Source organism: Mesorhizobium sp. WSM4813, assembly GCF_055811555.1.
On record NZ_JBVVQU010000009.1, the window covers coordinates 57672 to 145365 of the forward strand.

Sequence of the window (87694 nt, forward strand, 5' to 3'; positions counted from 1 at the left end):
CAGCCCGACAGCGCCAGCAGTACGGTAACAGCTACAATTTTACTAAAACTCGACCTACTCATTGGAAGAGGATTAGGCCGAAAACATAAAGGGAATCTTGCGGCGTTCCTTAACGGCTTATCGGCTGCTTAGGCCGGGCGGAGTAAGGAGAATATTACGTCGGTTTCTGTCGCTTTTGTCGGTACGAAATTCCAGAAATGCCGCCTTGGCTAAAATCACGCCCGCAGGTGGCGGATTTCTGACAGCCCGATCACCGTGCCGGCGCTTTGATGCGCCGCATGACCGAACCGAGACGCAAGCGCGGCGCTGAGCGAACCAGCAACAGGGGACCGACCGCCATTCCGCAACTGCCGTTGCGCCGCGTGACAAATCCCTATCCGCCAATGGCGATGATCTCGGCCGACCAGATCGAGGCGATCCACGAAGCCTCGATGCACATTCTGGAGAATTTCGGCATTGAGGTGATGAGCCCGCGGGCGCTTTCGCTGTTCGAGAAGGCCGGGGCCAAGGTCGACCATGCGTCGATGACTATCTGCATCGACCGCGGCATGGTCGATGAGGCACTGAAGACGACGCAGTCGAGTTACCGGCTTACGCCGCGCAACCCGGCCCATACCGTCCATCTCGGCGGTAACACTATCAATTTTACGCTCGTCGCCGGACCGCCCAACGTGCACGATATGGAACGCGGCCGCCGCGCCGGTAATTTGCGCGACTACAGCGATCTCACCCGGCTGGCGCAGCATTTCAACTGCATCCACATGTTGGGCAACCAGGTCTGCGCCCCGGTGGAACTGCCGGCCAATTCCCGCCACCTCGACACCTATTTCGCCAATCTGACGCTGACCGACAAAAGTTTTCACGTTTCGGCGATCGGCCGTGGCAGGGCGCTGGACGGCATCGAAATGATGGCGATTTCGCGGGGCTTAAGCCTCGACCAGATGCGCCACCATCCCGGCGTCACAACCATCATTTCGGTCAACTCGCCGCGCCGCTTCGACGAGATGATGGCCGAAGGGCTGATGACCATGGCCGAGTTCGGCCAATCGGTCGCGGTGACGCCGTTCACGCTGATGGGGGCGATGAGCCCGGTGACGCTTGCCGGCGCGCTGGCGCAACAGAACGCGGAGGCGCTGTTCGGCGTGGTCTTGACGCAGCTTGTCCGCCCTGGTGCCCCGGTCATGTATGGCGCCTTCACCTCCAATGTCGACATGAAGTCGGGCGCGCCGGCCTTCGGCACTCCGGAGAACACCAAGGCCAACATCGCGTCCGGGCAACTGGCGCGGCGCTATGGCCTGCCTTACCGGACGACGCCGGGCTCGGCCTCGAATACCGCCGACGCGCAAGGCGCCTACGAGACGCTGATGGCGCTGTGGGGCGCGGTGCTCGGTCACGGCAATCTCGTCTACCACGCTGCCGGCTGGCAGGAAGGCGGGCTGACCGCGTCGTTCGAGAAGTTCATCATCGACGTCGAGATGATCCAGCACATGATGGAGTTTTTGCGCCCGATCGAAGTCAACGAGGCCGAACTCGCCGTCGAGGCATTGGGGGCGGTGCCGACCGGCGGCCATTTCTTCGGCGAGCCGCACACGCTGGAGCGCTACGCCACCGCCTTCTACCAACCGATGCTCTCCAACTGGCAGAACTACGAGGCCTGGCAGGAGGCCGGCGGGCTCGACGCCACGGCGCGGGCGACGCGGCTGTGGAAGAAAGCGCTGGAAGACCATGTCGAACCGACGATGGATATTTCTGTGCGCGAGGCGCTGGAGGCTTATGTGGCAAAGCGCAAGGAAGCGATCGGACAGGGCGAACCGTGATGTCTTTGGTGTCGGTCCGCTCAACTCCTGTCATCCCGATTCACTTCACCCCTCCAACTCCCTGAAATAACGAGAAAACCCATGAAATCGCATGCAAAGGTCGTGGTCATTGGCGGGGGCGTCGTCGGCTGTTCGGTGCTGTTCCATCTCGCCCGTCACGGCTGGACCGACATCGTGCTTCTGGAGCGCGACGAGCTGACCTCCGGTTCGACCTGGCACGCGGCCGGCGGTATGCACACGATCAACGGCGACCCCAACGTCGCCAAGCTGCAGAAATACACGATCTCGCTCTACAAGGAGATCGAGGAGCTGTCCGGCCAGGCGACCGGCGTCCATCTGACCGGCGGCGTGCTTTTGGCGGCGACCGAGGCGCGGCTCGACTGGCTGCGCGGTGTCGTCGCCAAGGGCCGCTATCTCGGCATCGACCTCGAGGAGATTTCGCCTGATGAAGCGGCCGAACTGATGCCGCTGCTCGACCCCAAGCAGTTCGTCGGCGCGGTGCGCAACAAGGAGGACGGTCATCTCGACCCATCTGGCGTCACCCACGCCTATGCCAAGGCGGCCAGAAAACTTGGCGCCGAGGTCGAGCGCTTCACCAAGGTCGAGGACATCGTGCGCCGCTCCGGCGGGCTGTGGCGCGTCATCACCAACAAGGGCGAGGTGGTGGCCGAGCATGTCGTCAATGCCGGCGGCCTGTGGGCGCGCGAGGTCGGCCGCATGGTCGGGCTGGAACTGCCGGTGCTGGCCATGGAGCACATGTACCTGATCACCGAGGACATGCCGGAGGTCGCCGCCTGGAACCAGAAGACCGGCACGGAGATCATCCACGCGGTCGATTTCGACGGTGAGCTCTATCTGCGCCAGGAACGCGGCGGCATGCTGATGGGCACCTATGAGAAGGCCAATAGGCCATGGTCCGAATTTTCCACGCCGTGGAATTTCGGACACGAACTGCTGGAGCCCGACATCGACCGCATCGCGCCGTCATTGGAAGTCGGGTTCCGGCATTTCCCAGCCTTCCAGAACACCGGCATCAAGCAGATCATCAACGGGCCCTTCACTTTCGCACCGGACGGCAATCCGCTGGTCGGTCCGGTGCGCGGCCTGCCGGGTTTCTGGGTCGCCTGCGGCGTCATGGCCGGCTTTTCGCAGGGCGGCGGCGTTGGCCTGGCGCTGTCGAACTGGATGATCGAGGGCGATCCCGGCGCCGATATCTGGGCGATGGATGTCTCGCGCTACGGCGACTGGGCGACGATGGCCTACACCAACGCCAAGGTGCGTGAGAATTATTCGCGTCGTTTTTCCATCCGCTTCCCCAATGAGGAACTGCCCGCCGGGCGGCCGCTCAAGACCACGCCGGTCTATGATCTTTTGTCGGCCAAGGGCGCGCAATGGGGCGTGGCCTATGGGCTGGAAGTGCCGCTGTGGTATGCGCCCGAGGGCGTCAAGGACGAGTTCTCGTGGCGGCGCTCGAGCGATTTCCAGCATCTCGCAAGAGAGGTGAAGACGGTGCGGACACGTGTCGGCCTGTCGGAAATCTCGTCATTCGCTAAATACAAAGTGACGGGCGAGGGAGCGGCAGCCTGGCTCGACCGCCTGCTTGCCTGCAAGCTGCCAAAAGCCGGCCGCATGGCGCTGGCGCCGATGCTGAAGGAAGACGGCAGGCTGATCGGCGATTTCTCGCTGGCCAATCTCGGCAGCCCCAATTCCAACGGGTTGGGCTGGTTCCTCGCCGGCTCCGGCATTGCCGAGCAGTATCACATGCGCTGGTTCGAGGCGCATCTGCCGCAAGATGGCTCGGTCCGTATCGAGGCGTTGGGGGCGAGACTGACTGGCCTGTCGATTGCCGGTCCGAATGCGCGGAACGTGCTGGCAAAGGTTACGCGGGCGGATGTGTCGAATGCGGCGTTTCCGTTCATGGCCATCCGCAAGGTGGATGTCGGCATGGCGCCGTGCCTGGTCGGCCGAGTCAGCTACACCGGCGATCTCGGCTACGAGATCTGGGTGGCGCCGGAATATCAGCGTGCCGCGTACCAGACCCTGATGGCGGCTGGCGAAGAATTCGGCATCGGCCTGTTCGGCTCGCGCGCGCTCAATGCGCTGCGGCTGGAGAAGAACTACGGTTCGTGGGCGCGCGAATACCGGCCGATCTATGGTCCGCTGGAGGCCGGGCTGGATCGCTTCGTCGCCTACGGGAAAGAAACCGATTTCATCGGCAAGCAGGCTGCACTGGCTGAGCGCAAGCAAGGCGGCAAGCTGCGGCTGCGCGCCTTTGTCGTCGATACGGCAGACGCCGACGTCATCGGTGACGAGCCGATCTGGTTCGACGGCGCCGTGCGCGGCTGGGTCACGTCAGGCGGCTACGCGCATCATTCGAAGACGTCCGTGGCTATGGGCTACGTGCCGAAGGAAATCGCCGATGAGGCCGACGGTTTCGAGATCGAGCTCTTGGGTAAGCGCTATCCCGCGCGCGTGCAGCCGACGCCGCTGTTCGACGCGAACCTTGAGCGGATGCGGGGATGAAGGCGCCGTTTGTGGCGGCTCAAGCGCTGCGGCGGTTGTCCAGCGCCGTGCTCGATGAACTGCAACGCGGTCATGATGCGCAGAATGCCCGGCGCCTGCGTTGGCCTGCCATCAACAACCGGTGATTGGAATGTTCCTGTCCTTTTATTCTAGCTATGGTTGCATTCAAATCGTTATAGTTGTATTGATAGCCAGACACTCCAAACCATGTGGGTTCCGTTTGCCATGAGAAAAGTCCTGGTCAGCCTATTCGCCATCCTTGCAGGCACCAGCGTCGCCATGGCCGACGACGCCGGCTGTGCTGCTTTCAAATGGCCGGTGACGCGCGAGGAGGCCCTGTTTGCGGCAGCGCCCGCCGCGCAGTCCGGCGCTGACCTTTCGGTCGGCGAGGCTGCAGATGTGGCGTTGGCGCCGGTCGACACGATCAGCTTCACCGTTCCGCCGGAACGCGCGCCGGCAGCCGGTAGATTCGGCGCGACGGCAAGCGTGGCCGTGCCCCCTGAGGGAGAGCTCCAGATCAGCCTGTCTGATGAGGCCTGGATCGATGTCGTCCAGGACGGCAAAACCGTAAAATTGGCGGCTTTCAGTGGTATGAAGACCTGTCCGGGGATTCGCAAGAGCATGCGCTTCAAGCTGGCCGCCGGCCTGGCGACCATCCAGTTCAGCGGCGCGAAAAAAGAGACCCTCAAAGTCGCGGTGCTGACGCCGGAGTAATTCTCGAAGGGGCCGAAGGACAGGGCTCCTCCTGGTCCTGCCGGACATCTCCCAATTGGATCCCTGTGGGAGAGATCGGCCACTGCTGCCGACGTTGTTACCGCACAGGCGCCATCAACGCGAAATGAGCGCCTTGCCGATCCGTGCACTGCACGATCCAACTGCCGCCGGGAACCCCCATCGGCCCCATCAGGACCTCGCCGCCATTGTCGGTCACCCGCTTGGCCGCCGCGTCGATGGCTGGAACATTGAAATAGAACTGCCAGACCGGCACCGGAATCTGCTCGGGCTTGTTCATCATGCCGCCGATAGGTTCGCCGTCGAAGGCGAAGAGCTGGTATGTGCCCATTGGACCCATGTCCATGGCGTCGCCCTTGGTCCAGCCGAACTGGCCGGAGTAGAAATCGAACGCAGCCCGCCAGTCGGTCGTGTAGAGTTCATGCCAGCCGACATGGCCGGGAGTGGTGGCCGGCACCGGCGGCTGGTCGGGGCCATCCGGCTGCAGGAAGTTGAAGGCCGCGCCTTGCGGATCGGCGACGACGGCAAAGCGGCCGACGCCCGGAATGTCATCGGGCTCGCGATGAACCGCACCGCCGGCCTCCTTCAACGATTTCGTCGAGGCATCGACATCCCTGGTGTGGATGTAACCGACCCAGGCCGGCCGCATGCCCATCTTGCGCACGTCCTCGGGCTGGGCCATCAACCCTGCAACGCCGCGCTCGCCGACATTCATGACGATATAGCGCGGCATGCCTGGCGCGCCCTCGAAGGCCTGTGCCTTCCAGCCGACCACCTCGGTATAGAATGCCTCGGCGGCGTCGAGATCGGTGGTCATCAGCTCGTACCAGAAAAAGGGCATCGGGGACTTTGGCATTGTCGTGCTCCTTGGGTTTCCAGTTATCGATCATGCGTGATCCATCTAGGACGATCTTCGCGACGGAATTCCGACATCTGGGCCAGAAATCGATGGCGGCAAGGCGCCCCTCGTTCGCAATCTTGCGCATGCTGCGGTTTTCGACTTTGCTTATCGTCAACGGAGAGTGTTGATCCATGCGCCGGATGTCGCTCACTTCAGAGCTTGTCGCGCTATGCCATCGGGAGGAGGCCGATCCCGGTCCTGATGGAAGCTGGACGCAACTGAATGATAAGGATTTCCAAACCCTCGCGGCGCGGCTATCGGATGAAGCAGACGCGGGCCCCTTGTGGGTGTTCGCCTATGGCTCGCTGATCTGGAAGCCGGCTTTCGAGTCCGTCGAACGACAGCGCGCCACCGCTTTCGGCTGGCATCGGTCCTTCTGCCTCGACATCGCCCGCTGGCGCGGCAGCGCTGCGCAGCCGGGCTTGATGATGGCGCTCGAACGAGGTGGGCGATGCGGTGGTGTGATCTACCGCTTGCCGGAAGGGGAAAAGCCGCTGCAGATCGAAAGACTGTTGCGGCGCGAGATCGACGATCACGAGAGCGTCGGCTCGGTCAGATGGCTTCCAGTGCGTACGGCTCAAGGTTCACTGCGGGCGCTGGGCTTCTGGATCGGTGTGACCGGCAGGGGGACGTCGCTCAACCAGCCCTTGGAAAATGTGGCGCGGGTGCTGGCCAGAGCATGCGGGCATGTCGGATCCGGTGCCGAATATCTCTATAATACCGTCAGTCACCTGGAAGCGTTTGGCATTCGCGACCACAATTTGTGGCGGCTGCAGGAACTGGTCGCGAACGAGATCAGGTCGATCCATCGCTGTGCCCCAGGAATGGGCCTCCTGTCTGCCCCGTGATCGCGCGTGAAGCCCGAAAACATGAGTATGATTATCATGTTTTTATCGTGGTATTTCAGCGGCTTGCGTCGAAAATTGACCAATTGATAAAAAAACAAAACGTGTTAGCCTTCGGCAAAACCACAAGAATGGGGAAGCGGAATGGCGACTGGTCATTTCAAGCAGGGCATTGCCGGCGGCCGGCTTTCGCCTGAACAATATGCGGATAATTTTTCAGACCTGCATCCGCCGCTCGATCATCACGAGGCGCTGGTCGAGTCCGATCGCTGCTATTTCTGTTATGACGCGCCCTGCATGAACGCATGCCCGACCTCGATCGACATCCCGCTGTTCATCCGCCAGATCTCGACAGGCAATCCGATCGGCTCGGCCAAGACGATTTTCGACCAGAACATTTTGGGCGGCATGTGCGCCCGCGTCTGCCCGACCGAGACGCTGTGCGAAGAGGTCTGCGTGCGCGAAGTGGCGGAAGGCAAGCCGGTGCAGATCGGCCGCCTGCAGCGTTATGCCACCGATGTCGCCATGGCTGAGAATAAGCAGTTTTACCGGCGCGCCGCCCCGACCGGCAAGACGATCGCCGTCGTCGGCGCCGGACCGGCCGGGCTTGCAGCCGCTCATCGGCTCGCACGCCACGGACATGACGTGACCATCCTGGAAGCCCGCCCGAAAGCCGGCGGCCTCAATGAATACGGCATCGCCGCCTACAAGAGCATCGACAATTTCGCCCAGGCGGAGGTCGATTATGTCACGTCGATCGGCGGCATCGATATCCAGAACGGCAAGGCGCTCGGCCGCGACTACCAGCTGTCGGACCTGACCAGGAACTACGACGCGGTGTTCCTCGGCATGGGGCTTGGCGGCGTCAATGCGCTGCGCGCCGACGGCGAGGACGCGCAAGGCGTCACCAATGCGGTGGAGTTCATAGCGGAGCTTCGCCAGGCGAGCGATCTTGCCAGTCTGCCGGTCGGCCGGCGGGTTGTCGTCATCGGCGGCGGCATGACGGCGATCGACGCGGCGGTGCAATCGAAGCTGCTCGGCGCCGAAGAGGTGACGATCTGCTACCGGCGCGGGCAGGAGCACATGAACGCTTCCGAATTCGAGCAGGATCTGGCCGCCGCCAACGGCGTCATCATCCGTCACTGGCTGCAGCCGAAGCGGGTCATTGCCGAAGGCGGCAAGGTCTCGGGCATCGAACTCGAATATACAACGATGGATGGCGACAAACTCGTCGGCACCGGCGAGCGGTTGACGCTGGTTGCCGACCAGGTGTTCAAGGCGATCGGCCAGAGCTTTATTCCCTCGGCGCTCAACGGCAGCGGCGCCTTGCTGGCCCTGGAAGCCGGCCGCATCAAGGTCGATGCCGAAGGCCGCACCTCGCTGGCCAATGTCTGGGCCGGCGGCGATTGCATCTTTGGCGGCGACGACCTGACAGTCTCCGCCGTCGCACAGGGCCGCGACGCAGCCGAATCGATCCACCGGGCACTGACCTCAAACGGGAGGGCATGAGCATGGCAAACATAAGCAACAATTTCGTCGGCATCAAATCGCCGAATCCGTTCTGGCTGGCGTCGGCGCCGCCGACCGACAAGGCCTACAACGTCATCCGCGCCTTTAAGGCGGGCTGGGGCGGCGTGGTGTGGAAGACGCTCGGCGAGGAAGGCCCGCCGGTGGTCAACGTCAACGGTCCGCGCTATGGCGCGATCTGGGGCGCCGACCGTCGCCTGCTCGGCCTCAACAACATCGAACTGATCACCGACCGCGACCTGCAGGTCAATCTGCGCGAGATCAAGCAAGTCAAGATGGACTGGCCCGACCGCGCCATTGTCGTCTCGTTGATGGTGCCTTGCGAGGAGCATGCGTGGAAGGCGATCCTGCCGGTGGTCGAGGAGACGGGGGCGGACGGCATCGAGCTCAATTTCGGCTGCCCGCACGGCATGTCCGAACGCGGCATGGGTGCCGCCGTCGGCCAGGTGCCGGAATACATCGAAATGGTGGTGCGCTGGTGCAAGGCCAACACCCGCATGCCTGTTATCACCAAGCTGACGCCGAACATCACCGATGTGCGCAAGCCGGCGCGCGCAGCACTTGCCGGCGGCACGGATGCGGTGTCGCTGATCAACACCATCAATTCGATCACCGGCGTCAATCTCGATAGTTTCGCGCCGGAGCCGACCATCGACGGCAAGGGTTCGCATGGCGGCTATTGCGGTCCGGCGGTGAAGCCGATCGCCATGAACATGGTGGCCGAAATCGCCCGCGATCCGGAAACGCATGGGCTGCCGATCTCCGGTATCGGCGGCATCACCACGTGGCGCGACGCCGCCGAATTCATGGCGCTCGGCGCCGGCAATGTGCAAGTGTGCACGGCGGCGATGACCTATGGCTTCAAGATCGTGCAGGAGATGATCGCAGGCTTGGAAAACTGGATGGACGAGAAGGGCCATGCCTCGCTCGACGATATCGTCGGCCGCGCCACGCCCAACGTCACCGACTGGCAGTATCTCAACCTCAACTACGTCGCCAAGGCGCATATCGACCAGGAGGCCTGCATCAAATGCGGCCGCTGCCACATAGCCTGCGAGGACACCTCACACCAGGCGATCACCGCAATCGTCGACGGCGTCAGGCATTTCGAGGTGATCGAGGCCGAATGCGTCGGCTGCAATCTCTGCGTTAATGTCTGCCCGGTCGAGAACTGCATCACCATGGAGCCGCTGGCGGTCGGCGTGATCGACCAGCGCACCGGCAGACCGGTGTCGCCGGTCTACGCCAACTGGACGACGCATCCGAACAACCCGATGGCCAAGGTGGCGGCGGAGTAGGGGGCGGACGGGGATCGGCTAGCAGTGCAGCCGTTGAGGTCGGCGCTGCCCCTCATCCGCCTGCCGGCACCTTCTCCCCGTAAACGGGGAGAAGCCCGCTGGCCGCGGCCTTGGCTCTCTATTCTGCAACGCTGGAGATTGGCGAAAACTTCGATGCCGGCGTCTTTCTCCCCGTTCTACGGGGAGAAATGCCCGGCAGGGCAATGAGGGGCGGCGCCATCGATCGGATAAAATCGCCGGCAGCGCAGCCATCCCATCCAGAACCGAGACTCTAATTTCCTATTGCGGATAAAAATTATCCACGATAGTATGTATCCATGAATCGGAGATCAGCACAATGAAGCTGGGCGAAGGCGTCGAGGCGGCCATCCACTGCGCCGCGATGCTCGCCGGCGTCGAAGGCGCGGCGACAATGCCGGGTGCTGCCATGGCGGAAGCGTTCGGCCTGTCGCCGAGTTATCTCCTCAAGCATCTCAAAACACTAACGGCGTCGGGCATCCTCGAATCGGTGCCGGGGCCATCGGGCGGTTACCGGCTGGCACGGTCGGCGGAGCGCATAACGCTGCTCGACATCGTGCTCGCCGTGGAAGGACGCGAACCGGCCTTCCGTTGCGGCGAAATCCGTCAGCGCGGGCCGGCCAGGCTCGATGCCTCGGCCTATGTCAAACCCTGCGGCATCAGCGTCGCGATGCTGAAGGCCGAGCGCGCCTACCGTGCCGCTCTTGCCGAGGCCCGGCTGTCCGACATCGTTGCGGACTATATGAGCGACGCCGATCCGCGTTCAGTCGCGGCGAACTGCGCCTTCGTAGAGCGCCGTCAGCGGCCGCAAAAATCGAGTTCAACCAAGCAAGCGTGAAAGGTAAAGCGATGAAACAGAGGCTGCAATTCTTCGGCGCGGCGCCGGAAATCATGAAAGCGGTGTCGGCGCTCAACAAGGCGGTTGACGAATGCGGGCTCGAGGTGAGCCTGCTGCATCTGATCAAGCTCAGGGCATCGCAGATCAATGGCTGTTCGTACTGCGTCGAGATGCATAGCCGCGAGGCGCGTCGCGATGGCGAGACCGAGCAACGGCTCTATCTCGTTTCTGCCTGGAAGGAATCGCCGCTGTTTTCCGAGCGCGAGCGCGCTGCCTTCGCCTGGACCGAGGCGGTGACGAAGATCGCCGACAATGGCGTTTCGGACGAACTCTATGCAAGGACGCTCGAGCATTTCTCGGAAGAGGAGTTGGTCAAGCTGTCGGTGGCGATCGGCATGATCAACACCTGGAACCGGCTTTGCGTTCCGTTCCACGCCCTTCATCCGATGCCGGCGGCGAAAGCTGCCTGAGCGGTTGGACCGGCGCGCGGCCTAGGTGCCGCGTGCCATTTTTGTTTGGGAATCAAGAACATGTTGGCGAATTTTGAGAGCGAGATTCTGTTTGCCGCCCGCCTGCTGCTTGGCGGTGCCTTTGTCTTTGCCGGCCTGCGCAACATCCAGAACGCAACCTTCCTGACCCAACTGATGACCACGCGCGGCGCGCCGCAGGCGCGGCTGATGCTGTGGCTGGGGATCGTCCTGCAGATCGCCGCCGGAGGTCTGGTGATCGTAGGCATCTGGACCGCCTTGGCGGCCGCATGCCTGATCCTGTTCCTGCTTGTCGCGACGCCGATGTTTCACAATTTCTGGGACCATCAAGGGCAGGAACGCGCAGCCCGCATCAACGGCTTCGTCGGCAACGTCGCGCTGATCGGAGGATTTCTGGCGCTGATGGCGTAGCCGGTATAGCGGGGTGCGGGCGGCCGACTCGCCGAGGCAGCCGCCACGGTCCTTGGCGACATGCCTTCTTGTTGAGCATGATCTATGGTCCCCAGTTTTCGCGCGGTCGCGAGGCCATGCAGGAAGAGCCGTCGATGATCACGGCATGTGAGGGTTTTCGGTCATGGATGCTGAAATCGAAGCGCGCTCGACAAGCTCGCGGCTCAATGTCCGCAGTTGCTGTCTTGCCTTTGCGTCATAGGCTTGCGCGTTGGTGCGAGATTCCCTCTGGCCGTCGAAATAGAGGCCGCTCCGCCCTTCGAGCGCTGGCGACGTCGCGAGATTGATGATGGCCTCGGCCGCCGGTTTCGACCGAGTTCCACGGCGTGATGCCTGCCTGCCGGACCATGGTGGTGTTCATGTAGCTTGCAGGATGCAGGCTGTTGACGGTGACGCCCGTGTTCTTCAGTTCCTGCGCCAGATCGATGGTGAACATGATCTGCGCCAGCTTGCTCTGGCAGTAGGCGCGGACGCCGTCGTAGTTGCGGGTCAGCATGACATCGTCGAAATCGATCGCCTGCTGGCCGGCCGAGGCGACATTGACGACGCGCGCCGGCGCGCTCGCCTTGAGCAGCGGCAGAAGCTCTGATGTGAGCAGGAAGCCGGCGAGATAGTTGACGGCAAAGCGCAGCTCATAGCCGTCGGCGCTGACCTGCCGTCTCGCATTGGCGCCGGCGGTGCCGACGCCGGCATTGTTGATGAGGATATCGAGCCGGTCAGTCCTGGCGCGGACGGCCTCGGTGAGGCGGCGGACCTCGGCCAGGGACGAGAGGTCGGCGATGAGAAGCTCGGCCTTACCGCCGGCAGCTTCGATCTCGGCGACCGTCGTCTTGCCCCGCGTCGCATCGCGGCCATGCACCAGAACCCGCGCGCCACCGGCGCCGAGCCTTTGCGCGACGACGCGGCCGACGCCGTCGGTCGACCCGGTGATGAGGACGGTCTTGTCTTGCAGTTCCATGCTTGGAGCCTCCATGTCGTTGCTCTAAGTGGAAGATGGGACTCCGGCACGCGTCAAACAGGTCAAACTTTGTCCTGGTATCGTTACTGCTATAATGACGCCGATTGGTTCCCCGACACATTCAGCCGATGGTGGCCGCCGTAGCAGCCGCGAAGCGGCGTCGCGAAGACCATGGAATCCATGGCCGTGGCATCAACGAGGAACGCCGCGGAGAAGAATTCTGCACCCCAGCAGCGCTCTGATGTCCCGGCATGGACCTGAGGTCTGCGCTGCGGCGCTCCGCTCCTTGCTGCGCCCCAGGATGACGAAACGAGAGTTAGGTTTTCGGCTTCAGCCCGTCGATGAACAATTGCTCGAGAAACCTCGCCGCGTCCTCGAAGCGGCCGTCGCCGCCGCGGTCGGGGCCGAGCACGGCGCGGACCTGAACGTCGAAATCGGCATAGTGCTGCGTCGTCGCCCAGATCGAGAAGATCAGGTGCCAAGGGTCGGTGCGGGCGATCTTGCCGGCGCGCATCCAGCCTTTGATCACGGTCGCCTTCTCGTCGACCAGCGTCTTCAGCTCGCCTTCCAGCAGCGGCATGATGCGCGGCGCGCCCTGCAGGATCTCGTTGGCGAACAGCCGGCTTTCCCTAGGGAAATCGCGTGCCATTTCGAGCTTGCGCCTGATGTAGCTGCGCAATTCGGTCAGGGGATCGCCGATGTCGTCGAGTTCGCGCAGCGGCGCCAGCCAGGTGTCCAGAAGCCGCTGCATCAGCGTCTCGTGGATGTCCTCCTTGCGGCGGAAATAGTAGAGCAGATTGGGCTTCGACATGCCGGCGGCTTCGGCGATCTGGTCGATGGTCGAGCCGCGAAAGCCGTTGGTTGAAAAGACCTCGAGCGCCGCCTCCAGGATAAGCTCGCGCTTTTCCTGCTGGATGCGGGTGCGGCGCGGAGCGGGGGTGTCCATGCCAGTCATCATCCCTGCAGGACATTACCGCGAGGGTCATCTGGACCAATTCTCTGGACCAGTTTTTCTTCGGGCTGTGGAGCGCGCTTCCGCTGCCGCATTTCCGCTAGTAATCCCTTGACCGCCGACAGGGCGGTGCTAACGTTTGTCCAATCGGTCAAAATTTGCGTAGCACGAAAACGCAGCAGAGACCAAGTGTCGGGAAGACCAAGCGTTAGCCGCACCGAAACAGGTTACAAGGGGAAGTCTTGGTCATGTCCAACCGGCTGAAAGTCACGCCGAACGATCTCAGCGCATTCTGGATGCCGTTCACGGCAAACCGGCAGTTCAAACAGGCGCCTCGCATGATGGTGTCCGCCAAGGACATGCATTACACGACGAGCGACGGGCGTAAGGTTCTCGACGGCACCGCTGGCCTGTGGTGCGTCAATGCCGGCCATTGCCGGCCGAAGATCACCGAGGCGATCCAGCAACAGGCCGCCGAGCTCGACTATGCGCCGGCCTTCCAGATGGGTCACCCGATCGTCTTCGAACTGGCGAACCGTTTGGTCGACCTCGCGCCACAGGGCATGGACCACGTGTTCTTCACCAATTCCGGATCGGAATCGGTCGAGACTGCGCTGAAGATGGGGATCGCCTATCACCGCGCCAAAGGCGAGGGCTCACGCACCCGCCTGATCGGCCGCGAGCGCGGCTATCACGGCGTCAATTTCGGCGGCATCTCGGTCGGCGGCATCGTCACCAATCGCAAGATGTTCGGCACGCTGCTCGGCGGCGTCGACCACATGCCGCACACGCATCTGCCGGAGAAGAATTCGTTCACCAAGGGCGTGCCCGAGCATGGCGCGGAATTGGCCAACGAGCTGGAGCGCATCGTCGCGCTGCACGACGCCTCGACCATCGCGGCCGTCATCGTCGAGCCGGTGGCCGGTTCCACCGGCGTCATCCTGCCGCCGAAGGGCTATCTCGAGAAGCTGCGCGAGATTTGCACCAAGCACGGCATCCTGCTGATTTTCGACGAGGTCATCACCGGTTTCGGCCGCCTCGGCACGCCGTTTGCCGCCGACTATTTCGACGTCACGCCCGATATCATGACGACTGCCAAGGGCGTCTCCAATGGCGTCATCCCGATGGGCGCGGTGTTCGTCAAGAAGGAAATCCACGACGCCTTCATGACCGGCCCCGAGCATATGATCGAGTTCTTCCACGGCTACACCTATTCGGGCAATCCGATCGCCTGCGCGGCAGCCCTCGGTACGCTCGACACCTATAGGGAAGAGGGCCTGCTGACCCGCGGCGAGGAACTGGCGCCGTATTGGGAAGACGCTCTGCATTCGCTGAAGGGCGAGCCGAACGTCATCGATATCAGAAACATCGGCCTGATCGGCGCGATCGAGCTGGCGCCCATTCCCGGCAGTCCGACCAAGCGTGCCTTCTCGGCCTTCGTCAAGGCGTTCGAGCGCGGCGCCCTGATCCGCACCACCGGCGACATCATCGCGCTGTCGCCGCCGCTGATCATCACCCAGGGCCAGATCAACGAATTGATCGACCATGTGCGTGAAGTGCTGAGGGCGGTGGATTGAGGGACGCGCCGCAGCTTTCCCTCCCCCTTGAGGGGAGGGTGGCCGCGAAGCGGTCGGGTGGGGTCGGTGGCGACGCGCGCCGACCTGATCTTTTGCTGCGAGGTCGCTTCTGATGCCCCGTACCCGCGTAAGCTTCGAAATGCGCCAAAAGGCGCGGGCGCTTCGACTTCACGCGACCAAGGGCGAATCCCTGCTGTGGTATGAACTGCGCGGCCGCCAATGCCCGATCGGGCCCTATATCGTCGACTTCGCTTGTCTTGCAGTAAAGCTGGTGGTGGAAGTGGATGGCGACTTGCACGAACAGGAGAGGGGCAAACGGCATGACGCTGTCCGTGACGCCTATTTGCGATCGCTCGGGTTCGATATCTTTCGCGTCGATGAGCCCGATGTCATAAACAGCGCTTGGCATGTGGCGCAGGTGGTCAAGGAGGTCGTGCGCATGTTCGGCGACCCCACCCGACCGCTTCGCGGCCACCCTCCCCTCGAGGGGGAGGGGGACGCCGGCGTGCCGCAATCGATGAGGTTTTAGAAAAATGGCCGCTCCCGGCGAGAATCTGCGAATCAATTCAGACCGTTTGTGGGATTCGATAATGGAGATGGCGAAGATCGGCCCCGGCGTTGCCGGCGGCAACAATCGCCAGACGTTGACCGACGCGGACGGCGAGGGGCGGCATCTGTTCAGGCGCTGGTGCGAGGCGGCGGGGCTCGAAATGGGACTCGACGAGATGGGCACGATGTTTGCCCGCCGCGAAGGCGCCGACCCTGATCTGCCGCCGGTCTATGTCGGCAGCCATCTCGACACCCAGCCGACCGGCGGCAAGTATGACGGCGTGCTCGGCGTGCTTGGCGGGTTGGAGATCGTGCGCTCGCTCAACGAGCTCGGCATCAAGACAAAACATCCGATCGTCGTCACCAACTGGACGAACGAGGAAGGCGCGCGCTTTGCGCCGGCCATGATGGCGTCCGGCGTCTTCGCCGGCGTCCTCGACCAGGCCGATGTCTATTCGCATGTCGACAAGGACGGCAAGAAGTTCGGCGAAGAGCTCGAACGCATCGGCTGGAAGGGCACCGAGAAAGTAGGTGAGCGCAAGATCCACGCCTTCTTCGAGCTGCACATCGAGCAGGGCCCGATCCTTGAGGACGAGGGCATCGACATCGGTGTCGTCACCCATGGCCAGGGGCTGAAATGGCTGCAGGTGACGCTGACCGGCAAGGAGGCGCACACCGGCTCGACGCCGATGCCCAAGCGCCGCAATGCCGGGCTCGGCATGGCGCGAGTGATCGAGCTGGTGCATGAGATCGCCATGGACTACCAGCCCGACGCCGTCGGCGCGGTCGGGCATATGGAGGTCTATCCGAACTCGCGCAACATCATCGCCGGCCGCACCGTCTTCACCATCGACATCCGCTCGCCGGAAAAGGAAGTGCTCGACGCAATGGATGGCCGTATCCGCGAGGGCATCGACACGATCTGCGAGGCGCTCGACATCCAATATGCGATCGAGCAGGTCGGCCATTTCGATCCGGTCACTTTCGATCCGGGCTGCGTCAAGGCGATTCGTGATGCCGCCGAACGGCTTGGCTATTCGCATCGCAACATCGTCTCCGGCGCCGGCCATGACGCCTGCTGGATCAACCGCGTCGCGCCGACGGCGATGGTAATGTGCCCGTGCGTCGACGGCCTGTCGCACAACGAGGCCGAGGAAATCTCCAAGGAATGGGCGGCGGCCGGCGCCGATGTTTTGTTCCATGCGGTGGTCGAGACGGCGGAGATCGTGGGGTGAGATGTCGGCGCTGTACCCCCACCCCTAACCCCTCCCCACAAGGGGGAGGGGGACTGGCAATGGCGACGCCTTTTCCTGTGGCGAAAGCTTTGATGGGTCAGCTGTGATAGCGCGACGAAAAGCCTCCCTCCCCCTTGTGGGGGGGGATTGAGGGTGGGGGTACTCGTCTTGGCACCGACCGCGCTCGATCCAGCCGCCATAAAGCGTGCCAGAGCACTGCGTCGAAACATGACGGATGGTGAACGCAAACTCTGGTCTGAATTGAAAGAGTTCCGTCGCCTCTACGGCCTGCATGCCAGGAAGCAGGCGCCGATCGGACCTTATATTGCGGACTTCGTGTTGCATGAGAAGAACCTCGTCATCGAGTTGGATGGAGAGCATCACTTCACGCCGGAGCAGATGGACAAGGATCGAATACGCGATGCATGGTTTGGCCGACAGGGCTATCGTGTGCTGCGGTTTTCGACAGGAGACCTGGCAAATTCTTTCGATGGTTGCGTCGAGGAGATATTGCGGGAAGTTGGAGTCATGTAGAGGCCGTCCAGGGCTCGATCCTGAACCGATCTGATCAAGCAAGACGCTCACCAAGAAGCGCGAGAAAAACAAGGGAACAAGAAAATGTCCAAAGTCATCAAGAACGGCACCATCGTCACCGCCGACCGAACCTGGAAGGCCGACGTGCTGTTCAAGCACGGCAAGATCATCGCCATCGGCCCGGATCTGCATGGCGATCACGAGTTCGACGCCAGCGGCTGCTACGTGATGCCGGGCGGCATCGATCCGCACACCCACCTCGAAATGCCGTTCATGGGCACCTATTCGGCCGACGATTTCGAGAGCGGCACGCGCGCCGCCCTTGCCGGCGGCACCACCATGGTCGTCGACTTTTGCCTTCCGTCGCCGCAGCAGTCGCTGCTCGAGGCCTTGCAGATGTGGGACAATAAAACCTCGAAAGCCTCCTGCGACTATTCCTTCCACATGGCGATCACCTGGTGGGGCAAGCAGGTGTTCGACGAAATGGCCACCGTCGTCGACAAGGGCATCACGTCGTTCAAGCACTTCATGGCCTACAAGGGCGCGCTGATGGTCGACGACGACGAGATGTATTCGTCGTTCCAACGCTGCGCCGATCTTGGCGCGCTGCCGCTGGTTCATGCCGAGAATGGGGACGTGGTTGCCGCGCTGTCGCAGAAGCTGCTGGCCGCCGGCAATAACGGCCCCGAAGGGCACGCTTATTCGCGCCCGCCGGAAGTGGAAGGCGAGGCGACCAACCGCGCCATCATGATCGCCGACATGGCCGGCGTGCCGCTCTATGTCGTGCATGTTTCCTGCGAGCAGGCCCACGAAGCCATTCGCCGGGCGCGCCAGAAGGGCATGCGGGTGTTCGGCGAGCCGCTGGTCCAGCATCTGACGCTCGACGAGAGCGAATATTTCAACAAGGACTGGGACCATGCGGCGCGCCGGGTGATGAGCCCGCCCTTCCGCAACAAATTACATCAGGATTCACTGTGGGCCGGCCTGCAGGCCGGATCGCTGCAAGTGGTGGCGACCGACCATTGCGCGTTCACCACCAGCCAGAAGCGCAACGGCATCGGCGATTTCACCAAAATCCCGAACGGCACCGGCGGGCTCGAGGACCGCTTGCCGGTGCTGTGGACCACCGGCGTCAACACCGGCCGGCTGACGATGAACGAGTTCGTCGCGGTGACCTCGACCAACATCGCGAAAATCCTCAACATGTATCCGAAGAAGGGCGCCATCGTCGAAGGCGCGGACGCCGACATCGTCGTCTGGGACCCGAAGCGAAAGAAGACGATCACCTCCAAGAAGCAGCAGTCGGTGATCGACTACAACGTCTTCGAAGGTTTTGAGGTGATCGGCCTGCCGCGCTTCGTCTTCTCGCGCGGCGAACTGTCGATCCAGGAGAACGAGGTCAAGGCGAAGCCCGGCCATGGCGAGTTCGTCGCTCGTGAGCCGAATGCAGCAGTCAACCGGGCGCTGTCGACCTGGAAGGAAATTTCCGCGCCGCGCAAGGTGGAACGCACCGGTATTCCGGCGACCGGGGTGTGAGCTGCTTGGTTTTCGCCTTAGGCGACCAACCCGTCCAGTTCCGGCAGCAGGACGACGCTTTCCTGTTCGTTGGGATCGGTGCGGGCGATGACCGCCGAGGCCGGGCTGTCGCTCAGATTGGCCGGCAGATGCGGCACCCCGGCGGGAATGTAAAAGAGGTCGCCGGCCTTGACCACGATCTGCTGTTCAAGCCGGTCGCCATACCAGGTATGGACCTCGCCGGAGAGCACATAGATCGCCGTTTCGTGGCTTTCGTGCATATGCGCCTTGGCGCGGGCACCAGGCGGCATGGTGAGCAGATGCATGCAGATGCCGGTAGAGCCGACCGTCTCGGCGGCGATACCGGTGAAATAACTCAGTCCCTGCTTGCCTTCATAAGAGCTTTCAGGGCGGATAAGATGACAAGTGGGTTTGGGCGGCATCGGGGAGACTCTCGATCGAGTGGGAACTCTCAGTCGGATAGGACGGGGCGAGTGGAAAGCAACATCGCGGCAAAATCAACCGGATTCCGGCCGGCGCAGCAGCGGCCCAAAAAGGCAGGCTGCGGCCTATGACGGGAACATCGCCAGCGGTCGTTTCGGCAAGCAAGCTCGGCCTGACCTTCCAGACCAGTGACGGTCCGGTGCAGGCGCTGTCGAATGTCGACCTGACCATCGGCAAGGGCGAGTTTGTGTCCTTCATCGGGCCGTCCGGTTGTGGCAAGACGACCTTGCTGCGGGTCATCGCCGATCTGGAAAAACCGACCTCGGGAAGCATCTCCGTCAACGGCATGACGCCCGAGCAGGCGCGCCAGAGCCGCGCCTATGGCTATGTCTTCCAGGCGGCCGCGCTTTATCCGTGGCGCACGATCGAGCGCAACGTGGCGCTGCCGCTGGAGATCATGGGCCTGTCCAAGTCAGAGCAGGCGGCGCGCATCAAGCGCACGCTCGATCTCGTCAACCTGGGCGGCTTTGAGCAGAAATACCCGTGGCAGCTTTCCGGTGGCATGCAGCAGCGTGCCTCGATCGCGCGGGCGCTGGCCTTCGATGCCGATCTTCTGCTGATGGACGAGCCGTTCGGCGCGCTGGACGAGATCGTACGCGATCATCTCAACGAACAGCTGCTGGAGCTTTGGGAGCGGACCAACAAGACCATCTGCTTTGTCACCCATTCGATTCCCGAGGCGGTCTACCTTTCGACGCGGATCATCGTCATGTCGCCGCGGCCGGGCCGCGTGAGCGACGTCATCGAATCGACGCTGCCGAAGAAGCGGCCGCTCGACATCCGTGAGACGCCGGAATTCCTGGCGATCGCGGCGCGCGTCCGCGACGGGCTCAGGGCAGGGCACAGCTATGAGGATTGAGCGGGATGAGCTCCCTCCTCTCCCCAACGGGGAGAGGAGGGCCGGAGCGAAGCGGAGGGCGGGTGAGGGGGCGGCGCCGACAGAACCGACCAAGAGAAAGGCGGGCGCAACCGATCGCGCTCGAAAGCTGCGGGTCGACGAGACTGAGGCTGAATACAGGCTTTGGGGGGAACTAAGAGGACGCCATCTCAACGGCTACAAATTTGTGAGGCAAGTGCCGCTTGGGCCTTTCATCGCGGATTTCGTTTGTCGCGAGAAGGGTCTGATTGTCGAACTCGATGGTAGCCAGCACGCGGACTCGCTAACCGATGCGGCGAGAACTGCTTGGCTGAATGGCCATGGTTATTCCGTTCTCCGGTTCTGGAACCATGAAGTTCTGGCCGAGCGCCGAGCGGTTCTTGATACGATCTTGGCTTGCCTCGACGGAAAGATTTCTACCCCCTCACCCGGCCTCCGCTTCGCTCCGGCCACCCTCTCCCCGTCGGGGAGAGGAGGGAGCCAACCTCGCGAGGGCGGTTAGGTGGACTCCTTTCGCGACAAGATCGTTCCGGTGACCTCGATCCTCGCGGGCGTGGTGGTTGTCTGGTACGTTTTCGCAGCCGTCCTCAACGCGCCATTCCAGCGCGATCTCGACCGCCGTGCCGGCGAAACACCAGGCGTTGTGGAATTCATCGGCAAGACGATGTCGCAGCCGAAGCCGACGCTGCCGGCGCCGCATCAGGTGGCGGTGAATTTCTTCGAGAACACTTTTCTGCGCAAGGTCACCAGCAACCGCAGCCTTGTCTACAATGCCTGGGTGACACTGTCCTCGACGCTGCTCGGCTTCGCCTTCGGCACGGCGCTCGGCATCGTGATTGCCGTCGGCATCGTGCATGTGGCGACGCTCGACCGCAGCCTGATGCCGTGGATCATCGCCTCGCAGACGATTCCGATCCTGGCGGTGGCGCCGATGATCATCGTCGTGCTGGCGGCAATCGGCGTCACCGGCCTGATCCCGAAGGCGCTGATCTCGACCTATCTGTCGTTCTTCCCGGTGGCTGTCGGCATGGTCAAGGGCCTACGTTCGCCCGAGCTCACCCATCTCGATCTGATGCACACCTACAATGCCAGCCCCTCGCAGACCTTCTGGAAATTGCGCGTGCCGGCGTCGGTGCCGTTCCTGTTCACCTCGATGAAGGTGGCGGTCGCCGCCAGCCTGGTCGGCGCCATCGTCGGCGAACTGCCGACCGGCGCCGTCGCCGGCATCGGCGCCAAGCTGCTCGCCGGCGCCTATTACAGCCAGACGATCGACATCTGGTCGGCGCTGGTTGCCGGCTCGGTGGTGGCGGCGCTGCTGGTTATGGTGGTCGGCATTGCCGGGCGCATCGTCGACCGCGCCATGGGCGGGAGGCCGGCATGAGTTCCTTCCTGAACCTTTCGTCAATCACGCCTCGCTCGTGGCAAGGGTATGCCGCGCTTGCTCTTCTTGCCGGAGCGCTCCTTCTTTGGCCGCTTGTCGATGCCGCGCCCGGTTATGGCGTCGCTATAGCGGCTTTGATTTTCTTCTTGCTGCTCCTTGCAATCGCGGCCGATAATTTGCCACCGGCGATTGGCGTGGTGTCGCTCTTCCTCGGCGCGCATGGCGCGGCGTGGCTGCTGCTCGCCGGCATAACCGGCAATGAAGGCACCGCTCGCGCCTCCTTCTATTTGCTGCTTGCTGCTGCATGGCTTCTGGCCTGGCGCTGCGTGACGGTCCTGTCCGCACTTCGCCCGACCTCGCGCTGGGCGGCGACCGCTTTGAGGCTGATCATTCCGGCGATCTTCGGCGCCTGGATCCTGATCATCTGGGAGGCGGTGACGCGCGGCGCGGGCGTTCCTTTCATCCTGCTGCCGCCGCCAAGCGCCATCGGCGTTCGTATCGCCAATTCGCTGCCGGTGCTGGCCGCCGACGTGCGGCAGACCATCTTCAAGGCGGTGATCTTCGGCTACGTCGTCGGCAGCGGTGCCGGCTTCCTCGCCGCCATTGCGGCCGACCGCGTGCCGTTCCTGCGCCGCGGGCTTTTGCCGATCGGCAACATGGTCTCGGCGCTGCCCATCATCGGCGTGGCGCCGATCATGGTCATGTGGTTCGGCTTCGACTGGCAGTCGAAGGCCGCCGTCGTCATCATCATGACCTTTTTCCCGATGCTGGTGAACACGGTCGCGGGGCTTGCCGCCTCCGGCCATATGGAGCGCGACCTGATGCGCACCTATGCGTCGAGCTACTGGCAGACGCTGTTCAAGCTGCGGCTGCCGGCGGCGGCACCCTTCATCTTCAACGCGCTGAAGATCAATTCGACGTTGGCGCTGATCGGCGCCATCGTCGCGGAGTTCTTCGGCACGCCGGTGGTCGGCATGGGATTTCGGATTTCGACCGAGGTCGGGCGGATGAACATCGATATGGTCTGGGCCGAAATCGCAGTTGCAGCACTTGCGGGTTCGGTCTTTTATGGCGTGGTCGCTCTTTTCGAGAGAGCAGTCACGTTTTGGCATCCCTCCGTCCGTGGTGGATAGGGCGGTGGCGGGTTTGGATTCAGGGGTTGAATTGAAGGTCCTGGTCCTAAAGGGTGAACACTTAACTCCAGAGGGTAAAAGCATGAAAAGACTTGTTATCTCGATGCTGGCCGGCGCGATGTCGCTTGCCGCGTTCCAGGCGATCGCCGCAGACAAGGTGACGCTGCAGCTGAAATGGGTCACGCAGGCCCAGTTCGCCGGCTACTACGTCGCCAAGGACAAGGGTTTTTATGAGGCCGAGGGCCTCGACGTCGAGATCAAGCCGGGCGGCCCCGATATCGCGCCCGAGCAGGTGATCGCAGGTGGCGGCGCCGATGTCATCGTCGACTGGATGGGCGGCGCGCTGGCCGCGCGCGAAAAGGGCGTGCCGCTGGTCAATATCGCCCAGCCGTTCAAGAAGGCCGGCATGCAGCTGGTCTGCCCGAAGGACGGCCCGGTCAAGACCGAAGCCGACTTCAAGGGCCACACGCTCGGCGTCTGGTTCTTCGGTAACGAATATCCGTTCTACGCCTGGATGAACAAGCTCGGCCTGAAGACCGACGGCGGACCGGACGGCGTCACGGTGCTGAAGCAGAGTTTCGACGTGCAGCCGCTAATCCAGAAGCAGGCGGATTGCATTTCGGTCATGACCTACAACGAATACTGGCAGCTCATCGACGCCGGCTACAAGCCGGAAGAGCTGATCGTGTTCAACTATTCGGCCATGGGCAACGACCTGCTTGAGGACGGGCTCTATGCCTTGGAGGACAAGCTCAAGGATCCGGCCTTCGAGGACAAGATGGTGCGTTTCGTGCGCGCCTCGATGAAGGGTTGGAAATATGCCGTCGACAATCCCGACGAGGCAGCCGGCATTGTCATGGACAATGGCGGCCAGGACGAGAACCACCAGAAGCGCATGATGGGCGAAGTCGCCAAGCTGATCGACAACGCCGACGGCAAGCTCGACCCGGCGACCTACGCGCGCACCGCCAAGGCGCTGCTCGACCAGAAGATCATCACCAAGGAGCCGACCGGCGCCTACACGACCGCCATCACCGACAAGGCGATCAAATAGGCCGATCGGGTAGAGGCGATCAACCGGGCCTCTACGGCCTGCAATTCTGAAGGGGCGGGCGACCGCCTCTTTTTACTGGGATGTAAAATAGCCGTTACCGGTGGAAACATCCGCTCGCCACAACCGTTGTTCCAGTGCATCCAGCCTCAGCGGATGTCACCGCCACAACGGAGATTTCCATGCGCATGCAATCCTTCTCGCCGATGCTTTCGGCGCTGGCCGTTTCGGCATCCTTCCTTTGCGCTTCACCGGCCTTGGCCGACATGATGAAGATGAAGGCGACGCTCGATGGCGCTCAGCAGAATCCGCCCATCACCACGGAGGGCAAGGGTACCGCTGCTCTCGTCTTCGACACCGCCACGAAACAGCTCACCTGGAACGTGACGTATTCAGGTCTCAGTGGACCGGCGACGGCCGGACATATTCACGGCCCGGCAGCAAAGGGTGAAAATGCCGGCGTCGTCGTCCCGTTCAAGGGCGCTCCGAAAAGCCCGTTCAAGGGGGCGGCGACTCTGACCGACGCGCAGGCCGCCGACCTGATGGCCGGCAAATACTACATCAACATCCATACGGCCGCCCACAAGGACGGCGAGATCCGCGGACAGATCGAGAAGGCGGCGACGATGTAGCCAAGCCCTCTGCCGACGGAAGGGGCGCCCTTCCTATCGGATCACGACCTGTCTCTTATCTGGGTCATCGTGCGGGTCGGTGTGATGGCCTCGGGGTCGAGCCTGATCTCGACGATCGACGGCTTGCCGCTGCCACGCGCGCGTTCGAAGGCTGGGGCGAAGTCGGCCGTCTTCTCGACCGTTTCGCCATGGCCGCCATAGGCGCGGGCGAGCGCCGCGAAGTCGGGATTCTTTAGGTCGGTGGCGACAACACGGCCCGGATACTCGCGCTCCTGATGCATGCGGATGGTGCCGTAGATGCCGTTGTTGACGACGACGACGATGATCGGCAGATCGTACTGCACGGCGGTGGCGAATTCCTGGCCGTTCATCAGGAAGCAGCCGTCGCCGGCAAAGGCGATCACGTCGCGGTCGGGGAACAATTCCTTGGCGGCGACCGCTGCCGGCGTGCCGTAGCCCATAGAGCCGGAGGTCGGCGCTGCCTGCGTGGCAAAGCGGCGGAAGCGGTGGAAGCGATGCACCCAGGTGGCGTAGTTGCCGGCACCATTGGTGAAGATCGCGTCGTCGGGCAGCATTTTTTCGAGATAGTTCATGATTGGCCCCATCTGGACGGCGCCGGGACCGCTTTCGGGCGGCGTCGACCAGTCGAGATAGGCGGCGTGCAGCTTCGGTGTTTCATCCGCCCAGGCTGGCGCGGCAGCCGGCTTGCGCCCGGCGAAGGCTTCGACGAAAGCGGACGGCGAGGCGTTGATCGCCAGCGTCGGCCGATAGACACGGCCGAGCTCGCCGGCGTCGGCATGGACATGCACCAGCTTCTGGTCGGGGTAGGGACTCTTCAGCAGCGTGTAGTCGGAGGACGGCATCTCGCCCATGCGGCCGCCGATCAGCAGCACCAGATCGGCCTGTTTGATGGCGTTGCCCAGCCTCGGGTTGATGCCGATGCCGACATCGCCTGCATAGTTCGGGTGGAGATGATCGAACAGCACCTGGCGGCGGAAGGAACAGCCGATCGGGAGCGACCAGGCTTCGGCGATCGTCCGCATCCGCACGACGGCCTCCGCATCCCAGCGCGTGCCGCCGAGGATGACGAAGGGTCGCTTTGCCTTGCCGAGCAGCTTTTCCAGCGCATCGAGCTCGGCCTCGCCCGGTCGCGTTTCGACCGGCGTGTAGGGCAGGGCAGCAGGCGCTTCGGCCAGGCTGGTCAGCATGTCTTCCGGCAGCGAGATGACGACCGGGCCGGGGCGGCCGGACGTTGCCACTGCGAAGGCCCGCGTGACGAATTCGGGGATGCGCGAGGCGTCGTCGATCTCGACCACCCATTTGGCGATATCGCCGAAGAACCTGACATAGTCGACCTCTTGAAAAGCCTCGCGCTGCTTGGCGTGGCTGGCGACCTGGCCGATGAACAGGATGACGGGAACGGAATCCTGCATGGCGATGTGGATGCCGGCCGAGGCGTTGGTGGCGCCGGGGCCGCGGGTTACGAAGCAGATGCCGGGCTTGCCGGTCAGGCGACCATGGCAGTCGGCCATCATCGCAGCACCGCCCTCCTGACGGCAGACGATGGTGCGGATCGGCGAATCGTGCAGCGCGTCGAGCACCGCAAGGTAGGATTCGCCGGGCACGCAATAGACACGGTCCGTTCCGTTGGCTTCGAGCGCATCGACGATGAGTTGTCCGCCGGTCTTCATTTTCCTGACCTCTCCAGTTCGGCAAGGATTTCTTCGGTGTGTTCGCCGAGGCGCGGCGAGGGCCGCTCATAGACCAGCGGCGTGCCCGACATGACCATCGGCGCCCGCACCGAGGGCAAGAGATTGCCATGGCCGTCGTCGAGGTCGAGCCGCATGCCGCGCGCGATGGTCTGCGGGTCGGCGAACATCTCGCCGATCGTGTTGATCGGGCTGGCAGGCACGCTTGCCGCCTCCAGTTTAGCCAGCAGCGGATCGCGATCGAAGGTCTTTAGCGATTCGACTATATGCTCGCGCAGCTTCGCGCGGTTGGCGACCCGGGCGGGATTGGTGGCGAAATCTGGGTTCGACGACAGCTCGTCCAATCCGACGGTCGCGCAGAATTTAGCGAACTGGCCATCATTGCCGATGGCCAGGATGATATGGCCGTCCTTCACCGGCACCACTTCGTAGGGCGCGATGTTCATATGCGCGTTGCCCATCTGCACCGGCGATTTTCCTGAAACCAGATAATTGAGGTTCTGGTTGCCGAGCGCCGAGATCTGGGTGTCGTAGAGCGCCATGTCGATGTGCTGGCCTTCGCCGGACTTCTCGGCGTGGCGAAGTGCGCCCTGGATGGCGATCACCGAATAGAGGCCGGTGAAAATGTCGGATACCGCGACGCCGGCTTTTTGCGGCTCGCGGCCAGCCTCGCCGGTGATCGACATCATGCCGGCCATGCCCTGGATGATGAAGTCATAGCCGGCGCGCGGCGCATAGGGTCCGTCCTGGCCAAAGCCGGTGATCGAGCAATAGATCAGCCGCGGATTGATCTTGCGCAAGCTGTCATAGTCGAGCCCGTATTTCTTCAGGCCGCCGAGCTTGAAGTTCTCGATCAGCACATCTGAGGTCGCGACCAGCCGGCGCACCGTCTCGGCGCCCTCGGGCGTCGAGAAATCGATGGCGACGGAGCGCTTGCCGCGATTGCAGGAATGATAGTAGGCGGCCGAAAGGTTTTCGCCGTCATGGCTCATGACGAAGGGCGGCCCCCATTTGCGGGTGTCGTCGCCGCCAACTGGGCTCTCGACCTTGATGACGTCGGCGCCGAGATCGGCAAGCATTTGCCCGGCCCACGGTCCGGCCAGGATGCGGGCGAGTTCGATTACGCGGATGCCTTTCAGCGGAGGCTCAGTCATGGATCACCGTGATTGGTCGGAAACGCAGGCTCTAGTTTTCTTTTTATGCATGTCGTTATCCCAAAACCGCTGCGCACTTTTGGGCAACATGCACTATCAATCCCGCGTGCTGCTGTCACGGCTCTTGCAATGGGCCAAACCCATCATGCCAATGTCGATCATGCCAAATCTCGATCATGCCAAATCTCGATCATGTTTGTTTCAGCACGCTGTCGGCCCATGCGGCGAAATCGTCCATGATGATATCTCGATTCACCTCGTTCAGACTTTCGTGGCGGGTCTCGGCGTAAACCTTTGAAACGAGATTCGAAAAACCCATCCTGTGCAGGCGGCGAGCGATATGGCTGACCGCCTTGCCGCCGTCGGTGGCGGGGTCCTTTTCGCCGCCGACCAGGCAGATCGGAAGTGTCTTGCGGATACCGGAAAAATTAATGTCGTCGGCACCGTCGAAGACGAACCCGAACAGGTCGCGCCACATCGACACCGATGCATCCCAGCCGCACAGCGGGTCGGCGATGTACTTGTCGACTTCGGCTGCGTCGCGCGACAGCCAGTCGAACGGCGTCCGGTGATTGGGGACGGCTTTGCCCCAGGCGTGGAACGTCAGTCTAGGCAGCATGCGCGACGGCATATCGGAGCCCAGCCGGAATTTTTCCCAGGCCAGGATGATTCGCGCGGCACGACCGGCGAGCCCAGCGGAAAAATTGGCGTTCCAGATGGCGGCGGCGTGCAGCCGGTTCGAATGATGAAGCATGAAATTCAACGCGACGAGGCCGCCCATGGAATGGCCGAAGACGATGACCGGCAGGCCGGAATGTTCCTTGGCGATCAGATCGTGCACGGCGGCGACATCGGCGATGACCTTGGCGCCGCCATCTGATTGAGCGAACTGGCCGAGCGGCGCATCGGGCGCCTTGGTGGCGCCGTGGCCGCGATGGTCATGGGCGTAGACATGGTAACCGCGCTCGCCCAGAAAGGTAGCGAAACGAACATAGCGTGCGGCGTGCTCGGCCAGCCCGTGATTGATCTGAACAACGGCGCGCGGGCGGCCCTCGGCGCGTTTCACATAAAGGTTGAGCTCGGCACCGGTCGGCGATCGAAGCACGCGCTGTTGGCTGAATGACATTGTCGCTTCGTCTCCAACGCGTTTTCGCGCCTACGGGGCGTTTGTGTGCGCCGACGCCGGTTTTGCGTCAATCCATCGGCAGTGTTTTCGCAGCGCTGTTCTTGCGTCGCAACGCGCGGTATTGCAATTCTGACATGGAGAATTTGATACCGGGAGAGGGCGGCAGTCTGTTGCCGCGGCTTTTTCAGCCGGGGTACTTTCATGCGTGTGCGGTCAGGTCTTGTTTTCGGATTGGCGCTTGTCGCCGCGTCGCTAACGGGTGCTGCGCGGGCCGAGGTCAAGATGAGCGGCTCTTTCGTGGCCGACGCCGCCTGTCCAGCGACGCAGGCCATCAAAAGCGGCAAGAACCCCGGCAGTATCTCGACCGATGCGGGACAGAGCTATGAACTGCTGGCTGGCAACAAGGATGCTCCCACGCATTATCTGATCCGCGTGCCGGAGGCCGATCCGGAGCGCCGTTGGGTGAAGGTCGATTGCGGCCATGTTTCGGGCGGCAGCGCATCAACAATGCCGGCCGCGCCGATGCCGACCGAAGGGGACAAGTCCGCTGCGCCGGCTTCGGGAAAGCCCGAATATGTCCTCGCGCTGAGCTGGCAGCCGGCCTTTTGTGAAACCAAGCCCAGCAAAACCGAATGCAAGGCGCAGAGCGCGGCCGGTTTTGACGCGACGCATTTCACCTTGCATGGGCTGTGGCCGCAGCCGAACGGAAATTTCTATTGCCAGGTGGCAGCGGCCGACAAGGCGAACGACAATCCGGCGCATTGGCAGGATTTGCCGCCGGTCGAGCTCGAGCCGAACACGCGGTCGGAGCTCGATCAGGTGATGCCAGGCACCGCATCCGATCTCGACAGGCATGAGTGGATCAAACATGGCACCTGTTACGGCAAGAGCCAGCAGCAGTATTTTTCCGATGCGCTGAACCTGACGCGCGCGGTGAATGCTTCACCGGTGCGTGATCTTTTCACGCAAAAAATTGGCCAGGATCTGACCTCCGACCAGATCCGTGCCGCCTTCGACAGTGCCTTCGGTCCCGGCGCGGGCGATCGGGTTCGCGTCTCCTGTTTGAACGACCATTCGAGCGGCAGGCGGCTGATCGGCGAACTGACGCTCGGCCTGACCGGCCCGATCGGGCCGAACTCTTCGCTCAGTGAGCTGTTGCTGGCATCAGTGCCAACGAACAATGCGGGTTGTCCGAAAGGCACCGTCGATCCGATCGAGTTCCAGTGACACGGGATGCCTATGCGCCGATGCCGCGCGCTGGCCTGGTCCATGGGGTGAGGCTATCGGCCTCGTGGCCGCCCGGTTCGCCGACGACGCGATCGCGTCCCGTCGATTTGGCCTTGTAGAGGCGCTGGTCAGCCAGCGCAAAGACATCGGCAAGGCAGCGGGTCGTCTCGCTGACGGTGGAGATACCGGCGCTTACGGTGATATCGAACCGGCTGGTGCTTGCGGATGTCTTGACGGCCTGCCTGATGCTTTCGCCAAGCAGCCTGGCGACCGAATGCGACCGTGAGCAGAGGATGGCGAATTCCTCGCCGCCGATCCTGAACACCTGATCCTCGGGACCGGCAACGTCGCCAAGCAGGCCGGCGACAGATTTCAGCACCTTGTCGCCCTCGGCGTGGCCGAAGCGATCGTTGATCGATTTGAAGTGGTCGACGTCGATGATCAAGAGGCTGAGTGGTTTGGCAGTCCGCAGGCTGGCTGCAACGGCCGCTTCGCCGTCGCTGTCGAAGCGTCCCCGGTGCAGCAGGCCGGTGAGGCCGTCGCGGCCGACATGCTCGATCAGCGCCTCATAGCGCTCGCGATAGGTCAGTGTGTCGAAAATGTCGGACAGGCCGCGCGGCGCCGGAATCTGCCGCGCCTCGAACCATTTGATATAAGCGACAAGCATGGTGCTGTAGGCAAGCGCCGCTCCCATCTTGGCGAACCAGCCGCCAAAGAAAACCGCGATCGGCGCGCCGGTGACGAAGTCCAGCGCGATGAAAAATCCAGCCTGGTCGAAAGTCAGCACGCAAGCGACGGAGATCAGGATGCGGGAGAACAGCGCCTTGCGAAGATAACGCCCAAGCTTTTCGTAAAGCAGGATGATCAGGATGGCGTCGACGAAGAGCAGCGTCGTGCCCCACACCATCAGCCAGCCCATCTGGTCGATGAAACCGATGTCTGGAAGGTTGCCGTTGGGAAGCGGTGCGATCTCATGCAGGCGCAGGACCAGCACAAGCCCGATCATCAGGGCATTGCCGAGCAACAGGCCGTAAATCGGCTGCCGGACGGTTGCCGCGTCCTCCTTGATATAGAGCAGCAGAAGCATCACCAGCTTGCCGGAAAACAGCACCGCGGAACCGGGCGAAACCATGCCGAACGGCAGGGCGACATAAAAGACGCTGGCGAGGTAAGTCTCCAGAAAATGCATGACGCCGAGCGCACAGACGAACACGCCGAGGCCGATGCGGTTCCTGAACCGGAAAAGCGTGACCATGACGCCGAAATAGAGAACCGCTTCGGCAAGGAGCAGGAAACTGTTCAGCACGATCCGATCTCTCTGCAGAAATCGCGGCTTGCCGGCGATTCCCAATCCAACACCTTTGGCGCGGAATGGTTAACCCGAGCTTTCGCCGGACCATGCAGCGAACCAAAGCGGCGACAGTTCGATGATCGTCTTCGGCCCGAAGGCAGGTTCGAAATGCCAAAACAGTTTGCCGTTCGGCGCGGCATCGCCTACATAGCGCTCAACTTCCATTCAATCCGACATCCAGTCGACTTTTCAGGGAAAGCGCGCGTGGCACGCCAGTTCATCTATCACATGGCCGGCCTCAACAAGGCCTATGGCACCAAGAAGGTGCTCGAGAACATCCATCTCTCCTTCTACCCCGACGCCAAGATCGGCATCCTCGGCCCGAACGGCGCCGGCAAGTCGACCATCCTCAAGATCATGGCCGGCATCGACAAGGAGTGGAGCGGCGAGGCGTGGCTGGCCGAAGGCGCCACCGTCGGTTACCTGGCGCAAGAGCCGGCACTCGATGCGAGCAAGACCGTGTTCGAGAACGTCATGGAAGGCGTCGCCGCCAAGACCGCGATCATCGAACGCTACAACGAATTGATGATGAACTATTCCGATGAGACGGCCGATGAGTCGGCCAAGCTCCAGGACGAGATGGACCGGCTGAACCTGTGGGACCTCGAACAGCAGGTCGAGATGGCGATGGAAGCGCTCGGCTGTCCGCCCAAGGAAGCCGACGTCACCAAGCTGTCGGGCGGCGAGCGCCGCCGCGTAGCACTCTGCCAGCTCCTGCTGCGCCAGCCCGACCTTCTGCTGCTCGACGAGCCGACCAACCATCTCGACGCCGAGACGACGGCGTGGCTGGAAAAGCATCTGCGCGCCTATCCGGGCGCGGTGATGATCATCACCCACGATCGCTACTTCCTCGACAATGTCACCGGCTGGATCCTCGAGCTCGACCGCGGCCGCGGCATCCCCTATGAGGGCAACTACACCAAATATCTCGAAGCCAAGGCCAAGCGGCTCAAGCAGGAGGGCCGCGAGGACGATGCACGCCAGCGGGCGATCGGCCGCGAGCGCGAGTGGATCCAGTCCAGCCCGAAAGCCCGGCAGACCAAGTCGAAGGCGCGCATCCAGGCATTCCAGGATCTATTGGATGCGGCCGACAAGCGGCGTCCGAGCGACACGCAGATCGTCATTCCGCATGGCGAGCGGCTCGGCAATTTGGTGATCGAGGTCGACGATCTGTCGAAGGGCTTTGGCGATACGCTGCTGATCGACGATCTCGAATTCAAGCTGCCGCCCGGCGGCATCGTCGGCGTCATCGGCCCGAACGGCGCTGGCAAGACCACTTTGTTTCGCATGATCACCGGCCAGGAAAAGCCGGATGCCGGCACGATCCGCGTCGGCGAGACGGTCAAGCTCGGCTACGTCGACCAGAGCCGCGACGCACTCGACCCGACCAAGACCGTCTGGGAAGAAATCTCGGGCGGCGCAGAAGTGGTCAAGCTCGGCAAGTTCGAGGCCAACACCCGTGCCTACTGCGCGTCGTTCAATTTTCGTGGCGGCGATCAGCAGCAGAAGGTCGGCAATCTGTCCGGCGGCCAGCGCAACCGCGTGCATCTGGCCAAGATGCTGAAGACCGGCGGCAACGTGCTGCTGCTCGACGAACCGACCAACGATCTCGATACGGAAACGCTGGCCGCACTCGAAGACGCGCTGGAAAACTTCGCCGGCTGCGCCGTCATCATCTCGCACGATCGCATGTTCCTCGACCGGCTGGCGACGCATATCCTGGCCTTCGAAGGCGACAGCCATGTCGAATGGTTCGAGGGCAACTTCGAGGATTACGAGCAGGACAAGATCCGCCGGCTCGGCCCCGATGCCGTCAATCCGCACCGCATGACGTACAAGCGGCTGACAAGGTAGGGTCTCGTTTCGTTGCAAGCGACCGTCGTTTGACCTAAATTGATCGGATGGAGCTGCCCATGATCACGGTCAAATTGCCGCAAAAAGCCGAGAAGCTGCTGGCCGATATGGCCAAGGCCAGCGGCCGTACGATCGATCAGGTCGCAGTTGAAGCGATCCTCGAGACCATTGAGGATTGGCAGGATCCCAGGATTGCGGAGGAACGCCTGAGGGATGACGACGGCACGCGCATTCCGTTGGACGAACTGATCCGGAAGCTTGAGCTTCGCGAAGTCGAGGAACGGCGCAAGAAACCTGCCGCTGAATGAATTGGCGTGTCGAGTTCACGCCGGGAGCCGAAAAGGATATCGAACGGCTTTCAACGGAGCATCCAATCCAAGAGCACTTGCCAAGCGCCTGACCCCGACCAAGCAAGAGGCTTGGCGTTTTCGCGTCGGCGACTACAGAATCATTGCCCAATTCGAGGATAGCCGGCTTGTCGTGCTGGTTGTGGAGGTCGGCAACCGTCGCGAGGTCTATCGATGAACAGCACTGCCGCAAAAGCAAAACCCGACTGGTCCGCCGCCCAATATCTCAAATTCGAGGACGAGCGCACGCGGCCGGCGCGCGATCTCGTCGCGCAGGTGCCGGTGGAGGCACCGTGCCGGGTGGTCGACATCGGCTGCGGGCCGGGCAATTCAACGGAATTGCTGGTTGAGCGCTGGCCGAGCGCGCAGGTCAGCGGCTTCGACACCTCGCCTGAAATGATCGAGAAGGCGAGGGCACGTTTGCCTGATGTGACCTTCGAGCTGGCGGATGCGGCGGCGTGGCTGCCCGAACAGCCGGTCGACGTGATCTTTGCCAATGCGGTGTTCCAGTGGCTGCCCGAGCATCCGGCGATCTTCCAGCGGCTGATGGGATTTCTGGCGCCGGGCGGCGCGCTTGCCGTGCAGATGCCCGACAACATGAGCGAGCCGTCGCACCGGCTGATGCGGGAGACGGCGGTCGAAGTGCCGTTTTCCGAAAAGCTCGCGGGTGCTGCGCGCGAGGCGTTGCCGCCGGTGTCGTTCTACTACGATCTTTTGTCGCCGTTCTCAGACCGGCTCGACATCTGGCACACCGCCTACAATCATCCGCTGGCCGGTGCCGAAGCCATCGTCGAATGGCTGAAGTCGACCGGGCTGAAGCCGTTCCTCGATCCGCTCGACGAGGACGAGCGGCGGCTTTTCCTCAAGCGCTACACCGCCAGAATAACCGAAGCCTATCCGAAGACGGCGAACGGCAAGGTGCTGCTGCGCTTTCCCCGCCTCTTCATCGTCGCGCGGCGATCCGCTTAGAAACGGAGCCACACCGAGAGGCAGTGCCTGGCGGCGCTTGACCCGGTTTCACCACCATGCGCATTTCAGCCACGCAAGGTCGTGGTCTTTTGCCTCAGGCACTTGATTTAAGCCGGCGTAAACACCCACCAAGTACGAAAAACAGTTGCGCCCAGTCTTCGCGGCGCCCACATCAAGCCGCAACGCTGCGCATGGGGACGAACTGAAAAATGCATCGCGTCATCATCAGCGGCATCGGCGTTGAAATCCCCGAGCCTTCGATCACCAATGAAGAACTGGTCGACAGCTTCAATGCCTGGGTCGACATGGAGAATGTCCGCCGCCAAGCTTCCGGCGAGACGCTGCTGCAGAAATCGGACAGCGCCTTCATCGTCCATGCTTCGGGCGTACAGACCCGCCATGTGATCGAGCGGGAAGGCATTCTCGACCCGACCCGCATGGCGCCGCGCATCCCGGCGCGGCCCGACGATGCGCTGTCGCTGGAAGCCGAGTTCGGCATCGCATCGGCCAGGAAAGCGCTCGACCATGCCGGCCTGGAGCCTGGGGATATCGACCTGGTGATCTGCTCGGCCTCGCATCACCAGCGGCCCTATCCGGCGATCGCCATCGAGATGCAGCAGGCGATGGGCACGAAGGGCGCCGGTTTCGACATGGGCCTTGGCTGCTCGTCGGCGGCGGCGGCATTGCATATTGCGGTCAATCTGGTGCGGGCGGGCGCACACAGGCGCGTGCTGGTGACGACGCCCGAGATCATTACCGGCCATCTCAATTTCCGCGACCGGCAGACGCATTTCATCTTCGGCGATGCTTCGGTCTCAATGGTCGTCGAGGGGCTTGCCCAGGGCGACAAGCGCCCGGGACGCTTCGAGGTGCTCGACACGCGGACCTGGACGCAGATGTCCAACAACATTCGCACCAATCTCGGCTATTACACGCGCACCGCCCAAGACGATCCTTATATGATCAATCTGGAAGGCAACCTGATCAAGCAGGTCGGCAACAAGGTGTTCAAGGAGGTCACCGTCGCCGGGCACAAGTTCATCGTCGAATTCCTGGCCGAGCACGGGCTGACGCCGCAAGCGATCCGGCGCTTCTGGCTGCATCAGGCCAATGCACGGATGAACGCCATGATCCTGAAGCTGTCGTTCGGCCACGAGGTCGGCCATGACCGCGCGCCGATGGTGCTGGAGCGCCTCGGCAATACCGCGGGCGCCGGCGCGATCGTCGCCCTGGCGGAGAACCACGCCGACATGAAGGCCGGCGACTATGGCCTGCTCTGCGCCTTCGGCGCCGGCTATTCGATTGGCGGGGCGCTATTGCGCATGCTCTGATGTATTCTGGCGCGAACGGCCCAGCATTAGTTTAGCCGCTCAACGAGAGTGATCGTGATGCTGTCACCCGATTGCTTCCCGATCGCTTTGAGCAGGTCGGCCTTGAGAGGTAACTTGTGTCTGCCGTCGCCAAGAGCCATGAAAGAGCTTTGGAAGGGTACGCCGTCAGCAGTCGCCCGAACCTTTACCAAGCCTCTGGTCCCAAAGAAATCTGCGGACTCGGGCCAAACCACGTAGGTCCAACCGCCCTTGGCAGGACTCTTCTGAATCGTCACTTCTAAGGATTTGTCGAGTGTGCGTCGCATCGTCATTCTCCGAGATGGCTATATCTCTAGGACGCGTGGTCGTCGGTGATTCCGACACAATGCCGAGTCATTCGCCCACACGGCCTAGAAGGCGCTGGTATAATCACATCAGTCTCGTTGATTGGAGCATTAGCGCTTTCGACTGGACCTGAAGAGCTCGCTCCGGCTAATTGCGTCGCGTCACGCAAGGAATGAAGCCCCATGCTGGATCTCTTCCCCGAGGTCGAAAACCCGGTCGAAATCATCCCGGCGCGGAAACTTGCCGCGCAGGTGGCCGCGCTTTACGTCGCGCCATCAGATCATTTCGAGACCCGCGCGGTGGATGAATTGCGGCTCGGCTTCGACGGCATCGACGGCGATTTCCACGCCGGCGCGACGCGGCGTTCCGGCGGGCGAGAGCCCTGGTATCCACGCGGCACCGAGATGCGCAACGAGCGGCAGCTGTCGATCGTGGCGGCGGACGAGTTGGCGATCGTCGCCCGGCGGATGGGCATCGCCGAGATCAAGCCGGAGTGGATCGGCGCCAATCTCTTGATCGAAGGCCTGCCGCATCTCTCCATGCTGCCGTCCGGCACGCTGCTGTTTTTTAAGGGCGGCGTCACCATCAAGGTCGACGCGCAGAACGGACCTTGCCGCATCGCCGGGCGATCGGTCGCCAAAAATGCCGGAATGGCCGACCATGAGGCCGGCGCATTGCTGTTCCCGAAGACGGCAAAGCGGTTGCGCGGGCTCGTTGCCTGGGTCGAAAAACCAGGCCGCATCACGACCGGCGAGGAGATTTCGGTGCGTGTGCCCGAGCAGTGGATCTACCGGGCCTGAGGCCGGGATGGGTCAGGGATAGCGCACCGCGCTCGACCAGGCCGGGTCTTCGTGCTTCTGCCAATAGATCGCCATCAGGCGCTTGGTAATCGCGCCGACCTTGCCGTCCGCGACCGCAACACCGTCGATCATCGTCACCGGCATGATGCCGCCGGCGGTCGAGGTGATGAAGACCTCGTCGGACTGACGAAGTGCGGCGACGCTGACATCGGCCGCTGCGACGGCAAGCCCTGCCTCGGCGCAGAGATCGAAGACGGTGCGGCGGGTGATGCCTGGCAGCACGCCGACAGCCGGCGTCGACAGCTTACCGTCATTAATGCAAAAGACGTTGAAACCGGGTCCTTCCGCGACATTGCCGTTGAAATCGAGGACCAGCGCGGTCTCGGCGCCGCGGTCATAGGCGTCGTAGAGGCCTCGCACCAGGTCGAGCCAGTGATAGTTCTTGATAGCCGGGTCGATCGAACCCGGTGGGATGCGCACCTTGTCGCTGATCGCCACATGCAGGCCACGCTGCAATTGCTCGGCATTGGCGACCGATCCGAAGGGAACCGCGAAAGCCATGAAGCGGTTAACCGCGTCGCGCGGGTCGCGGCTGAAGGTCGGCGAGGCACCGCGCGTGCACAGCATCTCGACATAAGCGGCGCGATGACCCGACAGCGCCACGCAATTTTCGAGGATATCGGCTACGCCATCGCGGTCGAACGGGATCGTCATGCGCAGCTTTTCCAGCCCGCCGAAGAAGCGATCGAGATGGAGGTCGAGGCGGAAGAAGCGACCGTTCCAGACATGCACCGTGTCGTAGGTGGCGTCGGAATGCAGGAAGCCCCAATCCAGCACCGAGATCTTGGCTTGCGACATCGGCAAATATTGCCCGTCCAGGAAGGCAACCCCGTCCGGATAGGAGTGCGGGTCTATGTGACGGGCGGAGAGCGCGGGCAGTGGTTCGGCATGCGGATCGATCGACTTGCTCATTACGTCCTCCGTCAGCTCATCCCGTCCAGACGCGTTAGAGCGCTGCGGCGGGTGGCACAAGACACAGGCAAGGTTTCCGGATGAGCCATCGAGGTACTGGTTATTCCTCATCGTCATTCTCGAGCAGACGCGTGGCGCGCCAGCGGGTCAGCACGATGTTGGTCTGTTCCATGACGAAGAAGCGCGCGGAGTCGCGGTCGTAGCCTTCGGCCAGCAGTTTTTCGTAGTCGGTGTGCACATGACGGATATGGGCTGTCGTCGCCAGCCACACCGCGATCGTCGGCGGCAAGCTCTTCATATGCACCGCGCCGGCGTCGGCGCGGATTTTTTCCATGTCGGCATAGGGCGCCAGCGGCAAAAGCGCTGTCAGCGCCTTGGCGATGGCGCGGCGGCGGCCAGTCGGCGCATTCATTGCCCGTCCCGTCCGGCAATGGTCGCCTCGGCAAAGGCATCGATCGAAGCGAAATAAGGCTTGATGTCGATGACCGGCGTGCCGTCGAGCAGGTCGATGGCATCGAGATCGATACGGCCCGTTTCGATGTCGAGGGCGACGAGCCTGGCGATATGCAACCCGACCGGGTTCGGCCGGGCAGGGGAGCGCAGCGAAAAAACGCCCTTCGGTTCAGCCGCATGGCGGGGTTTCTGAACAATCAGGGTCCGCGGTGCGTGGTGCAGCCAGGACAGGATGATGACGTGGCTGGCGCGCTCAAGCCCGAACAGGCCCTCGCGATAAGGCTGGTCGACCGTGAGAACCGCCGGCTGACCGGTTTCCCGCGCGGCTTTCATGTTCTTGGGGCAAGTTTCCCGCGCGGTCCAGGGCGAGGCGATGCGGCCGATGAAGACGACATGGCCGTCCGGCGGCATATCGGCCGGATCGGTTTCCAGAAGCTTTTCGCCGCTGCGCTTTTCGAACATGGTTTTCGCCCCCGATCATGCTTTCGGCTTTGCGCGATCCGCCACGCATGCGTCATTTTCTTGTCCGGGAGCGACATACCGCTTGCAAGGCCATCAAAATCGACATAAACATATGTTTATATCTTTTTCAAAGAGAATGCTCGCATGCACGTCGCTCTGGACACCATGGTAGATACATTGAAGGCGGCGGCCGAATCCAGCCGGTTGCGCATCCTGGCGTTGCTGTCGCGCGGCGACCTGACCGTTTCCGATCTCACCGAAATCCTCGGCCAGTCCCAGCCGCGCGTCTCGCGCCACCTGAAGCTGCTGCTGGAGGCGGGGCTGATCGGCCGCTATCAGGAGGGCTCATGGGCCTTCTTCCGGCTGTCCGATTCGGACGCGGCGCGGGATTTCGTGCTCAAGCTGGTCTCCGGCATCCGCGGTGCCGATCCGCAGATCGAGCGTGATCTAGAGCGGTTGGCAGCGGTCAAACGCAAGCGGCAGGATCGCGCCGCCGAATATTTCTCCGTAAATGCCGCAAGCTGGGACCATATCCGCTCGCTGCATGTGCCGGACCGCGCCGTGGAGACAGCGCTGCTCAAGCTCGTCGGCAAGCGGCCGTTCCAGTCGATGCTCGATCTTGGCACCGGCACCGGGCGACTGCTCGAAATCTTTTCGCCGCTCTACCGGCGCGGCGTCGGCATCGACATGTCGCGCGAGATGCTGACGGTGGCGCGCGCTAATCTCGACAAAGCCGGCATTTCGAATGCGCAGGTGCGCCAGGGCGATATTTTTGCGCCACCGGTCGAGCGCGACGCCTTCGATCTCGTTACCATCCACCAGGTGCTGCACTATCTCGACGATCCCGCCCGCGCCATCCACGAGGCAGCAAGGCTGCTGCGTCCGGCAGGCCGGCTGGTGATCGTCGATTTCGCTCCGCATTCGCTGGAATTCCTGCGCGACGCCCACGCGCATGTGCGGCTCGGCTTTTCCGACCGGCAGATCACCGAGTGGTTTTCCGAGGCCGGGCTCGACCTCGAGGACAGCCAGGAATTCGAGCCGCGCGGTGGCAACGAGCCCAGGCTCACCGTAAAACTGTGGCTCGGCCGTGACCAGCGCATGCTGATCGCCGATCCTTCCAACCACGCACAACCGGCCAATGCCTATCCGATAGGGGAAACCGCCTGATGAACCAGTTCCGCTTTTCCCGCCGCCCTGACATTGGTGACAAGGTCAGAGTTTCGTTCGAGTTCTTCCCGCCGAAGAGCGACGAGATGGAAGCAAGGCTGTGGGACACCGTCACCCGGCTGCAGCCGCTCAAGCCGAAATTCGTCTCCGTCACCTATGGCGCCGGCGGCTCGACGCGCGAGCGCACCGCGCGCACGGTCAAGCGTATCCTCACCGAAACGGCGCTGACGCCGGCGGCGCACATGACGTGCGTCGATGCGGCGCGTCACGAGGTCGACGAGGTCATTCAGGAATTCGCCGACATGGGCGTCACCCGCTTCGTCGCCTTGCGCGGTGATCCGGCCGAGGGCGTCGGCGCCGCCTACCGTCCGCATCCGGACGGCTATGCCAATGGCGCCGAACTGGTGGGAGCGCTGAAAGGTGTCGGCGATTTCGATATCTCGGTCTCCGCCTATCCGGAAAAGCATCCGGAGAGCCCGGATTTCGCCACCGACATCGACATGCTGAAGCGCAAGGTCGACAATGGCGCGACACGGGCGATCACCCAGTTCTTCTTCGACAATGATCTCTACGAGCGCTATGTCGAGCGGGCACGGCGGGCCGGCATCTACATACCGATCGTGCCGGGCATATTGCCGGTCCACAATTTCACCCAGGTCGCCAATTTCTCGGCGCGCTGCGGTGCGCTGGTGCCGGCGTGGATGGCCGAGCGCTTCGACGGGCTGCAGACGGACCCGCAGACGCATGCGCTGGTGGCGTCCGCGGTGGCGGCCGAGCAGGTGCTGGACCTTGTCGAGCGCGGCGTTGGCGATTTCCATTTCTACACCATGAACCGGGCCGATCTCGTCTTCGCCGTCTGCCACATGATCGGCATCCGCTCGCATGAGGCTGAAGCTGCGGGGTCTGCCGCGGCGTAAGTCTCGGCCGGGTCTCTGGAAATGCAAAAAGGCCGGGTAAAAACCCGGCCTTTTCAATGACTTGGACTATTCGGTGCTGATCTTCCGTCGCTTTGGCGGGTCTATGGAAGAAAGCCCATAATCAGGGCCCCGATGAATGCAAACGCAGCACAGATCATCAATGCGTTGATTGGCCTCGTGAGTCCCACGTCATAGCCTCCTCTTAAAGAGCTATGGCCAGAGTCTAGGGTCATTTGTGCCACAGGCAAGCGGAAAATATGCTGCAATGCGACGACATTGTGGAATTCACGACCGGCTCTTTGCCGTTAAGCATTGAAACTCTTCGGCAAAATCCCGCTTCGGACCTGTGCACAAAATGTGACGAAGCTGGGGCAAGGATCGATATGGCAGCGCTACCGCTGCCGAAAATCGGAATCGATTTTCGGGTCCATGCAACGATTCCACGAGTTAGAGCGTCGTTGGCGCGTCCAATTGGATGCGAAGCTTCAACGCGGGCGGCCGAACAGCCGGCCGTCGATGGTGACGAGGCCGAGCGCGATCAGCCCCATGCCGCCGAGCTCGAACAATTCGAGCCGTTCGCGCAGGAACAAAAAGCCTAGCAGGATGGCGCTGGCCGGCACGATCAGCGTGACCAGCGAGGCGTTGGTGGCGCCGGCCGAGGCGACGAGGTTGAAATAGAGGATGTAGGCGAAGGCGGTGGACAGCAGGGCCAGCGCCAATACCGCTGCCCACACCGGCGGCGAGGCCGAAAACAGGTTGGCAGTGCCATGGCTAAGCAGCACGATCGGGATCATGATGATGGTCGAGGCGGTCAATTGTCCCGTGGCGATGACCGGTGAAGGCACGCCCGTGAAGCGGCGGGCAATCATCAGGGCGACTGCATAGGACAGCGACGCGCCGACCAGCGCGAATTTCGCCCAGACCGGACCGCCCAGCCCGGCAAGCAGGCCCGGCCCGATCATCACCGCGGTGCCGACGATGCCGAGCGCGATCCCGGCAAGCTTGTTCCAGGAGAGTTTTTCGTCTGATGTCAGCGCGTTGGCGAGGATCAACGTCCAGAATGGCGTCGTCGAATTGAGGACCGAGGCGACACCGGCGCCAAGTTCGGTCTGGCCGGCGAAGATCAGCGAGAAGGGAATGACGTTGTTGACGAGCGCCAGCAGGAAGAACAGACCGGCATGCGGCAAGGCGAGGCGGAAGGACGGACCGCGCAGGCCGAGATAGAGATGCAGCGCCAGCGCCGCGATGGCGACGCGAAACAGCACCAGCACCAGCGGCGGAATCTCGGCAACCGCAATGCGGGCAAAAAAGAACGAGCCGCCCCAGATCGCACCGAGCAGCAGAAGCTGTGCCCAGTCTTTCAGGGCCATGGGTCCGCGCATTGCCGTCGTGGTTGTGATCGCCATGGACCGTCCTCCCAGGTGGCTCTGAATGCCAAGCCAATCAGGCGTCTGTTCAGGCCATATCCTGTTTGATGGCAAGGGCCACCCGAAAGCAGATCGGTGGGCTAGCTTTTCCTGTCGTCTGGCCTGTCATCTGGCGTAGCGCCGCAGCGTCAGGGGTGCGAGACACAGAATTGTTTTCATTCCCGCATAGGTTGGATTAATTGTGCGCAGTCTAAGCCAAGGGATTCGTCCATGCAGCGATTCGAAAATGCGCGCGAAGCGGCGCTGGCGCTTCGCCCGGACGATCCGATCTATTGCTTTCGCCCGCAGGTGCTGAAGGCGGACGCCAGACAGTTCATGGGCATGTTTCCCGGCAAGACCGCCTATGCGGTCAAGACCAACGGCGAGCAGATCGTGCTGAACGCGCTGGTTGAGGCCGGCGTCGACGCTTTCGACGTGGCCTCGCCCGGCGAATTCGCCGCCGTGCGCGCGGTCTCGCCCGACGCCGAGATGCTCTACATGCATCCGGTCAAGGCACAGTCGGACATCAAACTGGCGCTGGAGAAATATGGCATCCGCGTCATCTCGCTCGACCATGAGGACGAGATCACCAAGCTGACCCGCGTGGTGCGGGCGCTCGATATCGATCCGGGTGCGATCACCGTGTTCGTGCGCATCCAGACGAAGGGATCGGCCGCCTACGAACTGTCGAAGAAATTCGGCGCCGGGCCGGCCAATGCCGTCGATCTGGCCGAACGGCTGAACCGGACGGGCTACAAGGTCGGCCTGTGCTTCCATGTCGGTAGCCAGATCGAGGATCCCGACACCTACGAGCGGGCGCTGGCCTCGGCCGACTGGGTGCGAAACCGCGTCAGCTTCGACATTGCCGGGCTCGATGTCGGTGGCGGTTTTCCCGCCGAATACGGCCATGATCCCAACCGCAAGCAGATCGAGATGCCGTCGCTCGGCCAGATCATGTCGCGGCTGTCGGGCGACCTGAAGGAATACCAGTTCGACCAGATGCCGCTGGTGGCGGAGCCGGGCAGGGTGATCGTGGCGCGCTGTCTGTCGCTGATCGTGCGCGTGCTGCTGCGCAAGGGCAAGCGGCTCTACATCAATGATGGCATCTGGGCGTCGCTGTCGGATTCATGGACCGGCAAGATCACGCTGCCGGCGCGCTTCATTCCAGACCCGGCGATCCGCTCGCGCAATGGCGAGGAAAAGACCATCGTCCCGTTCAAGGTCTGCGGCGCAACCTGCGATTCCGTTGACATCCTGTCGCGGCCGTTCTGGCTGCCGGAAACGGTCGATACCGGCGACTGGATCGAGATCGGCCATATCGGCGCCTATTCGCTGTCGCTGAGGACACGGTTCAACGGCTTTTATCCCGACACCTTCGTCGAGGTGACGACGCCGTTCGACGAGGGCGACGCGCCGCAGGGGTTTGCCAGCCTGGAGACGATGGCGGATTAGGGAGTAGTCAGTAGTCGTAGTCAGTAGTCAGTAGTGAACATATAATTCCATTTACTACTCACTACTCACTACTCACTACTCACTATTCCCTACCCACTACCCTACCCACTACTCCCTGAGCTTCGCCAGAAGCTCCTCCGTCGGCCAGCCGTCGACCGGCAGGCCTAGCCGCATCTGCTCCTTACGGATCGCCTCGCGGGTGTTGGTGCCCAGGATGCCGTCGACCGTTCCCACGTCATAGCCTCTGGCCTCGAGCTTTGTCTGCAATGCCCTCATCTGGTCGCCGTTAAGGCCGGGTTCGGGATTGCGCGGGTCGAATTGCGGTGCACCCGCCAGCCGCGCGGCGAGATTTGCCGCAGTCAGCGCATAGGTGAAGGACTGGTTCCACTCGAGGTAGACGTCGAAATTGTCATAGACGAGGAAGGCGGGCCCCTTGCGGCCCATGGGCAGCGCGAGACCTGCCTTCAGGCCGTTGTCAACAAGCGGCGTGCCATCGGGGTTGGTGACACCCCACTGAGCCCATTGCGTCAGCGGCAGCTTGTTGGTGCGGCCGGTCTGGTCCCATGGCAAGTCGTCGGGCACGCGAACTTCCTCGATCCAGGGCTGGTCGCGTTTCCAGCCGCGCGACATGATCTTGTTGGCCGTGGTCATGATCACGTCTGGCGCGCTGCCGCGCAGGTCGATCACTTCGTCGCCGTCGCCGTCGACGCCGCGGCCGAGATAGTCGGAAGGCAGCATCTGCGTCTGGCCGATTTCGCCCGCCCAGGCCCCGGTGACGTCGGCCGGCACGACGCCGCGGTCGATCAGTGTCAGCAATGGCACGATCTGCGGCCGGAAGAGCTGCGGGCGACGACAGTCGTGAGAGAGCGTGACCAGTGCGTTCAGCGTGTGGAAATCGCCCTGCACGGCGCCGAAATCGGTTTCCAGCGCCCAGAAGGCGGCAATGACCGGGGCCTGAACGCCGAATTCGCGATCGGCGCGGGCAAAGACGTCGGCATATTGTTTTAGGATGACCGCTCCCTGCTTCAGCCGGTAGCCCGAGATCATCCGGTTCGAGAACTCGATGAAGGTCTGGGTAAAGACGCCCTGGGCGCGGTCGCGCGCCAGCACTTTTTCGTCGGCGGTGGCCTCTTCCAGCGCCTCAAGGCCGGCAGTGCCGACGCCGGCGTTCCTGGCCTCCGCCGCCACGCCCTGCTTCCATGCTTCGAAATCGCCACCGCATTGCTGTGCCACCGCCGGCGCCGCCGTGACGGCCAGAAACAGCGCCGCGAGAATTTCCAAGCGCAATCGCATTGCCATCCTCCCGAGAAGATTACCGGCGGTTGCAGGCGTCCTTCACTGGCTGTGTCGAAAAGCAGGCGGCAGGCCCGCTGTCAACGGGTGTTCTGCCGCAGCCACTTGTTCCAGGCGGCTTCCGAGCCGTTGAAGACATTGATATCGGCTTTGCCCCTTATGCCCGGCACAATACCGGTTCCGGTGTACTGCCAGAAAGTGAAGGGGTGGCTGCCGTATCTCTTGCGCGGGTGGCCGGCCACCGAACGCAACCAGTAGGGATAGCCGCGGAAGGCCGATAGGCCGTTGTCGTCGAAGAAATCGATCGAGGTGTAGATGATCGGCTTCTTGCCATAGTGTTTTTCGACGATTTCGAGGAATGTGCTCATCTCGCTGCGCACCGTGGCCGCATCCGGCCGCAGCTTGCAGGTCGGCGATTGCGGGTTCCATTCCATGTCGAGAACCGGGGGCATTGCCGACCGGTCTCTGGGCACGTTCTGGATGAACCAGCGCGCCTGCGTGGCGGCCGGTGTGCAAAAATAGTAGAAATGATAGGCCGCGCGCGGGATTCCTGAGGCTTTCGTGCGGCTCCAATGCTCGTTGAAATACTCGTCGAAGCGATCGCCGCCTTCCGTCGCCTTGATGAAAACGAAGGAAATGCCGCTGGCCCTGGCGGCCGGCCAATCGACCGAGGTCTGGTATTTGGAGACGTCGGTGCCGTGAACGGCATAGCTCCACGGCGCGCCGCTGTCCCATTCATGCGGGTCGGAGTCGTCAAAACGGGGTGCGCGCACCGCAACGGTCGGGGCGCCCGGCGACGACGGCGCAAGATCGTCGACGGTCGAGCAGGCGCCCAGCAGCGTCAGCAAGATGAAAGCCGCGAAACGGCGCATCGCTACTCCTGAACCGGTTTCAGCCGGCCGCTGATGGGTTGTTGCTGCAGGTGGTCCCTCGACCGTGCCCCCAAGCGATCGCCCCACAGGACCGCTCATTACTTCCAATGATCGCCGATCATGGTTGATAACAGGTTGACGGCGCTCGACAGGAGCCAAGATTTGCCGAAGCAATGGCGGCAAATCGATGGCACAAATCGAGCTGGAAATCCATGCGCGGGAATATGGGGCGAAAAATGCGGATCGTTCTTAAGGTCGTCAAATGGCTGCTTGGGCTGGCCGTGCTGGCGGTCGCATCACTCGCCGCCTGGCTTTACATCGCGCCGCCGGAACTGATCCGCGTCGGCTCGGGCTATACGGCCAAGATCGTCTGCTCGAATGTTTTTATCGCCGCACGCGATGCCGATCAGGTGCTCGCCGTTGACGTGCAGGCGCCGGGCCATCCGCTGCTCAGGCTGATGAGGGTGTCCGTCGACAAGGAGCAGGGCACGGTTTCGGCCGGGCTCTTCGGCGTGTTCGGCAAAAGCGTCGCGGTCGTTCGTGACGGGCTCGGCTGTGCTTCGGTTCCGGATGGTGACATCGCCACGGCCAAAGCGGCCGCCGGGCCGGCGTTGACACCGGCACCGCCGCTCGACGCCTTCTGGCCGGACGGCGACAAGGTCGATGTCTCGCAAAATCCCGAAATCGCGAAAATCCTCGACGATCCTGCAATGACCGGCGCCGGTATGCGGGCGGTGGTGGTGGTCAAGAGCGGCCGCATCGTTGCCGAGCGTTATGGCGAAGGCTTTACCGAAAAGACGCCGTTGCTTGGCTGGTCGATGACCAAGACTGTAAATGCCGCGATCGTTGGCACTCTGGTGAAGGACGGCAAGATGGTGATGACGAACCAGGGCCTGTTCGGACCCTGGAAAGCGGATGGCCGCGCAGCCATCAGTCTCGCCGACATGATGGCGATGTCGAGCGGGCTGGAGTTCAACGAGGATTATGGCGACGTCACCGACGTCACGCGGATGCTCTACCTCGAGCCTGATATGGCAGGCTTTGCCGGATCCAAGTCGCTGACCGGCGAGGTCGGCAAAATGTTTTCCTATTCGAGCGGCACGGCAGTGATGCTGTCGCGGCTCTGGCAGGACGCGATCGGCGACAAGAACAAGGCGCTGGCGTGGCCAAGGGTTGCACTGTTCGACCCGCTCGGCATGCAGAGCGCGGTACTGGAGACCGACGAGCACGGCACGTTCGTGGGTTCGTCCTATCTCTACGCCACCGCGCGCGACTGGGCGCGCTTCGGCCAATTCCTGCTGCAGGACGGCGTCTGGAACGGCCAGGAGATCCTGCCTGCCGGTTTCGTCGCCTGGATGCGGGAAGCTGCACCCGCCTCAAAAGTCTACGGCAGGGGCCAGGTGTGGATCGAGGGGCCGGGCGACGAGGAGAGCCCCGGCGCCGGCATCGCTGCGGGCCTGCCAAGTGATACTTATTGGATGGAAGGCCATGACGGGCAGACGGTCGCCGTCATCCCCTCGCAGCAGCTTGTGGTGGTGCGGCTTGGCCTGACGCCGGCCAAGCTCGGCTATCGGCCGCAGATCATGCTGGCAGCGCTGGTGAAGGCGCTGCATTAGAGGAATGCGGCGATCGCTCGCCGCAGGGTCTATGCAGCTGTCGCCAAAGGCCTTGCACGATCAACACGCGCTCGCTCGTCGGGCGAATTCATGACCGCCCACAGATCGCTGCGGCGTTGGACGTTCAACCAGAAATCCGGGCTGTTGCCAAACACCCGCGCCAGAATGAGCGCGGTTGCCGCCGTCACATTACGGCGATCGTTGCACAATTCGTTCACATGCTTGCGCTGGACGCCCATAGCTTCGGCCAAAGTCGCCTGTGTCAGGCCGAATGGCTGCATGAATTCTTCGGTAAGAATTTCGCCAACCGTTGCTGGCTTGCGTGCAGTCATCAACATGTCTCACCTCACCTATAGCCGTGGTCGTCGAGATATATGTCCGACGCCTCACCCCGGCCACCATCCCAGCGGAAGACCAGCCGCCATTGTTTGTTGACACGGATCGAATGGAAGCCTTCGAGATTGCCGCGCAACTTCTCGAAATGGTTGCTGGGCGGCACACGCAAATCCTGATCGATCGCTGCGTCGTCAATCATCTGGAGCTTGCGGAACAAGCGACTTTCGAGATCGGACGGAATGTTGCGGGAGTGAGTGTCGTCCACGAAGAAGGCCCGCAGCCATACGTCTCTAAAGCCTATGATCATCCCATGCTTCCAGCGATGAGCTGATGTACCACCCCTTGGGTCATACGGCAATGTGATTTAGCTGAGTTCAAACCCCGCCTCACTGAGGAGTTGGAGCAGCCTTCCTGCGCCAGAAATCAGAGCATTGCTACTAGATGGCGATCTTGGTGACGGCCAGCCAGGCGTAACCGCCATAAAGCGTTCTAAACCGAAGGGTTGCGCCGGCTCTTGCAGATTCCGATTCCAGGACGTCCCGCAGGGATTGACGCGGCTCAACGTGAAATTTCTTCAGCCAGCCGCGCAGCAGCGTGCGGAACCAGCGGGGCAGGGCCTCCTGCTGGCCGAAATCGACGACGTGCAGCGAGCCGCCGGGCGACAGGGCTGCAAGTGCCGCGGAAACCGTCTTCTCCCAACCGGGAATCATCGACAGCGAATACGAGACAAAAATGCGGTCGAAATTTTCGACGGCAAACAGGGCCTTCGCGTCGAAATCGGTGGCGTCGCCGCGCGCCAGCTTGACGCGGCCTGAGAGGCCTTCGCGGGCAATGGCAGCAGTGGCCGTTTCCAGCATTTCGGCCGAAATATCGAGACCGAAGAAGCGGGAGTCGGGATAGCGGCTGGCGGCGAGGACGATGTTGCGGCCGGTGCCGCAGCCGAGTTCGAGCACGGTGCCGCCAGCCGGCACATCCAGCCCTGATATCAGCCGGTCGCGGCCGAGCAGATAGTATTTGCGGGTCAGGTCGTAGAAATGGCGCTGCCAGCGGTAGACGCCGTCCATCAGCTCGGCGTGCCCGGCCGGCGGTTTGCCGTGCCCGGCCGGCGGTTCGCCGTGCCCGGCCGGCAGTTCGGTCGCGCTCATGCGGCCTGCTTCACATAAAGGTGGAAGCCGCCATAGATGGCCGAACGGTCGCGGGCCGAGAATTCGCGCGACGCCTCGTCCGCATAGCTCCACTGGTCGAGCAGCGAATTCGAGACCCGGCCGGGCAACAGGCTGGGTTCGGCCGCGGTACGGAAAATAACGCGGGCACCAGTCGACGCGGTGCGGGTGATTTCGGCCCACAGCGCATTGAGCTGATCGTCGGTCATCCAGTCCTGTGCGTCGAGCAGGACGAAGCGGTCGACGGAACCGGCATCCTTGCCGGCAAGGAATTCGATCAGATTGGCGTGGTGGATGGCGACGCGGTCGACATTGTTGCGGATCGTCTGGTAGTTGCGCTTTTCGAGATAGGCGGGCAGCGCCGCCTCGCCGGGATTGGGGTAGCGGCGGGCAAAAGCCTGCCAGGCGAAATAGTTGTTCTCTAGCGGAAAATCGCAAGCGAGCTTTTCCAGCCGGGCTTTCAGCACACTGGCCATGGTGCCGTCGCCCGAGGTGATCAGCGAATCGTACTGTGCCGGCGGGATGCCGAGCCCGAACAGCGAGGCTTTTCGCGATGTTGCCCATTTCAGCAGCGGTTTTTCGAAGACCGGCGCCAGTTCCTCGTCGAAGAAGCGGCGCTGGCCGGCGAGGCTTTTGGCATGCATGATGCCGGCCGGATCGACGCCGAAGAATTTGGCGGTGCGGTGACCCATCGCGATGAACAGGCCGAGCAGGCCGGTCTGGTAGAAATTGCGGTCGAAGACGGCGATGCGGCGGCGGAGGCGCCAGTTGCGACGCTCCCAGTAATGGCGGCTGACCGGGTCAAGATGCGGCGCGATGAAGCGATCGTAGGCTTGCGAATTGTGACGGGTCTCGGCAGCGCCGAAGAAACGGAACAGGTCGCCCTGCGACGGCAGGTGGCGCACCGCTTCCAGCTTCATGCGGTTCAGCGCGATGTGGGCGGCGTTGAGATCGACGGCATCGATCCTCTCGGGCGACCGGGTTAGATAGGCGAGGATGTTGCAGCCGCCCGAGGCGATGGTGACGACGCGATGGCCCTGGCCAAGCTGCATCGCCTCCATGTCGACGTCGGGGTCTTCCCAGATCTGCGGATAGACGAGGCCGGAAAACAGCAACGCGAAGAGCCGTTCGGAAACACCGGCCTTCGACAGCGGGCGGTTCTGGTAGACGGCCTTGCCGACTTCCTTGCCGCGGCGAAAAACCAGTTCTCCGGAAAGATCCGTCATGACAAGGCGATTCCCCGTTTGCTCTGGCGCAAGCGGGTAGCGCAGCGTTATGACAGGCCGGTGACAGTCTGTTGAGGCGAGCTCAGGCCTCGCCGAATCCGCCGGGCGTCGGCGTCGTCACGATGATGGCTTCATCGGCCTCCAGCACGGTCTGGTCGCAAGCCTTCAGGACTTCGATGCGGCCATCCTTGCGGCGGACCTTGGTCCAGCCGATCTCGCCATCGCCGCCGCCATCCAGGCCTTGCGGCGGGCGGTTGCGATGCGAGGACAGGATGGCGCACTCCATCTTTTCGAGAAAACGGACGGTGCGCTCGGTGCCGTCGCCGGCCCTCCATTTGCCTTTGCCGCCGGAGCCTTCGCGGATGTGGAAATCCTCGAGCAGGACGGGGAAACGCAGTTCCAGCACTTCCGGGTCGGTCAGGCGCGAATTGGTCATGTGGGTGTGGACGCCGGAGGTTCCGGCAAAGCCGCGACCGTTGTTCATCCGGCCTGCCGGCGAGCCGGAGCAGATCGTCTCGTAATACTGGTACTGCTTGTTGCCGAAGGTGAGGTTGTTCATCGTGCCTTGTGCGTTGGCCATCGCGCCCATGGCGCCGAACAGCGCATTGGTGACATGCTGCGAGGTTTCGACATTGCCGGCGACGACTGCCGCCGGGTAGGTGGGTTTCAGCATGCAACCCTCGGGAATGATAATGTTGATAGGTCTCAGACACCCGGCATTCATCGGGATCATGTCCTCGACCATGACGCGGAAGGCATAGAGCACGGCCGCGCGGGCGACCGGCTCGGGGGCGTTGAAATTGTTCTTCATGATCGGCGAGGTACCGGTGAAGTCGACCGTCGCCTCACGCTTCTGCCGGTCGACCGAGATCTTCACCTTGATGACCTGGCCGGTGTCGGTCGGATACTCGTATACGGAACTGTCGGGCAGCCGCTCCAGCACGCGGCGCACGCTTTCGGCGGCATTGTCCTGGACGTGACCCATATAGGCTTCAACCACGCCAAGGCCGAAATGCGCGACCATTTTGCGGAGTTCAGCAACGCCCTTTTCGTTGGCGGCAATCTGCGCCTTGAGGTCAGCGATGTTCTGATGCGGATTGCGTGCCGGGTAGGGGTGGTCGGTGAGCAGCGTCTCCAGTTCCTTCTCGCGGAACCGGCCGCGATCGACGATGCGGAAATTGTCGAACAGCACGCCTTCTTCGTCGACCGTGGTGGCGAGCGGCGTCATCGAGCCGGGCGCCGTGCCACCGATATCGGCATGATGACCGCGGGAGGCAACGTAGAAGAGGATCTTTGGCGATTGGCCGATCTCCCCCCTTGTGGGGGAGATGCCCGGCAGGGCAGAGGGGGGCAACGTCGAGCGCTCGGCTTCGCGATATGCCGTCTCGCTAATTGGAGGCGTTGGCGAGACAGCGCCCCCCTCTGTCGGCTTCGCCGACATCTCCCCCACATGGGGGGAGATTGGGCGCTCTTCCTCAAACACCGGCGTCACCACGGTGATATCAGGCAGATGCGTGCCGCCATTATAGGGCGCGTTCAGGGCAAAAACGTCGCCGGGGTGGATGTCGCCCGAGTTCAGCCGGATGATGGTTTCCACCGAACGGTCCATCGAGCCGAGATGCACCGGCATGTGCGGCGCGTTGGCGACCAGCGCGCCATGACGGTCGAAGACGGCGCAGGAGAAATCCAGCCGCTCCTTGATGTTGACCGAATAGGCGGTGTTCTGCAGCGTCACGCCCATCTGTTCGGCGATCGACATGAACAGGTTGTTGAACACCTCCAGCATGACCGGATCGGCCTCGGTGCCGAGCGCCGCCTGCCGGCGCTTTTTCTCGATGCGGCGCAAGAGCACATGGTTCTTGGCGGTGATCCCGGCCTGCCAGCCCGGCTCGACGACGATGGTCTGGTTCGGTTCGATGACCAGGGCAGGGCCGGCAACCTTGTACCCCGGTTTGAGTACCTCGCGGCGGAAGATGCCGGCGTCTCGCCAGGTGCCGTCGGCGAAGATTTTCCGACTCTGCGAAGGGCTTGCGGCGGTGTCCTCAAGGACTGAATCACTTTCCTCGCGGCCGGTGCTGCCGGTGTCGATGCCTTCGACGCCGACCGATTCCACGATTATCGGCTTGTCGTCATAGACGAAGCCGAACTGCGCCTTGTGGGCCGTTTCGAAATCGCCCTTGGCCCGTGCAATCGAGTCGTGCTCGAAATTCACCGGCAGTGCGGTGTCAGTGCCGTCGTAGCGGACATGCAGCACCGGCTTCGAGGCGACCGCGTCCTCGGCGATGCCTTGTGCGGCAAGCTCGTCGATGACGGCTTTGCGCAATGTCGCGACGAGCTCGTCGATCACCGGTCTCGAGTCTTCAGCCAGCGGCTTCAGCAGCGCCTGCTGACGTGACGCAAACACCGAGGACAATCCAATGCCATAGGCCGACAGCAGGCCGGAGAAAGGATGGATCAGCACCGCTTCCATGCCGAGTGCGTCCGCAACCAGGCAGGCGTGCTGGCCGCCGGCGCCACCAAAACAGTTCAAGAGATATTCGGTGACATCGTAGCCGCGCTGCACGGAAATCTTCTTGATCGCGTTGGCCATGTTTTCGACGGCGACGGTGATAAACCCTTCGGCCACCGCCTCCGGTGAGCGGCCGTCGCCGATTTCGGCTGCCAGTGCTGCGAATTTTTCGCGCACGGTTTGCACGTCGAGCGGCTCGTTCTGGCCGGGTCCAAAAATGGCCGGGAAGAAGTCGGGCTGCAGCTTGCCCAGCATGACATTGGCATCGGTGACGGCCAGCGGCCCGCCGCGCCGGTAGGCGGCCGGGCCGGGATTAGCGCCGGCCGAATCCGGCCCGGCGCGGAAGCGCCCGGCCTCGTAATGCAGGATCGAGCCGCCGCCGGCGGCGACGGTGTGGATGCGCATCATCGGCGCGCGGATGCGCACGCCGGCAACCTCGGTGTCGAAGGCGCGCTCATAGTCGCCGTCAAAATGGGCGACGTCGGTAGAGGTGCCGCCCAGGTCGAAGCCGATGACCTTGTCGAAACCGGCGAGTTTCGCGGTCTCGACCATGCCGACGACGCCGCCGGCCGGACCGGACAGCAACGCGTCCTTGCCCTGAAACATGTCGGCGGCGGTGAGGCCACCCGATGACATCATGAACATGAGACGGGGGGATTGGCCGATCTCCTCCCTCGTGGGGGAGATGCCCGGCAGGGCAGAGGGGGGCGCCGTAGGATGCTTTCCGTCCTCGTTGGCACTGTTGGAAGGCTGAGATGCTGGCGGGACAGCGCCCCCCTCTGTCGGCTTCGCCGACATCTCCCCCACAAGGGGGGAGATTGACGCCACGCCCAACTCACCCGCCACCCTTTTCACATAGCGCGACAGGATCGGCGACAGATAGGCGTCGACCACTGTGGTGTCGCCGCGGCCGACCAGCTTGATGAGCGGTGAGACCTCGTGGCTGACCGAGACTTGGCGAAACCCCAGTTTTCTGCAGACTTTTGCAACCGCTTTTTCGTGATCAGGATATTTCCAGGCATGCATGAAGACGATCGCCACGGCGTCGATGCCGTCAGCCCTGCCTTGTTCGATGGCCGGGCGCATGGCGGCGATGTCGAGCAGCCGTTCGACGCGGCCGTCGGCGCGCACGCGCTCGTCGACCTCGATGACGCGCTCGTAGAGCTGTTCGGGAAGAATGATCTCCTTGGCGAAGATGTCGGGCCGCGCCTGATAGGCGATCCTCAGCGCGTCGCGAAATCCCCTGGTGATGAGCAGCAGCACACGGTCGCCCTTGCGCTCCAAAAGCGCGTTGGTGGCAACGGTGGTGCCCATCTTGATGTCGCCGATCAGGCTGGACGGGATCGGCGCGCCGGATTTTAATCCGAGCAGCTCGCGAATGCCCTGGATGGCGGCGTCGGCATAGGCTTCAGGATTCTCGGACAGCAGCTTGCGCGGGTGCAGCCCGCCTTCCGGGTCACGGCCGATGACATCTGTGAAGGTGCCGCCGCGGTCGATCCAGAAATCCCATTTGGCGGTCACGGCAGCTCTCCCAGGCATTTTATTGATTCAATGTGTCAATTCGCCATGGCTTGGTGTTAGTTCGCTATGCCTTCGCCGGCAACGGCAAAAGCAGATGATGTTACATGCGGAAACGCAACGTTATGAAACTCATAGGCGCCTGATGCATTCCGTCCTCGATCGTCACCCGGTAGCGGGGGCGTGATTAGAGGAGAGATGTCATGAAGAAGCTCATTCTTGCGTCGGTTTCGGCGCTTGCCCTGCTTGGCGTTGCCGCTTGCAGCGACAGCGGCACGGGCGGGGACGCCACAACCACGCAGAGCACCAATCCGCCGGCGAACGAACAGCCGATGCAGCCGGCTCCTGACGCCACGAAGCCAGCTGAGCCCGCTCCGGCACAGCCAGCGCCGGCGCAGTAGCTCCCATGTGATGTACAGAAGGCCGGCATGATGCCGGCCTTCTGACTTCTGGATAGGCGCCTTGCGGCTGTCGCCGCAGCGCAAACAGCACAGTTGCCGGTCACTTTTTCGCCCCGCGGGGGGCCGAAATGGCAAGGCGACGAAGGCTTGCAGCAATTGCACCTGGCTGACACGAGCAATAACGCCCAGCAGCCCACCTGTCAGCTCGGCGTAGCCAGTTTCCCCGACACGACATAGCCGAAGCTCGCCGCCAAGCGGCAACGACTGCGGTTCGCGCCATGGCCGGTGCCCCGACTGCCGTCTCCTGATTTTCCATGATCGACGGTCAGCGCCAGCTGCTTCAGGCGGCCCGCGAAATCGGTTGGGCCGGCCCTGCGGCATTGTCTTCGCTTGATAGCGGTGGCCGGTTAGCCCTAATAGGTGCTCATGTCGATTTGGGATCGCCTCGGCGACTTCATCACCCGCGTTTCGTCCTCAACCTCGTCGGGTGTCGCCGACGTCGTCGAAGCCGTGCGCACGGTTTTCTCCGGCGACCCGGATCTGCGTCGGCGCGTCGCCTTCTCGGTAGCGATGATCGCACTGTCGGCCAAGATGGCCAAGGCCGACGGCGTTGTCACGCAGGACGAGGTGCGCGCCTTCCAGCAGATATTCGAAGTGCCGAAAGACCAAACGCGCAATGTGGCGCGACTCTACGATCTGGCCAAGCGCGACATCGCCGGCTTCGAGACCTATGCCGCGCGCATGGCGCAGCTTTGCGGCTCCGGTCATTCGAACTGCAAGATGCTGGAGGATATTCTCGACGGGCTGTTCCACATCGCCAAGGCCGACGGGCTGGTCCACGAGCGCGAAGGCCAGTTCCTGCATCGTATTGCCGAGATCTTCCGGATCGAGGAGGCGCATTACCAGAGCATTCTGGCCCGGCACGTCGACCTGGGTGCCGCCGACCCCTATGTCGTGCTTGGCATCGAGCGGGGAAAAACGTTCGAGGAGGTCAGGAAGCGTTATCGCAAGCTGGTTTCGGACAACCATCCCGACCGGCTGATCGCACGCGGCCTGCCGCAGGAATTCATCAAGATCGCAACGAGCAGGATAGCAGCGATCAACGCGGCCTATGAGATGATCGAACGAGGCCTGCGGCACGCATGAGCGGCTTCCCGCCCGACGAGCCAAGCGCCGAGGTAAGGGTATCGCCGAATTTCGGTCCACGACGCGATAAGCCCGACATGATCGTGCTGCACTACACCGGCATGCAGACCGGCGCCGGGGCCGAAGCATGGCTGTGCGATCCGGCCAGCGAGGTTTCGTCACACTATATCGTCCATGAGGACGGCCGCATTATCCAGATGGTCAGGGAAAGCGACCGTGCCTGGCATGCCGGCAAGAGTTCGTGGTTCGGACGCAGCGACATCAACTCCTGTTCGGTGGGCATCGAGATCGTCAATCCGGGGCATTTGTTGGGCTATCGGAATTTTCCGAAACGGCAGATCGATGCCGTCATCGGCCTGTGCAAGGGGATCATCCAGCGCCATTCCATTCCAGCTCAACGGGTGCTTGCCCATTCCGACGTGGCGCCGGGACGCAAGATCGATCCGGGCGAGAAATTCCCTTGGAAGGCCCTGTTCGAGGCCGGTGTCGGCCATCTCGTCGAAGCGGCACCCGTCAGGCGCGGCGCGGTGCTAAGGGCCGGCGATGCGGATGCCGAGGTCGAGGCGCTGCAATCGATGCTGGCGCTCTACGGTTATGGCGTGGAGATATCAGGCGCCTTCAACCGGCAGACCGAAATCGTGGTCGAGGCTTTTCAACGGCACTTCCGCCAACGCAAAGTGGATGGCGTGGCCGACGGATCGACAATTCGCACGCTGGAAAGGCTGCTTGTTTCCGTGAGGGGAGTCCCGTCCAAGTAGTCTTTTCCTAGCCGTTGAGTTACAGCCTGTCACTCAAAGTGACTTGCCCCGCCTTTTTTGCCGCCAATTCGGTCGTCAAAGGCGATCCGTGCAAGTTGTCGGACCTACAGCCTCCCAGATGTTCCGATGTTGATTAGCGTAGCTGCGTGAAGTTCTTCGTCGCGGTTCAAACAGAACAGGATCCCATGCAGAAATTGACCGTTTTAACGGCAGCTGTTGCTGCCGGCGTAATGAATTTTGCCATCGGTGCCGCCAATGGCGCGCCGCTGAGCCAGCGGGCCGACCAGGGTTTCATTACCGTGTCCGACAAAACCGCCACGCCGAAAGCCGGCCAAGATGCAAAGGAAAAAAGCACAGCCTCAGCAAAGGCGGAGAGAGCTGCTGCGGTAAAAGTGAAAAAGCCAGCATCCGCAAAGGCGGAAAAAGCGGAAAAGCCAGTCTCTGCAAAGAAGGCAGTCTCTAAGCGACATGTGGAGCGTAACAGGGCTCGTATCGACCAGGCGACGACGGCGTCGATCAGCCGGAAAAGCCGGGCGGCGGCGCCGAAGGCGGCGGCCGCTGGCGATAGCGGCCAGTATTCGACGATCATTGAGCGTCATGCCGCCAGCAATGGTGTGCCGGTCTCGCTCGCCAAGGCCGTCATCATGATCGAAAGCAGCTTCCAGCCAAACCAGGTTGGTAGCGCCGGTGAGATAGGCCTGATGCAGATCAAGCCGTCGACGGCGCGGATGATGGGCTACAGCGGCTCGATCAAGGGCCTCTACGATCCCGAGACCAACATCAAATACGGCATGAAATACCTCGCCATGGCGCGGAACCTCGGCGACGGCACGACCTGCGGCACGATCCTCAAATACAATGCCGGCCATGGCGCCAAGCGGATGAACCCGATTTCCGCGGCCTATTGCGGCAAGGTCAAGGTGCAGTTGGCCGCGCTTGGAGCGCCGGCGTAATAAGCCGGAAGCTGCTTTTTTTGTTTGCGTTTTCGGACGTGAACCTCTTTATACGCTTGCCAGCTGGCCGGGCGGCCGCACCCGCGAAGCCGAAAGGCTGCGGGTGAGGAAAGTCCGGGCTCCATGGAGACACGGTGCCGGTTAATGGCCGGCGGGGGCGACCCTAGGGAAAGTGCCACAGAAAGCAAACCGCCATGATCCGTCGTGGTAAGGGTGAAAGGGTGGGGTAAGAGCCCACCGCGCGACTGGCAACAGGAGCGGCACGGTAAACCCCACCGGGAGCAAGACCGAATAGGGGCGGTGCGAGGGGAAACCCTCGAGGGCTGTTTCCGGCTCACCGTCCGGGTAGGTTGCGTGAGGTGCATGGCAACATGCGCCCAAGATGAATGGCCGCCACGTTCTCGCGTCGCAAGGGGCGAGGGCCATACAGAACCCGGCTTACAGGCCAGCTGGCAATTTTCGTCCAGATTCTACAAGGAAAGTCCCTGATATCAGCAGGTTGCGTCTTCGGGCGCGCCTGCTGGTCAGATGCTTCATTGACTGAATCAGCTTTGCCGAGCTGTGCGGGGAGCAAGCGTTTCTTGAAACCGGTGCGATTAAATCGTACCATGGCTGCGGGCAATTTCAGGAGCGCACCATGGGTCAGGTGGACAAACGCAGCATCACGCTTTCGCCGGAACTGGCGGCCGCGGTCGACGATGTGGTCGCCGCCGGCGAATACGCCTCGGCGAGCGAGGTGATCCGCGACGCACTCAGGCAATGGAAGGACCGGCGCGATCTGCACGGCTATACCGTCGAGGAGTTGCGCAAGCTGGTGCAGGAGGGGATCGACAGCGGACCGGCGCTGGACGGGCCGCCAATCATGGAACGATTACGTGCCAAATATCTGAAAATGGCCGAGGCCAAAGGCCTTGGGGAGTGAAATACCGCCTGCTTCCTCAGGCATTGATCGACCTCGAACTTATCGGCGACTACATTGCCGAACACAATCCAAACGCTGCGGTCCGTCTCGTGGACACCTTGGAAAGGCGATGGGATCTGCTGATCCTGTATCCCTTCTCAGGCGCACCGCGCGAAGACATTGCGCCTGGCATCCGTCATCTGGTCATCGGCGAGTATCTCACCTTGTATCGTGTCGGCGAGGATGCAGTCGAGATTCTGCGCGTGCTGCATGGCCGGCGCAATATCGAAGCCGACGATCTGGCTTCGTGATCGGTTCGTTCAGCCGCCGACGCCATCCAGCGACGCTTCGATCGCCTGCCAAAGCGCTTCCACCGGTTCGCAGCCGACCGACAGGCGAACGAAGCCGGGCGGCACAGCGTCTCCTCTTTTTGCTCGCCGTTCCGCCGACGTATGCACGCCTCCGAACGACGTCGCCGCTTGCATCAATGCGCAGTTGTTGATGAAATCCTCGGCCTTGTCCTCCGATGCCAGCACAAACGAGATGAGAAAGCCGAAGCGCTCCATCTGGGCGCGGGCAAGATTGTGCGATGGATCGCTTTCCAATCCGGGAAAGCGCAGACCGCTGACAGCGGGGTGGCCTTGCAGCCGCCGCGCGATGACTTCGGCGGAAGAACACATGCGGTCGAAACGCACGTCGAGTGTTTCCAAGCCGCGATGCACAAGCCACGCCTCGAATGGCCCGGGAATGGCGCCTGACGTCTCGCGCCAGCCGGACACGGCGGCGATGATGTCGGCATTGCGGCTGGCGACATGGCCGAACAGGACGTCGGAATGGCCATTGGGCGCCTTGGTGTCGGCCGCAATGACGATGTCGGCGCCGAGATCGAGCGGGCGTTGGCCGAAGGGCGTCATCGTCGTGTTGTCGACCACCAGGATCGCGCCGGTTTTGTGCACGGCTTCGGCGACAGCCGTAATGTCGCAGATATCCAGTCCCGGATTGGCGGGAGTTTCGACGAAGGCCAGTCGATATCCATCGAAGCCGCCGTCGAGGAAGCTTGATGTCGGCCGGACATCATGGGCGACGCCGAAAGGTTTTAGGAAACCGTCCACCAGCGCCCGCGTGGTGTGATAGCCGTCCGACGGCAGCAGGATTCGGTCGCCGGATTTGAGCAACCCAAAAAGCACCGCCGAGATCGCAGCCATTCCCGAGGGGAAGGCAACGCATGGCGCGCCTTCCAGATGCGCCAGCATGTGTTCGACCGCGTCCCAGGTCGGATTGCTGAAGCGGCCATATTGATCAAACCCGGTGGCGTCGCCGGGTGAGTGGAAAATGGCGGCCATAGTTAGGGGCAGGGGAATTGGGTCGCCCTTGGCAAGCCTGCCGCGACGCAGATGGGGAAGGGCCGCCGCGCGAGACTTGGCTGTTTCGGACATGGATTTCAACCTTGTTTCTGACCGAGAAAGACAGGGTGACGCTATGCGTGGCCGCGATCCGCGGCAAGCCGCCTCCGGTTAGGCCAAGCAGCTCTAAACGCTTCGTTAGGCTTAATGGAGCATAAAGACGGGAGTGCCGTCAAAGCTGCTCTCATCGGTTGTGGCGCGCGCGTTTGTGAAGCCTATTCCCGTTGACGCCCATAGCGCCCCATGATATCCCATTTCGATATTCAAGCCTTCGTTCCGCGTCAGGGTGAAGCGTACGCCAATCGGGCAGCCGCGGCGGCTGCGCGTTTGCTTGTTTTCGCCTGGAACGAAGTGAGTTTTGGGCAGGGACCGCGCCGGGGCGGCGCGGGCGGGAAGATGCAGAGGGGTGCGGCGGCGCAAGCGGCCGTAACGCGTAATGGACCGGTTTCTGTCAAGCGCGGTGAACAGGATCGATGCGAAGGGACGGGTGTCCGTTCCAGCGCATTTCCGTGCGGTTGTGCAGAAACGCGGCTATTCGGAACTCTATGCACTGCGCTGCCTGGATCGCCCGGCGATGGATGTCGGCGGGCTCGACCTGCTCGACCGCTACGAGCAGCGCATCGCGCAGGAAGATCCCTTCCTGCAGACCGCGGACGACATGTCGTTCTTCTGCCATGGCGATGGAACATTTCTCAAGCTCGATCAGGACGGCCGCATCTCGATGACCGATTTCATCCGCGAGCACACCGGCATTTCCGCGGAAGCAGCGTTTGTCGGCCGCGGCAATTTCTTTCAGATCTGGGAACCTGGACGGCTCACCGCCTATGGGGCGGAAGCACGCGCCCGGCTTTTGCAGCTTCGGCAGGGGACGAAGCCTGGGGAGCGACCGGAATGATGGCGGGCTACGGCGATGACCCTCACGCCGTTGGCGGACCGGCCCGTCACATTCCGGTCCTCCTTGCCGAAGTGCTGGAGGCGCTTTCGCCTAAAGCGGGCGAGCTGATCGTCGACGGCACCTTCGGCGCCGGCGGCTATACCAAAGCCATTCTGGCAAGCGGCGCCTCGGTCGTCGCCATAGACCGCGATCCGGATGCGATCGCTGCGGGTCGTGTCCTCGAACATCAATCAGGCGGCAAGCTCAGGCTCGTTCCGGCGCCGTTCTCGACATTGGACGAGCATGTCGAAAGTGCCGACGGCGTCGTCCTCGACATTGGCATCTCCTCAATGCAGATCGACCAGGCGGAGCGCGGCTTTTCGTTCCGCGCCGACGGACCCCTCGATATGCGTATGGCGCAGGCGGGCCTCAGCGCCGCCGATGTCGTCAACAGCTTCAAAGTGGGCGACCTTGCCCGCATCTTCGGGTTTCTTGGCGAAGAGCGTCACGCCGGCCGCATCGCCCGCATGATCGAAAGCCGTCGCGAAAAACATCCGTTCGAGCGCACGCTCGACCTTGCCGACGCCATCGAAACGCATGTCGGTCGAGCGCCGAAGGACAAGATCCATCCGGCGACTCGCGTCTTCCAGGCGCTGCGCATTTTCGTCAATGACGAACTCGGCGAACTGGCCAAAGCGCTGTTTGCGGCTGAGCGCGTGCTGAAACCGGGCGGACGGCTGGCCGTGGTGACGTTCCACTCCTTGGAAGACCGCATTGTCAAGCGCTTCATCGCCGACCGCGCCGATGCGGCAACCGGATCGCGGCACCTGCCCGAGGCGCAAGCGCGCACCGCCACCTTCAAAAAGGCGGGTAGCGGCGTGACGCCTGATGAGGCCGAGATATCAGTCAATCCGCGCGCGCGCTCGGCAAGGCTGCGCGCTGCGATCCGCACCGACGCGCCGCCGCGGGCCGGCGACTTTGCGATTTTCGGGCTTCCAAAACTTCCTGACCCAAAACTTCCCGGTGTCGTCCGGCCGGGAGAGAGGTGAGCACGTGTTTCGTACCAGCGACATAGTCCTTATCGCCGTCATGGTTTCGGCTGCGGCCTTGACCTACAAGACCAAGCGCGAGGCCGAGGAACAATTAGCGGCGGTGCATAAGATCCAGGCGCAGATCCGCTACGAGGAGGATACGATCGATCTCCTGAAGGCGGACTGGAGCCTGCTGACCCAGCCGTCGCGCCTGCAAAAGCTGGCCGAGATCTACAAATCGCAACTCGGACTCGAGCCGGTCAGCGCCCGCCAGATCATCGGGCTGGACGATCTGCCGGCAAAATCCCTCACCATCGAGGACCTTTCGTCGCAGCGGCTGGGCGGAATGGCCGACAGTTCTGGCAAAGGGTCATTGGGCGACAATGACCCCGTGACCGGAGGCATCGTCCAATGATCGCCAGGCTTCCTTTGATCGCCAGACTGCTGAAGCGCCGCGTCAAGTCGGAAGACGGATCGATTGTGGTGGAAGGTGCCCGCAAGGCGACCGGCGGCAAGGGCAGGACCCGCATCGTGATGACGATGGCGGTGTTCTTCGGCATCTATTCGACCATCACCGGGCGGCTGGTCTATCTGGGTTTCCAGAATCCCGACCTGTCCGGCGGTCCGCAGAGCCGGGTGACGGCGTCACGGCCCGACATCATCGACCGCAACGGCGAAGTGCTGGCGACGGACATCAAGACGGCGTCGCTGTTTGCCGAACCGCGCCGCATTGTCGACGCCGACGAGGCGATCGAAAAGCTGGCGACGGTGCTTCCCGAAATCGACTACGAGCAGACCTACCATAAGCTGAAGAGCGGCGCCGGCTTCGTCTGGCTGCAGCGGCAACTGACGCCCAAGCAACAATCGGATATCATGCAACTCGGTATTCCCGGCTTCGGCTTCCGCACCGAAAAGCGCCGCTTCTATCCGGCTGGCGAAACCTCGTCCTACATTGTCGGGCTCACCAACATCGACAACCAGGGCATCTCCGGCATGGAGAAATACATCGACGAACAGGGGCTGAGCGACCTTCAGGCGTCGGGTCTTGCGGTCGCAAAGGATCTGAAGCCGGTGCAGCTCTCGATCGACCTGCGCGTCCAGCATATCGTGCGTGACGAGGTCGCCACCGGCATGGAGAAATACCGCGCAATCGCAGCGGGCGCCGTCGTTCTCAACATAAAGACCGGCGAAGTGATGGCGATGGCCTCGGTTCCCGATTTCGATCCCAACAACCCCTACAATGCGCAAGACAAGGACCGCTTGAACCGCATGTCAGCCGGCCTTTACGAAATGGGTTCGACGTTGAAGAGCTTCACCACCGCCATGGCGCTCGATTCCGGCAAAGTGACGCTGGAAAGCCGTTTCGACGCTTCGCGCCCGATCAGGATCGGCCGTCAGACCATCCATGATTTTCACGGCAAGGCCCGGGTGCTGTCGGTGCCCGAAGTGTTCATCTACTCCTCCAACATCGGTTCGGCCAAGGAAGCCGAAGCGGTTGGCATTGAGGGGCACCGCGAATTCCTGCATCGCCTGGGCATCCTCGAGAAGATGCAGACGGAACTGCCTGAGGTCGCGCGCCCGACCGAGCCCAAAGTCTGGAAACAGGTCCATTCGATCACCATCGCCTTCGGGCACGGTGTGTCGACGACGCCGCTGCAGACGGCGGTCGGCTGCGCCGCGCTGCTGAACGGCGGCTATCTGATCCAGCCGACATTCCTGAGACGCGCGCAGGAACAGGCGATGTCAGTGGCCAAGAAAGTTGTCAGCGACAAGACCTCCGAGAGCATGCGCTATCTCTACGCACTGAACGCCGAGAAAGGGTCAGGCAGGAACGCCAGGGTTCCTGGTTATCGCGTCGGCGGCAAGACCGGAACCGCCGAGAAGGTTGTCAACGGCCGCTACTCAAAGGACAAGAATTTCAACGCCTTCGTCGCAGCTTTCCCGATGGACGATCCGCAATACATCGTGCTTACGATCGCCGACGAACCGAAGCCGGAAAAGCCCGGCATGGGTGCAACCGCCGCCTCGAATGCTGGCGTCATGGCTGCAAACATTATCCGACGTTCGGCTTCCATGCTTGGCGTAAAGCCAGATTTCAGCCATGAAAATGGCGCAACGCTGGTTTCCTATCAGTGATTCTTAGGGCGCGCCGGCAACAGCGCGCTATTTTGTTGCGATGAACGGGGTTCGATGAAGCTGAAAGATCTAGCCGGTATCCTGCCTGTCGAGGGGACAGATTCCTTCGATATGGAGGTTACCGGCATTTCGTCGGATTCCCGCCAGGTACGACCGGGCGTGGTCTTCTTCGCGCTCACTGGCACCAAGGCCGATGGCGCGGCCTATGCCGCCGATGCCGCCAAGCGCGGCGCAGCGGCGATCGTGGCGAGCAAGGGCAGTGCCGTCGCCGGACTGCCGGTGCCCGTTCTCGCCGTCGACGATCCGCGCCTTGCGCTGGCGCGGAGTGCCGCCCGCTACTTCGGCAGCCAGCCGCAAACCATGGTCGCGGTGACCGGGACCAGCGGCAAGACATCGGTCGCGGCCTTCACCAGGCAGATCTGGGAGCAGTCAGGCTTTGCCGCCGCCTCGATCGGCACGACCGGCGTGGTTGCGCCGGGCCGCAACGAATATGGCTCGCTGACCACCCCCGACCCGGTCGATCTGCACAGGCTGCTGCGGGAACTGGCGGATGCCGGCGTCACCCACGCATCGATGGAGGCCTCCAGCCACGGTCTCGACCAGCGCCGGCTTGACGGCGTGAAGCTTGCAGCCGGCGGCTTCACCAATCTCGGCCGCGACCACATGGACTATCATCCGACAGTCGAGGACTATCTTCGCGCCAAGCTGCGCCTGTTCGACACGCTGCTGCCGAAGGGTGCACCGGCCGTCATCTTTGCCGACGATCCGTGGTCGGAGCCGACGATCCGGGCGGCGAGGGCGGCGGGACTGGATGTGCTGACGGTCGGCCGTCACGGCGAGTTCTTGACACTGAAGCGGGTCGAGCACGAGCGCCACCGCCAGCGTGCCGAGGTGGCAGTCGATGGCGTTCTCCACGAGGTCGACCTGCCGCTGGCCGGGGATTTCCAGATCGCCAATGCCCTGGTTTCGGCGGGCCTCGCCATTTCTACTGGAACGCCTGCAGCCAAAGCCCTGATGGCGTTGGAGAAATTGAAAGGCGCGCCGGGTCGGCTCGACCTCGTTGGGACAACATCCCATGGTGCGCCGGTCTATGTCGATTATGCGCATAAGCCGGACGCGCTGGAAAACGTCTTGGCCTCGGTGCGGCCGTTCACCACCGGTCGCGTCATCGTCGTGTTCGGCTGTGGCGGCGACCGCGACCGGGGCAAGCGTCCGATCATGGGCGAGATCGCTACGCGGCTCGCCGATGTCGTCATCGTCACCGACGACAATCCGCGCTCGGAAGTGCCCGAAACGATCCGCTCCGCGATCCTTGCCGCTGCACCCGGCGCTATCGAGATCGGCGATCGGCGCAAGGCGATCCACGAGGCAGTCGCCATGCTCCATGCCGGCGACACGCTGATCGTGGCCGGCAAGGGGCATGAGGAAGGCCAGACCATCGGCGCCGAGACGCTGCATTTTTCCGACCATGAGGAAGTCCGCGCCGCGCTTCAGGAGCGCGCCACATGAGCTTTCTTTGGACCTCCGAGGATCTCGTCGCCGCCATGGGCGGACGACCGCTCGGTCCGATGCCGGAGGGCATCAGCGGCATCTCGATCGACAGCCGCAGCCTTGAGCCGGGCGATGCTTTCTTCGCCATCAAGGGCGAGGCGATGGACGGCCATGATTTCGCGACCGCCGCCATCAAGGCCGGCGCCGGCGTGCTGGTCGTCGCCGAGGGCAAGCTGCCGTCGCTCGGGCGGCTGACTGCGCCGATGATCGTCGTGCAGGACGTGCTCGCCGCGTTGGAAAAGCTAGGGCTGGCCGCGCGCGCGCGCTCGAATGCCAGGATCATTGCGGTGACCGGTTCGGCGGGCAAGACCACCACCAAGGAAGCGCTGCGCCATGTGCTGTCCGTGGTCGGCAAGGTGCATGCATCGGCCCAATCTTTCAACAACCACTGGGGCGTCCCGCTGACGCTGGCGCGGATGCCGATGGATTGCGACTATGCCGTCTTCGAAATCGGCATGAACCATCCCGACGAGATCCGGCCGCTGGTCAAGATGGTCCGGCCGCATGTTGCCATCGTCACGCTGATCGCCGCGGCACATCTCGGCTTCTTCCGTAATCTGGAGGAGATCGCCAGGGCCAAGGCCGAGATTTTCGAGGGGCTGGAACCGGATGGTGCTGTCCTTCTCAACCGCGACGACCCGCGCTGGAAGCTTCTGGACAAGTTGGCGAGAGCCGCCGGCGTCCAGCATATTTACGGCTTTGGCGAGAATGCCCGTGCGACCTTCAAGCTGCTCGAATGCACGCTGCATGCCGATCATTCTGTCATCACAGCCAAGATCGGCGGTCAGGAGATCACCGCCAGGGTAGGCGCGCCGGGCCGACACATGGTGCAGAACGTGCTGGCCGTGCTGGGCGCCGCGCATCTGGTCGGCGCCGACATCGCTAGGGTGGCGACGGCGCTGGCCGATCTTTCGGCCGAACGCGGACGCGGCAAGCGCCATGTGCTGCGCCACCCGAAAGGTCCGATCACGCTGATCGACGAGAGCTACAACGCCAATCCGGCGTCGATGAGCGCAGCAATGGCGCTGCTCAACGCGACGCCGGTATCGGGCGAAGGCAGGCGTATCGCGGTGCTCGGCGACATGCTCGAACTCGGCGACCATTCGGCGAAGCTGCATGCAGCCCTTGCCGATCTCATCGTCGGCACCGAAACGCGCACGGTCTTTCTCGCCGGTCCGGAGATGCGGGCGCTGGCCGACATTCTGCCTGATGAGATCGAGACGGAGTATCGCGCCGGCGCAGAGGATCTGAAACTGGTGCTTCTGTCGGCGCTGAAGCCCGGCGACGTGGTGATGATCAAATCGTCGAAAGGCATCGGGTTTTCCAAGTTGGTCGACGCACTGCTCAGCAAATTTCCGGTGGTAGCCACAACCGCCAAACAGGCCTAGAGCCAGGTCCGGGGACCGAATCGCATGTTCACACTGCTCGTCGAATTCGCGGACAAGATCTCGGTCTTCAACGTCTTTCGCTACATAACCTTCCGTACCGGCGGCGCGCTGATCACCGCGGCGCTGATCGTCTTCATCTTCGGACCGGCTATCATCAATTCGCTGAGGCTGCGGCAAGGCAAGGGCCAGCCGATCCGCGCCGACGGGCCGCAGACGCATTTCAAGAAGGCCGGCACGCCGACCATGGGCGGTCTGATGATCCTGTGCGGCATTATTGGCTCGTCGCTTTTGTGGGCGAACCTGTCCAGCATCTATGTCTGGGTGGTACTGCTGGTGACCTTGGGTTTCGGCTCGATCGGCTTCTACGACGATTATCTCAAGGTGACGAAGCAATCGCATCTCGGCTTTTCCGGCAAGGCGCGGCTGGGGCTTGAATTCGTCATCGCCGGCATCGCCGCCTGGGTGATCATGCACAACGGCCAGGCGCCGTTCTCGTCGTCGCTGACGTTTCCTTTCGCCAAGGAGTTTCTCGTCAATCTCGGCTGGTTCTTCATCCCGTTCTCCTGCTTCGTCATCGTCGGCGCCGGCAATGCCGTGAACCTGACGGATGGCCTCGACGGGTTGGCGATCGTGCCGATCATGATCGCAGCGGCGTCCTTCGGCGTCATCGCCTATCTCTCCGGCAATGCGGTGTTCGCCGAATATCTGCAGATTCACTTCGTGCCCGGCACCGGCGAATTGGCGGTGGTCCTCGGCGCGGTGATCGGCGCCGGCCTCGGTTTCCTATGGTTCAACGCACCGCCGGCGGCGATCTTCATGGGCGATACCGGCTCGCTGGCCTTGGGCGGCCTGATCGGCACGGTCGCAGTTGCCACCAAGCACGAGATCGTGCTGGTCATCGTTGGCGGCCTGTTCGTCGTCGAGATCCTGTCGGTCATCATCCAGGTCGGTTACTTCAAGATGACCGGCAAGCGCGTGTTCCTGATGGCGCCGATCCATCATCATTTCGAGAAGCTCGGCTGGACCGAAAGCCAGGTGGTGATCCGCTTCTGGATCATCGCCGTCATCCTGGCGCTGGTCGGCCTGTCGACCCTGAAGCTTAGATAGGAGGTCGCTTGATCCCCGCCGCATCTTTCGCAGGCAAGCGCGTTTCGCTCTTCGGGCTCGGCGGCTCGGGGATCGCCACTGCGCGCGCGTTGATCGAGGGCGGGGCGGATGTGCTGGCCTGGGACGACAATCCCGGCAGCGTCGCCAATGCCGCGGCCGTCGGTATCGCGACCGGCGACCTGCGCGGCGCCGACTGGGCGAAGTTCGCGGCGTTCGTGCTGTCGCCCGGCGTGCCGCTGACGCATCCGAAGCCGCACTGGACAGTGGAGCTGGCACGCGCTTCAGGCGTCGAGATCATTGGCGACATCGAGCTGTTCTGCCGGCAGCGGACGTTGCTGGCGCCGGCAGCGCCCTTCATCGCCATTACTGGCACGAACGGCAAATCGACGACGACGGCGCTGACGGCGCATATCCTGAAATCGGCCGGACGCGACACGCAGATGGGCGGCAATATCGGCCGCGCGGTGATGACGCTCGATCCACCGGAGTCTGGGCGGCATTATGTCGTGGAATGCTCGTCCTACCAGATTGACCTGGCGCCCTCGATCAATCCGACCGCCGGCGTCCTGCTCAACCTGACGCCCGATCATCTCGACCGTCATGGCACGATGCAGCACTACGCCGCGATCAAGGAACGGCTGGCGGCCGGCAGCGAGACGGCAATCGTCGGTGTCGACGATTCCTGGTGCGCCCAGCTCGCCGACCGGCTGGAACGGGCAGGCCGGCATGTCATCCGCATTTCCAAGCGCCTGCCGCTGACCGACGGCTATTTCGCCGACGGCACCAATCTGATGGAGGCGGTGCATGGCCGTTACAGCCGCGTTGCCTTTCTCGAAGGCATCGGCTCGCTGCGCGGCCAGCACAATGCGCAGAATGCGTTGGCCGCTATCGCCGCCTGCCTCAAGGTCGGGCTCGAGCTGGGCGAGATCCAGTCAGGGCTGGAGAGTTTTCCCGGGCTGGCGCACCGTATGGAGCAGGTCGGCCGCAAGGGCCATGTGCTGTTCATCAACGATTCCAAGGCGACCAATGCCGATGCGGCAGCGCCCGCATTGTCCAGCTTTCCGCGCATTTACTGGATCGCCGGCGGGTTGGCGAAAGAAGGTGGTATCGAGCCGTTGCGCGGCCTCTTTCCGCGCATCGCCAAGGCCTATCTGATCGGTGAGGCCGCACCAGCCTTCTCGGCGACGCTCGGCGAGGCGGTGCCTTACGAGATCTCCGGTACGCTGGCCGCAGCAGTCGAGCATGCCGCAAGCGACGCGGCCAGGGATGATGACAACGGCGAGGTGGTGGTGCTGCTTTCACCGGCCTGCGCCAGTTTCGACCAGTTCAAGAATTTCGAAGTGCGCGGCGAAGCCTTCAGGCAAGCTGCGAGCACTATTGATGGCGTGAAGCTCATCGGAGGGGCACGATAATGCAAAGCCGTCTCGACAAAAGCCCGGTTGCCACCTGGTGGTGGACGGTCGATCGCTGGTTCCTGGCTGCGTTCCTGTCGCTGATGGGACTCGGCATCGTACTGTCCTTCGCGGCAAGCCCGGCGGTGGCCCAGCGCATCGGCCTGGACAGTTTCCACTTCGCCACACGGCAGATCATCTTCACCATTCCTGCACTTGGCGTGATGCTGGCCGTCTCCTTCCTGGAATCGCGGCAGATCAGACGCATGGCCCTGGCGATGCTGTGCATCATGCTGGTGCTGATGGTGGCGGTACTTTATATCGGCGTCGAGGTGAAGGGCGCGCGGCGCTGGGTGTCGCTCGCCGGCGTGTCGATCCAGCCGTCGGAATTCCTGAAGCCGGCGTTCGTCGTCATCTGCGCCTGGCTGTTTGCCGAACACAAGCGCCAGCCCGACATTCCAGGCAATCTGTTCGCCATGCTGCTGCTGGCCCTCGTCATTTCGCTGCTGGTGGCGCAGCCTGATTTCGGCCAGACAATGCTGGTGCTTGGCACCTGGGGGGTGATGTTCTTCATGGCCGGTCTGCCATGGCTGTGGATCATCGCGCTGGGCGCTGCCGGCATCGGCGGCGTGTTCGCCGCCTATACGGTGTTCCCGCATGTCGCCGGCCGCATCGATCGCTTCATGACCGGCGAGGGCGATACGTTCCAGGTCGACATGGGCCGCGATGCGCTGATCAATGGCGGCTGGTTCGGCGTCGGGCCGGGCGAGGGCACCGTCAAGCGAGTCATACCCGACAGCCATGCGGATTTCGTCTTCTCGGTGGCCGGCGAGGAGTTCGGACTGATCATGTGCTTCTTCATCATGACCATCTTCGCCTTCATCGTGCTGCGCGGCCTCAGCACCGCGCTCAAGGAGCAGGACGATTTCACACGCTATGCGGTCGGCGGCCTGGTCACGGTCTTCGGTCTGCAGTCGGTCATCAACATGGCCGTCAATCTGCAGCTGATGCCTGCCAAGGGCATGACCTTGCCGTTCATCTCCTATGGTGGCTCCTCGCAGATCGCCATCGCAATCTCGATGGGCATGGTGCTGGCGCTGACGCGCAAGCGGCCGGAAAAGCGCAAGCAGTTGGGCTTCGCACCATCGCAGCGCGCCATGCTGGCGGAGTGAGATGTCGAAGGGCTCGATCCTTCTGGCGGCCGGCGGCACGGGCGGGCATCTCTTCCCGGCCGAAGCGCTGGCGCACGAGCTGATCAGGCGCGGCTGGACGGTGCATCTCGCCACCGATGATCGTGCCGAGCGCTTTGCCGGCCAGTTTCCGGCCGCAGGCATCCATCCGATCCAGTCGGCGACCATAGGCTCCAAGAATCCTTTCGCCGTGCTCGCCGCCTTCTGGAAGATCTGGGGGGGCGTGCGGCAAGCATCCGCCGTGATCGGCCGGATCAAGCCAGCCGTCGTGGTCGGCTTCGGCGGCTATCCGACGCTGCCGCCGCTCTATGCGGCGACGCGGCGCAAAGTGCCGACGCTGATCCACGAGCAGAACGCGGTGATGGGGCGCGCCAACCGGGCGCTCTCCGGCCGCGTCGATGCCATCGCCGGCGGGTTCTTGCCGAAAGATTCAAGCGCTGCCGGCGTCAAGACGGTGACGACAGGCAACCCGGTCAGGCCGCAAGTGCTTGAGGCGGCAAAGACGCCTTATGTGATTTCGACCGGGGAGCAGCCGTTCCGCTTTCTGGTGTTCGGCGGCAGCCAGGGCGCACAGTTCTTTTCCGACGTAATGCCAGCGGCGGTAGCACAGCTTTCCGACGCACAACGCAAGCGGCTGGTGATCACGCAACAGGCCCGCGCCGACGATGTCGAGCGGGTGAAGGCGGCTTATGCCGCCCTTGGTGTCGAGGCTGAGGTATCGCCCTTCTTCACCGACATGGCGGTGCGCATGGCAGCGGCGCACCTGGTGATGTCGCGATCCGGCGCATCGACCGTATCGGAAATCGCGGTGATCGGCCGACCAGCGCTGCTGGTGCCCTATCCGCACGCGCTCGACCACGACCAGGCAGCCAATGCCGCGGCATTGGCAGCGGCAGATGCCGCCGAAGTGCATCCGCAATCCTCGCTCTCGCCCGAGCGCATCGCTGCGCTCGTCGGCGCGTTGATTGACGATACGAAGCGGCTGACCACAATGGCGGCGGCGGCGAAATCGGCCGGAAAACCGGACGCGGCACGGTTGCTCGCCGATCTGACAGAGGCTATTGCGTCGAAGAAAAGCGTATCGGAATTCAGGAAGGAGACGCACGCATGAAGATGCCGCAGACGATCGGCCTTGTGCATTTCATCGGCATCGGCGGTATCGGCATGAGCGGCATCGCCGAGGTGCTGCACAATCTCGGCTACAAGGTGCAAGGGTCCGACCAGGCCGACAGTGCCAATGTGCAGCGGCTGCGCGCCAAGGGCATCGAGTGCTTTGTCGGTCACCACGCCGATAATATCGGCGATGCCGAAGTGGTGGTCGTCTCGACGGCGATCAAGAAGTCCAATCCGGAGCTGAAGGCCGCACGCGAGAAACTGCTTCCCATCGTCCGTCGCGCCGAGATGCTGGCCGAACTGATGCGCTTCCGGCAGGCAGTGGCCATCGGCGGCACGCATGGCAAGACGACGACGACCTCGATGGTGGCGACGCTGCTCGAAGCCGGCGGGCTCGATCCGACCGTGATCAATGGCGGCATCATCAATGCGTACGGCACCAACGCCCGCATGGGCGACGGCGAATGGATGGTGGTCGAAGCCGATGAGAGCGACGGCACCTTCCTGAAGCTGCCGGCCGAGATTGCCGTCGTCACCAACATCGATCCCGAGCATCTCGATCATTATGGCTCCTTCGACAAGGTGCGCGAGGCCTTTCGCCAGTTCGTCGAGAACGTGCCGTTCTACGGCTTCGGCGTCATGTGCACCGACCATCCGGAGGTGCAGGCACTGGTCAGCCGCATCGAGGACCGTCGCGTCATCACCTATGGCGAGAACGCGCAGGCGGACGTGCGTTTCACCAATCACCGCATGGACGGTCCGACCTCGGAATTCGACGTGGTGATCCGCGACCGCAAGACCCGCGGCCAGTCGACGATATCAGGCCTGCGCTTGCCGATGCCCGGCCGTCACAATGTCTCCAATGCGACCGCGGCGATCGCCGTCGCGCATGAACTCGGTCTTTCAGCCGAGGCGATCAGGAAGGGCCTGTCGTCCTTTGCCGGCGTCAAGCGGCGCTTTACCCGTACCGGTTCGTGGAACGGGGTCGATATATTCGACGATTACGGCCACCATCCGGTCGAGATCGCGGCGGTGCTGAGGGCGGCGCGCGACGCCACCAAGGGCCGCGTCATCGCCATTGCCCAGCCGCACCGCTTCACCCGGCTGCATGATCTGTTCGGCGAGTTTTCCGTCTGCTTCAACGACGCCGACACGGTGATGGTGGCGCCGGTCTATGCGGCAGGCGAAGAGCCGATCGACGGGGTGACGTCTGAGGCATTGGTGTCGCGCATCCGATCCGGCGGCCATCGCGACGCGCGCTACATCGAAGGACCTGCGGCGATTGCGCCGGTTATCCGCGATCTGGCGAAACCAGGCGATTTCATCGTCTTCCTCGGTGCCGGCAACATCACGCAATGGGCCTACGCGCTGCCCAGGGAACTCGGCGGTACTGCCTCATGATGCGCGGCCAAGCGTTGATCGACAAGCTTGGCGGCCGGCTTGCCGGCCTGCGCGGCCGCATCACGCCCAATGCCGAGATGGACAAGATCACCTGGTTTCGCGCCGGCGGACTGGCCGACGCGCTGTTCCAGCCGGCCGACGAGGACGATCTCGCCGCGTTCCTGAGAGCAGTGCCCGAAGAGATACCGCTGACCATCGTCGGCATCGGCTCGAATCTGCTTGTCCGCGACGGCGGTATTGCGGGTTTCGTCCTCCGGCTTTCGGCCAAGGGCTTTGGCGAGGCCGAAGTGATTGCGCCGACCACAATCAAGGCGGGTGCCGCCACCCCCGACAAGCGCCTTGCCGCTGTCGCCTATCAGGCTGGTATAGGCGGCTTTGAATTTTACCACGGCATTCCGGGTGCTATCGGCGGCGCGCTGAGGATGAACGCCGGCGCCAATGGCGTCGAGACGCGCGAGCGCGTCGTCGAGGTGCGGGCGCTCGACCGCAAGGGCAATGTGCATACGCTGAGCAACGCCGATATGGGCTATGCCTATCGCCATTCGGCAGCACCTGCCGGGCTGATCTTCACATCGGCAGTCTTCGAAGGGATATTGGCAGACAAGGCCGCGATCCAGGCGGCGATGGACGCCGTCCAGCATCATCGCGAGACCGTGCAGCCGATCCGGGAAAAGACCGGCGGCTCGACCTTCAAGAATCCGGAGGGCACCTCGGCCTGGAAGGAGATCGACAGAGCGGGCTGTCGGGGGCTGATGATCGGCGGCGCGCAGATGTCGCCGATGCATTGCAACTTCATGATCAACACGGGAACCGCGACCGGCTACGACCTTGAATACCTTGGCGAGACGGTGCGCGCGCGCGTGCTCGAAAGGTCGGGCATCCGGCTGCATTGGGAAATCAAGCGCATCGGCAATTTCCGGCCGGGGCACGAGGTCCAGGAATTCCTCGGACAGTTGCTCTAGGGACTCACAACACAGTTTTCGCTGCCGTTTTTGCGGAAAGTGAATCTCTCGGAATCGTAAGGACTTGCCAGCGATTCAACTCTCTGATTCTCTGCCCTGAAGCGTTTCCTGATTTGAGTCGTTTCGACGCGTTGCCAGCGTTTTTCCGTCAGGGGCAACCTGCCGGGAGACTCGGGGACTCGATGTTGCGGAAATCATGAGAGCAGGACTGCTCCGAGCGTTTGAGTGTGTGGCCCTTTTCCGGGGCATGTGAGATGCAGACCCGCCGTGAAAGGGCCCGCCGTGAGAGGAATGACGGGAAATGAAAAGCAAGCACGTGGCCGTCCTTCTGGGTGGGTTCTCGTCCGAGCGGCCCGTGTCTTTGTCTTCGGGGAAAGCCTGTGCTGACGCGCTCGAGAAGGAAGGCTATCAGGTCACTCGCGTCGACGTCTCGCGCGATGTCGGATCGGTGCTGGCTGAGCTCAAGCCTGATGTTGCCTTCAATGCGCTGCATGGCCCTTTCGGCGAGGACGGCACCATCCAAGGCATCCTCGAATATCTTGCTATCCCCTACACCCATTCCGGCGTGCTCGGCTCGGCGCTTGCCATGAACAAAGAGCAAGCCAAGAAGATCGCCAAGTCCGTCGGCATCCCGGTTGCCGAATCGAAGGTGGTCAATCGCTTCGCCATCCAGAACAAGCATCCGATGAAGCCGCCCTATGTCGTCAAACCGGTTAATGAGGGGTCGAGCTTCGGCGTCGTCATCGTGCACGAAGGGCAGTCGCATCCGCCGCAGGTCATCGGTTCGTCCGACTGGAAGTATGGCGATACCGTCATGGTGGAGCGCTATGTGCACGGGCGGGAATTGACCTGCGCGGTGATGGGCGACGTGGCTCTCGGCGTTTGCGAGATCATTCCGACCGGCCATTCTTTCTACGACTACGATTCAAAATACGTCGCGGGCGGATCAAAACACGAATGCCCTGCAAAAATTTCACCGAATATTTACCAAAAAATACAGACACTGACGCTCAAGGCTCACCAAGCTATCGGCTGCCGGGGCGTTTCCCGGTCGGACTTCCGTTATGATGATCGACACTCCGAGAACGGCGAAGTTGTCTGGCTCGAGATCAACACTCAGCCGGGCATGACGCCGACATCCTTGGTGCCTGAAATCGCCGCGCAGGCGGGACACTCGTTCGGCGATTTGTTGAGTTGGATGGTGGAGGACGCTTCGTGTCTGCGTTGAAGTGGGGACAGGGCAAGGGAAAGGGCGCGGCCGGGCCGACGCTGTTCGGTGTGTCGTTGTCGTTCGACCATTTCGTGCTGCCGCGTCTGCTTCGCCGGCCGGCGCGCGTGCTGGCGCGCCTGGGCGAGGGCGATTTCGAGGTGCCGTCGTTTTCCGCAGCCATGCTGTCGGCGGCGCTGCTCGTGTCGGGCGGTGCCTATGGCGCCTACCTCGGCGGACATGTCGACGGTATCGTCCAGGGCATCACCGCCCGCACCGGCTTTGCCGTCGACCAGATCAAGGTCGTCGGCAACCGCTCAACCTCCGAGATCGATATTCTCGACAGGATGCAACTCGATGGCTGGACGTCGCTGATAGGCTTCGATGCCGAAGCCGCGCGGGGCCGCATCGCCACGCTGCCCTGGGTCGAGGTTGCCGCGGTGCGCAAGGTCTATCCGCACACGCTGGAGGTGCGCATCGAGGAGCGTGAGCCTTTTGCGCTCTGGCAGCAGGGCAGCGAGCTTTCCGTCATCGAGCAGTCTGGCGTCGTGATCGCGCCATTCTCCGGCGGCAAGCAGTCGCTGCTGCCGCTGATTGTGGGCACCGGCGCGCCGGCCAAGGCGCCGGATTTTCTGGCCGGGATCAAGAAATATCCGGAGCTTGCCGCACGGATCAAGGGCTATATCCGCATCGGCGAACGGCGTTGGGACCTGAAGCTGGAGAACGGCATCACCGTCAAGCTTCCCGAGGATGGCGAGGACCAGGCGATCGCCGATCTGGTCAGGATGGACCGCGAGAACGGGCTGCTGACGCGCGACATCGCCGCCGTCGATATGCGCCTTTCCGATCGTCTCGTCGTCCAGTTGACCCCGGAGGCGGCGACGCAGCGTCAGGCCGCACTCAAGGAAAAGCCGAAAACGCCGAAGCGCAAGCCGGAGACGAAGATATGAGCTGGCTTGGCGGCAACAGCGATGCCTCGTCGCGCCGGTCCGGCATCATGACGGTGCTGGATGTCGGCTCGAGCAAGGTCTGCTGCGTGGTGGCCAAGCTCAAGCCGCGCGAGGACGGCATGCTGCTGCGCGGGCGCTCGCATCGCATCCAGGTGATCGGCATCGGCCACCAGAAATCGCAAGGCGTGAAATCGGGTGTCGTTATCGATCTCGACAGGGCCGAGCACGCCATCCGCCTTGCCGTCGATGCCGCCGAGCGCATGGCCGGCCTGACCGTCGATTCGCTGATCGTCAACATGACGGCCGGCCGGCTGAAGAGCGAAAGCTTCTCGGCAACCATCAACCTCGGTGGCCATGAGGCCGACGAGGCTGATATCAAACGCGTGCTTGCCGCCGGCGCCAAGCAGGCGCTCCGGGCCGAGCGCGAGGTGATCCATTCGCTTCCCGTCGGCTTTTCACTGGACGCCGAGCGCGGCGTGCGTGATCCGCGCGGCATGGTTGGCGACCAACTCGGCGTCGACATGCACGTGCTGACGGGTGATGCGGCACCGTTGCGCAATCTGGAGCTTTGCATCAACCGTTCGCACCTCTCGGTCGAGCGCATGGTGGCGACGCCCTATGCCAGCGGGCTTGCCGCACTGGTCGACGACGAACTCGAAATGGGCGCGGCCTGCATCGACATGGGCGGCGGCACCACGACGATCTCGGTGTTTTCGGAAGGCAAGTTCGTTCACGGCGACGCCATCGCCATCGGCGGCAACCACGTTACACTCGATATGGCCAAGGGCCTGTCGACCTCGCTCGACGCCGCCGAGAGGCTGAAAGTGATGCATGGCTCGGCGCTGCCCGGCAGTGCCGACGACCGCGACCTGGTCTCGATACAGCCGATCGGCGAGGATGGCGAGGTGCCGCTGCAGATACCGCGTTCGGTGATGACGCGCATCATCCGGGCGCGCATCGACGAGACGCTCGAACTGTTGCGCGACCGGCTGAACAGGTCCGGCTACGGCAACGCCGTCGGCAAGCGCGTCGTGCTGACCGGCGGCGCCAGCCAGCTTTCGGGCCTGCCCGAGGCGGCGCGCCGCATTCTCGGACGTAATGTGCGCATCGGCCGTCCGCTCGGCGTGGCGGGCCTGCCGGAGGCGGCCAAGGGGCCGGCTTTCTCGACGCCGGTCGGGCTTCTGATCTATCCGCAGATGGCGAATTTCGAGAGCCATCCGGCGAAAGGAATTTCCGGTCTCAGGATGACTGGAACAGGCGGAAAACTGCATCGAATGAGTCAGTGGTTGAGAGACAGTTTTTAAATTGACGGGGACAGCCCCATAGGCGGCCGCAGCGGCGAAGCGGCGGGAAAGGCAAAGGACGGAGACAATGACCATCAATCTGCAAAAGCCGGACATCACCGAGCTGAAGCCGCGCATCACCGTGTTCGGTGTTGGCGGTGGCGGCGGCAATGCCGTCAACAATATGATCACCGCTGGCTTGCGCGGCGTCGAGTTCGTGGTCGCCAATACCGACGCGCAGGCGCTGACCATGTCCAAGTCGGACCGCCTGATCCAGCTCGGCGCGCATGTCACCGAGGGCCTGGGTGCGGGATCGCAGCCGGAAGTCGGGCGCGCGGCGGCGGAGGAATGCATCGACGAGATCGTCGATCATCTCTCCAACACCCATATGTGCTTCGTCACTGCCGGCATGGGCGGCGGCACCGGCACGGGGGCGGCGCCGGTTGTTGCACGTGCTGCGCGTGAGAAGGGGATCCTCACCGTCGGCGTCGTCACCAAGCCGTTCCATTTCGAAGGCCAGCGCCGCATGAAGACGGCGGATCTGGGCATCGAGGAATTGCAGAAATGCGTCGATACCCTCATCGTCATCCCCAACCAGAACCTGTTCCGGCTGGCCAATGACAAGACGACCTTCGCCGACGCTTTCGCCATGGCCGACCAGGTGCTCTATTCCGGCGTCGCCTGCATCACCGACCTGATGGTCAAGGAAGGGTTGATCAACCTCGACTTCGCCGACGTCCGCTCGGTCATGCGCGAGATGGGCAAGGCGATGATGGGGACCGGCGAAGCTTCCGGCGAGGGCCGCGCCATGGCCGCCGCCGAAGCCGCGATCGCCAACCCGCTGCTCGACGAGACCTCGATGAAGGGTGCCAAGGGCCTGTTGATCTCGATCACCGGCGGCCGCGACCTGACCCTGTTCGAAGTCGACGAAGCCGCGACCCGCATTCGCGAGGAGGTCGACCAGGAAGCCAACATCATCCTGGGTGCGACGTTCGACGAGGATCTCGAAGGCGTTATCCGCGTCTCGGTGGTTGCTACCGGCATCGACAAATCGGCAGCAGAAATCGCCGCCGCGCCGATCGCCATCCGCACGGCTCCGCCAAAGCCGGTCAGCCGCCCGGCCGCTCCGGTCACGGAAAGCCGTCCGGCGCCTGTCCAGCAGGGAGGCTACGAGCCACGCGCCGCCGATCCTGTAGCCGAGGCAATCCAGCTCGCCGAGGCGAATGCCGCGGCGATGGCGCGTCCCGCGCCGGCTACCCATGCGGAAGATTTCCGCCCGCAGAGCAAGATCTTCCAGGCGCCGCCGGCCCAGCCGCAGCCGATGGTGCAGCCAATGGTTCAGCAAGCGATGCAGCCCGCGCCGCAGCGTGAAATGCTTCAGCCGTCAGCCGCAGCGCCACAGCGCATGCCGCGCGTCGAGGACTTTCCGCCCGTGGTGAAAGCCGAAGTGGAAGCCAAGGGCCGCCCGGCCGACCATGAGAACAGCGGCCCGATGGGACTGCTCAAGCGCCTGACGAACGGCCTTACCCGCCGCGAAGAAGAGCCCGCACGGCTGCAGCCGGCGCAGCCGCGCGAGCCGAAACTGCGCCAGGCGGCACCCGAAGTGCGCCGCCTTGCCAGCCAGGATCCGCAGCTTTACGCGCCACGCCGCGGCCAGTTGGACGACCAGGGCCGGCTGACGCCGCAGAGCAGGGCTGTCCAGGAAGACGATCAGCTGGAGATTCCGGCATTCCTGCGCCGCCAGGCCAACTGACCTGTTAACGGTCCGTAACAGTTGTTAACAGGCAGACAAGAAATTGTTTGCCTGTTGATGTTAAAAGCGCTTGTAAAACAGGGAGTTACGAGACCGTATCCGCTTCGGATTGCGGTTACAGAGAGTAAGAAACCGTGATTTGGAGACTTCCTGCTGGACCACTATCTTCGCCGCGATCAATTCGGTTTGCTGGGATTCGGGGAAGTGGCCCTGCCTGCCGATCAAAGAGCCGCGCCCTTGGGCTAATGAAGCGGACGTAGGCGGTTTGGGCTATGGGGTTTGTTTTGCACGACTATCAGACGACACTTAAATCGCGCGCGACGCTGACCGGCACCGGCGTTCACAGCGGCAATTCCGTTACCGTTCATTTCCTGCCGGCGGACGCTGATACGGGTGTCGTGTTCCAGCTTTCGAATGGAAGCGAGGACCGGGAGTTCCGTGCGCTCGTTTCCGAGGTCGGCGCCACCGATCTCTGCACCATGCTCGGCGATCCGGCAGGCGAGCATATCGCCACAGTCGAACACCTGATGGCCACGCTATTCGGGCTCGGCATCGATAATGTCGTCATCGAGATCGACGGCCATGAGGTTCCGATCCTTGACGGCAGCGCCATGGCGTTCGTGGAGGCCATCGACCAGGCGGGCATCGATACGCTGCCGGTCAAGCGCCGCTATATCCGGTTGGTCAAGCCGGTTCGCATCGAGAACGGTGCCTCCTGGGCGGAGTTTAGGCCCTATGACGGCACGCGCTTCGAAATCGAGATCGATTTCGAAAGCCCTGCGATAGGCCGTCAGCTTTTCGCATCCGACATGAACGCCGACATTTTCCGCCGCGATATCGCGCGGGCCCGTACCTTCGGTTTCATGAAGGACGTCGAGCGGCTGTGGGCAGCTGGCTATGCGCTCGGCTCTTCGCTGGAAAACTCCCTGGTGATCGGCGACGACAACCGCGTGATCAACATGGGAGGCTTGCGCTATCCCAACGAGTTCGTGCGCCACAAGACAATGGACGCCATGGGTGATCTGGCGTTGGCCGGCGCCCGGTTCATTGGTTGCTTTCGTTCCTATCGCGGCGGCCACAGGCTGAATGCGGCAGCGCTGCGCCGCCTTTTGTCGGACCGTTCGGCGTTCGAGATCGTCGAGACGACACGCCGCGAGCGCGGTCGTACCGCCGAGATGAGCGCCGTCTATGCGCCTGTTTACGCGCCCTGGATGATCTGATTCTTAAAGTTTTTCGGGTTTTATGGCCGCCGGCCTGTGTTGCATGAATGCACCATTGGCCGGCGAAATCTCGCAAGTGTGCGGGCTGCGCCAGGCTGCCACAAAAATGCGCGATTGGCCGGAGATAGCGTTGCCGGGCACGGCGATTATGGTTATGCCTGCTGCCCCAGGGCGAAATGTCGACTGAAATGACGCCGAAAGGGCGGAATCCAATCATGTTCTTCAAGCGAATTGGTCAATCGAAAGCGCCGCATCGGGCTGTTTTCCTGGCGCTTTCGGTGCTTGTTCCATCGCTGTTCCTGTCGGCCTGCATGTCGTCCGAGAAGGATGTCGACCTGTCGACCTATGTCGAACAGACTGAGCCGGCCGACGTTCTCTACAATCAGGGCCTCGCCAATCTGAATGCCGGGCGCCTGCAGGAGGCGAGCCGCAAATTCAGTGCGGTCGACCGCCAGCATCCCTATTCGGAATACGCCCGCAAATCGATGGTGATGGGCGCCTTTGCCGACTATCGCCAGGGCAACTATACCGAGGCGATCGGTTCGGCCAAGCGCTATCTCACGCTCTATCCGTCGACCGACGACGCTGCCTATGCCCAGTACATCATCGGGCTGAGCTACTACCGGCAAATCAGGGATGTCACCCAGGACCAGAAGGAAGCGCGCCAGACTGTGCAGACGATGCAGGATCTGGTGACGCGCTGGCCCGATTCCGAATATGTCGACGACGCCAAGGAAAAGATCCGCTTCGCCAATGACCAGCTCGCCGGCAAGGAGATGCAGATCGGCCGCTACTATCTCGAGCGCCGTGAATATATCGCCGCTGTCAAGCGGTTCCGCCTCGTGGTGGAGACCTATTCCAACACGCGTCATGTCGAGGAAGCGCTCGCGCGCCTTACCGAAACCTATTATGCGATGGGGCTGACATCGGAAGCGCAGACTGCCGCGGCTGTGCTCGGCACCAACTATCCCGACAGCGTGTGGTACAAGGATTCCTACAAGCTCCTGCAGACTGGTGGGCTCGAGCCGCGCGAGAATGCGGGCTCGTGGATCGCCAAGGCCGGGAAGCTGATCACCGGCGCCTGAGCGGCGCGCCACCATGCTTTCCAGACTGTCGATCCGTGATATCGTTCTGATCGAGAAGCTGGACATCGACTTCTCGTCCGGTCTTTCGGTTCTGACCGGCGAAACCGGGGCTGGAAAATCCATCCTGCTCGACGCGCTGTCGCTGGCCCTTGGCGCCCGCGGTGACGCCTCGCTGGTGCGGCATGGCGTGGCACAGGGCCAGGTCATCGCCGTGTTCGATGTGCCGCGCAACCATCCTGCCCGCATGCTGCTTGCCGACAACGCTATCGAGGACGATGGCGACATCATTCTGCGCCGCGTGCAGACGGCGGATGGCCGCACCCGCGTCTTCGTCAACGACCAGCCGTCCAGCGTGACACTGATGCGCGACGTCGGTCACGCGCTGGTTGAGATCCACGGCCAGCATGACGAGCGTGCCCTGGTCGATCCCGGCGCCCATCGCGAATTACTGGACAGCTTCGGCGGTCATCTTGGTGCTGTGCGGGCGACCGGCGAGGCATGGCGGCACTGGCGGGCCTGCGAACACGAACTTTCGCGACATCGCGCCAAGGTGGAGGCGGCGGCCCGCGAGGCCGACTATCTGCGCGCCGCGGTCGCCGAATTGGCGAAGCTCGATCCCCAGCCCGGCGAGGAAGCCGACCTTGCCGAATTGCGCGCCTCAATGATGAGGGCGGAGAAAATCGCCTCGGAAATCCACGATGCGCAGGATGTGCTCTCGGGCCCGTCCTCGCCCTTGCCGCAACTCGCCAGCCTGTTGCGGCGGCTGCAGCGCAAGGTGACCGAGGTGCCCGGCCTGCTCGACGATGTGGTCAAATCGCTCGATGAGGCGATGCTGTCGCTCGACGCGGCGCAATCGGGCGTGGAAGCGGCGCTTCGCGCCACCGAATACGATCCGCGGCGGCTGGAACAGGCCGAGGAGCGGCTGTTTTCGCTGCGCGCCGCCTCACGCAAGCACAGTGTGGCGGTCGACGATCTGGCGCAATTGCGCGACACGATGGCCGCCGACCTTGTCGATCTCGATGCCGGCGAGGAGCGCCTGCACGGGCTGGAGAAGCAAGCCGCCGCCGCGCGCGAGACCTACGACATTTCCGCGGCACAGCTTTCGTCGCTTCGCCATGCGGCGGCGGTCGGATTGACCAAGGCGGTGATGGCCGAACTGCCGGCCCTGAAGCTCGAACGGGCCGCGTTCATCGTCGAGATGGCAAGTGAGGCCGAGAGCCGCATGGAAGACGGCATCGACCAGGTTGAGTTCTGGGTGCGCACCAATCCCGGCACAAGACCGGGCCCGATGATGAAAGTCGCCTCCGGTGGCGAACTTTCGCGGTTCCTGCTGGCGCTGAAGGTGGCGCTGGCCGACCGCGGCTCGGCGCCGACCTTGGTCTTCGATGAAATCGACACCGGCGTTGGCGGTGCGGTGGCGGACGCCATTGGCCAAAGGTTGGCGCGGCTGTCGAAGCGTGTGCAGGTGCTTTCGGTTACGCACGCGCCGCAAGTGGCGGCACGCGCGGCGACGCATTTCCTGATCTCGAAATCCGGCAGCGCCGATCGCGTCGCCACCGGCATCGCTGAGATGGACCGGGCGGCGCGGCAGGAAGAGATCGCGCGGATGCTGGCCGGAGCGACCATCACCGACGAGGCACGCGCGGCGGCCGAGCGGCTGCTGCGAGAGAACACAACCGCGGCATAGCGGAGCTCATGCTCGGCGATGTGGGTCGAGTCAGGATGTGGCTCCATGCTGCTGCTCAGGAATGATTTTCTCAAAATCCTGATCTATTGTGACGCGCCACCGCTGCTGCGCCGCGCGTCCTTTCGAACGCGGGACGCTGAAGCAAGTTGATTTTTGCGCATGACCCCGAAAATCGTTCCGGTCTTCGGGGTCAAGCGTCGAGGAGCAGTGCATGTCCGATAAACCAGTCGATACGCTCAGCGAAAGTGAAGCAGCCAGCGAGCTGAAGCGGCTGGCCGAGGAAATCGCCGCTCACGACCAGCGTTACCACGCCGAGGACGCGCCGACGATTTCGGACGCGGCCTACGACGCGCTGCGGCGGCGCAACCTCGCCATCGAACAGCGGTTTCCCGCCCTCGTGCGCGAGGATTCGCCGTCCCGCAAAGTCGGTGCGGCGGTTTCGGAGAAATTCCGCAAGATCGTCCATGCCGTTCCGATGCTGTCGCTCGACAACGCTTTTGCCGACGCGGATGTGATCGATTTCGTCGGCCGCATTCGCCGCTTCCTCAGGCTCGGCGCCGACGCGCCGCTGGCGATGACGGCCGAGCCGAAGATCGATGGTCTGTCGCTGTCGCTGCGCTACGAGGCCGGACGGCTGGTGACGGCGGCAACGCGCGGCAACGGCCAGGTCGGCGAGGATGTGACGGCCAACGCCCGCACCATCGCCGAGATTCCCAATGTGCTTTCGGGGGACTTTCCCGAAGTATTGGAAGTGCGGGGCGAGGTCTATATGCGCCTCACCGATTTCGCCGAACTCAATCGCCGCAATGCCGAAGCCGGAAAGCAGGTTTTTGCCAATCCGCGCAACTCGGCGGCAGGCTCGTTGCGGCAGCTCGATACTTCTATCACAGCCAGCCGGCCGCTGCGGTTTTTTGCCTATACCTGGGGCGCGGTGAGCGCCATGCCCGCCGACACGCAGATGGGTATGGTGGCGGCGTTCGAGCGCTTTGGCTTCAGGGTCAATCCGCTGATGAAACTGCTCGACAGCGTCGAGGGGCTGCTCGAGCAATACCGGCTGATCGAATCCAGCCGGGCGACGCTCGGCTACGATATCGACGGTGTCGTCTACAAGGTGAACAGCCTAGAGTTGCAGCAGCGGCTGGGCTTCGTCTCACGCTCGCCGCGCTGGGCGATTGCGCACAAATTCCCGGCCGAGAAGGCGACGACGATCCTGACCGGCATCGACATCCAGGTCGGCCGCACCGGCGCGCTGACCCCGGTGGCGCGGCTGGTGCCGGTGACGGTCGGCGGCGTCGTGGTGACCAACGCAACGCTGCACAATGAGGACTATATCAAGGGCATCGGCAACAACGGCCAGCCGATCCGCGAAGGCCGCGACATTCGCATCGGCGACACGGTGAGCATCCAGCGTGCTGGCGATGTCATCCCGCAGGTCATCGACGTGGTCATGGAAAAGCGGCCGCCCGAAAGTGTGCCATATGCATTCCCAGAGCTTTGCCCGGCCTGCGGCAGCCACGCCGTGCGCGAGGAAGGTGAAGCAGTCAGGCGCTGCACCGGCGGATTGATCTGCCCGGCGCAAGCGGTCGAGCGTCTGCGCCATTTCGTGTCCCGAGGTGGTTTTGATATCGAGGGGCTCGGTGAGAAGCAGATTGAGTTCTTCTTCCATGCCGAGGATCCGTCACTACGCATCTATTCGCCGGCCGACATCTTCACGCTAAAGGCACGGCAGGCAGCATCGCTGACCAAGCTCGAGAATGTCGACGGTTTCGGCGCGACCTCGGTACGCAAGCTGTTCGCAGCAATCGACGATCGGCGGCAAGTCGAGTTCTCGCGCTTCCTCTATGCGCTCGGCATCCGCCACATCGGCGAGACCAACGCCAAGCGGCTGGCCCGCCATTTCCGTTCCTTTGCCGCTTTCCGCGAAGCCGGGCAAAACGCCGTCATGCCGGCCGGCAAGGGCGACCCTGGCAACGCTGCCTGGCAGGAGTTGAACGGCATCAACGGCATCGGCTCGATCGTTGCCGAGGCGGTGGTCGATTTCTTCGCCGAAGACCATAACCGGCAGGCGCTCGATGCATTGCTGTCGGAAGTAACAGTGCTCGACGAGGAGCCGGTCGGTGGCGTGTCGTCGCCGGTCTCCGGCAAGACAGTGGTCTTCACCGGCGCATTGGAAAAGATGTCGCGCGACGAGGCCAAGGCGATGGCCGAAAAGCTCGGCGCCAAGGTCGCCGGCTCGGTGTCGAAGAAGACCGATCTCGTCGTTGCCGGACCAGGTGCGGGCTCCAAGCTCAAGCTCGCCACCGAACTCGGCATCGAAGTGATCGACGAGGATGCGTGGTTGGCGCGGATCGGCAAGGCGTGACGGTGGCCTTTAACGGTTTCGGCCAAAAGGCCATTCCCTTCCTCAAGGCACTCGATTTTCATCAGAGCCGGGAGTGGTTTCTGGAAAACCGCGATCTCTTCGAAAGCGAGCTGCGCGACCCCTTCGGCGATCTGGTCGAAACGCTCTCCGAGCGGTTCGCGGCGATAGGGCTGGGTTTGCGCGGCGATCGCAAGAAGTCGCTGTTCCGGATCAATCGCGACGTACGTTTCGCCAGGGACAAACGACCCTACAACCGGCATCTGTCGGCAATCCTTTCGCCTGACGGCACCAAGATGGAACAGGGCGTATTTTTCATCCATATCGGACTTGAGCGCTGCTTTGCCGGCGTTGCTTGGTGGCAGCCCGGGCCGGCGCTGCTCTTGGCGATGCGCAACGCGATCAAGACGCGACCGGGTGAATTCCGGGCGCTGATCAATGCGCTGAAGCAAAACCGTCTCGAACTTGATGCGGAAGGTTGCATGAAGCGAGCGCCACGCGGCTTCGAGCATGTCACGGAGGCCGATCTCGCGGCGGCCATCCGCAACCGGCATTTCGCCGTCCGGCACGAAATCGACCCTGCGGGAATCCACGGGCCGGCATTGGTCGACGAGCTCGTCGATTTCACCTTGCGGGCCAAGCCGCTGCTCGACTGGGGCAGGGCGATCGAAGGCAAGGTCCCGGTGGACTAAGCTCCGGACCGATGAACGTGCAACATGGCTCGGTGATCATTTCCGCTGATCGTTTGGCTCAAGCGAATTGGTGTGACAAGGCAGGCAGTGCTCCCTACATACGACCATTCCCGAGGGAGTGGTCGATGTCGGCGGAAGCAATCTCCGAGAACGGCGCGAAAAGCGATTTTTGGCAAGGCGTGCGGCTCTCGATGCCCGTCGTAGTGGCGTCGGCGCCGTTTGCGCTGCTGTTCGGCGCTATCGCCGTCGACAACGGTTTCACGGTGCTCGAAGCCTTCCTGATGAGCGCCATGGTCTTCGGCGGCGCCAGCCAGATGGTCGGCATCGAATTGTTCGGGCAGCATGTCGCGCCATGGCTGATCGTGCTGTCGATCTTCGCCGTGAATTTCCGCCATGTGCTCTACTCAGCGGGTATCGGCCGGCGCATCGCGCACTGGCCGCTGGTGCAGCAGGCTGTCGGCTATTTCATCCTGACCGATCCGCAGTTCGCGGTGGCCGAGCGTAAGGCGGAGGCCGACGAGACGGTCGGCTTCGCCTGGTACATGGGGCTTGGTCTGCCGGTCTATGTGTTCTGGGTAACCGAAAGCGCGCTCGGCGCGATGTTCGGCACGCTCATTCCCGATACGCATGCGCTGGGCATCGATTTCCTGCTGCCGATCTATTTTCTCGGACTGGTCATGAGCTTTCGCAAACGGCCACTGTGGCTGCCGGTGGTCGTCGCAAGTGCCGCTGCCTCCCTCATCGCCTACAAGACAGTGGGCTCGCCCTGGCACGTCTCCATTGGCGCCGTGGCCGGCGTGCTGCTCGCGGTCATCCTGCCGCCGCATCACAGCGGTGTGGAGGCGCGGCCATGAGCACGACCTTGTGGATCATCATCGCCGGTGCGATCGCCACTTATCTGACCCGCATCGGGGGGCATCTGGTGATCTCGCGCTTCGAAAACATCCACCCGCGCGTCGAGGCCGGGTTGAACGCGGTCCCGGCGGCGGTGCTGACGACGCTGGTGGCGCCCGCGGCGCTTGGCGCCGGACCCGCCGAATGGGCGGCATTGATCGTCGCCGGACTGGTCTCGCTGCGCGGCGGGCTTATGGCGATGTTTTTGGCCGGCGCCGCCGTGCTGATCCTCGCCCGCCAGTTCGTCGGGTAGGGTTTGTCGAGATTCAGGTGACGCCCTGCTAACGGGGGCGCGCATGACATAACGAAACCGCCGGCTTCGGCAACTGGATTGGGCAGGGGTGCGTTGTCTCTCTCGGAGAGCTTAAGGCGTTTCCACGCCATACCAGCTAGCCAATGATCCAGTCTTCGGCATCAAACAGCTGCATAAGGTTGCACCAGGAAATCCCATGGCGTTGCAAACACCGGGGATCTTCCGCAGGCTGTCGGGGCCGGTTTCCTCTGTGATGAGAGTGTAGCCATGGACCTCGGCCGTAGCGATGACGAAACTGTCAGCCGCGAACTTCTCTTTGCCGGCGGCGACCAGGCCAGTGTAAGTGTTCAGCACATGTTGGACACGCCGCTGGATGGCTTGGTCGGGCACGATGAACATGTGCTCGCGCTCCTTCAGCCACTCGTGCAGCTCGGGCGAGCGTTTCGCACACTCAACCTGCACTAGCAATGATGACACAAGCCGACCTTCACCAATCAGTTTGTCGAACTGATCCCATAGTTTCGGGAAACGTTTTGGCTTGTAGCGTTCGTACCAGGCGCCAATCAGAGCCGATGTGTCGATGCAATAGATCGTGGCCAGAGCGCTACCCTGTCCTTCCAAAGACAGCGCGCTCAATATTAGAGCGTCGGACGCTCAGGTTGAATCGAGAGGGGATTCCAGTGAGGCGACGTTCGTGATTCACTTCCTGTAGGAGG

Annotated in this window: 84 protein-coding genes, 1 other RNA gene and 1 pseudogene (1 of these 86 running past the window's edge); 62 read left to right on the forward strand and 24 right to left on the reverse strand. The window is 62.8% G+C overall.

Going from position 1 to position 87694, the window contains the following annotated elements; genetic code table 11:
* A protein-coding gene (locus tag AC0L25_RS07195) for a transglycosylase SLT domain-containing protein (protein ID WP_473594845.1) crosses the window boundary here: on the reverse strand, nt 1-62 show its 5' end (the start). The gene continues 529 nt to the left of window position 1, outside the view; 62 of the gene's 591 nt are visible here — the first part of the coding sequence; the start codon lies at nt 60-62; its stop codon lies beyond the left edge, outside the window.
* A 216-nt stretch (nt 63-278) separates the two neighbouring features.
* Here AC0L25_RS07195 and AC0L25_RS07200 point away from each other — a divergent pair, with 216 nt between their 5' ends.
* The 4 genes from AC0L25_RS07200 to AC0L25_RS07215 all read left to right on the forward strand — a co-directional run bounded on the left by AC0L25_RS07200 (nt 279) and on the right by AC0L25_RS07215 (nt 5054).
* Complete coding sequence (locus tag AC0L25_RS07200; RefSeq protein ID WP_473594846.1) at nt 279-1817, forward strand: trimethylamine methyltransferase family protein; 1539 nt, start codon at nt 279-281, stop codon at nt 1815-1817.
* Between the two features lie 81 nt (nt 1818-1898).
* Nucleotides 1899-4340 (forward strand): GcvT family protein, encoded by a 2442-nt coding sequence (locus tag AC0L25_RS07205; protein WP_473594847.1) that lies wholly within the window; start codon nt 1899-1901, stop codon nt 4338-4340.
* The gene (locus AC0L25_RS07210; protein WP_473594848.1) at nt 4337-4465 is read left to right on the forward strand and encodes a hypothetical protein; all 129 of its coding nucleotides are present in this window, start codon (nt 4337-4339) and stop codon (nt 4463-4465) included. The genes AC0L25_RS07205 and AC0L25_RS07210 overlap by 4 nt, the downstream gene beginning before the upstream one ends.
* 82 nt (nt 4466-4547) lie before the next feature.
* Nucleotides 4548-5054 carry a hypothetical protein gene (locus AC0L25_RS07215; protein ID WP_473594849.1) on the forward strand — a complete coding sequence of 169 codons (507 nt, stop codon included), beginning with the start codon at nt 4548-4550 and terminating at the stop codon, nt 5052-5054.
* 97 nt (nt 5055-5151) lie between these two features.
* Here the strand turns inward: AC0L25_RS07215 and AC0L25_RS07220 are convergent, their stop codons facing one another.
* The gene (locus tag AC0L25_RS07220; RefSeq protein ID WP_473594850.1) at nt 5152-5928 is read right to left on the reverse strand and encodes a VOC family protein; all 777 of its coding nucleotides are present in this window, start codon (nt 5926-5928) and stop codon (nt 5152-5154) included.
* A 176-nt stretch (nt 5929-6104) separates the two neighbouring features.
* Here AC0L25_RS07220 and AC0L25_RS07225 point away from each other — a divergent pair, with 176 nt between their 5' ends.
* The 6 genes from AC0L25_RS07225 (at nt 6105) to AC0L25_RS07250 (ending at nt 11398) form a co-directional block, all read left to right on the forward strand.
* On the forward strand, nt 6105-6821 hold the full coding sequence (locus tag AC0L25_RS07225) for a gamma-glutamylcyclotransferase (RefSeq protein WP_473594851.1): 717 nt from the start codon (nt 6105-6107) through the stop codon (nt 6819-6821).
* Nucleotides 6822-6962: 141 nt separating this feature from the next.
* Complete coding sequence (locus AC0L25_RS07230) at nt 6963-8327, forward strand: NAD(P)-dependent oxidoreductase (RefSeq protein WP_473594852.1); 1365 nt, start codon at nt 6963-6965, stop codon at nt 8325-8327.
* Between the two features lie 2 nt (nt 8328-8329).
* Nucleotides 8330-9643: an NAD-dependent dihydropyrimidine dehydrogenase subunit PreA gene (gene preA, locus AC0L25_RS07235; RefSeq protein ID WP_473594853.1), complete on the forward strand. Its 1314-nt coding sequence runs from the start codon at nt 8330-8332 to the stop codon at nt 9641-9643.
* Nucleotides 9644-9980: 337 nt separating this feature from the next.
* On the forward strand, nt 9981-10499 hold the full coding sequence (locus AC0L25_RS07240) for an RrF2 family transcriptional regulator (RefSeq protein ID WP_473594854.1): 519 nt from the start codon (nt 9981-9983) through the stop codon (nt 10497-10499).
* An 11-nt stretch (nt 10500-10510) separates the two neighbouring features.
* Nucleotides 10511-10969, forward strand: a complete 459-nt coding sequence (locus tag AC0L25_RS07245) for a carboxymuconolactone decarboxylase family protein (protein WP_473594855.1) — start codon at nt 10511-10513, stop codon at nt 10967-10969.
* 60 nt (nt 10970-11029) lie between these two features.
* A complete protein-coding gene (locus AC0L25_RS07250) occupies nt 11030-11398 on the forward strand; it encodes a DoxX family protein (RefSeq protein ID WP_473594856.1) in 369 nt (122 codons plus the stop codon).
* 138 nt (nt 11399-11536) lie between these two features.
* On the opposite strand, the pseudogene AC0L25_RS07255 reads toward AC0L25_RS07250, so the two are convergent.
* Together AC0L25_RS07255 and AC0L25_RS07260 are read right to left on the reverse strand one after the other, a co-directional pair.
* Nucleotides 11537-12395 (reverse strand): annotated as a pseudogene (locus AC0L25_RS07255) (SDR family oxidoreductase).
* A gap of 316 nt (nt 12396-12711) precedes the next feature.
* Complete coding sequence (locus tag AC0L25_RS07260; protein WP_473594857.1) at nt 12712-13341, reverse strand: TetR family transcriptional regulator C-terminal domain-containing protein; 630 nt, start codon at nt 13339-13341, stop codon at nt 12712-12714.
* A 254-nt stretch (nt 13342-13595) separates the two neighbouring features.
* On the opposite strand from AC0L25_RS07260, the gene aptA reads away from it, so the two are divergent.
* The 5 genes from aptA to hydA all read left to right on the forward strand — a co-directional run bounded on the left by aptA (nt 13596) and on the right by hydA (nt 18778).
* On the forward strand, nt 13596-14924 hold the full coding sequence (gene aptA / locus AC0L25_RS07265; protein WP_473594858.1) for an omega-aminotransferase AptA: 1329 nt from the start codon (nt 13596-13598) through the stop codon (nt 14922-14924).
* 112 nt (nt 14925-15036) lie between these two features.
* Nucleotides 15037-15453: an endonuclease domain-containing protein gene (locus tag AC0L25_RS07270; protein ID WP_473594859.1), complete on the forward strand. Its 417-nt coding sequence runs from the start codon at nt 15037-15039 to the stop codon at nt 15451-15453.
* Between the two features lie 4 nt (nt 15454-15457).
* Complete coding sequence (locus AC0L25_RS07275) at nt 15458-16708, forward strand: Zn-dependent hydrolase (protein WP_473594860.1); 1251 nt, start codon at nt 15458-15460, stop codon at nt 16706-16708.
* Nucleotides 16709-16876: 168 nt separating this feature from the next.
* The gene (locus AC0L25_RS07280; RefSeq protein WP_473594861.1) at nt 16877-17242 is read left to right on the forward strand and encodes an endonuclease domain-containing protein; all 366 of its coding nucleotides are present in this window, start codon (nt 16877-16879) and stop codon (nt 17240-17242) included.
* Nucleotides 17243-17326: 84 nt separating this feature from the next.
* Entirely contained in the window at nt 17327-18778 is a 1452-nt protein-coding gene (hydA, locus tag AC0L25_RS07285) for a dihydropyrimidinase (RefSeq protein WP_473594862.1), read from the forward strand.
* 17 nt (nt 18779-18795) lie between these two features.
* Here the strand turns inward: hydA and AC0L25_RS07290 are convergent, their stop codons facing one another.
* Nucleotides 18796-19200, reverse strand: coding sequence for a cupin domain-containing protein (locus AC0L25_RS07290; RefSeq protein WP_473594863.1), 405 nt, complete (start codon nt 19198-19200; stop codon nt 18796-18798).
* A 128-nt stretch (nt 19201-19328) separates the two neighbouring features.
* On the opposite strand from AC0L25_RS07290, the gene AC0L25_RS07295 reads away from it, so the two are divergent.
* The 6 genes from AC0L25_RS07295 (at nt 19329) to AC0L25_RS07320 (ending at nt 24335) form a co-directional block, all read left to right on the forward strand.
* A complete protein-coding gene (locus AC0L25_RS07295; protein WP_473594864.1) occupies nt 19329-20120 on the forward strand; it encodes an ABC transporter ATP-binding protein in 792 nt (263 codons plus the stop codon).
* Nucleotides 20110-20640 (forward strand): endonuclease domain-containing protein, encoded by a 531-nt coding sequence (locus AC0L25_RS07300; protein ID WP_473594865.1) that lies wholly within the window; start codon nt 20110-20112, stop codon nt 20638-20640. Before AC0L25_RS07295 ends, AC0L25_RS07300 begins: the two co-directional genes overlap by 11 nt.
* The gene (locus tag AC0L25_RS07305; protein ID WP_473594866.1) at nt 20641-21519 is read left to right on the forward strand and encodes an ABC transporter permease; all 879 of its coding nucleotides are present in this window, start codon (nt 20641-20643) and stop codon (nt 21517-21519) included.
* Nucleotides 21516-22652 (forward strand): ABC transporter permease, encoded by a 1137-nt coding sequence (locus AC0L25_RS07310; protein ID WP_473594867.1) that lies wholly within the window; start codon nt 21516-21518, stop codon nt 22650-22652. Before AC0L25_RS07305 ends, AC0L25_RS07310 begins: the two co-directional genes overlap by 4 nt.
* Nucleotides 22653-22734: 82 nt before the next feature.
* Nucleotides 22735-23706 (forward strand): ABC transporter substrate-binding protein, encoded by a 972-nt coding sequence (locus tag AC0L25_RS07315; protein WP_473594868.1) that lies wholly within the window; start codon nt 22735-22737, stop codon nt 23704-23706.
* Nucleotides 23707-23885: 179 nt separating this feature from the next.
* Complete coding sequence (locus AC0L25_RS07320) at nt 23886-24335, forward strand: CHRD domain-containing protein (protein WP_473594869.1); 450 nt, start codon at nt 23886-23888, stop codon at nt 24333-24335.
* Nucleotides 24336-24376: 41 nt separating this feature from the next.
* Here the strand turns inward: AC0L25_RS07320 and AC0L25_RS07325 are convergent, their stop codons facing one another.
* The 3 genes from AC0L25_RS07325 to AC0L25_RS07335 all read right to left on the reverse strand — a co-directional run bounded on the left by AC0L25_RS07325 (nt 24377) and on the right by AC0L25_RS07335 (nt 28324).
* The gene (locus AC0L25_RS07325) at nt 24377-26026 is read right to left on the reverse strand and encodes a thiamine pyrophosphate-binding protein (protein WP_473594870.1); all 1650 of its coding nucleotides are present in this window, start codon (nt 26024-26026) and stop codon (nt 24377-24379) included.
* Nucleotides 26023-27198 (reverse strand): CaiB/BaiF CoA transferase family protein, encoded by a 1176-nt coding sequence (locus AC0L25_RS07330; protein ID WP_473594871.1) that lies wholly within the window; start codon nt 27196-27198, stop codon nt 26023-26025. The genes AC0L25_RS07325 and AC0L25_RS07330 overlap by 4 nt, the downstream gene beginning before the upstream one ends.
* Before the next feature lie 190 nt (nt 27199-27388).
* Nucleotides 27389-28324, reverse strand: coding sequence for an alpha/beta fold hydrolase (locus AC0L25_RS07335; protein ID WP_473594872.1), 936 nt, complete (start codon nt 28322-28324; stop codon nt 27389-27391).
* Nucleotides 28325-28531: 207 nt separating this feature from the next.
* On the opposite strand from AC0L25_RS07335, the gene AC0L25_RS07340 reads away from it, so the two are divergent.
* Complete coding sequence (locus tag AC0L25_RS07340) at nt 28532-29551, forward strand: ribonuclease T2 family protein (RefSeq protein WP_473594926.1); 1020 nt, start codon at nt 28532-28534, stop codon at nt 29549-29551.
* 10 nt (nt 29552-29561) lie between these two features.
* On the opposite strand, the gene AC0L25_RS07345 is transcribed toward AC0L25_RS07340, so the two are convergent.
* Both AC0L25_RS07345 and AC0L25_RS07350 read right to left on the reverse strand, forming a co-directional pair.
* On the reverse strand, nt 29562-30857 hold the full coding sequence (locus tag AC0L25_RS07345; RefSeq protein ID WP_473594873.1) for a GGDEF domain-containing protein: 1296 nt from the start codon (nt 30855-30857) through the stop codon (nt 29562-29564).
* Nucleotides 30858-30926: 69 nt separating this feature from the next.
* Nucleotides 30927-31067 (reverse strand): hypothetical protein, encoded by a 141-nt coding sequence (locus AC0L25_RS07350; protein ID WP_473594874.1) that lies wholly within the window; start codon nt 31065-31067, stop codon nt 30927-30929.
* A gap of 39 nt (nt 31068-31106) precedes the next feature.
* Here AC0L25_RS07350 and ettA point away from each other — a divergent pair, with 39 nt between their 5' ends.
* The 5 genes from ettA to AC0L25_RS07375 all read left to right on the forward strand — a co-directional run bounded on the left by ettA (nt 31107) and on the right by AC0L25_RS07375 (nt 35403).
* A complete protein-coding gene (gene ettA, locus AC0L25_RS07355) occupies nt 31107-32756 on the forward strand; it encodes an energy-dependent translational throttle protein EttA (protein WP_473594875.1) in 1650 nt (549 codons plus the stop codon).
* Nucleotides 32757-32815: 59 nt separating this feature from the next.
* A complete protein-coding gene (locus AC0L25_RS07360; RefSeq protein ID WP_473594876.1) occupies nt 32816-33064 on the forward strand; it encodes a DUF6290 family protein in 249 nt (82 codons plus the stop codon).
* A gap of 1 nt (nt 33065) precedes the next feature.
* A complete protein-coding gene (locus AC0L25_RS07365) occupies nt 33066-33281 on the forward strand; it encodes a type II toxin-antitoxin system RelE family toxin (protein WP_473594927.1) in 216 nt (71 codons plus the stop codon).
* Nucleotides 33278-34072, forward strand: a complete 795-nt coding sequence (gene tam, locus AC0L25_RS07370; protein ID WP_473594877.1) for a trans-aconitate 2-methyltransferase — start codon at nt 33278-33280, stop codon at nt 34070-34072. Before AC0L25_RS07365 ends, tam begins: the two co-directional genes overlap by 4 nt.
* A 209-nt stretch (nt 34073-34281) precedes the next feature.
* Nucleotides 34282-35403, forward strand: a complete 1122-nt coding sequence (locus tag AC0L25_RS07375) for a beta-ketoacyl-ACP synthase III (protein WP_473594878.1) — start codon at nt 34282-34284, stop codon at nt 35401-35403.
* A gap of 26 nt (nt 35404-35429) precedes the next feature.
* Here the strand turns inward: AC0L25_RS07375 and AC0L25_RS07380 are convergent, their stop codons facing one another.
* Nucleotides 35430-35708, reverse strand: a complete 279-nt coding sequence (locus AC0L25_RS07380) for a DUF1905 domain-containing protein (protein WP_473594879.1) — start codon at nt 35706-35708, stop codon at nt 35430-35432.
* A gap of 201 nt (nt 35709-35909) precedes the next feature.
* On the opposite strand from AC0L25_RS07380, the gene AC0L25_RS07385 reads away from it, so the two are divergent.
* Complete coding sequence (locus tag AC0L25_RS07385) at nt 35910-36527, forward strand: MOSC domain-containing protein (protein ID WP_473594880.1); 618 nt, start codon at nt 35910-35912, stop codon at nt 36525-36527.
* A gap of 12 nt (nt 36528-36539) precedes the next feature.
* Here AC0L25_RS07385 and AC0L25_RS07390 read toward each other — a convergent pair whose 3' ends face one another.
* From AC0L25_RS07390 to tsaA, 3 genes are all read right to left on the reverse strand, one after another.
* Complete coding sequence (locus AC0L25_RS07390) at nt 36540-37499, reverse strand: aminotransferase class IV (RefSeq protein WP_473594881.1); 960 nt, start codon at nt 37497-37499, stop codon at nt 36540-36542.
* Between the two features lie 100 nt (nt 37500-37599).
* Nucleotides 37600-37911: a DUF2293 domain-containing protein gene (locus tag AC0L25_RS07395; protein WP_473594882.1), complete on the reverse strand. Its 312-nt coding sequence runs from the start codon at nt 37909-37911 to the stop codon at nt 37600-37602.
* On the reverse strand, nt 37908-38414 hold the full coding sequence (gene tsaA, locus AC0L25_RS07400) for a tRNA (N6-threonylcarbamoyladenosine(37)-N6)-methyltransferase TrmO (protein ID WP_473594883.1): 507 nt from the start codon (nt 38412-38414) through the stop codon (nt 37908-37910). The genes AC0L25_RS07395 and tsaA overlap by 4 nt, the downstream gene beginning before the upstream one ends.
* 144 nt (nt 38415-38558) lie before the next feature.
* Between tsaA and AC0L25_RS07405 the strand changes: the two genes are divergently transcribed.
* Both AC0L25_RS07405 and metF read left to right on the forward strand, forming a co-directional pair.
* Nucleotides 38559-39581 (forward strand): ArsR/SmtB family transcription factor, encoded by a 1023-nt coding sequence (locus AC0L25_RS07405; RefSeq protein ID WP_473594884.1) that lies wholly within the window; start codon nt 38559-38561, stop codon nt 39579-39581.
* Nucleotides 39581-40498: a methylenetetrahydrofolate reductase [NAD(P)H] gene (gene metF / locus AC0L25_RS07410; protein ID WP_473594885.1), complete on the forward strand. Its 918-nt coding sequence runs from the start codon at nt 39581-39583 to the stop codon at nt 40496-40498. Before AC0L25_RS07405 ends, metF begins: the two co-directional genes overlap by 1 nt.
* 485 nt (nt 40499-40983) lie before the next feature.
* Here metF and AC0L25_RS07415 read toward each other — a convergent pair whose 3' ends face one another.
* The gene (locus tag AC0L25_RS07415) at nt 40984-41904 is read right to left on the reverse strand and encodes a DMT family transporter (protein ID WP_473594886.1); all 921 of its coding nucleotides are present in this window, start codon (nt 41902-41904) and stop codon (nt 40984-40986) included.
* Nucleotides 41905-42135: 231 nt separating this feature from the next.
* Here AC0L25_RS07415 and AC0L25_RS07420 point away from each other — a divergent pair, with 231 nt between their 5' ends.
* Entirely contained in the window at nt 42136-43356 is a 1221-nt protein-coding gene (locus tag AC0L25_RS07420) for an alanine racemase (RefSeq protein ID WP_473594887.1), read from the forward strand.
* 108 nt (nt 43357-43464) lie between these two features.
* Here AC0L25_RS07420 and AC0L25_RS07425 read toward each other — a convergent pair whose 3' ends face one another.
* Together AC0L25_RS07425 and AC0L25_RS07430 are read right to left on the reverse strand one after the other, a co-directional pair.
* The gene (locus AC0L25_RS07425) at nt 43465-44649 is read right to left on the reverse strand and encodes a lytic murein transglycosylase (protein WP_473594888.1); all 1185 of its coding nucleotides are present in this window, start codon (nt 44647-44649) and stop codon (nt 43465-43467) included.
* Between the two features lie 80 nt (nt 44650-44729).
* The gene (locus AC0L25_RS07430; RefSeq protein WP_473594889.1) at nt 44730-45521 is read right to left on the reverse strand and encodes a glycoside hydrolase family 25 protein; all 792 of its coding nucleotides are present in this window, start codon (nt 45519-45521) and stop codon (nt 44730-44732) included.
* Between the two features lie 236 nt (nt 45522-45757).
* On the opposite strand from AC0L25_RS07430, the gene AC0L25_RS07435 reads away from it, so the two are divergent.
* Nucleotides 45758-47137, forward strand: coding sequence for a serine hydrolase domain-containing protein (locus AC0L25_RS07435; RefSeq protein ID WP_473594890.1), 1380 nt, complete (start codon nt 45758-45760; stop codon nt 47135-47137).
* Nucleotides 47138-47166: 29 nt separating this feature from the next.
* Here the strand turns inward: AC0L25_RS07435 and AC0L25_RS07440 are convergent, their stop codons facing one another.
* The 5 genes from AC0L25_RS07440 to AC0L25_RS07460 all read right to left on the reverse strand — a co-directional run bounded on the left by AC0L25_RS07440 (nt 47167) and on the right by AC0L25_RS07460 (nt 53892).
* Nucleotides 47167-47475, reverse strand: a complete 309-nt coding sequence (locus AC0L25_RS07440; protein ID WP_473594891.1) for a HigA family addiction module antitoxin — start codon at nt 47473-47475, stop codon at nt 47167-47169.
* Nucleotides 47476-47483: 8 nt separating this feature from the next.
* Nucleotides 47484-47780: a type II toxin-antitoxin system RelE/ParE family toxin gene (locus tag AC0L25_RS07445; protein ID WP_473594892.1), complete on the reverse strand. Its 297-nt coding sequence runs from the start codon at nt 47778-47780 to the stop codon at nt 47484-47486.
* A 130-nt stretch (nt 47781-47910) separates the two neighbouring features.
* Nucleotides 47911-48618: a class I SAM-dependent methyltransferase gene (locus AC0L25_RS07450; protein WP_473594893.1), complete on the reverse strand. Its 708-nt coding sequence runs from the start codon at nt 48616-48618 to the stop codon at nt 47911-47913.
* Nucleotides 48615-49862 (reverse strand): BtaA family protein, encoded by a 1248-nt coding sequence (locus AC0L25_RS07455; RefSeq protein ID WP_473594894.1) that lies wholly within the window; start codon nt 49860-49862, stop codon nt 48615-48617. The genes AC0L25_RS07450 and AC0L25_RS07455 overlap by 4 nt, the downstream gene beginning before the upstream one ends.
* Before the next feature lie 82 nt (nt 49863-49944).
* Nucleotides 49945-53892: a hydantoinase B/oxoprolinase family protein gene (locus AC0L25_RS07460; RefSeq protein ID WP_473594895.1), complete on the reverse strand. Its 3948-nt coding sequence runs from the start codon at nt 53890-53892 to the stop codon at nt 49945-49947.
* 200 nt (nt 53893-54092) lie between these two features.
* Here AC0L25_RS07460 and AC0L25_RS07465 point away from each other — a divergent pair, with 200 nt between their 5' ends.
* The 7 genes from AC0L25_RS07465 (at nt 54093) to AC0L25_RS07495 (ending at nt 58359) form a co-directional block, all read left to right on the forward strand.
* Nucleotides 54093-54290, forward strand: coding sequence for a hypothetical protein (locus tag AC0L25_RS07465; RefSeq protein ID WP_202366999.1), 198 nt, complete (start codon nt 54093-54095; stop codon nt 54288-54290).
* A 426-nt stretch (nt 54291-54716) separates the two neighbouring features.
* The gene (locus AC0L25_RS07470; RefSeq protein WP_473594896.1) at nt 54717-55436 is read left to right on the forward strand and encodes a TerB family tellurite resistance protein; all 720 of its coding nucleotides are present in this window, start codon (nt 54717-54719) and stop codon (nt 55434-55436) included.
* Nucleotides 55433-56194, forward strand: coding sequence for an N-acetylmuramoyl-L-alanine amidase (locus AC0L25_RS07475; protein ID WP_473594897.1), 762 nt, complete (start codon nt 55433-55435; stop codon nt 56192-56194). Before AC0L25_RS07470 ends, AC0L25_RS07475 begins: the two co-directional genes overlap by 4 nt.
* A gap of 185 nt (nt 56195-56379) precedes the next feature.
* Entirely contained in the window at nt 56380-57147 is a 768-nt protein-coding gene (locus AC0L25_RS07480; RefSeq protein WP_473594898.1) for a lytic transglycosylase domain-containing protein, read from the forward strand.
* 59 nt (nt 57148-57206) lie between these two features.
* An RNA gene (rnpB, locus tag AC0L25_RS07485) (RNase P RNA component class A) lies at nt 57207-57604 on the forward strand.
* Nucleotides 57605-57784: 180 nt separating this feature from the next.
* Nucleotides 57785-58069, forward strand: coding sequence for a type II toxin-antitoxin system ParD family antitoxin (locus AC0L25_RS07490; protein ID WP_352955305.1), 285 nt, complete (start codon nt 57785-57787; stop codon nt 58067-58069).
* Nucleotides 58066-58359: a type II toxin-antitoxin system RelE/ParE family toxin gene (locus AC0L25_RS07495; RefSeq protein ID WP_473594899.1), complete on the forward strand. Its 294-nt coding sequence runs from the start codon at nt 58066-58068 to the stop codon at nt 58357-58359. The genes AC0L25_RS07490 and AC0L25_RS07495 overlap by 4 nt, the downstream gene beginning before the upstream one ends.
* Before the next feature lie 9 nt (nt 58360-58368).
* Here the strand turns inward: AC0L25_RS07495 and AC0L25_RS07500 are convergent, their stop codons facing one another.
* Nucleotides 58369-59484 (reverse strand): cystathionine gamma-lyase, encoded by a 1116-nt coding sequence (locus tag AC0L25_RS07500; protein ID WP_473594900.1) that lies wholly within the window; start codon nt 59482-59484, stop codon nt 58369-58371.
* Between the two features lie 403 nt (nt 59485-59887).
* On the opposite strand from AC0L25_RS07500, the gene mraZ reads away from it, so the two are divergent.
* From mraZ to AC0L25_RS07615, 23 genes are all read left to right on the forward strand, one after another.
* Nucleotides 59888-60346: a division/cell wall cluster transcriptional repressor MraZ gene (mraZ, locus tag AC0L25_RS07505; RefSeq protein ID WP_123151963.1), complete on the forward strand. Its 459-nt coding sequence runs from the start codon at nt 59888-59890 to the stop codon at nt 60344-60346.
* Nucleotides 60343-61374, forward strand: a complete 1032-nt coding sequence (gene rsmH, locus AC0L25_RS07510) for a 16S rRNA (cytosine(1402)-N(4))-methyltransferase RsmH (RefSeq protein WP_473594901.1) — start codon at nt 60343-60345, stop codon at nt 61372-61374. The genes mraZ and rsmH overlap by 4 nt, the downstream gene beginning before the upstream one ends.
* A gap of 4 nt (nt 61375-61378) precedes the next feature.
* The gene (gene ftsL, locus AC0L25_RS07515) at nt 61379-61771 is read left to right on the forward strand and encodes a cell division protein FtsL (protein WP_473594902.1); all 393 of its coding nucleotides are present in this window, start codon (nt 61379-61381) and stop codon (nt 61769-61771) included.
* On the forward strand, nt 61768-63492 hold the full coding sequence (locus tag AC0L25_RS07520) for a peptidoglycan D,D-transpeptidase FtsI family protein (RefSeq protein ID WP_473594903.1): 1725 nt from the start codon (nt 61768-61770) through the stop codon (nt 63490-63492). Before ftsL ends, AC0L25_RS07520 begins: the two co-directional genes overlap by 4 nt.
* Nucleotides 63493-63546: 54 nt before the next feature.
* Nucleotides 63547-65001 carry a UDP-N-acetylmuramoyl-L-alanyl-D-glutamate--2,6-diaminopimelate ligase gene (locus AC0L25_RS07525; protein WP_473594904.1) on the forward strand — a complete coding sequence of 485 codons (1455 nt, stop codon included), beginning with the start codon at nt 63547-63549 and terminating at the stop codon, nt 64999-65001.
* Nucleotides 64998-66431: a UDP-N-acetylmuramoylalanyl-D-glutamyl-2,6-diaminopimelate--D-alanyl-D-alanine ligase gene (locus tag AC0L25_RS07530; protein WP_473594905.1), complete on the forward strand. Its 1434-nt coding sequence runs from the start codon at nt 64998-65000 to the stop codon at nt 66429-66431. The genes AC0L25_RS07525 and AC0L25_RS07530 overlap by 4 nt, the downstream gene beginning before the upstream one ends.
* Nucleotides 66432-66455: 24 nt before the next feature.
* Nucleotides 66456-67538, forward strand: a complete 1083-nt coding sequence (gene mraY / locus AC0L25_RS07535; protein WP_473594906.1) for a phospho-N-acetylmuramoyl-pentapeptide-transferase — start codon at nt 66456-66458, stop codon at nt 67536-67538.
* Between the two features lie 8 nt (nt 67539-67546).
* The gene (gene murD / locus AC0L25_RS07540; RefSeq protein ID WP_473594907.1) at nt 67547-68950 is read left to right on the forward strand and encodes a UDP-N-acetylmuramoyl-L-alanine--D-glutamate ligase; all 1404 of its coding nucleotides are present in this window, start codon (nt 67547-67549) and stop codon (nt 68948-68950) included.
* A complete protein-coding gene (gene ftsW, locus AC0L25_RS07545) occupies nt 68950-70101 on the forward strand; it encodes a putative lipid II flippase FtsW (RefSeq protein WP_473594908.1) in 1152 nt (383 codons plus the stop codon). The genes murD and ftsW overlap by 1 nt, the downstream gene beginning before the upstream one ends.
* Before the next feature lies 1 nt (nt 70102).
* Complete coding sequence (murG, locus tag AC0L25_RS07550; RefSeq protein ID WP_473594909.1) at nt 70103-71230, forward strand: undecaprenyldiphospho-muramoylpentapeptide beta-N-acetylglucosaminyltransferase; 1128 nt, start codon at nt 70103-70105, stop codon at nt 71228-71230.
* Nucleotides 71227-72633: a UDP-N-acetylmuramate--L-alanine ligase gene (gene murC / locus AC0L25_RS07555; RefSeq protein ID WP_473594910.1), complete on the forward strand. Its 1407-nt coding sequence runs from the start codon at nt 71227-71229 to the stop codon at nt 72631-72633. Before murG ends, murC begins: the two co-directional genes overlap by 4 nt.
* Nucleotides 72630-73595: a UDP-N-acetylmuramate dehydrogenase gene (gene murB, locus AC0L25_RS07560; protein ID WP_473594911.1), complete on the forward strand. Its 966-nt coding sequence runs from the start codon at nt 72630-72632 to the stop codon at nt 73593-73595. Before murC ends, murB begins: the two co-directional genes overlap by 4 nt.
* A 301-nt stretch (nt 73596-73896) precedes the next feature.
* Complete coding sequence (locus AC0L25_RS07565; protein WP_473594912.1) at nt 73897-74823, forward strand: D-alanine--D-alanine ligase; 927 nt, start codon at nt 73897-73899, stop codon at nt 74821-74823.
* A complete protein-coding gene (locus AC0L25_RS07570) occupies nt 74811-75752 on the forward strand; it encodes a cell division protein FtsQ/DivIB (RefSeq protein WP_473594913.1) in 942 nt (313 codons plus the stop codon). The genes AC0L25_RS07565 and AC0L25_RS07570 overlap by 13 nt, the downstream gene beginning before the upstream one ends.
* Nucleotides 75749-77056, forward strand: coding sequence for a cell division protein FtsA (ftsA, locus tag AC0L25_RS07575; protein ID WP_065010306.1), 1308 nt, complete (start codon nt 75749-75751; stop codon nt 77054-77056). The genes AC0L25_RS07570 and ftsA overlap by 4 nt, the downstream gene beginning before the upstream one ends.
* Nucleotides 77057-77123: 67 nt before the next feature.
* Nucleotides 77124-78788 carry a cell division protein FtsZ gene (gene ftsZ, locus AC0L25_RS07580; RefSeq protein ID WP_473594914.1) on the forward strand — a complete coding sequence of 555 codons (1665 nt, stop codon included), beginning with the start codon at nt 77124-77126 and terminating at the stop codon, nt 78786-78788.
* 272 nt (nt 78789-79060) lie between these two features.
* Nucleotides 79061-80008: a UDP-3-O-acyl-N-acetylglucosamine deacetylase gene (lpxC, locus tag AC0L25_RS07585; protein WP_127316624.1), complete on the forward strand. Its 948-nt coding sequence runs from the start codon at nt 79061-79063 to the stop codon at nt 80006-80008.
* A 215-nt stretch (nt 80009-80223) separates the two neighbouring features.
* On the forward strand, nt 80224-81093 hold the full coding sequence (locus AC0L25_RS07590; RefSeq protein ID WP_473594915.1) for an outer membrane protein assembly factor BamD: 870 nt from the start codon (nt 80224-80226) through the stop codon (nt 81091-81093).
* Nucleotides 81094-81106: 13 nt separating this feature from the next.
* The gene (gene recN / locus AC0L25_RS07595; protein WP_473594916.1) at nt 81107-82780 is read left to right on the forward strand and encodes a DNA repair protein RecN; all 1674 of its coding nucleotides are present in this window, start codon (nt 81107-81109) and stop codon (nt 82778-82780) included.
* 211 nt (nt 82781-82991) lie between these two features.
* Nucleotides 82992-85142 (forward strand): NAD-dependent DNA ligase LigA, encoded by a 2151-nt coding sequence (ligA, locus tag AC0L25_RS07600; RefSeq protein WP_473594917.1) that lies wholly within the window; start codon nt 82992-82994, stop codon nt 85140-85142.
* Nucleotides 85139-85831 (forward strand): DUF2461 domain-containing protein, encoded by a 693-nt coding sequence (locus tag AC0L25_RS07605; RefSeq protein ID WP_473594918.1) that lies wholly within the window; start codon nt 85139-85141, stop codon nt 85829-85831. The genes ligA and AC0L25_RS07605 overlap by 4 nt, the downstream gene beginning before the upstream one ends.
* Nucleotides 85832-85956: 125 nt before the next feature.
* The gene (locus AC0L25_RS07610) at nt 85957-86685 is read left to right on the forward strand and encodes an AzlC family ABC transporter permease (protein WP_473594919.1); all 729 of its coding nucleotides are present in this window, start codon (nt 85957-85959) and stop codon (nt 86683-86685) included.
* Nucleotides 86682-86978, forward strand: coding sequence for an AzlD family protein (locus AC0L25_RS07615; RefSeq protein ID WP_473594920.1), 297 nt, complete (start codon nt 86682-86684; stop codon nt 86976-86978). Before AC0L25_RS07610 ends, AC0L25_RS07615 begins: the two co-directional genes overlap by 4 nt.
* 111 nt (nt 86979-87089) lie before the next feature.
* On the opposite strand, the gene AC0L25_RS07620 is transcribed toward AC0L25_RS07615, so the two are convergent.
* Entirely contained in the window at nt 87090-87614 is a 525-nt protein-coding gene (locus AC0L25_RS07620) for a DUF4411 family protein (protein ID WP_473594921.1), read from the reverse strand.
* Between the last annotated feature and the right edge of the window lie 80 nt (nt 87615-87694).

What these genes read in the sequence shown, in the direction of transcription:
- AC0L25_RS07200 (WP_473594846.1), top strand. Translation starts at nt 279, where the DNA reads ATGACCGAACCGAGACGCAAGCGCGGCGCTGAGCGAACCAGCAACAGG.
- AC0L25_RS07205 (WP_473594847.1), top strand. Translation starts at nt 1,899, where the DNA reads ATGAAATCGCATGCAAAGGTCGTGGTCATTGGCGGGGGCGTCGTCGGC.
- AC0L25_RS07210 (WP_473594848.1), top strand. Translation starts at nt 4,337, where the DNA reads ATGAAGGCGCCGTTTGTGGCGGCTCAAGCGCTGCGGCGGTTGTCCAGC.
- AC0L25_RS07215 (WP_473594849.1), top strand. Translation starts at nt 4,548, where the DNA reads ATGTGGGTTCCGTTTGCCATGAGAAAAGTCCTGGTCAGCCTATTCGCC.
- AC0L25_RS07220 (WP_473594850.1), bottom strand. Translation starts at nt 5,928, where the DNA reads ATGCCAAAGTCCCCGATGCCCTTTTTCTGGTACGAGCTGATGACCACC.
- AC0L25_RS07225 (WP_473594851.1), top strand. Translation starts at nt 6,105, where the DNA reads ATGCGCCGGATGTCGCTCACTTCAGAGCTTGTCGCGCTATGCCATCGG.
- AC0L25_RS07230 (WP_473594852.1), top strand. Translation starts at nt 6,963, where the DNA reads ATGGCGACTGGTCATTTCAAGCAGGGCATTGCCGGCGGCCGGCTTTCG.
- preA (WP_473594853.1), top strand. Translation starts at nt 8,330, where the DNA reads ATGGCAAACATAAGCAACAATTTCGTCGGCATCAAATCGCCGAATCCG.
- AC0L25_RS07240 (WP_473594854.1), top strand. Translation starts at nt 9,981, where the DNA reads ATGAAGCTGGGCGAAGGCGTCGAGGCGGCCATCCACTGCGCCGCGATG.
- AC0L25_RS07245 (WP_473594855.1), top strand. Translation starts at nt 10,511, where the DNA reads ATGAAACAGAGGCTGCAATTCTTCGGCGCGGCGCCGGAAATCATGAAA.
- AC0L25_RS07250 (WP_473594856.1), top strand. Translation starts at nt 11,030, where the DNA reads ATGTTGGCGAATTTTGAGAGCGAGATTCTGTTTGCCGCCCGCCTGCTG.
- AC0L25_RS07260 (WP_473594857.1), bottom strand. Translation starts at nt 13,341, where the DNA reads ATGGACACCCCCGCTCCGCGCCGCACCCGCATCCAGCAGGAAAAGCGC.
- aptA (WP_473594858.1), top strand. Translation starts at nt 13,596, where the DNA reads ATGTCCAACCGGCTGAAAGTCACGCCGAACGATCTCAGCGCATTCTGG.
- AC0L25_RS07270 (WP_473594859.1), top strand. Translation starts at nt 15,037, where the DNA reads ATGCCCCGTACCCGCGTAAGCTTCGAAATGCGCCAAAAGGCGCGGGCG.
- AC0L25_RS07275 (WP_473594860.1), top strand. Translation starts at nt 15,458, where the DNA reads ATGGCCGCTCCCGGCGAGAATCTGCGAATCAATTCAGACCGTTTGTGG.
- hydA (WP_473594862.1), top strand. Translation starts at nt 17,327, where the DNA reads ATGTCCAAAGTCATCAAGAACGGCACCATCGTCACCGCCGACCGAACC.
- AC0L25_RS07290 (WP_473594863.1), bottom strand. Translation starts at nt 19,200, where the DNA reads ATGCCGCCCAAACCCACTTGTCATCTTATCCGCCCTGAAAGCTCTTAT.
- AC0L25_RS07295 (WP_473594864.1), top strand. Translation starts at nt 19,329, where the DNA reads ATGACGGGAACATCGCCAGCGGTCGTTTCGGCAAGCAAGCTCGGCCTG.
- AC0L25_RS07300 (WP_473594865.1), top strand. Translation starts at nt 20,110, where the DNA reads ATGAGGATTGAGCGGGATGAGCTCCCTCCTCTCCCCAACGGGGAGAGG.
- AC0L25_RS07310 (WP_473594867.1), top strand. Translation starts at nt 21,516, where the DNA reads ATGAGTTCCTTCCTGAACCTTTCGTCAATCACGCCTCGCTCGTGGCAA.
- AC0L25_RS07315 (WP_473594868.1), top strand. Translation starts at nt 22,735, where the DNA reads ATGAAAAGACTTGTTATCTCGATGCTGGCCGGCGCGATGTCGCTTGCC.
- AC0L25_RS07320 (WP_473594869.1), top strand. Translation starts at nt 23,886, where the DNA reads ATGCGCATGCAATCCTTCTCGCCGATGCTTTCGGCGCTGGCCGTTTCG.
- AC0L25_RS07325 (WP_473594870.1), bottom strand. Translation starts at nt 26,026, where the DNA reads ATGAAGACCGGCGGACAACTCATCGTCGATGCGCTCGAAGCCAACGGA.
- AC0L25_RS07330 (WP_473594871.1), bottom strand. Translation starts at nt 27,198, where the DNA reads ATGACTGAGCCTCCGCTGAAAGGCATCCGCGTAATCGAACTCGCCCGC.
- AC0L25_RS07335 (WP_473594872.1), bottom strand. Translation starts at nt 28,324, where the DNA reads ATGTCATTCAGCCAACAGCGCGTGCTTCGATCGCCGACCGGTGCCGAG.
- AC0L25_RS07350 (WP_473594874.1), bottom strand. Translation starts at nt 31,067, where the DNA reads ATGGAAGTTGAGCGCTATGTAGGCGATGCCGCGCCGAACGGCAAACTG.
- AC0L25_RS07360 (WP_473594876.1), top strand. Translation starts at nt 32,816, where the DNA reads ATGATCACGGTCAAATTGCCGCAAAAAGCCGAGAAGCTGCTGGCCGAT.
- tam (WP_473594877.1), top strand. Translation starts at nt 33,278, where the DNA reads ATGAACAGCACTGCCGCAAAAGCAAAACCCGACTGGTCCGCCGCCCAA.
- AC0L25_RS07375 (WP_473594878.1), top strand. Translation starts at nt 34,282, where the DNA reads ATGCATCGCGTCATCATCAGCGGCATCGGCGTTGAAATCCCCGAGCCT.
- AC0L25_RS07380 (WP_473594879.1), bottom strand. Translation starts at nt 35,708, where the DNA reads ATGCGACGCACACTCGACAAATCCTTAGAAGTGACGATTCAGAAGAGT.
- AC0L25_RS07385 (WP_473594880.1), top strand. Translation starts at nt 35,910, where the DNA reads ATGCTGGATCTCTTCCCCGAGGTCGAAAACCCGGTCGAAATCATCCCG.
- AC0L25_RS07390 (WP_473594881.1), bottom strand. Translation starts at nt 37,499, where the DNA reads ATGAGCAAGTCGATCGATCCGCATGCCGAACCACTGCCCGCGCTCTCC.
- AC0L25_RS07395 (WP_473594882.1), bottom strand. Translation starts at nt 37,911, where the DNA reads ATGAATGCGCCGACTGGCCGCCGCCGCGCCATCGCCAAGGCGCTGACA.
- tsaA (WP_473594883.1), bottom strand. Translation starts at nt 38,414, where the DNA reads ATGTTCGAAAAGCGCAGCGGCGAAAAGCTTCTGGAAACCGATCCGGCC.
- AC0L25_RS07405 (WP_473594884.1), top strand. Translation starts at nt 38,559, where the DNA reads ATGCACGTCGCTCTGGACACCATGGTAGATACATTGAAGGCGGCGGCC.
- metF (WP_473594885.1), top strand. Translation starts at nt 39,581, where the DNA reads ATGAACCAGTTCCGCTTTTCCCGCCGCCCTGACATTGGTGACAAGGTC.
- AC0L25_RS07415 (WP_473594886.1), bottom strand. Translation starts at nt 41,904, where the DNA reads ATGGCGATCACAACCACGACGGCAATGCGCGGACCCATGGCCCTGAAA.
- AC0L25_RS07420 (WP_473594887.1), top strand. Translation starts at nt 42,136, where the DNA reads ATGCAGCGATTCGAAAATGCGCGCGAAGCGGCGCTGGCGCTTCGCCCG.
- AC0L25_RS07425 (WP_473594888.1), bottom strand. Translation starts at nt 44,649, where the DNA reads ATGCGATTGCGCTTGGAAATTCTCGCGGCGCTGTTTCTGGCCGTCACG.
- AC0L25_RS07430 (WP_473594889.1), bottom strand. Translation starts at nt 45,521, where the DNA reads ATGCGCCGTTTCGCGGCTTTCATCTTGCTGACGCTGCTGGGCGCCTGC.
- AC0L25_RS07435 (WP_473594890.1), top strand. Translation starts at nt 45,758, where the DNA reads ATGCGGATCGTTCTTAAGGTCGTCAAATGGCTGCTTGGGCTGGCCGTG.
- AC0L25_RS07440 (WP_473594891.1), bottom strand. Translation starts at nt 47,475, where the DNA reads ATGTTGATGACTGCACGCAAGCCAGCAACGGTTGGCGAAATTCTTACC.
- AC0L25_RS07445 (WP_473594892.1), bottom strand. Translation starts at nt 47,780, where the DNA reads ATGATCATAGGCTTTAGAGACGTATGGCTGCGGGCCTTCTTCGTGGAC.
- AC0L25_RS07450 (WP_473594893.1), bottom strand. Translation starts at nt 48,618, where the DNA reads ATGAGCGCGACCGAACTGCCGGCCGGGCACGGCGAACCGCCGGCCGGG.
- AC0L25_RS07455 (WP_473594894.1), bottom strand. Translation starts at nt 49,862, where the DNA reads ATGACGGATCTTTCCGGAGAACTGGTTTTTCGCCGCGGCAAGGAAGTC.
- AC0L25_RS07465 (WP_202366999.1), top strand. Translation starts at nt 54,093, where the DNA reads ATGAAGAAGCTCATTCTTGCGTCGGTTTCGGCGCTTGCCCTGCTTGGC.
- AC0L25_RS07470 (WP_473594896.1), top strand. Translation starts at nt 54,717, where the DNA reads ATGTCGATTTGGGATCGCCTCGGCGACTTCATCACCCGCGTTTCGTCC.
- AC0L25_RS07475 (WP_473594897.1), top strand. Translation starts at nt 55,433, where the DNA reads ATGAGCGGCTTCCCGCCCGACGAGCCAAGCGCCGAGGTAAGGGTATCG.
- AC0L25_RS07480 (WP_473594898.1), top strand. Translation starts at nt 56,380, where the DNA reads ATGCAGAAATTGACCGTTTTAACGGCAGCTGTTGCTGCCGGCGTAATG.
- AC0L25_RS07490 (WP_352955305.1), top strand. Translation starts at nt 57,785, where the DNA reads ATGGGTCAGGTGGACAAACGCAGCATCACGCTTTCGCCGGAACTGGCG.
- AC0L25_RS07500 (WP_473594900.1), bottom strand. Translation starts at nt 59,484, where the DNA reads ATGTCCGAAACAGCCAAGTCTCGCGCGGCGGCCCTTCCCCATCTGCGT.
- mraZ (WP_123151963.1), top strand. Translation starts at nt 59,888, where the DNA reads ATGGACCGGTTTCTGTCAAGCGCGGTGAACAGGATCGATGCGAAGGGA.
- rsmH (WP_473594901.1), top strand. Translation starts at nt 60,343, where the DNA reads ATGATGGCGGGCTACGGCGATGACCCTCACGCCGTTGGCGGACCGGCC.
- AC0L25_RS07520 (WP_473594903.1), top strand. Translation starts at nt 61,768, where the DNA reads ATGATCGCCAGGCTTCCTTTGATCGCCAGACTGCTGAAGCGCCGCGTC.
- AC0L25_RS07525 (WP_473594904.1), top strand. Translation starts at nt 63,547, where the DNA reads ATGAAGCTGAAAGATCTAGCCGGTATCCTGCCTGTCGAGGGGACAGAT.
- AC0L25_RS07530 (WP_473594905.1), top strand. Translation starts at nt 64,998, where the DNA reads ATGAGCTTTCTTTGGACCTCCGAGGATCTCGTCGCCGCCATGGGCGGA.
- mraY (WP_473594906.1), top strand. Translation starts at nt 66,456, where the DNA reads ATGTTCACACTGCTCGTCGAATTCGCGGACAAGATCTCGGTCTTCAAC.
- ftsW (WP_473594908.1), top strand. Translation starts at nt 68,950, where the DNA reads ATGCAAAGCCGTCTCGACAAAAGCCCGGTTGCCACCTGGTGGTGGACG.
- murG (WP_473594909.1), top strand. Translation starts at nt 70,103, where the DNA reads ATGTCGAAGGGCTCGATCCTTCTGGCGGCCGGCGGCACGGGCGGGCAT.
- murC (WP_473594910.1), top strand. Translation starts at nt 71,227, where the DNA reads ATGAAGATGCCGCAGACGATCGGCCTTGTGCATTTCATCGGCATCGGC.
- murB (WP_473594911.1), top strand. Translation starts at nt 72,630, where the DNA reads ATGATGCGCGGCCAAGCGTTGATCGACAAGCTTGGCGGCCGGCTTGCC.
- AC0L25_RS07565 (WP_473594912.1), top strand. Translation starts at nt 73,897, where the DNA reads ATGAAAAGCAAGCACGTGGCCGTCCTTCTGGGTGGGTTCTCGTCCGAG.
- ftsA (WP_065010306.1), top strand. Translation starts at nt 75,749, where the DNA reads ATGAGCTGGCTTGGCGGCAACAGCGATGCCTCGTCGCGCCGGTCCGGC.
- ftsZ (WP_473594914.1), top strand. Translation starts at nt 77,124, where the DNA reads ATGACCATCAATCTGCAAAAGCCGGACATCACCGAGCTGAAGCCGCGC.
- lpxC (WP_127316624.1), top strand. Translation starts at nt 79,061, where the DNA reads ATGGGGTTTGTTTTGCACGACTATCAGACGACACTTAAATCGCGCGCG.
- AC0L25_RS07590 (WP_473594915.1), top strand. Translation starts at nt 80,224, where the DNA reads ATGTTCTTCAAGCGAATTGGTCAATCGAAAGCGCCGCATCGGGCTGTT.
- recN (WP_473594916.1), top strand. Translation starts at nt 81,107, where the DNA reads ATGCTTTCCAGACTGTCGATCCGTGATATCGTTCTGATCGAGAAGCTG.
- ligA (WP_473594917.1), top strand. Translation starts at nt 82,992, where the DNA reads ATGTCCGATAAACCAGTCGATACGCTCAGCGAAAGTGAAGCAGCCAGC.
- AC0L25_RS07610 (WP_473594919.1), top strand. Translation starts at nt 85,957, where the DNA reads ATGTCGGCGGAAGCAATCTCCGAGAACGGCGCGAAAAGCGATTTTTGG.
- AC0L25_RS07615 (WP_473594920.1), top strand. Translation starts at nt 86,682, where the DNA reads ATGAGCACGACCTTGTGGATCATCATCGCCGGTGCGATCGCCACTTAT.